The organism is Paenibacillus polymyxa (assembly GCF_015710975.1).
In the GTDB taxonomy this organism is placed as follows: domain Bacteria; phylum Bacillota; class Bacilli; order Paenibacillales; family Paenibacillaceae; genus Paenibacillus; species Paenibacillus polymyxa.
In genome coordinates, this window is record NZ_CP049783.1 from 3,325,172 (window position 1) to 3,440,514 (window position 115,343).

Annotated in this window: 84 protein-coding genes, 2 pseudogenes and 2 riboswitches (2 of these 88 running past the window's edge); of the genes and pseudogenes, 66 read left to right on the forward strand and 20 right to left on the reverse strand. The window is 46.9% G+C overall.

The window, feature by feature from the left end:
- The 5 genes and pseudogenes from mltG to G7035_RS14990 all read left to right on the forward strand — a co-directional run.
- On the forward strand, positions 1-957 hold the 3' portion of the coding sequence (gene mltG / locus G7035_RS14970; RefSeq protein WP_019688311.1) for an endolytic transglycosylase MltG. Its footprint begins 72 nt before the window's first position; only the last 957 of its 1,029 coding nucleotides appear in the window; its start codon lies beyond the left edge, outside the window; its stop codon occupies positions 955-957.
- A gap of 11 nt (positions 958-968) precedes the next feature.
- Complete coding sequence (locus tag G7035_RS14975) at positions 969-1,898, forward strand: peptidase U32 family protein (RefSeq protein WP_016819081.1); 930 nt, start codon at positions 969-971, stop codon at positions 1,896-1,898.
- A gap of 32 nt (positions 1,899-1,930) precedes the next feature.
- Positions 1,931-3,262, forward strand: a complete 1,332-nt coding sequence (locus G7035_RS14980) for a peptidase U32 family protein (protein ID WP_019688310.1) — start codon at positions 1,931-1,933, stop codon at positions 3,260-3,262.
- 224 nt (positions 3,263-3,486) lie between these two features.
- The gene (locus G7035_RS14985) at positions 3,487-5,736 is read left to right on the forward strand and encodes a methyl-accepting chemotaxis protein (protein WP_019688309.1); all 2,250 of its coding nucleotides are present in this window, start codon (positions 3,487-3,489) and stop codon (positions 5,734-5,736) included.
- A 258-nt stretch (positions 5,737-5,994) separates the two neighbouring features.
- A pseudogene (locus G7035_RS14990) lies at positions 5,995-7,769 on the forward strand (peptidoglycan D,D-transpeptidase FtsI family protein).
- Here the strand turns inward: G7035_RS14990 and G7035_RS14995 are convergent.
- Positions 7,757-8,911, reverse strand: coding sequence for an AI-2E family transporter (locus tag G7035_RS14995; RefSeq protein ID WP_016819077.1), 1,155 nt, complete (start codon positions 8,909-8,911; stop codon positions 7,757-7,759). The pseudogene G7035_RS14990 and the gene G7035_RS14995 sit on opposite strands and share 13 nt — an antisense overlap.
- 178 nt (positions 8,912-9,089) lie before the next feature.
- On the opposite strand from G7035_RS14995, the gene G7035_RS15000 reads away from it, so the two are divergent.
- Complete coding sequence (locus G7035_RS15000) at positions 9,090-10,538, forward strand: polysaccharide deacetylase family protein (RefSeq protein WP_019688307.1); 1,449 nt, start codon at positions 9,090-9,092, stop codon at positions 10,536-10,538.
- Positions 10,539-10,622: 84 nt separating this feature from the next.
- Here the strand turns inward: G7035_RS15000 and ilvD are convergent, their stop codons facing one another.
- The 3 genes from ilvD to G7035_RS15015 form a co-directional block, all read right to left on the reverse strand.
- Positions 10,623-12,311, reverse strand: a complete 1,689-nt coding sequence (gene ilvD, locus G7035_RS15005) for a dihydroxy-acid dehydratase (protein WP_016819075.1) — start codon at positions 12,309-12,311, stop codon at positions 10,623-10,625.
- A gap of 341 nt (positions 12,312-12,652) precedes the next feature.
- Positions 12,653-12,901, reverse strand: coding sequence for a KGG domain-containing protein (locus tag G7035_RS15010; RefSeq protein ID WP_013372595.1), 249 nt, complete (start codon positions 12,899-12,901; stop codon positions 12,653-12,655).
- A gap of 174 nt (positions 12,902-13,075) precedes the next feature.
- Positions 13,076-14,110, reverse strand: a complete 1,035-nt coding sequence (locus G7035_RS15015; RefSeq protein WP_019688306.1) for an acyltransferase family protein — start codon at positions 14,108-14,110, stop codon at positions 13,076-13,078.
- Between the two features lie 500 nt (positions 14,111-14,610).
- On the opposite strand from G7035_RS15015, the pseudogene G7035_RS15020 reads away from it, so the two are divergent.
- From G7035_RS15020 to mgrA, 4 genes and pseudogenes are all read left to right on the forward strand, one after another.
- Positions 14,611-15,230, forward strand: a pseudogene (locus G7035_RS15020) (alpha/beta fold hydrolase).
- A gap of 14 nt (positions 15,231-15,244) precedes the next feature.
- Entirely contained in the window at positions 15,245-16,015 is a 771-nt protein-coding gene (locus G7035_RS15025; protein ID WP_019688304.1) for an HAD family hydrolase, read from the forward strand.
- Positions 16,012-16,752, forward strand: coding sequence for an NAD-dependent protein deacylase (locus G7035_RS15030; protein WP_016819071.1), 741 nt, complete (start codon positions 16,012-16,014; stop codon positions 16,750-16,752). The genes G7035_RS15025 and G7035_RS15030 overlap by 4 nt, the downstream gene beginning before the upstream one ends.
- An 84-nt stretch (positions 16,753-16,836) precedes the next feature.
- Entirely contained in the window at positions 16,837-17,856 is a 1,020-nt protein-coding gene (gene mgrA / locus G7035_RS15035) for an L-glyceraldehyde 3-phosphate reductase (protein ID WP_019688303.1), read from the forward strand.
- Between the two features lie 137 nt (positions 17,857-17,993).
- Here the strand turns inward: mgrA and G7035_RS15040 are convergent, their stop codons facing one another.
- Complete coding sequence (locus G7035_RS15040; protein WP_019688302.1) at positions 17,994-18,860, reverse strand: AraC family transcriptional regulator; 867 nt, start codon at positions 18,858-18,860, stop codon at positions 17,994-17,996.
- 220 nt (positions 18,861-19,080) lie between these two features.
- Here G7035_RS15040 and G7035_RS15045 point away from each other — a divergent pair, with 220 nt between their 5' ends.
- From G7035_RS15045 to ptsP, 10 genes are all read left to right on the forward strand, one after another.
- Positions 19,081-20,259, forward strand: a complete 1,179-nt coding sequence (locus tag G7035_RS15045; RefSeq protein WP_029515173.1) for a galactokinase — start codon at positions 19,081-19,083, stop codon at positions 20,257-20,259.
- 1 nt (position 20,260) lies between these two features.
- Positions 20,261-21,250, forward strand: coding sequence for a UDP-glucose 4-epimerase GalE (gene galE, locus G7035_RS15050; RefSeq protein ID WP_016819067.1), 990 nt, complete (start codon positions 20,261-20,263; stop codon positions 21,248-21,250).
- A gap of 17 nt (positions 21,251-21,267) precedes the next feature.
- Complete coding sequence (locus G7035_RS15055; protein WP_019688300.1) at positions 21,268-22,911, forward strand: UDP-glucose--hexose-1-phosphate uridylyltransferase; 1,644 nt, start codon at positions 21,268-21,270, stop codon at positions 22,909-22,911.
- Between the two features lie 185 nt (positions 22,912-23,096).
- Positions 23,097-24,260 carry an iron-containing alcohol dehydrogenase gene (locus tag G7035_RS15060; protein WP_019688299.1) on the forward strand — a complete coding sequence of 388 codons (1,164 nt, stop codon included), beginning with the start codon at positions 23,097-23,099 and terminating at the stop codon, positions 24,258-24,260.
- A gap of 173 nt (positions 24,261-24,433) precedes the next feature.
- A complete protein-coding gene (locus tag G7035_RS15065) occupies positions 24,434-24,952 on the forward strand; it encodes an NfeD family membrane protein (protein WP_013372583.1) in 519 nt (172 codons plus the stop codon).
- A 48-nt stretch (positions 24,953-25,000) separates the two neighbouring features.
- Entirely contained in the window at positions 25,001-26,536 is a 1,536-nt protein-coding gene (locus G7035_RS15070; protein ID WP_019688298.1) for a flotillin lipid rafts scaffold protein FloT, read from the forward strand.
- A 192-nt stretch (positions 26,537-26,728) separates the two neighbouring features.
- On the forward strand, positions 26,729-27,604 hold the full coding sequence (gene glcT, locus G7035_RS15075; protein WP_019688297.1) for a glucose PTS transporter transcription antiterminator GlcT: 876 nt from the start codon (positions 26,729-26,731) through the stop codon (positions 27,602-27,604).
- A 239-nt stretch (positions 27,605-27,843) separates the two neighbouring features.
- Positions 27,844-29,889, forward strand: coding sequence for a glucose-specific PTS transporter subunit IIBC (gene ptsG, locus G7035_RS15080; RefSeq protein WP_016819061.1), 2,046 nt, complete (start codon positions 27,844-27,846; stop codon positions 29,887-29,889).
- 110 nt (positions 29,890-29,999) lie between these two features.
- Positions 30,000-30,275, forward strand: a complete 276-nt coding sequence (locus G7035_RS15085; RefSeq protein ID WP_007431597.1) for an HPr family phosphocarrier protein — start codon at positions 30,000-30,002, stop codon at positions 30,273-30,275.
- Positions 30,268-31,980, forward strand: coding sequence for a phosphoenolpyruvate--protein phosphotransferase (gene ptsP / locus G7035_RS15090; RefSeq protein ID WP_016819060.1), 1,713 nt, complete (start codon positions 30,268-30,270; stop codon positions 31,978-31,980). Before G7035_RS15085 ends, ptsP begins: the two co-directional genes overlap by 8 nt.
- 128 nt (positions 31,981-32,108) lie before the next feature.
- Here the strand turns inward: ptsP and gcvPB are convergent, their stop codons facing one another.
- Genes gcvPB through gcvT form a run of 3 tightly spaced genes read right to left on the reverse strand, consistent with a single transcriptional unit; the run spans position 32,109 to position 36,180 of the window.
- Positions 32,109-33,605 (reverse strand): aminomethyl-transferring glycine dehydrogenase subunit GcvPB, encoded by a 1,497-nt coding sequence (gene gcvPB, locus G7035_RS15095; RefSeq protein WP_019688296.1) that lies wholly within the window; start codon positions 33,603-33,605, stop codon positions 32,109-32,111.
- Entirely contained in the window at positions 33,602-34,957 is a 1,356-nt protein-coding gene (gene gcvPA / locus G7035_RS15100; protein WP_019688295.1) for an aminomethyl-transferring glycine dehydrogenase subunit GcvPA, read from the reverse strand. The genes gcvPB and gcvPA overlap by 4 nt, the downstream gene beginning before the upstream one ends.
- A 41-nt stretch (positions 34,958-34,998) precedes the next feature.
- Positions 34,999-36,180 (reverse strand): glycine cleavage system aminomethyltransferase GcvT, encoded by a 1,182-nt coding sequence (gcvT, locus tag G7035_RS15105; RefSeq protein ID WP_230877308.1) that lies wholly within the window; start codon positions 36,178-36,180, stop codon positions 34,999-35,001.
- Between the two features lie 79 nt (positions 36,181-36,259).
- Positions 36,260-36,356, reverse strand: a riboswitch (glycine riboswitch).
- 13 nt (positions 36,357-36,369) lie between these two features.
- Positions 36,370-36,443: riboswitch (glycine riboswitch) on the reverse strand.
- A 408-nt stretch (positions 36,444-36,851) separates the two neighbouring features.
- Between gcvT and gcvH the strand changes: the two genes are divergently transcribed.
- The 15 genes from gcvH (at position 36,852) to G7035_RS15180 (ending at position 58,462) form a co-directional block, all read left to right on the forward strand.
- Positions 36,852-37,250: a glycine cleavage system protein GcvH gene (gene gcvH / locus G7035_RS15110; RefSeq protein WP_016819056.1), complete on the forward strand. Its 399-nt coding sequence runs from the start codon at positions 36,852-36,854 to the stop codon at positions 37,248-37,250.
- A gap of 418 nt (positions 37,251-37,668) precedes the next feature.
- Entirely contained in the window at positions 37,669-39,147 is a 1,479-nt protein-coding gene (locus G7035_RS15115) for a PTS mannitol transporter subunit IIBC (protein WP_019688293.1), read from the forward strand.
- 82 nt (positions 39,148-39,229) lie between these two features.
- Entirely contained in the window at positions 39,230-41,308 is a 2,079-nt protein-coding gene (locus G7035_RS15120) for a BglG family transcription antiterminator (RefSeq protein WP_019688292.1), read from the forward strand.
- Positions 41,305-41,739, forward strand: coding sequence for a PTS mannitol transporter subunit IIA (locus G7035_RS15125; protein WP_016819053.1), 435 nt, complete (start codon positions 41,305-41,307; stop codon positions 41,737-41,739). Before G7035_RS15120 ends, G7035_RS15125 begins: the two co-directional genes overlap by 4 nt.
- Positions 41,736-42,881, forward strand: a complete 1,146-nt coding sequence (locus tag G7035_RS15130; protein ID WP_019688291.1) for a mannitol-1-phosphate 5-dehydrogenase — start codon at positions 41,736-41,738, stop codon at positions 42,879-42,881. The genes G7035_RS15125 and G7035_RS15130 overlap by 4 nt, the downstream gene beginning before the upstream one ends.
- 210 nt (positions 42,882-43,091) lie before the next feature.
- On the forward strand, positions 43,092-45,245 hold the full coding sequence (locus tag G7035_RS15135) for a DUF454 family protein (RefSeq protein WP_019688290.1): 2,154 nt from the start codon (positions 43,092-43,094) through the stop codon (positions 45,243-45,245).
- A complete protein-coding gene (cydC, locus tag G7035_RS15140) occupies positions 45,238-46,893 on the forward strand; it encodes a thiol reductant ABC exporter subunit CydC (RefSeq protein WP_019688289.1) in 1,656 nt (551 codons plus the stop codon). Before G7035_RS15135 ends, cydC begins: the two co-directional genes overlap by 8 nt.
- Positions 46,894-47,202: 309 nt before the next feature.
- A complete protein-coding gene (pulA, locus tag G7035_RS15145) occupies positions 47,203-49,731 on the forward strand; it encodes a type I pullulanase (RefSeq protein WP_019688288.1) in 2,529 nt (842 codons plus the stop codon).
- Between the two features lie 234 nt (positions 49,732-49,965).
- Entirely contained in the window at positions 49,966-50,607 is a 642-nt protein-coding gene (locus tag G7035_RS15150) for a 50S ribosomal protein L25 (protein WP_019688287.1), read from the forward strand.
- Positions 50,608-50,815: 208 nt separating this feature from the next.
- Positions 50,816-52,312, forward strand: a complete 1,497-nt coding sequence (locus G7035_RS15155) for a methyl-accepting chemotaxis protein (protein ID WP_019688286.1) — start codon at positions 50,816-50,818, stop codon at positions 52,310-52,312.
- Between the two features lie 182 nt (positions 52,313-52,494).
- Complete coding sequence (locus G7035_RS15160) at positions 52,495-53,481, forward strand: S66 family peptidase (protein ID WP_019688285.1); 987 nt, start codon at positions 52,495-52,497, stop codon at positions 53,479-53,481.
- 26 nt (positions 53,482-53,507) lie between these two features.
- Positions 53,508-55,169 (forward strand): sensor histidine kinase, encoded by a 1,662-nt coding sequence (locus G7035_RS15165; RefSeq protein WP_016818665.1) that lies wholly within the window; start codon positions 53,508-53,510, stop codon positions 55,167-55,169.
- Entirely contained in the window at positions 55,166-55,930 is a 765-nt protein-coding gene (locus G7035_RS15170; RefSeq protein ID WP_013372559.1) for a LytR/AlgR family response regulator transcription factor, read from the forward strand. The genes G7035_RS15165 and G7035_RS15170 overlap by 4 nt, the downstream gene beginning before the upstream one ends.
- A 189-nt stretch (positions 55,931-56,119) precedes the next feature.
- Positions 56,120-57,373, forward strand: a complete 1,254-nt coding sequence (locus G7035_RS15175) for an L-lactate MFS transporter (protein ID WP_017426752.1) — start codon at positions 56,120-56,122, stop codon at positions 57,371-57,373.
- A gap of 177 nt (positions 57,374-57,550) precedes the next feature.
- Entirely contained in the window at positions 57,551-58,462 is a 912-nt protein-coding gene (locus G7035_RS15180) for a serine/threonine protein kinase (RefSeq protein ID WP_019688284.1), read from the forward strand.
- 40 nt (positions 58,463-58,502) lie between these two features.
- On the opposite strand, the gene G7035_RS15185 is transcribed toward G7035_RS15180, so the two are convergent.
- The gene (locus G7035_RS15185; protein WP_019688283.1) at positions 58,503-60,605 is read right to left on the reverse strand and encodes a vWA domain-containing protein; all 2,103 of its coding nucleotides are present in this window, start codon (positions 60,603-60,605) and stop codon (positions 58,503-58,505) included.
- A 625-nt stretch (positions 60,606-61,230) separates the two neighbouring features.
- On the opposite strand from G7035_RS15185, the gene G7035_RS15190 reads away from it, so the two are divergent.
- The 14 genes from G7035_RS15190 (at position 61,231) to G7035_RS15255 (ending at position 76,289) form a co-directional block, all read left to right on the forward strand.
- A complete protein-coding gene (locus G7035_RS15190) occupies positions 61,231-63,399 on the forward strand; it encodes a hypothetical protein (RefSeq protein ID WP_029515169.1) in 2,169 nt (722 codons plus the stop codon).
- Positions 63,400-63,518: 119 nt separating this feature from the next.
- Positions 63,519-63,944 carry a hypothetical protein gene (locus G7035_RS15195; RefSeq protein ID WP_007431573.1) on the forward strand — a complete coding sequence of 142 codons (426 nt, stop codon included), beginning with the start codon at positions 63,519-63,521 and terminating at the stop codon, positions 63,942-63,944.
- A gap of 130 nt (positions 63,945-64,074) precedes the next feature.
- Entirely contained in the window at positions 64,075-64,524 is a 450-nt protein-coding gene (locus G7035_RS15200) for a J domain-containing protein (protein WP_019688282.1), read from the forward strand.
- Positions 64,525-64,556: 32 nt separating this feature from the next.
- Positions 64,557-65,105, forward strand: coding sequence for an FHA domain-containing protein (locus tag G7035_RS15205; protein WP_017426755.1), 549 nt, complete (start codon positions 64,557-64,559; stop codon positions 65,103-65,105).
- Between the two features lie 64 nt (positions 65,106-65,169).
- Positions 65,170-65,697 carry an FHA domain-containing protein gene (locus tag G7035_RS15210; protein ID WP_025365579.1) on the forward strand — a complete coding sequence of 176 codons (528 nt, stop codon included), beginning with the start codon at positions 65,170-65,172 and terminating at the stop codon, positions 65,695-65,697.
- Between the two features lie 35 nt (positions 65,698-65,732).
- On the forward strand, positions 65,733-66,563 hold the full coding sequence (locus G7035_RS15215) for a PP2C family protein-serine/threonine phosphatase (RefSeq protein ID WP_019688281.1): 831 nt from the start codon (positions 65,733-65,735) through the stop codon (positions 66,561-66,563).
- 22 nt (positions 66,564-66,585) lie between these two features.
- The gene (locus G7035_RS15220) at positions 66,586-68,463 is read left to right on the forward strand and encodes a serine/threonine protein phosphatase (protein ID WP_019688280.1); all 1,878 of its coding nucleotides are present in this window, start codon (positions 66,586-66,588) and stop codon (positions 68,461-68,463) included.
- Positions 68,464-68,509: 46 nt separating this feature from the next.
- Positions 68,510-69,829: a hypothetical protein gene (locus tag G7035_RS15225; protein ID WP_019688279.1), complete on the forward strand. Its 1,320-nt coding sequence runs from the start codon at positions 68,510-68,512 to the stop codon at positions 69,827-69,829.
- Entirely contained in the window at positions 69,826-70,515 is a 690-nt protein-coding gene (locus tag G7035_RS15230; protein ID WP_016818675.1) for a hypothetical protein, read from the forward strand. The genes G7035_RS15225 and G7035_RS15230 overlap by 4 nt, the downstream gene beginning before the upstream one ends.
- Positions 70,516-70,546: 31 nt before the next feature.
- On the forward strand, positions 70,547-73,198 hold the full coding sequence (locus tag G7035_RS15235) for an Hsp70 family protein (protein ID WP_019688278.1): 2,652 nt from the start codon (positions 70,547-70,549) through the stop codon (positions 73,196-73,198).
- 62 nt (positions 73,199-73,260) lie between these two features.
- A complete protein-coding gene (locus tag G7035_RS15240; protein ID WP_019688277.1) occupies positions 73,261-73,773 on the forward strand; it encodes an RDD family protein in 513 nt (170 codons plus the stop codon).
- A gap of 55 nt (positions 73,774-73,828) precedes the next feature.
- A complete protein-coding gene (locus G7035_RS15245) occupies positions 73,829-73,984 on the forward strand; it encodes a hypothetical protein (protein ID WP_162835280.1) in 156 nt (51 codons plus the stop codon).
- Positions 73,985-74,001: 17 nt separating this feature from the next.
- Positions 74,002-74,778: a hypothetical protein gene (locus G7035_RS15250; protein ID WP_019688276.1), complete on the forward strand. Its 777-nt coding sequence runs from the start codon at positions 74,002-74,004 to the stop codon at positions 74,776-74,778.
- A gap of 578 nt (positions 74,779-75,356) precedes the next feature.
- Entirely contained in the window at positions 75,357-76,289 is a 933-nt protein-coding gene (locus G7035_RS15255) for a DUF2167 domain-containing protein (RefSeq protein WP_019688275.1), read from the forward strand.
- Positions 76,290-76,434: 145 nt separating this feature from the next.
- On the opposite strand, the gene G7035_RS15260 is transcribed toward G7035_RS15255, so the two are convergent.
- A complete protein-coding gene (locus tag G7035_RS15260) occupies positions 76,435-77,466 on the reverse strand; it encodes a PocR ligand-binding domain-containing protein (RefSeq protein WP_019688274.1) in 1,032 nt (343 codons plus the stop codon).
- 189 nt (positions 77,467-77,655) lie between these two features.
- Here G7035_RS15260 and G7035_RS15265 point away from each other — a divergent pair, with 189 nt between their 5' ends.
- From G7035_RS15265 to G7035_RS15280, 4 genes are all read left to right on the forward strand, one after another.
- On the forward strand, positions 77,656-78,789 hold the full coding sequence (locus G7035_RS15265; RefSeq protein WP_016818681.1) for a glycerol dehydrogenase: 1,134 nt from the start codon (positions 77,656-77,658) through the stop codon (positions 78,787-78,789).
- 1 nt (position 78,790) lies between these two features.
- A complete protein-coding gene (gene dhaK / locus G7035_RS15270; RefSeq protein WP_019688273.1) occupies positions 78,791-80,551 on the forward strand; it encodes a dihydroxyacetone kinase subunit DhaK in 1,761 nt (586 codons plus the stop codon).
- A gap of 164 nt (positions 80,552-80,715) precedes the next feature.
- The gene (locus tag G7035_RS15275) at positions 80,716-80,967 is read left to right on the forward strand and encodes a hypothetical protein (protein WP_013372537.1); all 252 of its coding nucleotides are present in this window, start codon (positions 80,716-80,718) and stop codon (positions 80,965-80,967) included.
- 441 nt (positions 80,968-81,408) lie between these two features.
- Positions 81,409-83,028, forward strand: coding sequence for a cellulase family glycosylhydrolase (locus G7035_RS15280; RefSeq protein WP_019688272.1), 1,620 nt, complete (start codon positions 81,409-81,411; stop codon positions 83,026-83,028).
- A 279-nt stretch (positions 83,029-83,307) separates the two neighbouring features.
- Here the strand turns inward: G7035_RS15280 and G7035_RS15285 are convergent, their stop codons facing one another.
- On the reverse strand, positions 83,308-84,312 hold the full coding sequence (locus tag G7035_RS15285) for an LLM class flavin-dependent oxidoreductase (protein ID WP_019688271.1): 1,005 nt from the start codon (positions 84,310-84,312) through the stop codon (positions 83,308-83,310).
- 153 nt (positions 84,313-84,465) lie between these two features.
- Between G7035_RS15285 and G7035_RS15290 the strand changes: the two genes are divergently transcribed.
- Complete coding sequence (locus G7035_RS15290) at positions 84,466-84,789, forward strand: DUF3817 domain-containing protein (RefSeq protein ID WP_019688270.1); 324 nt, start codon at positions 84,466-84,468, stop codon at positions 84,787-84,789.
- Between the two features lie 142 nt (positions 84,790-84,931).
- On the opposite strand, the gene G7035_RS15295 is transcribed toward G7035_RS15290, so the two are convergent.
- A complete protein-coding gene (locus tag G7035_RS15295) occupies positions 84,932-85,888 on the reverse strand; it encodes an acetylxylan esterase (RefSeq protein ID WP_019688269.1) in 957 nt (318 codons plus the stop codon).
- A 35-nt stretch (positions 85,889-85,923) separates the two neighbouring features.
- On the reverse strand, positions 85,924-86,187 hold the full coding sequence (locus tag G7035_RS15300; protein ID WP_174822001.1) for a YkgJ family cysteine cluster protein: 264 nt from the start codon (positions 86,185-86,187) through the stop codon (positions 85,924-85,926).
- 297 nt (positions 86,188-86,484) lie between these two features.
- Between G7035_RS15300 and G7035_RS15305 the strand changes: the two genes are divergently transcribed.
- A complete protein-coding gene (locus tag G7035_RS15305) occupies positions 86,485-86,742 on the forward strand; it encodes a GlsB/YeaQ/YmgE family stress response membrane protein (protein WP_013372531.1) in 258 nt (85 codons plus the stop codon).
- 127 nt (positions 86,743-86,869) lie between these two features.
- Here G7035_RS15305 and G7035_RS15310 read toward each other — a convergent pair whose 3' ends face one another.
- The gene (locus G7035_RS15310; RefSeq protein WP_019688268.1) at positions 86,870-88,162 is read right to left on the reverse strand and encodes an MFS transporter; all 1,293 of its coding nucleotides are present in this window, start codon (positions 88,160-88,162) and stop codon (positions 86,870-86,872) included.
- A gap of 279 nt (positions 88,163-88,441) precedes the next feature.
- On the opposite strand from G7035_RS15310, the gene G7035_RS15315 reads away from it, so the two are divergent.
- The 3 genes from G7035_RS15315 to G7035_RS15325 are packed head-to-tail and all read left to right on the forward strand — an operon-like array spanning position 88,442 to position 90,746.
- Positions 88,442-89,293, forward strand: a complete 852-nt coding sequence (locus G7035_RS15315; protein ID WP_019688267.1) for an amino acid ABC transporter substrate-binding protein — start codon at positions 88,442-88,444, stop codon at positions 89,291-89,293.
- A gap of 17 nt (positions 89,294-89,310) precedes the next feature.
- On the forward strand, positions 89,311-89,979 hold the full coding sequence (locus G7035_RS15320) for an amino acid ABC transporter permease (protein WP_016818689.1): 669 nt from the start codon (positions 89,311-89,313) through the stop codon (positions 89,977-89,979).
- A gap of 14 nt (positions 89,980-89,993) precedes the next feature.
- Positions 89,994-90,746 carry an amino acid ABC transporter ATP-binding protein gene (locus G7035_RS15325; protein WP_019688266.1) on the forward strand — a complete coding sequence of 251 codons (753 nt, stop codon included), beginning with the start codon at positions 89,994-89,996 and terminating at the stop codon, positions 90,744-90,746.
- A gap of 83 nt (positions 90,747-90,829) precedes the next feature.
- Here the strand turns inward: G7035_RS15325 and G7035_RS15330 are convergent, their stop codons facing one another.
- The 3 genes from G7035_RS15330 to G7035_RS15340 all read right to left on the reverse strand — a co-directional run bounded on the left by G7035_RS15330 (position 90,830) and on the right by G7035_RS15340 (position 94,989).
- Positions 90,830-91,990: an MFS transporter gene (locus G7035_RS15330; protein WP_019688265.1), complete on the reverse strand. Its 1,161-nt coding sequence runs from the start codon at positions 91,988-91,990 to the stop codon at positions 90,830-90,832.
- A 258-nt stretch (positions 91,991-92,248) separates the two neighbouring features.
- The gene (locus G7035_RS15335) at positions 92,249-93,532 is read right to left on the reverse strand and encodes an AAA family ATPase (RefSeq protein ID WP_019688264.1); all 1,284 of its coding nucleotides are present in this window, start codon (positions 93,530-93,532) and stop codon (positions 92,249-92,251) included.
- The gene (locus G7035_RS15340; RefSeq protein ID WP_019688263.1) at positions 93,532-94,989 is read right to left on the reverse strand and encodes an RtcB family protein; all 1,458 of its coding nucleotides are present in this window, start codon (positions 94,987-94,989) and stop codon (positions 93,532-93,534) included. Before G7035_RS15340 ends, G7035_RS15335 begins: the two co-directional genes overlap by 1 nt.
- Positions 94,990-95,543: 554 nt before the next feature.
- Here G7035_RS15340 and G7035_RS15345 point away from each other — a divergent pair.
- The 5 genes from G7035_RS15345 (at position 95,544) to lpdD (ending at position 106,404) form a co-directional block, all read left to right on the forward strand.
- Entirely contained in the window at positions 95,544-95,873 is a 330-nt protein-coding gene (locus tag G7035_RS15345) for an ArsR/SmtB family transcription factor (protein ID WP_016818694.1), read from the forward strand.
- Between the two features lie 29 nt (positions 95,874-95,902).
- The gene (locus G7035_RS15350; RefSeq protein ID WP_019688262.1) at positions 95,903-97,681 is read left to right on the forward strand and encodes a SulP family inorganic anion transporter; all 1,779 of its coding nucleotides are present in this window, start codon (positions 95,903-95,905) and stop codon (positions 97,679-97,681) included.
- Positions 97,682-98,194: 513 nt separating this feature from the next.
- A complete protein-coding gene (locus tag G7035_RS15355) occupies positions 98,195-99,820 on the forward strand; it encodes a S8 family serine peptidase (protein WP_019688261.1) in 1,626 nt (541 codons plus the stop codon).
- A gap of 534 nt (positions 99,821-100,354) precedes the next feature.
- A complete protein-coding gene (locus tag G7035_RS15360) occupies positions 100,355-105,868 on the forward strand; it encodes a S8 family serine peptidase (protein ID WP_019688260.1) in 5,514 nt (1,837 codons plus the stop codon).
- 185 nt (positions 105,869-106,053) lie between these two features.
- Positions 106,054-106,404 carry a prenylated flavin chaperone LpdD gene (lpdD, locus tag G7035_RS15365; RefSeq protein WP_019688259.1) on the forward strand — a complete coding sequence of 117 codons (351 nt, stop codon included), beginning with the start codon at positions 106,054-106,056 and terminating at the stop codon, positions 106,402-106,404.
- Between the two features lie 8 nt (positions 106,405-106,412).
- On the opposite strand, the gene G7035_RS15370 is transcribed toward lpdD, so the two are convergent.
- The gene (locus G7035_RS15370; RefSeq protein WP_019688258.1) at positions 106,413-107,000 is read right to left on the reverse strand and encodes a hypothetical protein; all 588 of its coding nucleotides are present in this window, start codon (positions 106,998-107,000) and stop codon (positions 106,413-106,415) included.
- A 221-nt stretch (positions 107,001-107,221) separates the two neighbouring features.
- Here G7035_RS15370 and G7035_RS15375 point away from each other — a divergent pair, with 221 nt between their 5' ends.
- Both G7035_RS15375 and G7035_RS15380 read left to right on the forward strand, forming a co-directional pair.
- Entirely contained in the window at positions 107,222-107,593 is a 372-nt protein-coding gene (locus G7035_RS15375; RefSeq protein ID WP_016818700.1) for a DUF4190 domain-containing protein, read from the forward strand.
- A gap of 93 nt (positions 107,594-107,686) precedes the next feature.
- Complete coding sequence (locus tag G7035_RS15380; protein WP_016818701.1) at positions 107,687-107,989, forward strand: hypothetical protein; 303 nt, start codon at positions 107,687-107,689, stop codon at positions 107,987-107,989.
- A gap of 73 nt (positions 107,990-108,062) precedes the next feature.
- Here the strand turns inward: G7035_RS15380 and G7035_RS15385 are convergent, their stop codons facing one another.
- Positions 108,063-108,215 (reverse strand): DUF1540 domain-containing protein, encoded by a 153-nt coding sequence (locus G7035_RS15385; RefSeq protein ID WP_017426780.1) that lies wholly within the window; start codon positions 108,213-108,215, stop codon positions 108,063-108,065.
- Between the two features lie 297 nt (positions 108,216-108,512).
- Positions 108,513-109,700 carry an enoyl-ACP reductase FabV gene (fabV, locus tag G7035_RS15390; RefSeq protein ID WP_019688257.1) on the reverse strand — a complete coding sequence of 396 codons (1,188 nt, stop codon included), beginning with the start codon at positions 109,698-109,700 and terminating at the stop codon, positions 108,513-108,515.
- Positions 109,701-109,889: 189 nt separating this feature from the next.
- On the opposite strand from fabV, the gene G7035_RS15395 reads away from it, so the two are divergent.
- Positions 109,890-115,343, forward strand: partial view of a WIAG-tail domain gene (locus G7035_RS15395; RefSeq protein WP_019688256.1) — the 5' portion only. 1,323 nt of this gene lie beyond the right edge of the window; only the first 5,454 of its 6,777 coding nucleotides appear in the window; its start codon is at positions 109,890-109,892; the stop codon falls past the right edge of the window.

The window sequence follows — 115,343 nt, forward strand, 5'->3', positions numbered from 1 at the left end:
CCTGTTCAGCCGAAAACACAACCCGTTGCTTTTACGGTGGTAAGGGGTACGGGAACATCGGCTATTGCAGATATGCTGAAGCAAAAGGGACTTATACGTAATGCGCTTGTGTTTAAGGCTTATGTAAAATTCAAACAGCAAGGAAACGCATTTCAGGCTGGAAAATATGAAGCGCAGCCTGGCGCAACCTTTGATCAGTTGATTGCCAAGCTATCGGCTGGGGATGTAGTCAAAGAGGAAATGATTCGTTTTACAATCCCGGAGGGTTTTACGATTAGACAGATGGCTGATAAGCTGCAAAAGGAAGGACTGGCGGACCGGCAGCAATTTTTGCAGCTGGCCAACGATCCGTCCGCTTTTGACGTCGCGCTGGTGCGGGACATACCAAAGCAGACGGGGCTTCGCTATGCGCTGGAAGGCTATCTTTTCCCGGAAACCTATGAACTGAAAAAAGGAAGCACAACCAAGGATATCATTCAGACGATGCTGGAGCAGACGCAAAAACGTCTGGATACCATTTCTGATCTGGATGCCGGGTTGCAGCAACGCGGTGAAACACTGCATCAGTTGCTGACAGTTGCTTCTCTGGTAGAGCGCGAGGTGGTTGTAGACGATGAGCGGCCTATCGTAGCTGGCGTTATTTATAACCGCCTTCAACAGGATAAAAAGCTGGAAATTGATGCTACAGTTCAATATATGCTGGACAAGCAAAAGGAACGACTGTATTACAAGGATTTGGCTGTAGAAAGTCCTTATAATACGTATATGCATCAGGGACTTCCGCCAGGACCGATTGCAAGTCCCAGTCTGAAATCAGTAGTGGCGGCTCTACAGCCAAAATCTACAGATTATTTATTTTATGTGACCAAAAAAGATGGGACACATAAACATTTATTTGCCAAAACGTATAAAGAACATTTGCATAACATTCAGATAAGTAACCGTAAGACAAATTAGGAGGTGAGCCTATGGCTTACAAACCCGAACTGCTGGCAACTGCCAGCTCTCCGGAGGATGCCCGCCATATGCTGGAGGCTGGAGCAACTGCATTGCTGATTGGAGATGACCGCTTTGGCATGCGACTGCCAGGACATTTTACCCCGGACCAAATCCGTGAGGTTGTGGAAGAGGCAAGGAAGCATGCGGCGCAGGTATATGTATCTATGACGAATTTGATGACGAATGAGCTATTGCCACTTCTTCCCGAATATGTGCAGACCATAGCTGGATGCGGCGTAGACGCCATTGAGTTTAATGATCCAGCAGTGCTCATGGCTGTGAAGGAATATGCCCCTCATCTGAAACTCTTCTGGAACGGAGAGATGATTTCTACCAACTTCGCAACCGCCAACTACTGGGGTGAAAAAGGGGCGTCACGTGTCATCTTGGCTCGTGAGCTCAGTATGGATGAAATTACGGAAATGATTCCAAAGTTGAACATAGAAGCACAGGTTCAGGTACATGGAATGACCAATATTTATCACTCCAAGCGTAAGCTTGTTCAAAGCTATATGCTGCACCAAGGTCGCACGGTAGAAGGTGATCTCGGTAGAGGGCGTGGCTTGTTTCTGATTGAAGCAGAGCGGAAGGAAGAGAAGTTCCCCATTTACGAAGATATCAACGGGACACATATTATGAGTTCGGATGATTTTTGTATCATGGAGGATCTGCATATTCTGATGGAGGCGGGCGTGCACAGCTTTAAGATCGAGGGCTTGTTGAAACCTACCGCTTACAATGAGGCAGTTGTCCGTGCTTACCGTAAAGCTATAGACAGTTATACAGCCGACCCGGATGCTTATGTTTATGATGAAAGCTGGCTGGATGAGGTTCGCCGCCTTCAAGACCCTGAACGGGAACTTTCCTTCGGATTTTTCTACAAAGAGCAGGTTTATTAATTACAAAATGAATTTACAGAGGGGGGAACGTCATGGGAACGATCACCAAAACGAGAAAATATACAGGTAAACGAAATCGTTTGGCTAAGCCGGAGTTGTTGGCTCCTGCCGGAAATCTAGAAAAGCTGAAGTTTGCCGTTCACTATGGCGCGGATGCTGTATATATAGGTGGGCAAAAATACGGTCTGCGTTCTAACGCCGATAATTTCAGTTTTGAAGAAATGCGTGAAGGTGTGGAATTCGCCAACAAGTACGGTGCTAAGGTGCTTGTGGCGACTAATATCTATGCTCACAATGAAGATATTGCCGGAATTGAGGAATACTTGCGCAATCTGTATGAAGTAGGAATTCATGCTGTTATCGTCGCTGATCCGGCTATTGTATCCGTGGCATTGCGGGCAGTTCCCGGATTGGAAGTGCATTTGAGCACACAGCAGTCCACGCTGAATTGGCAAGCGGTAAAGTTCTGGAAAGACGAGGGACTGCCGCGTGTGGTACTTGGACGTGAAACCAGCTTGGAGGAAATCGAAGAAATTAAAAAGCATGTGGACATCGAAATCGAAGCTTTTGTCCACGGTGCAATGTGCTCTTCATTTTCCGGTCGCTGTGTGTTATCCAATCATTTTACAGACCGAGATTCTAATCGTGGAGGATGTTGTCAGTCTTGCCGCTGGAAATATGATTTGTTTGAGGATGCCCGTCCAGGTGAGGTTTGGATATCTGAGGAAGAGGCACAGGACAACAATGTACTAAAACAGTTCCAGCTTGGCGTTAACCAGCTTCCATTGTTTGAAGAGAGCGATAATGCTTTTTCTATGGGTTCCAAGGATCTGTGTATGATTGAAAATATTCCTGATCTGATTGATGTGGGTGTAGACAGCTTTAAAGTGGAGGGACGTATGAAGTCCATCCACTATGTGGCTACGGTCGTGAATGTCTACCGGCAAGCGATTGATTCCTATATGGCTGATCCGGAAAATTATGTACTCAAACCAGAATGGATTGAAGAAATTAACAAGGCAGCCAATCGTCCGTTAAATACAGGATTTTTCTATGATACACCGGATCATGAGGATCATATTTATGAGCCGGAAGAAAAAGCGGTCCCTTATGATTTTGCCGGACTGGTCATGGACTACGATGCTGCAAGTGGCATCGCAACGATTCAACAACGCAACCATTTTAAACCAGGTCATGAAATTGAATTTTTCGGTCCGAACGGAACATTTTTCAAGCAAACGGTCGGAACGATCTGGGATGAGGAAGGCAACGAATTAGATGCTGCACGTCATCCGCTTCAACGAATCAAAATGAAGGTAGATCAGCCTGTATCATATTTTGATATGATGCGTAAAAAGAAGTAAATAAGTCTTAAGTCACAAGTTAAAAGATTCAAAAGCCTCTCCTATCGGTTGGAGAGGCTTTTTTTTGAATAGTTTTCTAGGAAAAAAGTTTCACAAAATTTAGTGGGTACTCAAAGGAAAGCTACATTCCTTGTCGAATAGTTCCGATAGAGACTATATAGATAATAGATACATAATGGATGACGTGGAACAAGAAACTAATTATATAGTGGTAGGTGAGAGGAATGGGTTTTCGGAAAAAAGAGGGGAATACAGCAAAAAGGCTACCCAAGAAAAAGGATCAAATGAAAGGTTTAAAAGGAAGTAAAGTAACAACGGATAAAGGGGAGGAGACGGTTGTGATGTCTTCGAAGGGTACTCCCTGGGTAGCTGAGGTCTTACGTAAATGCACAAACAATTTAAAGCGTTTACTTAAGCCTGAAAGATACAGTAAGGATTTTATGCATTTAGTCAAAAACTATAATCCGATCCGTTCGGTTGGGATGAAGTTGTTTCTGATCTTTTTTGCGGCCATTATGTTATTTGTGGTCAGCTTGGGAATGCTCTCGTACTACAGAGCTAAAAGCACGATTGAGCAAAATGCAGCTACAGCGTATCAGCAAACGGTTCAGCAAACTTCGGAAAAGCTTGATATTATTTTAGAGCGCTTTCAAGACACATCGACACAGGTATTTTTCGATACTGAATTAAGTGATCAGTTGCAAAAGGCTGTAAAGCAAGATAAAAATCCCTTTGCATCTTTTGTTGCTATGGGAGAAGTAAACAAGAAATTAACCAATATTGCTTTTACAAATAAAGCGATTGATTCATTGTATTTGTACCCGGAAGAAACCAGTTTAGCTGCAATGGGTACCGGAACACAAAAGGATGTACGGCAGGAAGCATGGTTTAAGGATATTTTGAAAAACAAGGGAATGGTTTGGCTACCTACGCAGGTGAATGACAATGGCAGCAAGACCTTTCGTCTGGCACGATCCATGAACAGCATGTCCGGGTTGGGAGGGACTTATGTTCTGGTTATGGATTTAAAGGCCAGTGCGGTGGAGGACGAGTTGAAAGGTGTTAATTTGGGCTCAGGCAGTATGATTAGCCTTGTGACAGACAAGGGGGAGTTTGTAGGTTCTAACAATGAGAGCTTGGCCGGGGGAAAGACAAAGCTGGATTACGTTTCCAAGCTTGAAGGGATCGAAGGAAATCAAATTATGGAGCAGGTAGCAGATGGCAAAGAGCAAAGTGTGCTTACAGTTCATAATACACTGGGAACTTCCAAATGGATTCTCGTGGGTGTAGTACCTGTATCTGAGCTGGTGAGGGACGCTAAGGGGATTCTAACTACGACATGGGTATTTGCTGCGGTGGCTGCACTCATTGCATTGTTCATCGGCCTGTGGATCGTGCGCCTCGTGGCTCGTCCACTGACACACCTGAAGGATTTAATGATTGAAGGCGCCAAAGGCAACTTGCAAATCCGAACGAACTATAAGGCTCAGGATGAAATTGGGCAGTTGTCCGCTAGCTTTGATACAATGATGGAGCAAATTACACTGCTGGTAGAACAGACGAATGCATCAGCACAGGAGGTACTGAATACAGCGACGGAACTGAGTGATGCCTCGAAGAAGACAGCCGTTTCAGCCAAAGAAATTGCAGCTGCGACGGAAGAGATTGCTCATGGTGCCACCAGTTTAGCAACAGAGGCGGAACGTGGTAGCGGATTAACGGGGAATATATCCCAGCAAATGGATACGGTTATGACTTCTAATTATGAAATGAGTCTGGTCGCACAAGAAGTTGAACAGTCCAGTGAAAAAGGGACAATTCAGCTGAAAAATCTATTGAGCAAGACTAAGGTTACGGAAGAAACTACGCATGCTTTGGTAGGCAAAGTAGATGAACTGAAGAAGACAACTTCCGATGTCTTTAAGGTGCTGGACGTATTGCAGGATATTGCTAAACAAACGAACATTCTATCCCTGAATGCGACGATAGAAGCGGCACGAGCAGGGACAGCCGGGCGTGGTTTTATGGTGGTTGCAAATGAGGTCCGTCAGTTGGCAGAACAATCACGTCAAGCCATTCGTACAGCTACAGGTATTACGAATAATATCGTCAATGAGATGAATGAAACGGTACAGGCGTTATCTGAAGTGTACCCGCTGTTCCGAGAGCAGATGGGAGCCGTACGAGAAACGACGGACATTTTCCAATCGGTGCAGCAGCAAATGGGCGAGTTCGCGCTTCGGTTGGGAACAGTCACCGCCTCCATTCATCATCTGAGTGAATCGCAGACTACTTTGTCTGAGGCAATGACCAATGTTAGTGCGGTAGCCGAGCAATCCTCTGCTACTTCGCAGGAAGTCGCTTCTCTCAGTAATGAGCAGGCCAATATCGGTAATCAGCTGGTAGGCTTGTCTGATAAGCTGGAAGGAGTTTCAGTGAATTTGAAAGAACAGCTTTCAAGGTTTACAGTGTAGGTGTTGTAAAATCAAGGTTATCAGGGAAATCTCTTGAGAAGGAAAGCAGATTATGAATACAAACACAAAGTGGGCCTGGGTGGTTCTAGCCATTACTATTTTTATAACGGTCTATTATTCGTTAGATGAAATATTAGGTTGGAGCCCATATTCATCACTAGATATCCAATAAATTTGGTAACCCATTCAACATTACATGTTGAGTGGGTTTTCTTTTTCCATCACCGGACATACTACTGGAAAAATGATGAAAGAAGGATGAATGTGTCTAGGCGTCATAGCAGTTTCATTCGTCAACGTCGAATTGCATATATAGCCCTGGGGATCATGGTATCGCTACTGATTTTATGTTTCCGACTGGCTTGGATTCAGGGAACAGCAGGCATTCATTTGTCATTGTATGGGGGCATTCGCTTAAAGAAATGTCTGTACGTCAGCGACAGGAAGGAATCGCTATTGATACTGGGCGTGGACAGTTTACGGACCGACACGGGCAGCCCTTGACTGGAGGAGTCGTATGGACGCCAGTGCTTTTTCCCGATGTAGATGGCCGAGCAGCTTCGCATGGACAGGAACTGGCCAAGTTATTGCATACGAGTAAAGGGCAACTGTTGACGCAATGGAAGGGACTGCAATCTCCGCTCATATGGAGGGATGGACGTGGAGAGCCTGTACAAATCCATCCGAATGAAGCGGGCAGACTTCTGAAGTTAGCCCCTTCGCTCATAGAGCTTGTACCGTATGCGCAACGTTATAGGGACTTGCCCAATGGCAGACAATGGCTTGGTTTTATGTATGAACGTGGTGAACGAGCAAGTGAACTGCCGATGGGGGCAGCTGGCCTGGAAAGAACGCTAGAGCCGCTGCTAAGCGGCGTTGGTGAGACATTCGTCTCTCGGTTTGTAGATGCTCAACGTCGTCCATTGACTCATGCCCCGCTTCGTGTCAGTGCTCCATCCAATAGTCACTATCCATTACAGGTGCAGACTACAATTGATCTCCCGTTGCAGGAACAGATTGAGAAGCTGACAGAATCTAACCACTTGGCAGAAGGAGCAGTCGTTGTGCTTGATGCAGGTAACGCGGATGTTATGGCGATGGTGTCTCGTCCTTTTTATAATCCCGCTCATGTTGATCCGCAGCAGAAAACAGACTGGTCTAATCGTGCTCTCAAAGCAGTAACGCCTGGTTCAATTTTTAAGTTGGTTACGGCTGCGGCTGCACTTGAATCAGGTGTGGTTCAACCGCAGGAGCAATTTCATTGTCATGGAGCCTATGGCAAGTACGGCTTGTCATGCTGGAAAAAAGAAGGACACGGAACCCTGAACCTGGAGGAAGGGCTTGCCGTATCCTGTAATAGTGTGTTCGCCCATCTCGGCGAACGGCTTAACGCTGAGCAAATTCAGGCCGCAGCCTCTGCACTAGGATTGAGTCGAACCGTGGGCTGGCAGGACCGGGATCTGGCAGGGCTAGCTCAATTCAGACCGCTGGATCACGAAGAAAAGGGAGCCGTATTCGGCTCCCATACGAATGCATCTGATCCAGGCGTACGTGTGCAGACAGCTATCGGCCAGCGTGATGTGCTGGTGACGCCTCTCCAAGCAGCTAACCTCATCGTCACCTTGCTGCACGATGGTCAAGTACATGCACCGCGCATCGTAAAACGCGTCAGCTACGCAGACGGAAGCACCTTGCTGGAGCTACCTGCTCACGCTGCTCCTTTACCCCAAGGCAGCCGCTCGATTCGCACATCCACAGCTCATACGCTTCGTGAAGCAATGGAACAAGTTGTGACACACGGTACAGGTGCCTCCTTGCGTAACAAAATCTGGAAGCTGGCCGGTAAATCGGGTACGGCCCAAGCTTTAAAAAACGGTCGCCCCATAAATCACCAGTGGTTTATTGGTTACGGTCCGATAGAGCGGCCACGTTATGCGGTTGCCGTTCTTGTGCAAAATGCTTCAACGCATGCTGCAAATCAGGCCACAGCACTGTTCGGCCAAGTCATGGATCTGCTAGCTCAATCCTCTTGAGTCCTGCGAGTAGCTTCACGCTCTTCCTCCTGAATTTTGACGATAAAAGGAGGTTCGTCAAATTCCTCAGTCGGAAACCGAATCCATTGCTGCAAATAACCTTGCTGCCACAATTCCTTGAGCAAAATGATCAGAATGGGGGATAGGATTAATCCGGCCAATCCGAAGATGGATAACGATATAATGGCAAAGGAAAGCATTAGATAGGCAGATGAGACGCCGATGGAATTACCAGTAATTTTGGGCTCCGCCAACTGGCGCACAATCACGGTGACAGCCATGACAATAAGCAAGCCTACGGCCAAGCCGGTATTCCCCGTGATGAACAAATACACTGCCCACGGAATAAAGATAACAGGCACACCCAACAACGGCAGAATATCAAACAAAGCTGCTACGAGCGCCAACGATAGGGCATTATCTACTTGCAAAATGAGTAAACCTATAAATACGAGCACAAAGGTAATTCCTACCAGTAAGGCTTGAGCCTTGAGAAAGGCGGAAATGGCTTTAAGTACATGATTTTTTAGAAAAAGGTACGCCGTTTTTAGTGTCTTCGGTGTTTTACTGCGGGCAATTCCTTTCCAGAGATTAATTTCCATACTCAAAAAGAACGCTAAAATGATGGCAACCGCAAAGTTGCCCATAAAAACAGTGAAAGAGCTGAGAAATTGAATGAAAAAAGATAACCCTAGCTGTGCCCATTTCGTAGCAATGGTGGTAGCAGTCGCAAAATAATCATTTACACGTTCGGTAACACCCGGAGGCAAGGCGGCAATTTTATCTTGAGAAAGATGAAGAATCCGCGTGAATTCCGTTTGGATAATCTGGGTATAATGTGGGAGGTTTTGCGCGACTTTTGTAAATTGAGTAACCAGGATCAGGCCCAATCCGAAAAAAATAGCCATTAATAAGATGATAAACAGCAATACGGAGAGTGCGGAGGCAAAAGGCTTTTTCATGCCTTTGCGATGAAAATAACGGGCAGCAGGTTCAATGCACCAAAACACGACGAATGAAAGGAACACAGGTGCGGCTAGCTGGTACAGTTTGCTGGATACGAACATAATTAAATACACGGTTAATACGATCAGACCGATATCAAAAACAGTACGCCAATATTTTTTGTACAATGGAAGCATATGTATACAACGACTCCTTTAAGATTTTTATTTATTGTACACTAAATTGAATCTCAATGCTGACCAGTAGCAATGGCAAAATCTCGGCATGCTTACATCATTGTGATAACATATAAGTAAGTGAGTTTTCTTCAGGAGGCCTGCTTGGAAGTTCAGAATAGAAAAGTGGGGATAAAACGTGCAGACTTTGCTGTTATGGATGTTTTACATTTCAACTTTTTATGCTTTTATTCCGGCGCTGGTGAGTCGTATATTTGGTTTCCGGGTGTTTAGACGTGGCAAAAGTGACCAAGAATATGCGCTAACCTTTGATGATGGTCCTGATCCAGTCTATACACCACAGTTGCTCGATTTACTCAAGCGTTTTGATGCCAAGGCTACTTTTTTTGTTGTAGGGTTGAATGCCGAAAAACACCCTGAGCTTCTGAAGCGCATGCATGATGAAGGTCATCTGATCGGTATTCACAATTATGTGCACAAATCGAATTGGCTTATGCGGCCTGTTACTGTTAGAAGACAAATTGCCCAGACAGAGTCAGTCATTCGTCGAGTAACTGGCGAAGGAACGACCTTTTATCGTCCACCTTGGGGGATTGTGAACTTTTTTGATATTTCCAAAAACAATGGTCGTCGAATCGTATTATGGTCCTCTATGTTTGGTGACTGGAAGGCCAGCATTGGAGCGAAACAATTAGCAGAAAGAATGCTCAAAAAGCTGAGGGGTGGCGAGGTGATGCTGCTCCATGACTGTGGTACGACATTGGGGGCAGACGCAGAAGCGCCACAGAATATGCTCATTGCGCTAGAGAAGCTATTGAGGGTCGCCCAGGAACGGCAATTACGCAGCGTCCGCGTGGATACATTGTTTTGCCGTCAATCTGGCTATCATTCCACTGTCTCCTGCTTGTCCAGTACAGATTGGATGAAAAGAACGATGGTATTCGGATGGCTACAATACGAGCGCCTTTTTCACGCCTTGTTCCGCCTTCGTCCTGTTAGCAAGGATAACACGATCTTTTATTATCGTCGCCGTATCTATCATGGACCCAATATTAACATGGAGAATGGTAGGTTGCTGGAAAAAGGGGATCCTATAATTGAGCTTCATTTTGACAATAAAATGTTGTTTCAATTGGGATCGTCGGCAAAGTCCTTGGTACATCTAGCGATTCAATTGATTCGAGTTGTGAAAAGGCAACTGCCTGATCTTACTCAACGGGTTGTACATGATTCTGGTATGAAGGGTGTAAAGGCGATCTATGCAGTAAGTATGATTCATCGAGGACCTGAAAAATTAGGCTTTCAAGTTCGAGAGCTTCCCCAAGGACTGTTTAAGCATGTATCTACTGTATATTTAAAGCTGTTATTTCGTATTATCCATCCTTCGGGTTCAGAACAATTGAATGAAAAAAAAGAGGTCATGATACCGAAACTAATCGTGATGCCCATTGATACCTTGTTTGATCGTTTCCAACCGGGAGATTCGCACCGGGCAGACCAGGCTTTTGATCCAACTGATCAAAGGGATGTTGTTCATACACTCAACAGTGAAATGATAGAAGAAGGTGACCCTATGTATGCTTCGATCAGGGCTTCACAAACAGCGGATACAGAATCAAGCAGTTGATCTAATAAAAAAAGCCACTCAATCCTTTGTAGGGGTCGAGTGGCTTTTTAGTAATTCATATAATAATCTATATTGGCAAAGCACTTAGATTTTCATAATTCCGCCGTTACTTGCGTTCGTCACCAGCTTGGAATAACGGGCCAGGTAGCCTGTCTTTACTTTCGGCTCGAAGCCTTTCCAATTGGCACGACGACGGTCGAATTCTTCGTCCGTAATGTGAAGCTCAATCTTACGATTGTTCAGGTCTAGCTCAATGATATCGCCGTCCTCAACAAAAGCGATAGGTCCGCCTTCTGCTGCTTCGGGGGAAATATGACCGATGGAGATACCACGGGAAGCACCTGAGAATCGTCCGTCTGTAATCAGACCAACCTTGGCACCAAGCCCCATGCCCACGATTTGTGAAGTCGGAGCGAGCATTTCAGGCATACCAGGTCCGCCCTTAGGACCTTCATAACGAATAACAACAACATGTCCTTCGGCAATTTTACCGTTAGCGATGCCAGCCAGTGCATCTTCCTGTGAATCAAAGCAGATGGCAGGGCCTTTGTGATAACCGCCAACAGAAGGATCAACCGCACCGACTTTAATAATGGAGCCTTGTGGTGCCAAATTGCCGAATAATACAGCTAGACCGCCGCGCTCGGAATAAGGGTTGTCCAATTTGTGGATGACGTTAGTGTCCAAAATTTCCTGACCCTCTACGTTTTCACGAAGGGTTTTCCCAGTTACAGTAATACAGTCACCATGCAATGCGCCCGGTTTCTTCAATAGCTCATTCAGCACTGCGCTTACGCCACCTGCATTATGAACATCCTCAATGTGATAGTCGGAAGCAGGTGCCAATTTGGACAAATGAGGTACACGGTTCGCGACTTCATTGATGCGTTCGATAGGGTAGTCAACCTCAGCTTCATGGGCAAGTGCCAATGTATGCAATACGGTATTCGTAGAACCACCCATTGCCATATCCAGTGCAAATGCATTATCAATGGCTTCTTTAGTCACGATATCACGTGGTTTGAGATCGAGCTTAATCAATTCCATCAATTGGCGCGCAGATTGTTTGACGAATTCTTTGCGTTCTTCTGCTACGGCGAGGATGGTGCCATTACCTGGCATAGCCAGTCCCATCGCTTCTGCGAGACAGTTCATAGAATTCGCTGTGAACATTCCTGAACAGGAGCCGCAAGTTGGACAGCCGTATTGTTCTAGCTCAAGCAAACTTTGATCATCGATTTTGCCAGCCTGGAATGCACCTACACCTTCGAAGACGGAAGTCAGGGAAATAGAGCGTCCGTTCTTATCTTTACCAGCTTTCATAGGACCGCCGCTGACGAAAATAGTCGGAATGTTAACACGCAATGCCCCCATCATCATACCAGGGGTAATTTTATCGCAGTTAGGAATACATACCATGCCGTCAAACCAGTGAGCGGAAACGACAGTTTCCAAAGAGTCTGCAATAATTTCACGACTTGGCAGAGAATAACGCATACCGATGTGTCCCATGGCAATGCCGTCATCTACACCAATAGTGTTAAATTCGAAAGGTACACCGCCTGCTTCACGAATGGCCTGCTTGACAATTTTGCCAAATTCCTGCAAATGGACGTGGCCCGGTACGATGTCAATATACGAGTTGCATACCGCAATAAACGGTTTGTCAAAATCTTCTTCTTTGACGCCCGCTGCGCGCAGCAAGCTGCGGTGAGGAGCGCGGTCAAAGCCTTTTTTAATCATATCGGAACGCATTTTCGTCTTAGCTGTCATGATGCTGGTTTCCCCCCAAAGTATAAAAATGGTATGGCGTTCAATGAACGCCGTAATAGCGCAGATGTTTTCTAAAGAGTCTATCATAGTTGTGCGCATATTTCTACATATATGAGGATTTTGAAAAAAGTATAGAAGTGTTCTGTAAGCAACAATATATAGATAGGAACAGTTTTATTTATCTATATATTGCATCTGTAAGGATTTGAATTGGATTCTTCAAAACTCTGATATCCTGATATATTAGCCTATCGGATAAATAGGAAAAGCCCATTCCGTAATAAACGGAAGGGCTCAGGCTTGTTTTTATGTTAAAGGGGGGTGGAATATAAAACTATATTTTAATTTCTGCCACCTTTACGACCGATGTCTCTGTAGAAATTTTTGTCATGCGACTCAGCTGTAGCATCGCCGCCCTTTTTGCCGATTTCCTGATAAAACTCTTTATCATGTGAGTTTGCGGTTGCTTGTCCGCCTTTCTTGCCAATCTCCTGATAAAATTCCTTATTGTGCTTCTTGGAGGTAGCTTCCCCACCCATACGGCCTGCTTCTTCGCGACTCATTTTACCCTGATTTTGATTACGTGCCATTACAAATCACTCCTTATTAAAAAGTTGTTTTTTGTTGCGCGTATCATTTACTTACCACATCTTGCCTGTATGAAACAGGCACTATGCGCGAAGTAAAGAGGGGGAGACCCACTTCCATTCTCGTCTGTAAGTGGGTTGTCGCGTGCTGATTGTGACATATCAATGGATAAAAAGTTACGCAGACCGTCTAAAAAGATAAGGAGCGGGCTTCAACATCCACTCTACCTGTGGCTCAATCAGAGGCCGTGTTGCAGTTCGAACCCAAGGCATGGTCAACAGACAGCACAGACCTGTGGCGCACACTAGAATCAACATGACTTCCACAGGAGTATCTATATACTCGTAGACCCCCTTTGCAACAACGGAACGGACGATTAAGCCATGCAACAAAAAGACATATAATGTACGTCGTCCCATCTCGGTTATACGTCCTGTGACGGCTGGAACAAAGCTTAGAAACGCCATAGATGCTATCCATTGAACTCCATAAATGCCGATACGGTAAATCCCTGCGTACCATTCGGTATGGCCCAGTTCACCATAAGTCATGTTGCCATATAGCCAGCCTGCCGGGATGCCAAAATACGACGTTCCCGCCAGTACCATAAGAAAAAGAGATACAATACCGGCGATGATACGGATAGGTGTTGTGAAGAAGCGTCGAACGTCCGCATAATGCAAATGATAACCTGCTACAAAGTAAGGCAAATAAACAAAGGTTCTGCATACGCTTAGCCATATACCGTCTACAGGGAGATATCCGACAAGGATACCCAGCAGCACGGATATACCCAGTTGGAAGACTGGTGGTATTTTCTGAAAAGATAGCATCAGCAGTCTCCAGCAGATGTGGCTGGCAAGGAACCAAAGCAGCAGATAAGGAGCAAAAAAAGAATGATGGATATGGGGAACGTGAAAGATTACGACATCCAAAATTGAATAAAGGGATTGGAAAATTAGATATTGCATACCGATCTGAAGCAGAACCTTTTGTCCTGCGAGACCCGTCAAAGTGGTTTTGGCAAAGTAGCCTGTAACGAGAACAAACAACGGCATATGAAACATGAATATCCAGCTGAACCATTGTTGGGCAAGATGAAGTGAACCGACTAATGGCTCCAGGGCGTTTCCTGCAAATACGCATATAATCAACAGAAATCGCAAATTGAGAAAAAAGCTTTCCCCTTGTACATCATGGCTTGTCGTCATGTGTTTCCCTCCGAACGGCTTCTGCCGACTAAACTATTTAAAAAATAATTCTTTACATGGAACAAGGTACGATACTCTGGATTGTAACATTGTGATTTTATTCACAATAGTAAGCGTTATCATGTCCTTTTTATGTGGCGAAAGCTTGAACACGGAATAAAGATGGGCTTATGTCTGGAAACGTGTGCTAATTTGACCCTGTACAGGCAACGATGTTACCCTAACAAGGTTATAGTTATGCTAACAAATACAGCGACACCATTTAGATTCAAGTTACGAATCACGAGGTACGAAAGGCGAAAGGAACTTATACGATGAGAAGAAGAACAAGAAGATCATACAACTCCTATGGAACACGCGGATCTCGGAAAATATGGAAAATTCTTTTAGGCATCCTAATTGTCATTGTGCTAATTGCGGGTTGGGGAGCATGGAAGGTATTTACGCCTTATCAGCCTGACGAGACGGCTGCTGCTGCATTAGCCGAAATAGCAGATACTGTGAAAGTAGATGAGCAAGAGCATTGGTTAAGTTTTGAGCCTACCGAAGGAAGTGGATCAGGAGTCATTTTGTACCCAGGAGCGTTGGTTAAACCCGAAAGCTATGCGCCCTTGGCACGCCGTCTGGCAGAAAAGGGTCACCATGTGATCATTGTAAAAATGCCACTGAACCTTGCATTGATCTCACCGGATTTGGCGAATGAAGTGCTAAAGGCGTACCCGAAGGAAGTCTTTGTTATTGGCGGACATTCGTTAGGTGGTGTGATGGCGGCCCGATATGCAGCTGCACATCCTGATCAGGTTAAAGGTGTATTTTTCCTTGCTTCCTACCCGGATAACAAGGGTAATTTAAAGGATAAAAATCTGCCAGTGATTTCTCTACTAGGAAGTGATGATGGAGTCATCCAGATGAAAAATGTCCAAAGTGGGAGAACTTATTTACCTGCCAACACGCTGTATTTTACAGTCGAAGGGGGAACCATGCCCAATTTGGCAGTTACGGTGCCCAGAAAGGGGATAACCCTGCGAAAATTAGCGCCGTTGAGCAATGGAATCAGACGGTAACGGCTTTACAGGACTGGATGAAAGAGAGTGTAGATTCAGCTCCTAAGAACCCGTAAAGGAGGTGTGATGCATGTCTGAGCTGATCGTGCAGGGGAAGCGATACTCATGCCGTGGCATCTTATTCGATAAAGATGGCACACTACTGGATTTTATTCAGTTGTGGGGCCCTTGGGCTCGTTCTATACTGGATATGATGGAGCAGCATCTTGTCGTGGCGGGAGCCGGTTTTACGATGGAGAAAGGCAACATTCTAGGCACTGTTCACGATCAGGAGGGACGTGTGATCGGTTACGATCCTTCTGGTCCGCTGGCAATGGGGACGGTGGATGAAAGTACAGGTGTGCTGGCTTGGCAGCTTTATACTGCCGGTGTTCCGTGGAATGAAGCTGTGCGGCTTGTCCGCGAATTTAATAAAACAGCGATGGCTGACGTCCGCCGACATCGGGCAGCGAAGGTGTTTCCGGGGTTGCGGACCTTATTGGAGCAGAGTCGCCGTGCCGGATTGAAGCTGGCGGTTGTGACCTCTGACAGTACAGAGGCTGCACAAGAGCATCTGGAGTGGATGGGACTGACATCCTATTTTGACGAGATCATCGGACATGATAGGGTTACATACGGCAAGCCTGACCCGGAAATGGCTGAAACAGCTTGCGCGTTACTAGGACTGTCGCCAGCGGACGTGGTAATGATCGGAGACAGTAATGGGGATATGCAGATGGGCAAGCGTGCCGGAGTACGGCTAGCCATTGGATTTGCGCCGGAACCGGAGCGTTCCGGTCATTTGCTGGATGCGGATAAGGTGGTTCGTAGATATAAAGAGCTGGAGGTGCGTAGAGCATGAAAGTTAATACGTTGGCGGATTGGATACAGCAATCGCAGAATATTGTTTTTTTCGGCGGAGCAGGGACATCGACGGAAAGTGGTATTCCAGATTTTCGTTCAGCAGCAGGCTTGTATCAGAGCGAGGAAAAATTACCTTATTCTCCCGAGGTTATGCTTAGCCGCTCTTTTTTTGTGAAGCATCCTGAAGTATTCTTCGGTTTCTATCGCAGCAAAATGCTGCATCCCGATGCGAAGCCGAACGGCTGTCATCATTTCCTCGCGTCTTTGGAAAAGCAAGGCCGTCTTAAAGCGGTTGTGACGCAAAATATTGACGGATTACACCAGGCTGCAGGGAGTATGAATGTAATGGAGCTTCACGGCTCGATACATCGCAACTACTGTATGGAATGCGGCCGCTTTTACGGTCTAAATGAAGTGATGAACAGTTCCGAGATTGTACCTAAATGTCCGTTAGATGGAGGAATGATTAAACCGGATGTCGTTTTATATGAGGAAGAGTTGAATCAAGATACCCTTATGCAATCCATTCAGGCCATTTCTCAAGCAGATCTGCTGTTAATTGGAGGAACGTCACTAACAGTCCATCCTGCGGCAGGCTTGATTACTTATTTTCGCGGAAAACATACAGTGCTGCTGAATACAGACCCCACCTCATATGATCACAAGGCGGATCTTTTGATCACTGAACCGATCGGTAAGGTTATGGAAAAACTTGCTCATCAATTGGGGTTGTAATCGTTTTCTTGTCAACGCCCGGATAAAAGCGCTATGATGATGTTGTGATGGACATAACAATGTTTCGAGAGAGGCTGTGATAGCATGGTTTATTTAGCTGGCGAAGATCGTTATGAAAGTATGAAATATAACCGTACAGGGAGATCAGGTCTTAAACTGCCCGCTATTTCGCTGGGCTTGTGGCACAATTTTGGCGGGATTAACAACGCGGAGAATGGTCGCAGCATGATTACTCGCTCCTTTGATCTGGGCATTACGCATTTTGATTTAGCTAATAACTATGGTCCTCCTGCGGGTTCAGCTGAGGAATTTTTCGGACAAGTGTTAGCCAGTGATATGAAGCCGTACCGGGATGAATTGGTTATCTCCACCAAAGCAGGCTACCATATGTGGGAAGGTTCATATGGTGACTGGGGATCTCGCAAGTATATGATATCCAGTCTGGATCAGAGTCTGAAGCGAATGGGGCTGGACTATGTCGATATATTCTACTCTCACCGCTTCGATCCGAATACGCCGCTGGAAGAAACGATGGGAGCACTGGATCATATCGTACGTTCCGGTAAAGCGCTGTATGTGGGTGTGTCTAATTATAGTGCAGAGCAAACGGCAGAAGCAGCTCGTATTTTGAAGGAGCTTGGCACACCGATGTTGATCCATCAGCCGAGATACTCTCTGCTTGACCGCTGGATTGAAAATGGATTACAAGATGTACTGGACGAAAACGGGATAGGCAGCATTGCCTTTTGTCCACTGGCTCAGGGACTGCTGACCAATAAATATTTGAACGGAATTCCCGAGGATTCACGTGCAGCAAGCACATCGGTTTTCCTGAATGAGAACCATGTGACGCCTGAAACTCTTCGCAAGGTGCGCGCCTTGAACCAGATGGCTGCTGCACGTGGACAAAGTTTGGCTCAATTCTCACTGGCATGGGCTCTACGCGGTGAACGTCTGACCTCTGTCCTGATTGGGGCTAGCCGTGTAAGCCAAATCGAAGAAAATGTTGAGGCCTTATCCAATCTGGAGTTTTCACAGGAAGAGCTGGACCGGATTGATTCGATTCTAAATGCCGGGAACGGACAAGACGGCGGCACAGCCTAATGACAAAAGGCATTTCGGAGTCATTAACCTAATTTCACATTCTCTTATACGATATATACTTAACAGCCCGCATTCGCTTGAAGGATGCGGGCTGTTTGTTATTGGCAGGGAGCTAGGGAAACCTGCTAAAGCTTACTTTACAACTGAGGATACTGCTTAACCTTGCTCCGGTACTCGGTTGGAGACTGACCACAGAAACGTTTGAATTGACGTGAGAAGTATAAAGCATCGGTTAAACCTACAGATGCAGCCACTTGCTCGACCGACAGCTCAGGACGTTCACGTAGCAGTTGACGTGATTTGTCGATCCGTAGCTTAAGCAGATAGGTGACGGGGGAGACGCCCGTTTCCTTTTTGAATATTCGTGATAAGTATGCACGGTTATAACCAAGCCCTTCAGACATTTGCTCAATGGATACGGGATGTGCGTACTGAGTGGACATATATTGAACCATTTGTTTGACTGTTCGTCGAATTTGCGAATCCGCCCCAGACGGATCAGTCCAGTCACTCAGGTAATTACTTGCTTCCCCCATAATTAGGTACAAGTAGCCCAAGGCTGAGAGATGAGAGCTAGATTTTCTGCTGTAAAAGGCCAATTGCATTTGTTCCAGATAACCGGGAATAGGACTTTGATCAGCAGCATGGAAAACAGGCTGATGAACACGCAGTCCTGCCTCTTGCACCACCTGCTCCGTATGGTGTCCGGTAAAGGCAGACCAACGATAGCGCCACGGTTCCTCTTCATCAGAGGTATAGCTCACCAGCTGACCGGGATGAATAAGGAAAAAATCGTTTTTTTTAAGCTGATATGTGTGCTGTTCTGTTCGAAAGATGCCTTTGCCCGACTCTACAAAGTGGAGCAGATAGTAATCATAGATTTTCGGCCCCACAGCATGACCGGATTTGGTCTGGCTCTCTCCTGCAAAAAGCACATGCAGCGGGCTATTTTCATAAAACACCGGATTAGAGGCGACAGCATAACTATATGAATGCGCTTGCAAAATAGAGTCATCCTTCCTGCATTTGTGAATAGTTTAGCGGATGCGGTATACTTACATTGTACATGTCCAAGTCACATTTATCCATAGCTTAAACACATGGATGCATTACATTGTGTGACGCTTTCATTTATACTGAAATCATAAGAGATGTCAACCTGATTAAGATATTACAGGGAAATCAGGGAGACTTTTACTAACGGTAAATGAGGTGGATGCGGATATGAACTCTACTGAATTAAAGAAACATTTTATTGAAAAATATGGTGAAAGCAGCAATGAACTGCTGATATTTCATGCACCTGGGCGCGTCAATCTGATTGGAGAGCATATCGACTATAATGGTGGTTATGTACTCCCGGCTGCGCTGGAATTTGGTACGACGCTGATCCTTCGTGCGCGCAATGATGACCAAATTCATTTTGCTTCGACAAACCTGTCGTACGAAGTGCCTATCCCCCGCGGAGAGATAGGTAAAAGCAAAACGGATGAGTGGGTGGATTATCCGGTGGGTGTGCTGGTGGAGTTGGCTCAAAAGGGAGTGTATCCTTCTAGCGGATACGATCTGCTCTATCATGGAGAAATACCGAACGGAGCTGGATTATCCTCCTCAGCCTCGATTGAGGTCGTGACCGGCTACGCTTTCCTGACTACCGAGAAGCAGAAAACCGACACAGTCGAAATTGCTTTGTTATCCCAGCGTGCAGAAAACAATTACGTGGGTGTCAATTGCGGCATTATGGACCAGTTCGCTGTAGCGAACGGAGCGGCTGATCATGCAATTCTGCTGATGTGCGATACGCTGGAGTACCGTAAAGTGCCATTCCGCACGGGAGCTTATAAGCTTGTGATCGGCAATACAAATAAGCGCCGCGGTTTGGTAGATTCAGCCTATAACGAGCGTCGCAGTCAGTGTGCCGAAGCGCTGTCCATTCTGCAGCAGCAGGAGTCGTCATTGGAATACCTTGCACAGCTGGATGAGGCTCGGTTTGGAGAGCTCCAGCATCATATTGCAGATGAAACAGTTCGCCGCCGGGCACAGCATGTGGTGGAGGAAAACGCTCGTGTGCTGGCCTCTGTCGAAGCTCTCGCGGCGAATGAACTTGCAGCTTTCGGTCAGTTAATGAACGCTTCTCACGATTCATTACGTGACCTGTATGAGGTCAGCTGCACCGAGCTGGATGTTATGGTGGAAGAAGCACGACGCATTCCTGGCACGCTGGGTGCTCGCATGACAGGGGCTGGGTTTGGAGGTTGTACGGTTTCATTGGTTCATGAGGACGATGTGGAACGTTTTGTGAAGGAAGTCGGCGAAGCTTATCAGACCCGTACAGGGCTGGAAGCCAGCTTTTATGTATGCAAGGCAGGAGACGGAGTTAAAGAACTGAAGGAGGACGAATAACATGGCCATTTTAGTCACAGGTGGAGCTGGATATATCGGTTCGCATACCGTAGCAGAACTGTTGGATCTGGGAGAAGAAGTTGTTGTGCTGGATAACTTGCAAACCGGACACAAAGGAGCATTACTTGGAGGCAAGTTGTATGAAGGTGATTTGAGAGATAAAGAACTTCTGTCCAAACTGTTCTCTGAAAATAAAATCGACGCTGTTATTCATTTTGCAGCCAACTCGCTGGTTGGGGAAAGCATGCAAAATCCTGGGAAGTATTATGACAACAATGTATTTGGTACGTTGAGCTTACTGGAGGCGATGAAAGATGCCGGCGTAAGCAAGATCGTATTTTCCTCAACTGCCGCTACCTATGGTGAACCGGAAAAGGTGCCGATTGAAGAAGGTGACCGTACTGAGCCAACTAACGTGTATGGTGAAACAAAGCTGATGATGGAGCGCATGATGTCCTGGTTTGATAAAGTATTAGGCATCAAATACGTGTCTTTACGGTATTTTAATGCGGCTGGTGCGCATGAGAGTGGCAAGATCGGTGAAGATCACCGTCCAGAAAGCCATCTGATCCCATTGGTGCTCCAGACAGCGTTAAAACAGCGTCCACATATCGCTGTATTTGGTGAGGATTATGCGACACCGGACGGAACGTGTGTCCGTGATTACATTCATGTAAGTGATTTGGCGGATGCTCATGTGCGCGCAGTGAATTACTTGCGTGAAGGTAATGACAGCAACATATTTAATCTGGGCAACGGGCAGGGCTTCTCTGTAAAGGAAGTTATTGAAACGGCACGCAAGGTCACTGGGCTCGACATTCCAGTTGTTACAGAACCCCGCCGTGCAGGCGATCCAGCAATATTGGTTGCCTCTTCTGACAAGGCCCGTTCGGTGCTGGGCTGGAGCCCAAAACGTACCCAACTGGAGGATATTATTAGCGGAGCATGGGGATGGCATCAGTCACACCCTCAAGGCTACGGCGACGAATAGACGGGAGACGATGACATATGAGCGAGCGCCAATCCGTAGATAAAGACCAAGACCGGGAACTTTCCCGGCACTTGGCCCATGACATCGACGAAACTGTACAGCAATCGGCTCTATATGCGGTGGAACAACTGGTTGCATTCGCGCAAAAAAAGGGCTTGATCGGTCTGCAAGATACAGATTACAGTCGTAATCTGCTATTAGAGCAGTTCGGGTTTTCGGAGCCTTATTCCGGTGGGGAAGCAGGGGGCATTATTGCCCCCGAAGCTCTCCAGCCTGTGCTTAATGTATTGATAGATTATGGTTTTGCCATAGGGCTTATCCCTGAAAACACGGATACGTATCGTGATTTGCTGGATTCCAAAATCATGGGTCAGCTAATGGCGAGACCGTCTGAAGTCATCCGTGACTTTCATCAAACGGAGGCTGAACGTGGTATAGAAGCGGCTACAGATGCTTTTTATCAATTATCCATCGATTCGAACTACATTCGAATGGATCGGGTAGCCAGCAATGTGTACTGGAATCAGTCAACGCCTTACGGAGATATGGAAATTACGATTAATTTGTCCAAGCCAGAAAAAAGTCCTAAGGAAATTGCAATGGCGAAGCTTTTACCGCCGCCTGTTTACCCCAAATGTCAATTGTGCCGTGAAAACGTTGGATATGCCGGGAGGGTAAACCATCCGTCCCGCCAAAATTTGCGTATTATTCCGGTCGAATTGAATAGGGAACCGTGGTTTTTTCAATATTCACCTTATGTGTATTACAACGAGCATTGCATTGTGTTCCATCATGATCATGTACCCATGAAGCTTACAAAGGATACGCTGCGGCGGTTGCTTGCCTTTACGAAAGCGTTTCCGCATTATTTCATTGGCTCTAATGCGGATCTGCCTATTGTCGGAGGGTCGATCCTAACTCATGATCATTTTCAGGGTGGTCGTCATACATTCCCAATTGAAAAAGCGGGTGTGGACGGCGTATACCATAATGAAGAGTTTCCGCAGGTTACGGCAGGTATTGTAAACTGGCCGATGTCGGTCATTCGTTTTACGTCAACAGATCCCGACGCACTGTTGGAGGCGGGGAATGCTGCTTTTGAAGCCTGGAAGGGTTATAGTGATCCATCGGTAGACGTTCTCTCTCATACCGAGCTGGAGGGGGAAACGATTCCGCATAATACAGTAACGCCGATTGTGCGCCGGGACTCTGAAGGAAGATATCAGATGGATCTCGTACTTCGCAACAATCGAACGAGTGAAGAATACCCGGAAGGTATTTTCCATCCCCATCGCGAGATGCATCATATCAAAAAGGAAAATATCGGTCTGATCGAGGTGATGGGGCTTGCCATCTTACCAGGTCGACTCAAGGATGAGCTGGATGGAATTGCTGATATCTTGTGTGGGGACGACGAATTGGCCGTGGCTATGCAGCAAGAAGGACATCCACTGTTTAAACATGCAGACTGGATTTACCAGTTGAATACCCGGTTCGGTCGCCTGTCTGATAAGGAGACGGCTGTTCGTACCGTACAAAATGAGGTTGGACTGAAATTCAGTGAAATTTTAGAGCACGCAGGAGTGTATAAACGGAATCCATCCGGTCAGCAAGCGTTTGGCCGTTTTATGAAACAATTGGGCTATACCTTGGGAGAATAAAGTTGCTTATGTTGCCACATAATACAATACGAGAACCCTCCCAAGATGTGAAATGTAACCATACTCCTTAAGGAGTATGGTTTTTTTTCTGAAAACAAAGCAATTTGTTTCCTGTAACCATAAAGGTTATAATAGAGTAGTTTCTTAACATTAAACTTTAGAAATATTGGAGGCGAACGTTTGCGATGAAAGCATTCGAATTTTATAATCCTACACAATTGATCTTCGGTAAAGGACAATTGGAGGCTCTCAAGCGTGAAGTTCCTAAATATGGAAAACGTGTACTGCTTGTATATGGCGGCGGCAGCATTAAGCGCAGCGGTTTGTACGATAATGTAATAAAATTGCTTGGTGAAATTGGTGCAGAGGTAACAGAACTGGCGGGTGTAGAACCAAATCCTCGCTTGTCTACGGTACATAAGGGTGTTGAATTGTGTAAAACAAATCAAATCGACCTTGTACTGGCTGTGGGCGGTGGTAGTGTACTGGATTGCTCCAAAGCTATTGCTGTCGGTGCAAAATATGATGGGGACATGTGGGATTTTGCAGAGCGTAAAGCGGCTCCCAAAGCAGCCTTGCCATTAGGTACGGTTCTGACCATGGCTGCAACCGGCTCTGAAATGAACGCAGGTTCTGTTATTACAAACGAAAAAACTCAGGAAAAATTGGGCTGGGGTAGCGTACATGCGTTTCCTGCGTTTTCCATTCTTGATCCGGTGAACACATACTCTCTGCCACAAAATCAAACGGTTTACGGAATTGTGGATATGATGTCACATACGCTCGAGCATTATTTCCATTTGGAATCCAATACTCCGGTTCAATTGGGCTGGTGTGAAACGATTTTGCGTACGGTCATAGATGCGGCGCCGGGACTGGTTAACAATCTGGAAAACTACGAGCTGCGTGAAACCATTATGTATTGTGGTACGATGGCACTGAACGGCTTCCTGAACATGGGGCTGACAGGTGACTGGGCTACGCATAATATTGAGCATGCTGTGTCTGCTGTTTATGATATTCCGCATGGTGGAGGACTGGCTATTCTGTTCCCGAACTGGATGAAACATAACCTGCATGTGAAGCCTGAACGCTTCAAACAGCTGGCTGTGAATGTGTTCCATGTAAACCCAGAAGGTAAGAGTGATGAAGAAGTAGCGTTGGAGGGTATTCAAGCGTTGCGTGATTTCTGGAGCTCGATTGGTGCACCAAGCCGTCTGGCTGATTACGATATTGATGCGTCCCAAATTGATGTAATGGCTGATAAAGCTGTGAAATTCGGACCTTTCGGTGGCTTTAACAAGCTCAATCGCGAAGATGTAGTCGAAATTTACAAAGCATCCCTGTAAACAGCGGTTGGAGCATAATAGGCACGTTTGTGCGTCATTAGACGTACGAACGTGCTTTTTTGGGTTTAATTTGGAATATAGGAGGTAAATTTTGAAACTTTTTAAGGTTGAATACGTAAACATAGTTATAGACTGGAAACCAGACTGAAAAGGTGCATGGAAGGAGGAGTCGCATGGAAACCTTATTTTGGTGGTTATTGGCAGGAGGGGCAATCTTTACCGTGGTTAGCGTGTTGATCGGGGATGTACTCGGTAGCTGGCTGGATGGGGCGTTAGAACTGCCGGGCCTTGATTGGTTCAGACCTGTCGTTCTACTTGGGGCTATGACTGCTTTTGGCGGGGCTGGAGTACTACTGACAAAGTATACTGGGCTGACCATGGGCTGGGTCGTTGTGCTTGCTTTAGGGATTGCACTTGTTATTGGAGTGCTAGTGTTTTTTGCGTTTATCAAGCCTATGGCGAATTCAGAGGTATCCAGTGGCTTCTCAATGCGTGAACTAACTGGCAGAATCGGTGAGGTCACCATTCCTGTACCTGAGGTTGGTTACGGGGAAGTTATGATCCGCTTGGGTGCAGGCAACACCATACATACAGCATCTAGCTTTGATCACAAACCGCTTGCTGCGGGAACCCGTATTGTCGTGGTTGAGGTCGCAGAGGGCGTCGTCCGCGTAGCGTACCTGGACACATAGACGGCGCATTCGCTTAACTTGAAGGGAGCGTGATCGGGAGTGTCAAGTTTGCAAGATATTGTGTTGATCCCTGGAATTGTTGTCATTGTTATTGTCATATTAGGGATTGCTTTTTGGGCCCGTTACAAAACGGTAGGACCGGATGAAGGAATGATTGTGACAGGTTCTTTTCTGGGAAATAAAAATATTTCCGAGGATGATTCTGGTCGCAAGATTAAAATTGTACGTGGTGGGGGCGCTTTCATTTGGCCTATTTTCCAGCAGTCCGAATTTATCTCTCTGTTGTCTCACAAATTGGACGTAACTACACCGGAAGTATATACAGAGCAAGGAGTACCCGTGATTGCGGATGGTGTGGCGATCATCAAGGTTGGCAGTTCCATTGAGGATGTAGCCACAGCAGCCGAGCAGTTCATCGGAAAGCCGCTGGAAGCGCTTAGAGGAGAGGCTCAAGAAGTGCTGGAGGGACATTTGCGGGCAATCCTCGGCTCCATGACGGTAGAGGAAGTATATCGTAATCGGGATCGGTTTGCGCAGGAAGTACAGGGCGTGGCTGCGCGCGATCTGAAAAAGATGGGCTTGCAGATCGTTTCATTCACCATCAAAGACGTGCGTGATAAACATGGGTATCTGGATGCGCTTGGTAAGCCGAGAATTGCTGCTGTGAAAAGGGATGCAGAGATTGCAGAAGCCGAGGCAGTGCGGGATGCCCGAATTCAGAAGGCACAAGCAGAACAGGAAGGACAGAAGGCCGAGCTGTTGCGGGATACGAATATTGCCGAGGCAGCCAAGGAGAAGGAACTGAAGGTGGCTTCGTTTAAGAAAGAACAGGATACTGCCAGAGCAGAAGCCGATCAGGCTTATCACATTCAGGAGGCCCGTGCCAAGCAGACTGCCGTCGAAGAACAGATGAAAGTCGAGTTGGTACGTAAGGAACGGGAGATTGATATTCAAGCCAAGGAAATACAGGTACGTGAAAAGCAATATGATGCGGAAGTGAAAAAGAAGGCGGAAGCCGATCGGTACGCAGTAGAACAAGCGGCGGAAGCTGACAAATCGCGTAAAATGCGTGAGGCGGAATCGCTGCAATACTCGATTGAAACACAGGCTAAAGCGTCAGCTGAACAAAAACGTCTAAACGGGCAAGCAGAAGCGGATGCAGAACGGGCCAAAGGTACAGCCGATGCAGATGTCATCCGTTTGCGTGGTCTCGCGGAAGCTGAGGCCAAGGAAAAACTGGCGGAGGCGTTCCAGAAGTTTGGAGAGGCCGCCGTGCTCGATATTATCGTGAAAATGCTGCCGGATTTGGCCGGACGCATTGCCGAACCGATTGCATCCATTGATAAACTGACTGTTGTGGATACGGGTAAAGGGGAAGGGGCAACGCGTGTCAGCAATTATATCACCGAACTGATGGCGACGGCTCCTGAGATGCTTAAGAGTGTATCCGGTATTGATGTAGAGCAGTTGATCAAGGGACTAACCACTGGAAAAAAAGGCATTCATTCCGTACCTTCCTCCGATGATGCGAACAAGCTACACAATCCAGCCTCGGTTGAGGTGGCACTAACGGATAAAGAATAACGCTAAGCCTTTGGGGAGTAGATTCTCAGCCTTCAAAAGAACGCTTTTCATCACAGCATTTCCTGGAAATTGTGATGAAAAGCGTTTTCTTTTTATTGACCTTTAGCGGAATATTTGGTACTTTAACGTGGATTCCTCTGAGCTTCATGCTATAATTCTTAGGATCAAGGTTCTGATAAAAGAGGTGCGGATGTGAGCAGCCTAAAAGTGGCCAAAGCGCTGAATAACAATGTGATTATAGGGATGCATCCCGAGCATGATGAGGTTGTTGTGATTGGAAAAGGAATCGGTTTCAATCGCAGAGCTGGCGATCTTATCTCGTTGGATTCAGTTGAAAAATTATTTATATTAAAAAGCCATGAAGAGCAGGAGCAATACAAACGATTGCTTCCTGAGCTGGATGAAAAGCTCATTGAGGTCATCGGTGAGGTGCTTCATCTTGTTCAGCTTCAAGCAAAGAAGCCTCTAAATGAGCACATACTGATAGCTTTAACTGACCATATTGCCTTCTCCATCAACCGTCAAAAACAGGGGATTACGATTCATAATCCATTCTTGTATGAAACTAGGGAAATATATCCTCAGGAATACAAGATGGCTGAGCAGGCTGTTGCTTTGATCAAGGACAAGATGGACGTGGATCTGGGAGAAGATGAAATCGGATTCGTAGCTCTGCATATTTATAGTGCTATGACGAACCAACATATCTCCGAGGTTAGGAAGGATTCTCGTCTGATTGCTGACATGGTTCAGGTTGTCGAGACGACACTGGATTATCGAATTCCTCTCCAATCCCTTGATTATTCTCGACTGCTGACTCATCTGAGGTTTGCGATTGAACGTGTACGACGAGGAGAAATTGTGCAGGAGATTTACCGATTGGACAAGCTTTTGAATGAAGAATATCCAGAAATGTATATGCTGGCCTGGAAACTTACGAAGATTATGGAGAAAAGGCTACGTAAACCGGTGTATCCAGCTGAAGTTAGCTATTTAACGATGCATCTGCAGCGTTTGTCCCAACGCAAGGAGCAGGGAGAGCAACAAACTGTGATAAAACCCGAGTAAAAAAGTATTGCCTCGCATTTAGCGTGGTGCTATAATCAATTTTGCAATGAGGAAGACAACAACTAAACATTTTAACGTGTTACTGATTCGATCAGGCATGAGTTGTTTTAAGTTATGATTGTTTACAGCCTACTGGGGTATGCTATATCTCAAGGTTGTGTTCAAACATACTTAAATCGGCTCATGCCTTTTTTGTTGTTTTGCCTCTGTTCTAAATTTCAGAGAAGGATGTGGAAGGTATGTTCAAAAAGCTTTTCGGCGTTTTACAGCGTGTCGGTAAAGCGTTAATGCTTCCAGTAGCCATTTTGCCAGCTGCGGGGCTTTTATTGGGTATCGGCAACATGCTGGTCAATCCTGATTTTCTCCAGTACATCCCTGCGTTAAATGCGGGCTGGGTTCAATCGGTAGCGACAATCATGATGAACGCCGGACAAATTGTTTTTGATAATCTGGCGCTGTTGTTTGCAGTCGGCGTAGCCGTCGGTCTGGCGGGCGGCGAAGGTGTAGCAGGTTTGGCTGCGATCATCGGTTACCTCGTAATGAACATTACGCTGGGTACAGCTGTAGGTGTTACACCTGGTCTGATTGCTCAAAAAGTACCGGGTTATGCGAATGTGTTGGGTATTCCTACACTTCAAACCGGGGTGTTCGGCGGGATTATCATCGGTATACTGGCCGCTGCTATGTACAACCGATTTTTCAAAATCGAGCTTCCTTCGTACCTGGGCTTTTTTGCGGGTAAGCGCTTTGTTCCAATTGCAACGGCAGTATCTTCACTGATTGTCGGACTGGCACTGGTTTTGATCTGGCCCCCAGTTCAACAAGGGCTTAACGCAGTATCTCACTTTATGGTGTATTCCAACCCGACTTTGTCGGCGTTCCTGTTCGGGGTTATCGAACGTGCGCTCATTCCGTTTGGTTTGCATCACATCTGGTACTCACCGTTCTGGTTTGAGTTTGGTGAATATGTTAACAAAGCAGGTCAAACCATTCACGGTGACCAGCAGATCTTCTTCAATCAGCTTCGCGACGGCGTGGCACTGACAGCAAGTACGTTCCAAGTAGGTAAGTTCCCATTCATGATGTTCGGATTACCGGCAGCAGCACTTGCGATGTATCATGAAGCAAGACCGGAACACAAAAAATATGTAGCAGGTATCATGGGTTCAGCTGCCTTGACTTCGTTCCTGACAGGTATTACGGAGCCACTGGAATTTTCCTTCCTGTTCGTAGCTCCATTGCTGTTTGCAGTACACTGTGTATTTGCAGGTTTGTCATTTATGACGATGCAAATTTTGAATGTTAAAATCGGTATGACGTTCTCAGGTGGATTTATTGACTTCCTGATATTCGGGATTATTCCAACCCGTACGCCATGGTGGTATGTAATTATCGTCGGTCTGATTTTGGCGGTTATTTACTACTTCGGATTCCGATTCATCATACGGAAATTCAACTTGAAGACACCAGGACGTGAAGAAGCTACAGATAATGTGGAGGGTGCAGCAAGCGGTAGCAGTGACGAGCTTCCACATAACATTTTGGCTGCTTTCGGTGGTTCATCGAATATCAAGCATCTGGATGCATGTATTACACGTCTTCGGATCGAAGTTAATGAAAAATCAAACGTGGATAAAGCTCGTCTGAAACAACTTGGCGCTTCAGGTGTCCTTGAAGTTGGTAACAATGTACAGGCGATCTTCGGTACCCGTTCCGATACGATTAAAACCCAAATGGCTGATATCATGGCAGGACGTACACCTGCACCTGCTCCTTCAGAACCAGCTCCACAAGAGGAAAAGGAAGCCGGAGAACAAAAGCAAACAATCGTTGTGGAAGATATCGTGATGCCAGTAAACGGTGAATTGGTTGACATCTCGACCGTTCCCGATCCGGTCTTTGCAGAACGCATGACAGGTGATGGATTTGCAGTTGTGCCAAATGATGGAACCATTGTTTCTCCTGTTTATGGTAAAGTATTTAATGTATTCCCAAGCAAGCATGCGGTTGGTATTCAATCCGATGGTGGTAAAGAAGTGCTTGTTCATATCGGGGTGAATACAGTGAAGCTTAAAGGTCAAGGATTTGACGTTTTGGTGAACGAAGGCGATCTTGTGTCAGCCGGCCAGCCTATTATGAAAGTAGACCTGGAATACGTGAAGGCAAACGCTAAATCCATCATCTCACCTGTCATTTTTACCAACCTTCCAGAAGGATCTTCGGTAACTTTAAACAAAACTGGAGTATTGAAGGCTGGCGAAGATGGTATAATTACGATAAAATAAACTCTATGTGTTTCGGATTAGTTGATTAGGCGGCTTAGGCCGTCTGATCAATTATCTGGTATGCTGCGTGTAAACAAATATTATTTTTAGGAAAGTGGGAGGAACAAATTATGCAAACAACTTTTAGAATTACGGATGAAGACGGTATCCATGCACGTCCTGCAACTGCGCTGGTAAATACAGCTAACAAATTCAGCGGTGCTGAATCTTTCGCCGAAGCTAACGGTAAAAAAGTAACTTTGAAATCCATTCTGGGTGTATTGTCTCTTGGTCTGGAACAAGGGGATACTATTAACATTATCTGCGAAGGCGCTGAAGCTGCTGAAGCATTGAAAGCTCTTGAAAATGTAATCGTTAACGAAGGGCTGGGCGAAATTCATGCTTAAAATTTCCGGGATTGCCGCTTCGGCAGGCATAGCCATTGCCCGGGCGTTTATCTTGGAGCATCCGAATTACGCTGTAGAGAGACGCGCGGTTGGTGATGTTGAAGCTGAAATCGCAAGATTGGATGCGGCTTTGGCACAATCTCAAACCGAATTGGAATCGATTAAGGAGAAAACGCTTCGTGAGCTGGGTGAGAAAAAAGCAGAAATTTTTGCATCTCACCTCCTCATTCTGAATGATCCTGAATTGATCGATCCGGTTAAAGCTAAAATCAGAGACGAGCAGCTTAATGCTGACTATGCTTTGAATGAAGTAGCTACACAGTTTATTTCCATGTTTGAGAACATGAAAAGTGCATATTTGCAAGAACGCGCATCGGACATGCGTGATGTAACCAAACGGGTGCTCAATCATCTGCTTGGTGTTCATTTTGTCAGCCCTGCAGAAATTGCCGAAGAAACGATTGTACTTGCAGAAGATTTGACACCTTCCGACACAGCTCAGCTGAACCGTGAATTTGTTAAGGGTTTTGCAACGAATATCGGCGGACGCACTTCACACTCGGCTATTATGGCTCGTTCATTAGAAATTCCTGCTGTTGTAGGAACAAAAAATATATTGTCTCAAGCTAAAAGCGGCGATTTGATTATCGTCGATGGTCTGGATGGTCACGTGTTCGTGAATCCTACCGAAGAAATCGTTGCAGAATACCGCGCTAAACAAGTGGCATATGACAAGCAACGCGAAGAGTGGCGTAAGCTGCGCGGCGAAGCTACGGTTTCCGTCGATGGTGTCCATGTCGAACTGGCAGCCAATATTGGTACGCCTAACGATGTAGCTGGTGTTCTAGACAACGGTGGTGAAGGCGTTGGCTTGTATCGTACGGAGTTCTTGTACATGGGACGCGACAAGCTCCCATCCGAAGAAGTACAATATACAGCTTACAAAACGGTTCTGGAAAGAATGGAAGGCAAACCGGTTGTAGTCCGTACTTTGGACATCGGTGGAGATAAAGAACTTCCTTATCTGGATCTGCCGAAAGAAATGAATCCGTTCCTCGGATTCCGTGCTATTCGTCTGTGTCTGGATCGCCAGGATATTTTCCGCACTCAATTGCGTGCTTTGTTGCGTGCAAGCGTGCACGGTAACCTGCGCATTATGTTCCCAATGATTGCTACGCTGAACGAATTCCGTGAAGCTAAAGCTGTTTTGTTGGAGGAAAAAGAAAAGTTGGTAGCCGAGGGTGTATCCGTATCTGAAGAAATTCAGCTGGGCATCATGGTAGAAATTCCTTCCACAGCGGTATTGGCTGACCAATTCGCAAAAGAAGTGGATTTCTTCAGTATCGGTACTAACGATCTGATTCAATACACCATGGCAGCGGATCGTATGAACGAGCGGGTTTCTTACCTGTATCAACCATATAATCCATCCATTTTGCGTCTGGTGAAAATGGTTATTGATGCCGCTCACCGTGAAGGACGTTGGGTTGGTATGTGTGGTGAAATGGCAGGAGACACAACAGCAATTCCGTTGCTGCTGGGTCTGGGACTGGATGAGTTCAGCATGAGCGCAACTTCCATTCTGCCAGCACGTAGTCAAATCTCTAAGTTGTCCCGTGCGGACATGGAGAAATTGGCTGCAAAAGCTCTGGATATGCAAACAGCCGAGCAGGTTGTTGAATTGGTTCAAAGCATCGAAGCATAAGGAAGGGTATCACATTTTCAAAGGTTATATCTTTTTCCAACAAAAATTGCTGTATACATACAGCAGCCGGTATCTCAACAGATACCGGCTTTTTTGTATGCTTTGGATGGTTGTGTTTGAATTTAACCTTAACTACATGCGCAATTCAGCACAGGCTTACGGGCTGCAGTGGTTTCATCCAGGCGTGTGACTGGAGTGGTATAGGGTGCATTGAGCACCAGCTCAGGGTTCTCCTCGGCTTCGCGCGCAATATGAATCATAGTGTCGACAAAAGCATCCAGCGTCTCTTTGCTTTCTGTTTCCGTCGGCTCGATCATGATGCATTCCTCTACATTTAGCGGAAAATAAATGGTAGGCGGATGGTAACCGAAATCAAGCAATCGTTTGGCTACATCCAGCGTGCGTACTCCAAATTTCTTCAAACCTCGCCCCGACATGACAAATTCGTGTTTACAATGCCCAGGATAAGGCAGGTCAAAGTGCGGAGCCAGCCGATGCATCATGTAGTTGGCATTGAGTACAGCGCATTCGGACACTCGCTTCAAGCCATCAGGACCGTAGCTGCGGATATAGGCATAGGCTCGGACGAGAATGCCGAAGTTTCCGTAAAAGGCTTTGACCCGCCCAATAGAATCTCCCTGCTCCCGATCCCAGCGGTACACACCCTGCGAATCACGTACGACAAACGGCTTGGGCAAATAGGGTATCAGCCGCTGCTTTACGCCGACGGGTCCAGCGCCAGGGCCGCCTCCACCGTGCGGAGTACTCATCGTTTTGTGCAAATTGAGATGCACCACATCGAAGCCCATGTCCCCGGGGCGGGTAATCCCCATGATGGCATTGGAGTTTGCCCCGTCATAGTAAAGCAGACCACCTGCGTCATGCACGATCGCGGCAATGTCAGTAATTTGCTTCTCGAACAAGCCCAGCGTGTTCGGATTGGTCAGCATGAGCGCAGCGGTGTCGTTGCCTACCGCTTGGCGGAGCGCGTCCAGATCCACCAGCCCCTCAGGGGTGGAGGGAAGGGTGATTGTTTCGAAGCCCGCGACGGTTGCACTGGCGGGGTTCGTACCGTGCGAGGAATCCGGCACGAGCACCTTGGTACGTCGCTCACCACGTGCCTCGTGGTACGAGCGAATCATCATCAGCCCGGTCCATTCGCCATGGGCGCCAGCAGCGGGCTGGAGCGTGACGGCATCCATGCCGGTCAACGCAGCCAGATCGTTTTGGAGCGTATGCAGCAGCTCCATAGCCCCCTGGATGCTATTCTCCGGCTGATATGGATGAATTTTAGCGAAGCCTGCGTAACGGGCGACATCCTCATTCACTTTTGGATTGTATTTCATCGTACACGAGCCAAGCGGATAAAACCCGTTGTCGACGCCGAAGTTGCGCTGGGACAGGGCGGTATAATGGCGAATAACATCTACTTCGTATACCTCGGGTAATGCCGCAGGTTCGCTGCGCAGCGCATAATCCGGCAAAAGCTCTGCCACCGGGCGACGAGGAACGTCGCACTCGGGAAGGGAATAAGCGATGCGACCCGGACGGCTCAATTCAAAAATGAGCGCTTGATCGTGTTCCTTCAACAGCTCTTGTTTCTGGTCCGGTCCGGTGTGTGTCATAGCAATCCCTCCAAGGTGTGTACAAATTGGTCAATCTCTTCTTTGGTTCTTTGCTCCGTCACGGCAATCAGCATGTGACCCGCAAGTTCCGGATAGTCCCGGCCCAAATCATAGCCTGCGATAAATCCGGCAGCTAGCAGATTGTCCTGAAGTTGGCTCACATCCGTACCTTCAGGCAGCCTAAGGGCAAACTCGTTAAAGGTCGGTGCGTGAAATGAGGCAGTTACGCCTTTCAAGCTCAGCAATTGTTCTAACGCATAGCGGCTTTTATGCAAATTCAGCTCGGCTACTTCCTGGATGCCCTGTCTCCCCATGACGGACAAGTACACAGATGCAGATAATGCAAGCAACGCTTGATTGGAGCAAATGTTAGACGTGGCCTTTTCGCGGCGGATATGCTGTTCCCGCGCTTGCAAGGTCAGCACGAAGCCGCGTTTGCCGTTACGGTCTGTGGTTTGGCCTACGATACGCCCAGGGATACGACGCATATGTGCCTGAGAAACGGCAAAGTAACCGCAGGTCGGACCGCCGAGGGAGGACGAGATCCCAAGCGGCTGCGCGTCTCCTACAACAATATCCGCGCCCTGCTTGCCGGGCGCCTCCAGCAAGCCAAGTGCCAATGGGTTGGCACTGACGACCATTAGCCCCTTGTGTGCATGGATCAGGTCAGCCATCGGCTTCAGATTTTCCACGGCTCCAAAAAAGTTGGGGCTTTGGATCAAGACAGCCGCCGTCTGTTCCGATACGGCCGCGGCAAGCGCATCGACATCCGTTACGCCGTCCGAACAGCCGATCTCCACGATGTCCAAGTCCAATCCGCGCGCATAGGCTGCCAATACCTGGCGTGCCTCTGGATGGACAGACCTTGATACAATAAGCTGTTTACGGCGCGTGGCTGCGGCGGCCAGTGAGCCCGCTTCCGCCAGAGCTGTCGCTCCATCGTACATACTGGCATTAGCTACTGCCATGCCTGTCAATTCGCAAATATACGACTGAAATTCAAAAATGGCTTGCAGCTCGCCCTGGCTTACTTCCGGCTGATAGGGGGTGTAGGCTGTGTAAAATTCGGAACGTGAGGTGATGTGCTGAATGACGGACGGAATATGATGATCATAAATACCTGCACCAAGAAAGCTGGCATGTGTATCTGTATTGGCATTGTGCCCGGCCAGCTCGGCCATGTGGCGAGTTAGGGCTCTTTCGTCGAGCCGAGAGGAAAGAGGGAGTTCCCCTTGGTATCGAATTGCCTCTGGAATGTCACTGAATAAATCATCAATGGATGATACGCCCACCACACGCAGCATTTCGGTTTGATCTTGTTCGGTCATGGGGAGATAGCGATGCTGCTTCATAAGTTCTGGCTCCTTTCGAAAAGCAAAATTTAGATAGTAAATTAGCTAATACATAATCGTAGTTGGAAAATCCAGAATTTCGTATCTGACATGATCGCTTTTTTAGAGTGAAGAGGATTAAGATCAGCGTGACCGTTTATAAAAGGGGCTGGGACCACTTCCGCACGCAGGCGTTTACCTCGAATTTCGACCTCTAACGGTGTAGATAGGGTGCTAAAACGACTGTCCACCAGGGCTAGCCCCAAATTACGCTTCAAGGTGGGCGATTGAGTCCCCGTTGTGACCTCACCAATGTGTTGGCCTTCCGCGAAGACTGGATAATGAGCGCGCGGGATACCGCGGTCAATCATTTCCAGCCCGATCAACTTGCGAGGAATTCCTTGTTCTTTCTGGTGTTGCAGTGCTTCTCTGCCGATAAAATCTCCTTTATTCAGCTTGACGAAGAAACCTAAACCAGCCTCAAGCGGTGAAATGGTGGCAGATAACTCTTGTCCGTACAGCGGCAGCCGTGCCTCAAACCGCAGTGTATCGCGAGCACCAAGCCCAGCGGGAATTAGCCCATACGATTCACCGCAACGAAGCAAACCATTCCACACGGCGGGTGCTTCCTCAGCAGGTATATAAAATTCAAAACCGTCTTCCCCGGTATATCCGGTTCGGGAGACGAGTGCTTTTGCTCCGAACAATTGCACGTTCTCATGGAATCGGAAAGATGCCAGATTCGTAATATCTGCATCTGTCACGGCTGCGGCAATATGTGCTGCTTCCGGTCCTTGTAATGCCAGCAATGCGATCGCATCAGACACATTCTCCAGATGAACCGATGCAGGTACGTGGCGCATGAGCCAATCCCAATCTTTGTCGATGTTGGAGGCATTCACAACGAGCATGTAGCGCTCTGGTCCTTTGCAGTATACAAGCAAGTCATCCACTACGCCTCCATCGGGGTAACACAGGAGTGAATATTGTGCCTGGCCCGGTTCCAACTGGCTGACATCATTCGTGGTTACCCATTGCAAAAAAGCCTCGGCTTCTTTGCCCTCAACCAAAAACTCGCCCATGTGCGAGACATCGAATAAACCCGCGCGTTGCCGGACGGCCTCATGCTCTTTTTGGATGCCGCTAAACTGAACGGGAAGCTCCCACCCGCCAAAGTCAATACAACGAACCCCGGGCTGCGTCCCGTAGGACGAAAATAATGGTGTTCTTCGCAAATTAGACATTTTTTCACTCCTATCCAGTGTAATCGGCTAAACAAAAAAGACAGGCTGAAAGAAACGTATAGACGGCAGTCCATACTCTTCTTTCAGCTCTGTCCTTGATACCAGAAAGTTACCCCGGTGTGAACCAGGTTTCCCCTTGGGTGATCCGCTCTAATCGCGAATGCTCTCCAGAGATGCGTCCGGCAGAGGTCCTTTTGCCTGAGAGATTCACCTGCAATGCAAGTTTACTCCTTCGGCGCTACCTTTTGGATCAACGGTAGGTTACCCGGTTTTGCAGGTAACAACTTGATCCGAGTTCGCGTGCACAACTGTCTCAGAAACGACAACAGCTATGCGAATCTTTTGGGTAGTCTCTCCCTCCGCGTTCATCCGCGTTTGCAGTTGTCGGGGTATTTCCAAAAGCATTTGCTATAACCCATTAATACGCAAATTCATTCAAAATGTCAATAAAAATGTCATATAAAACAATCCAAAAAACATTTAATGTATAAATAAGGATATGTAAGCGTTTGTTACAAGTTATCATTTTTTAATATTCTATGCTATATGAGATAACATGAAGTATTTTTGTTAGTATTATTGACATGAGTGTTCATGTTGTCATAATCTTAACCTGTCTAATACAGGTGATTAAAAGCATTTTATTCATGTGGAAGTGAGGCGAAAGCAGGATGAGTGAAGTGAAACGGGAACTTTGGTATACAGACGAACATGAGTGGGTTCAGCGCACAGCAGACGGGACGTTGCGGATCGGCATTACAGACTTTGCACAGCATCAACTGGGTGATATTGTTTTTGTGGAATTACCTGGGGCGGGAGCAACGATTGAACAGGGGGCAGAGATTGGTACAATTGAATCGGTGAAGACCGTATCCGACCTTTTTGCTCCGGTGGCGGGAACCGTATTGAAAGTAAATGAAGCTCTGGAAAGCACACCTGAGCTGGTGAATGAATCTCCCTATGAAAAGGGTTGGATGATTGAAGTAGAGATGGGCAATGATGTCGAGGAAGCTCTGAGCAAGCTGCTGTCTGCGGATCAGTACGAGCAGTTGATTTCGGATGAACAATAATGAGCAATATAAGATGGAATATTAGCGCTTTATTCTAAATTTTTATATGGATATTGAATTGAATAAAAGCATCGTTAGTCCGCTCGTTTTGTGTATATAATAGTCGCTATGATCTGACATGGCGGCTATTTTTTTGTTGTCTTTTAGAAGGCGTAATTACGTCGATTATTAGATTTAGAGGTGAGCTCCTCTACATAAGGTGCAGATTTACAGCACTGTTTTTTCGACTAATTTCTATTGTTATCGTTCATATTAAGAAGAATTATGCAGGTATAATACGTTATTTTAAATTTAAATATTGTCATCAACGTTCATGACGAAAGTACGTTTTCATTTCGTTGATGAAGATAGCGCTGTCATTTAGTATGAATTTTAAGAAAAGGTAGTGATGCTATTTACTCACAAGGAGGATATGAATATGAGCACAGTGGACACAAAGTCCAGTCCAAACGGTGGCGCTCGTGTCGCCGTACAACGTTTTGGCCGTTTTCTCAGCGGTATGGTGATGCCGAATATGGGAGCCTTTATTGCGTGGGGATTAATTACAGCACTCTTTATTCCGACCGGGTGGTTCCCGAACGAGGGTTTTGCACAACTGGTTGATCCGATGAAAAATTATTTGCTGCCGCTGCTGATCGGTTACACAGGAGGCACGATGATTCACGGACAGCGCGGAGGTGTGATCGGTGCCATTATGACGATGGGTGTCATTGTGGGGGCCGATATCCCGATGTTCCTGGGTGCGATGGTAGCTGGTCCGCTGGCTGCATGGATATTGAAGAAGTTCGATAAGGCCATTGAAGGCAAAGTCAGATCAGGCTTTGAAATGCTGGTCAATAATTTCTCGGCTGGGATTATCGGTGCCATTCTAGCACTGCTAGCGCATGTAGCGATCGGTCCGGTCGTTCAAACCATCAGCCAAGTATTGTCGACAGGGGTACAGTTTCTCGTAAATGCAGGGCTCTTGCCGCTTGTCAACCTCATTATTGAGCCCGGAAAAGTATTATTTCTTAACAACGCATTGAATCACGGAGTATTGAGCCCGATTGCGTTGGAGGAAGCTGCAAGAACAGGAAAATCCGTTTTGTTCATGCTTGAATCCAATCCTGGTCCGGGGCTCGGCATTTTGCTGGCCTATTGCCTGTTCGGTAAAGGCTCTGCGAAGTCGTCTGCTCCTGGTGCAGTTATCATTCATTTTTTCGGCGGGATTCATGAAATTTATTTCCCTTACATTTTGATGAAGCCGATTCTAATTCTCGCTGCTATAGCAGGGGGCGTTGTGGGAACCTTCTGTTTTATGTTGACAGGTGCCGGACTGGTTGCTGCTCCTTCACCAGGCAGTATCATTGCTTATTTCCTGATGACACCAAAAGGCGGGTATTTGCCGATGCTGAGCGGTGTAATCGCTGCTGCAGTCGTATCCTTTGCTGTTGCCGCAGTATTGCTCAAGACAGGTAAGCAAAAGGAAGAGGGGCTGGAGGAAGCTGCATCCCGCCTGAAAGATATGAAAAATCAAAGCAAGGGTGCAAGTGCTAACGCCACTGTAATGGAAGATAACCACGCATCTGATCGTGCTGCTGAGATTGCCGGAGATCGAATGCTCAAGGATAAATCCGAAGTGAACAAAATTGTCTTTTCCTGTGATGCAGGTATGGGTTCAAGTGCCATGGGAGCTTCAATTTTACGCAAAAAAATGAAACAGGCGGGCGTGGGCGTTACGGTAACGAATACGGCAATCAGTGAAATTCCACAGGATGCAGACATTGTCATTACGCAAAAAACATTAACAGACCGGGCTAAAACGGTAGCCCCGAATGCTGAGCACATTTCCATTGACAATTTTCTGAAAAGCCCTGAATACGAAGCGCTGGTTGACCGTCTGAAATCCGACTCTTAATCCCTATAAAGTCAGCCGTCTGTGTACAGTTTGTATTTCCTGCTGAAAGGGAATAGAGCTTGGGAAGGAACGGTATGCGCTTATGAATATTACGAAACGACAATCTGACATCGTGGAGTATCTTTTGGAGCAGCCCCATGAGGTTACGGCCGGAGAAATTGCCGAGAAGATTAATGTCAGCACAAGGACGGTCCATCGGGAACTTGGCGCAGTCGAGTGCTGGTTGGCGGCTCATGAGGTAAAGCTGGAGAAAAAATCAGGGATCGGTATCTATGTGGATGCCGACCCGAATCAGCTTGCAAGTCTACGGGAGCAGTTGCTGCAAACGAAGTCAGACGATTACTCGGCTGAGGAGAGAAAGATTGTAGTGCTGTGCATGCTGCTGGATACACAGGAGCCGATCAAGTTACTGGCGCTGGCATCGGATTTGAAAGTCACAGTAACTACGGTCAGTCATGATCTGGACGAATTACGAGGCTGGATTGCAGATCGAGGGCTCGTGCTAGTGCGCAGACGGGGATACGGTGTCGAGATTACAGGACGGGAGATAGACAAAAGACGGGCGATTTCTGAGCTGGCTCTCGAATATTTGGATGAATCGGCTCTGTTTTCCGGTCGTGAGGAGCTTCGTCCGGTGACACGTGTCACTGAAAAGTTGCTGGAGATGATGGGCAGGGAGAACTTGCTAACCGTGGAGAACGCCCTCTGGCAGCCTCATGATCAATGGCTGAAAAACATGGTGGAAAGCAAATATATGGAGTTGCTGATTCAAATTTGCGTGTCACTGGCACGTCTACGACTCGGGTACGTTGTAGATCATCGTCTCTCGTATTCGAAAACAGATTCAGAGGAGAATATCATGCTGCGCACAGCTATGGTGGAACGCATATGTGGAGAATTGTCAGCAGCGCTGGATATTGAGTTTCCAGAATCGGAGCGATGTTATTTCGGGCTGCTGTTCCGTGATGCTGAGGATCATTCCACCCGCTTGCTGCCACTGGATGATCTTGTACTGCTGGAGTCGGTTCATGAGTTGATTCGTCGTGTGGAGGCAGAGACTGGCACACCACTTGCAGAGGACCGCGTTCTGCGTGAAGGGCTGATTGCCCATATGACTCCAGTATTCAAACGTTTGAGGGAAGGGAGGTCCATCCGCAACCCCCTCCTTCAGCAAATCCGCAAGGATTACGGCAGTTTATTCGATTCGGTCAAAAAGGCTGCGGCGGATATGACCGAAATGGAAGTACCAGATGAAGAGATCGGATTTCTGGTCATGCATTTTGGCGCTTCGCTGGAGCGGCTGAGACAGTTGCAACGGGAGGTGCGGGCGATCGTAGTCTGCACGAGCGGGATTGGATCTTCCAGACTTCTGGCAACCAGACTGGCCAAGGAGCTGCCACAGATCAAAATCGTGGATAGGGCCTCATGGTACGAGGCGACGCGAATTCCCAAGGAGGATTATGATCTGATCATTTCGACAGTGGAGCTGCCGCTTGAACCGGATCGATATCTCAAAATCAGCCCGCTGCTAACGCAAGAGGAGAGTGACCGTCTGCGTCATTTCATCCAGCATATTACACTCAATCAACTCAATGACCATCGTCAGGAACAGGCTGTTCTGCCTAGTCAGGGCATGGAGTGGCTTACTGGTCTACGGAAAAGCCTTGAGGAGATTGTACACATTGTACAGCAATTTCAAGTATACCCGCTGGAAAATCAAGGGATGGATATGTCAGCCACTATAGAGGCTATCTGCATGTTGGAGGCAGTGCGGGGAAATGTCACAGAGCCTTCTGTTGTTGCTGAACAACTTGTAGAAAGAGAGCGTCAAGGGAGTCAGGTGATTTCTGATACCTCCGTTGCTTTGATTCATACGCGCAGTCCCTATGTTCGCCAGCCTTCGCTGACCTTGTATAGGCTGGCTGAGCCGCTGCTGGCGGATGTAGATGAGCAGGTAGAATGCGTTCTGCTGATGTTGGGACCTCGTGAGTTGCCGAAAGAAAGCTTGGAGGTATTGAGCGAGATTAGTGCATTACTGTTGCAGGAAGACATGATTACGCTACTGGAACACGGTAGCAGGGATCAGATTGCCAATTATATATCGAGTGAGCTGGCTGAATTTTTCCACAGTAAATTAGGGACAGGGAGGAATCTAACGTGAGTATTATGACGATAGACAAAATAAAAATGAACGCAACCGCCAAAGACAAATATGAGGCGATTCGTATGGCAGGACAAATTCTGCTGGATGCAGGACATATTACAAGTGAGTATATTGACAAGATGCTTGAACGCGAGGAGATCGTATCCACCTATATTGGGAACGGGCTGGCTATTCCACATGGTACCAAGGAATCCAAGACGCTTGTTCAATCCACTGGCATCTCCATCGTTCAGTTCCCGCAAGGCGTAGATTTCGGGGAAGAAAAAGCATACATGGTGATCGGTATTGCAGCCCAAGGCGGCGATCATATGGAGATTTTGACGAGTATCGCTGTGGTATGTGCGGAGGAAGAGAATATGGACAAACTTCGCAACGCAGTGGCTCCACAGGAAATTATAGATCTGTTCGAAAGTGAGCTGGAGTTATGAGAGCCGTTCACTTTGGAGCAGGAAATATCGGTCGTGGCTTTATTGGGCTGATTTTGTCGCGTGCAGGCTATGAGGTTGTCTTTTCAGATGTCAACGAGACCCTTGTATCTGAGTTACGCCGCCGCAAGCAGTATACGGTAGAGTTGGCGAATGACACGAAGGATACGGAGACAGTTACGAATGTAACCGCGATTGACGGCAGAGATGCATCGGCTGTAGCAGACGCGGTAGACCATGCTGATCTGGTCACGACCGCGGTAGGAGTTAGCATCCTCAGGCATATTGCAGCAGGTATTGCCGAGGGCATAGCGCGGCGGGTAGAGCGAGGGGCAGGCCCGCTGCATGTGATTGCTTGCGAAAATGCAATTGGAGGCAGCGCCCAACTGAAAGAGCATGTTTTTGCGCTACTGGATGAGGCGACTCGTGCCAAGGCAGAGGCTTCGGTTTATTTTCCCAATGCCGCTGTAGACCGGATTGTGCCGATTCAGCATCATGAGGACCCGTTGCATGTGCAGGTAGAGCCTTTTTACGAGTGGGTTGTGGATCGCTCGCAAATGGCTCCTGATCATCAAGAGATTGAAGGCATTCTTTACGTGCAGGATCTGGAGCCTTACATTGAACGCAAGCTGTTCACGGTGAATACGGGCCATTGCGTGGCAGCCTATATTGGTTATGTCGCAGGTTATGCCACGATCCAGGAGGCCATGAAGGATACCAAGGTGGTGGACTCCATACACGGGGCGCTGGAGGAAACAGGAGCGGTGCTTGTAAAGCGCTTCGGTTTGAATCAAGGGGAGCATAAGAAGTACATCGCTAAAATTTTGGATCGCTTCCGCAATCCTAATCTGACAGACGAGGTTACTCGGGTCGGACGTTCACCGCTGCGCAAGCTGTCTCCCAATGACCGTCTTGTACGTCCCGCGCTGCAAGCGCAGGAGTATGGTATCCCGACCGATCATCTGGCGTTGGGAATGGCTGCCGCCTGTAAATTTGATATTACAGAAGACCCCGAAGCGGTTGAGCTTCAGCAGGTGATTCGCAGCCAAGGGGTGAGTGAAGCGCTGACACGTTATACGTCCATACCTGCAGATGACCCGTTACATCGGCAGATATTGGAGCAATATGATATTATAAGTTCGTAAAACAACGCAATAACACGCACTTATTTTGATAATCCTCTTGAAGACAAAACATCTACATGAGCACAAAAGTGTTCTGTAGAGTTGAACTTCAAGAGGATTTTTATATGCGTGATTTACATCACATAACAACCTGACTAAATTATATATATTGATAATGATTATCATTATCTATAAAATATCATTAACAGTATATATATTAGGGGGATTACAGTGAAACCGATTTATATTACCTTAGGGTTTTTATTTTTGGCGCTTGGAGTGATTGGCGTAGTGGTGCCGTTGCTGCCGACTACACCGTTTCTGCTGCTGGCAACCTTTTTCTTTATGCGGGGGTCTGAAAGGATTCATCAGTGGTTTTCGAATACATCTTTGTACCATAAGTATCTGGAAAGTTTTGTACAAACCAGGTCGTTGAAGCTGTCTACAAAATTTACGTCATTGGGCTTAGCGTCAGCTATGCTCATTACAGGCTTTATCTTTACCCCCATTGTGTGGGGCAAGGCGCTCATCGTTTTGGTCATCCTGTTCAAATATTATTATTTTATATTCCGAGTCGGAACTGTGAGGGAAGGTAAGGCGGAAACTCCGTCTTCATCTGAAGCCGTCCCTACTCCGAAAAAAAGGTCTAAAATGGTCGACAGTCGTCTACTAGGCCTGGTGGAGCATTCTCGAAAATATATCATCTTGGGTGTGCTCGTACAGTGGATCGGTCTTTTAGGGAGTATAGCCGCCGTTTTGTCTATGGCCTTTGTGATGCAGCAAGCATGGGAAGGACAAGTAACTCGCCAGCTAATTCTATCCATGACAGTCATTGTTATTGCTGCCATTGCCGTTCGCTTCCTGAGTAATTACGCAGCCAGTATGTTGTCCTATCGGGCTTCAATCAATGCTAAAAAAACGCTGCGCTCGCAGATTTACAGCAAGCTGTTAAAGATGGGATCCTCTTATACGGATCATACCTCCACCTCAGGGGTTATTCAGGTTGCTGTAGAAGGGGTGGAGCAGCTTGAAACCTATTTTGGTAGATACATGCCTCAGCTATTTTATAGTCTGCTTGCACCTGTAACGTTGTTCATCACCCTCTCTTTTGTCAGCTTCAAAGCGGCTATCATTCTATTGATCTGCGTTCCCTTAATTCCAGTGTCCATTATTGTTATTATGCGGATGGCTAAAAAGCTGTTTCGGAAATATTGGGGCAGCTACGTCAATTTGGGCCACAGCTTTTTGGAAAATGTACAAGGTCTGACTACGCTCAAAATTTATGGGACAGATCAGAATAAACATCAGGAAATGAACACAGCGGCTGAGGATTTTCGCAAAATGACAATGAAAGTCCTGACCATGCAGTTAAACTCCGTAGCTGTCATGGATCTTATCGCATTTGGTGGTGCCGCCGCAGGTGTGCTGGTCGCGGTTAGCGAATATTCTTCGGGTCACATTGGCTTGGCGGGAGCGCTCATCATTGTGTTGCTGTCGGCAGAGTTTTTCATCCCGCTTCGTCTGCTCGGTTCCTACTTTCATATTGCCATGAACGGAATGGCAGCAAGTGACAAAATATTCGAAATGTTGAGTACAGAGGATCTTGTACAAGGACAACAAAGCATAGAAGCTACAGACATTCGATTGGAACGGGTAAATTTTGCTTACGACGAAAGAGATACCTTGCGTAATATAACCATGGACATTCCTCAAGGCAGCTTCGTTTCCATTGTTGGAGAATCAGGCTCAGGTAAAAGTACGGTAGCCGGATTGATCGTTGGACATCATGAGGGTTATCAAGGAAGCCTGACGATCGGAGGAACCGAACTGACCTTCATTTCGGAAGAAAGCCGCATGCGTCATATGACCTGGATCGGTTTTAACAGCTATATTTTTAAAGGCACCGTCGAAGCAAATTTGAGAATGGGCAATGAGCACGCGGATGAGCTACAAATGCTGGAGGCGTTGCGGCAAGTGAAGCTGTATGATTTCATTCTCTCCGAGGGAGGATTGGAGGCAGAGATAGAGGAGCAGGGAGCGAATCTGTCAGGAGGACAGCGTCAACGTCTAGCACTGGCCAGAGCGTTGCTGCACGACAGTCATGTATATATTTTTGATGAGGCTACTTCTAACATTGACGTTGAGAGTGAGGAAGGAATCATGGAGGTCATACATGCACTGGCAGGTCAAAAAACAGTGATTCTCATCTCTCACAGACTGGAAAATGTGATCCAATCTGACTGTATTTATGTGCTGCAAAATGGTTTGGTGGCAGAATCCGGAACGCATCAGGAACTGTTGAGCAAGCAGGGACATTATGCGGAGATGTATCTCAGTCAGCATCGGATGGAACAGTTTGTAAAAGGGGGTGCAGTATATGCGTAGACCCGGTTTACGAATCATGGGTCAATTGTTGGTCTTGGCAGGACCTCTTTTACCTGTGCTGCTTATCACGATTGTTACAGGAGTGCTTGGCTTTGCTTGTGCTATTGGCATTATTGTGTACGGGGCCCTTGCCCTACTGACAGCAACAGGCATCACGACAGGATACAGCATGACATTTTTGCTGACTGCCATCGTGCTATGTGCTGTATTGCGCGGTGTATTTCGTTATGGCGAGCAAATGAGTGGTCATTATCTCGCTTTCAAGCTGCTGGCTGTGCTGCGAGACAAGGTGCTTCAAGCCTTGCGTAGATTGGCCCCAGCCAAGCTTGAAGGCAAGGACAAAGGGAATCTGATATCGCTGATTACAAGTGATATTGAGCTGCTGGAAGTATTTTATGCGCATACGATAGCGCCTGTTATGATTGGCATCATCACTTCACTGCTCATGGTATTTTTTATAGGTTCTTATGAGCCTTTACTAGGCTGGATCGCTGCGCTTGCTTACATAACCGTCGGTTTGTTTATTCCCCTACTTACGACACGTATGGGCAAGCGCCAAGGGATGGAATACCGGAGCAGCTTCGGCCAGCTGAGTAGTTATTTTTTGGACAGCTTACGCGGGATGAAGGAAATTGTTCAATATGGGCAAGGGGAACAACGATTAAATGAAATTAACCGTCGTACGGATCAGTTGGATGCCAAGCAGAAGGACTTGAAGCATCACGAAGGCATCACAAGAGCGATCACAGATGCGGCTGTAGTCGGATTTTCATTCTTGATGCTGCTAGCTGGATTGTATGGCATGTCTAAGGGGCAGATGGATTTTACAAGTATGCTGATTTCAGTCATTGCCCTGTTTAGTTCATTTGGTCCGGTGGTCGCGCTGAGCAATTTGTCTAACAATTTGCTTCAGACGCTGGCAAGCGGGGAACGAGTGCTGAGTCTGCTGGAGGAGACCCCGGAGGTAGAAGAAAATATGGATGGAATGACTGTTGGCTTTACTGGAGCGCAGATAGAAAAGGTGACTTTTGCATACGATGGTCAAACGGTGCTGAAGGACGTAAGTCTCACGATACCGCCCAAACGAATTATAGGTATTCAGGGTAAAAGCGGCTCCGGCAAGTCAACGTTGTTGAAGTTGCTGATGCGATTCAGGGACCCGCAACAAGGTGGAATTTTGCTATCTGAACACGATTTAAAGGACATTGAGACCCGACATTTGAGAAGCTTGCAAAGCTATGTCGATCAGCATACATTCCTGTTTGATGATTCCATTGCAGCTAATATCAAAATTGGAAAGCCTGATGCTACACATCAACAGGTTGTAGAAGCAGCCCGTAAGGCATCAGTGCACGATTTTATTATGACATTGCCTCAAGGATATGACAGCCGAGTTGGAGAGTTGGGGGACAGGCTGTCTGGTGGAGAACGTCAGCGCTTGGGACTGGCCAGAGCCTTTGTTCATGATGCGCCCCTCTTACTGCTGGACGAACCAACTAGCAATTTGGACAGTTTGAACGAAGCGATTATTTTAAAATCGTTAAAAGAACAGCAGCAAGATAAAACAATTATCCTTGTATCGCATCGAAGCTCTACCATGCGAATGGCTGACGAAATTTTTCAAATGGATAACCGCCGACTCTCCTGAAAATGGTACATGGTTTAGCATGCTTTTTTCAGTCTAGTCTATAAGTGATAAAAGCTAGAAAATAAATGTGATGCTTTGGAGGCGAAAGCTGTAGCCTGTTCATCATTTTGTCATAAAATGGAGTGTGCGCGTTGAAATGAGAGTGTCATCCTTATTTAAATCATCCAGCTTTTCAAGCTTGTCTTATTTTGATAGCCTATGAGGTGAGGATTTTGCAAATCCTGAGGTATATTGACAAGTCATAAACATCATAAATGATGGATGAACAGAGGCTATAAGCCGATGTATAGAAATGGGTGGTGAACAGGAATGTCTGATTTCAATCAGCTCAAGGGACTTGAGCACACAGCATATCCCATATATGAAGGCTATGATTTGGGTCTTACTTATACGCCTGCGGGCAGCAAATTTAAGGTATGGGCACCGACTGCACAGCAGGTTCATATCGCGTTGTATACCGACGCAGGGGTGTACGATCAGGAAGGAATCGTTCAGGAGCACGGCGGTGGTCAGGAATTTCTCATGAATCGTGATGGTCACGGAGTATGGTCTATAGAGCTGGAAGGCGACTGGAACAGATATTATTACATGTACAGGCTGGAGTGGGCGGACCACAGCATTCATTATGCTACCGATCCATATGCCAGAGCGGTATCAGCCAACGGGCAACGTACGGCTATCATTGATTTGGATCGAACGAACCCGGATGGATGGGAACAGGATGAGGGACCCGTACTTGAGCGTACGACAGATGCTATTATCTATGAGCTTCATGTGCGTGATTTTTCGATGGACCCCGATTTTAATACGGGTATAAAAGATTTATCTACTGCTCAGGGGCGGTTTGCAGCCTTTACGTATACGGGATTAATGGATTCCGAGGGTAACAGTGTCGGACTGGATCATTTGCTGGAGCTGGGCATTACACATGTTCATTTGCTTCCAGTGGCTGACTTTCATACGGTGAATGATTTTTCGGAATTAGGAACTGAATATAACTGGGGCTATGATCCGCAGCATTATAATGTGCCGGAGGGATCTTACTCTTCCAATCCAGCTGACCCGGAGATGCGTATACGAGAGCTGAAACGGCTGGTACAGTCTCTGCATACTGCTGGCATTGGTGTCATTATGGATGTTGTGTACAATCATACGTATTCGGTGGAAAAGGGTCCGTTTGAGCCGATTGTACCAGGATATTATTACCGTACGGATGAGCAAGGGAAGCTCACCAATGGATCAGGTGTAGGTAATGAACTGGCAACCGAACGTCCGATGGTGCGCAAGTATATCAAGGATTCACTACGCTATTGGGCAGAGGAATATCACATAGATGGCTTCCGGTTTGATTTGATGGCGTTAATTGATACACCGACTGTAGAGCAGCTTACCCGAGAGCTTCGCGCTGAAATACGTCCCGATCTGCTGATCTATGGTGAGCCTTGGACGGGTGGGGAGTCCCCGCAGCCTTTGCTTACATTAAAAGGAACGCAGCGGGATAAGGGCTTTGCCGTTTTTAACGACAATTACCGCTCTGCCATTAAGGGAGATAGCGACGGTACCGGGAATGGGTTTGCCACGGGGGCGGAAAATCAGGAGGAACGGGTACTTCAAGGTGCTTTTGGAGCTATCTATGATTTTACAGCTCATCCATCAGAGACCGTCAATTATGTAACGGCCCACGATAATCTCAATTTGTGGGATAAAATTTTGACGGTGAGACATGTGCGGGAGAACTGTCGTTTTCCGCAATGGGAGCAGGGGAACCCCAAAGATGGAAGGACAGCCGAACAAGCCGTAGCTGAAGCAGACCCGTATCAGGAACTGGATGAAAGTAACCTACTTGAAAACGAAACTGTACGTAAGTCTCTGTTGGCTAACGGCATGATTCTGACATCGCAAGGTATTCCTTTTATCCATGCAGGAGATGAACTGCTGCGTTCCAAATATGGAGACCATAACAGCTACCGAAGCTCTGATGTGGTAAACGCTATCCGGTGGAATAACAAGGCGAGGTTTCGATCCGTGTTTGACTACTACCAGGGCTTAATTGCTTTGCGGCGCAGTCATCCGGCATTCCGTATGGATCAGCGTGAGCTGGTGGAGCAGCATATGGAAGTCCTGCAAAGCAGTGGGCATGTGGTGGCTTTTGCATTGAGGCATCATGCTAACGGCGATGCCTGGAATTATATTGTGGTGATTTATAACGGTTCGGATACAGAGCAGACAATATCATTGCCTGCGGAATCGGATCGTTGGCATGTGGTCGTGGATGCACACGGGGCCGGGAATGAGACACGCTATGAAGTGGTAGGCCATCGTGTGACTGTATCGCGCTGGTCGATGATGGTGTTGTATGATCAGGCTGGACCTCCCCAAGCCTCCTTTTTGACTGAGCAAGATCAAGCTAACGAGCAAGTGGATAACGAAACGAAGGGCTTAGATGAGGGGACGAATCAAGAGATTGCAGGTACAGCAATGACAGATGCCCAGCGAGGAAACGATAGAGCGGTTATTCCGTTTCGTACGATTGAACTGATCTACGAGCGTGCAGACCGGCAATACTCTGGCTGGAATGTGTGGGTATGGGGCACCGGACACCAGGACGGACATGTTGAATTTCACGATTGGGATGATGGTCGGGCAGTAGCCCGCATTCGGGTGGCTCCTGATGTACAGCGAATTGGCTACATTGTCCGCCTGAATCACTGGGATGCCAAGGATGTGGAGGCAGATCGATATATTGATGTAGATCCGACCCAGTCTGTGATGCAGGTATTGATTCATAGTGGCAGAGAGGAATATTTATTACTGGTTAACGATAACCGGGCGGGATAGACTTGTATGCCTGGTTGCCATATATACACGAGAAATAGCATTTTTCGATCATTTCGAGAAATGCTATTTTTTTATGCAAATGTGCGTCAGTTTCAGAAAAAAGGGGTAAAATAGAATTATGGACTTGTTTAGTTTTGCCAGCTTGCTGGCTTATATTCTGTAGTACGACTGGTAAACAAGCAAGATTCTTGGAGGAAAATCATTTGTAAGGTAACCTGAAGGAGGTTGTATATCATGAGTTCTAATGGAGGAAGTATTCAACTAACCGCCCAGCCGAGAACAGAGAAGAAGGGTTCGGCCATTCGTGGATTGAGGTTAAAAGGACGGATTCCAGCTGTGGTTTACGGCTCTGAAATCGAGGGAACCCCTGTACATGTCGATGCCAAGGAATTTAATAAAGTAATCAGAACCGGACGTTCAGAGGTTTTTAATCTCACAGTAGAAGGCGGAGAAACGATTCCAGTCATTATTAAAGATTATCAACAGCGTGACAACCAATGGTTGCATGCCGACTTTTTGAAAATTTCCAAAAACAAACCGCTTCGCGTGCGTGTTTCGATTGATTATCAGGGTACGCCTGTAGGTACAAAATCAGGCGGTATTCTGCAAGTTCAAGAAACAGAAGTCGAGGTTGAAGGTTTGCCTTCTGACTTGCCGTCCACTATTGAAGTGGATGTATCCGCACTGGATATTGGCGACAAGCTGAGCGCAAGCGACTTGAAGCTTCCTAAAGGCGTGACGCTGCATGTCTCTGAAGAGGAGTTGCTGGCATCCGTGATCGTTCCGCGTGCAGTCGAAGTAGAGAATGCTGCTGTGGAAGGTGATGCAGCGGCAACTGAAGGTGCTGAAGAGGCTTCCGAAAACAAGGAATCTTAATGGATTCAGCAGGCACATTAAACGTTTGCTAATTAAAGAAAATGATTAAACTGTGAATTAAAACCGTTCCCTGTTAGAGGGGCGGTTTTTGTCTTTAAAGTACGACCATCATTCAATACGCGTTCTGATATGACGATATATATAGTATGGTATTTACATTTTTATTTTATAAATACCTAATATATCTCTAAGGAGCGCGTACACAATCATGGACAGAACGAATGAATTGTTGTGGCAAAGAAACAAATTGGTGATCATTATTTTTTGGATTATGACTTTGAGCAGCATCATCCCGGCAGTATCTAATCCCTCGATGTGGATATCTAGCGGTGTAGGATTAGTAGTCGCGGCAGTTTTGACGATTCTGAATATACAAAAGATAGGAATCCGGCTTATTCCTTGGATTATTACATTTTATAGTGCATTAATATGTATATTTGTGAACTTATCTAGTGTGGAGGTAGTGACTACGATCTTTATTTGTTCATTGTTGCTACTCTACCCATCTTATCCATATTTTCTGGTAGCTATGACTTTAAATTTATGTAATATTTTTATACAAATTACGATCGGTACGCCTGCAACTCTGCCAGCTACCGGTTCTTTGCGTTATGTACATGAATTTATTATTGTAGGGCTGATTGGGTTACTATTGTTAGTGGTATCGGTGTTAAACCAAAAGCAGTTTAAGATAACGGAGGAACAAAATAAAAATATGGATGCCACAAGGCAACGTATTGAATTTCTATTTGAGCAAGTGAGGCAAGCTGTAGCGGGATTACATAGCTTTACAGAACGATTCAGGAATCAAGTGGATGCTACAGGCAACGTGACGAATGAAGTCGCTATCGGGTTTCAGGAGGTTGCCAAAGGGGTAGAAATGCAAGCTTCGAATATCACTGAGGTAACCGATAACTTGGCTCAGTCTGATCGGCACGTGCGCGAGGTTGCCGATCATTCCCGAGAGCTGAAGCAGCTCTCCGAAGATACGAAAAATGCCGGGGGTAGAGGGAGCAGTCAACTACTTGCACTAACATCTCAAATTAAGGATTTGGGTCGGGTGATGAGTCGTACCAAAGAAGAATTAGATGAGTTTAAAGTGCAGAGTGACAATATGTCTTCCATGCTTAAAGATATTACTCAAATCTCAAAGCAAACCAATTTGCTGTCCTTGAATGCATCCATTGAGGCTGCCAGAGCAGGAGAGCATGGGAAAGGATTTGCGATTGTGGCTGGAGAAGTGCGTAATTTGGCTGAAATGGTTGGAAACACCTCAGTGGCGATGGAAGGTATTTTGGAGCAGCTGAGAACTCAGATGGATTCTGTTGTAAGTCAATTTGACATGGGACAGGAAAGATTACAGCAAAGCATGGAGTCGGCACATTCGACCGAAATTGTACTGGAAGATATCCTGCAAAATGCCAATAAAGTATTGGTGCAGGCTGTGGAGGTAGAGTCCAGTACGAATAGTATGCAACAATTTTCGTCTCAGGTCGTTCAAGAGATGATGGAATTTTCCAGTGTGACAGAACAAGCAAGTGCAGCGTCTGAACAAATTTTGGCTGGAGTAGAAGAGCAGCAAAATATAACCTCCAATATGGTGGCGGGATTTAGTGAGCTGGAGGCATTGATTATTCAGTTGAAAGAGCTGGTCCATGATCAGAATGAGAACAACAGCTCTAGTGAAATCGGCAAAAGTAAATAACCGAAAAGCATCATCATCGGACTAGAGATCCGGGGCTTATCGCTAACAAGCGGTATCCCCGGTTTTTTACTTCTTATTGGGAAGAAGGGAATGAAGTGGGAAGTTTTAGAAGCTATAATTAGATGGAAGTTGATGGTATAATTTGTGGCAGTTTAAATGCTTTGGAACAAGGGGGAATGACGATGATGATGGGAAAGCAAGCACCTAAATTAAAAGCAGGAGACGAGATACGCATTCTTTCGCCATCCCGAAGCTTGTCTATTGTTTCTGAGGAAAATCGACTGATTGCTCAGAGTAGACTGGAGGCGCTTGGGTTTAAAGTGAGCTTTTCACAGCATGTGCTGGAAAACGATGACTTTGCATCTTCTTCGATAGAGTCTAGAGTAGCTGACTTGCACGAAGCTTTTGTCGATCCAAAGGTAAAGGGCATTCTGACCTCAATTGGGGGCTATAATGCCAATCAGCTTCTAGCCCATCTGGATTATGATCTGATCGGCGCTCATCCTAAACGATTATGTGGCTATTCGGATATAACGGCGTTAAGCCATGCGATTTATGCCAGAACAGGGCTTATCACGTATGCAGGACCTCACTTTTTGACGTTCGCCATGTTGCGAGGAAATGAATATACGACGACTTATTTCCAAAGGTTAATGTTGGAAGAGGGTAGCATTCAAATCCAATCGTCGCCAGAGTGGAGTGACGATGCTTGGTATCAGGATCAGGATCAAAGAAGCTTTCACCGCAATGCGGGTCCATATGCGATTCATGAAGGCGAAGCAGAGGGTACGATTGTGGGCGGAAACTTGTGTACTCTGAATTTGTTACAGGGAACCCCATACATGCCAAGTCTAAAAGGAACCATAGTGTTTGTTGAGGATGATTACGAAAGCTCTCCCGCTACATTTGACCGGGATTTGCAATCATTGTTGCACCAGCCTGAATTTGATCAGGTTAAAGGAATCATCATAGGTCGATTTCAGAAGGCTTCGCATATGACAGAAGAATTGCTGCGGCAAATCATTCGTTCGAAAAGAGAATTGGCATCTATTCCTGTGATTGCAGATGTCGATTTTGGTCATACCACGCCGCAGTTTACATATCCGATTGGCGGGAAGGTGCTTATTCGTGCCCGTAATGGCAGGGTAGGAATTGAAATATGTGAATAATGGGTTTTTATTTGGGAGGAACGCATGTGAACGCCTTGCTGGAAATGCTGATGCAGCTCTTTGAGCGCGCAGCATTGTTGCTGATTTGTTTGTTTTTTATTACACGTATCCCCCGATTTAAGGAAACCTTGCAGAAGAACAGTCATTCTCCGGCAGAGCTGACTTTACTAACATTGATTTTCTGTATGTTTGCCCTGTTTGGTACCTACACCGGGATTGAAGTTGAAGGCTCGCTGGTTAACGTTCGAATCATTGCAATTATGGCGGGCGGTATTTTGTTCGGACCCTGGGTTGGGATCATTACAGGTATTGTATCGGGGATCCATCGTTATCTAATTGATATCGGGGGAGTGACCTCGATTCCGTGTTTGATTACAAGTATTCTGGCAGGTGTGGTGTCAGGATATATCGGCCGCCGGGTCAATCGTTCCAAGAGATGGCTGGTCGGCATCGCTGCAGGTATGGTCTGTGAAGCGTTGACGATGCTGCTCATTCTGGTAATGGCAGAACCTCACGGCCTTGGTGTGGACATCGTTTCCAAGATCGGTCTACCGATGATTATCGGAGAGGTCAGTATCGGTTTAATCGTTCTATTGATCCAAAGTGTAGAGGGGGAAAAGGAGAATATCGCAGCAAGACAGGCCAAGCTGGCATTGGATATTGCCAACAAGACGTTGCCTTATTTTCGTTCGATTAATGCGGAATCCTTGCATACGATTTGCTCGATTATAAAAGAAGACATCAAGGCAGACGCGGTGGCGATTACGGATACCCGAGATGTACTGGCTTACGTCGGATTTGGCGAAGAACGCTATCATATCGGGGATGAAATTATTAGCGATGTGACTAAATCGACGATCCGCAGTGGTAAAATCACGATCCGCAACCATATTGCTGACGACAAAACGCCCCAAATCCAGTCTCTGCTCATTATCCCGTTAGAGGAGCGGGGAGAAGTAACCGGAACCCTAAAGATTTACTACCGAAAAGCTTATAAAATCACGTATCCGTTGCAGACGATGGCGATTGGCTTGTCTCAGATCATTTCTACGTTAATGGAAGTGTCGCGTGTGGAGCAAATTAAGGAAGCGGCGAATAAGGCCGAGTTAAAGGCACTCCAGACGAAGATCAACCCTCATTTTCTGTTCAACGCGTTGAATGCCATTGCCTCGACGACGCGCACCAAACCGGATAAGGCGCGAGAGCTGATTATTAATTTGTCAGGCTATCTGCGTTATAATTTGGAGCTGAATGATGATTTGATCGAAATTCACAAGGAGCTTCAACAGGTGTCGGATTACGTAGAAATTGAAAAAGCTCGCTTCGGCAATCGGCTTCAGGTGGAGTATGTAATGGATGAGGTGTCCGTGCGCATTCCGAGCCTAATTATCCAGCCCCTAGTTGAGAATGCGATTAATCATGGAATCCTCAAGAAAAAAGGGCCAGGTACAGTAACCATTTCTGTAAAAGACCGTGGCGAAAAGGTGCGTATTTCTGTAGCTGATACCGGGGTGGGTATACGGGACGATGTAGTGGATAACCTATATCATGATCAAGTTCCGGCTAAACAGATCGGCTTGTACAATGTGCACAGAAGACTCAAGCTGATGTACGGTGAAGGAGTCATTATTCTTAAACATGATCCGGGCACCGAAGTATATTTTGACATACCAAAGGAGAAGTCATGAAGGCCATAATTGTAGAAGACGAACTTCCGGCACGTGAAGAGCTGGAGTATCTTATTCAGACTCATAGCAGTATTGAGGTGACCGATAGTTTCGAGGATGGACTGGATGTATTCCGGTTTCTGCAAGATCAGGAGACGGATGCGATCTTTCTGGACATTAACATTCCTTCATTGGACGGGATGCTATTGGCACAGAACATTAGCAAATTTGCTAAAAAGCCCTATATTATTTTTACGACCGCCTATAAAGAACATGCGGCGCAGGCTTTTGAACTGGAGGCGTTCGACTACATTCTCAAGCCATATGATGAAAAACGGATCGCATCCATGCTGCATAAGCTCGAAAATGCTTATGAGCAGCGAAACGCTCAAATACAGGAACCTGTCCAGGCTGGGCAACCCCGAGCTGCTGAAACCAGTACCGTTGCTGCTCCGGGGCGTATTAATCTGCTGAAAAATGACAAAATTATCGTAACGGATGCAAACGATATTTACTATGCGTGTGCGCAGGAAAAGGTAACTCGTGTCTTTACAAGGCACGAAGAATATACGATGCCGATGAGCATTTCGGAATTTCATGCCCGGTTGCCGCAGCAGGACTTCTTTCGCTGTCACCGATCGTACACGGTTAATCTGTCGCAAATCCGTGAGATTGTACCCTGGTTCAATCATACGTATCTCCTGCGATTGCGTGGACTAGAAGCAGAAATTCCGGTGAGTCGTAGTAAGGCCAAGGAGTTTCGGCAAATTATGCGACTTTAAAGGCATTTCATTCCGCTATATGTGCATTTCATTCCTCAAACGATTTCTGGCTGACATGCAGGGTTATAATAACCGTGTAAACAGAATCCTTACAGAATTGCTCTTTCACAGGCGCAAAGCGTACTGGATTCACGGTTATCATCATAACAAATGGATGCTGTAGAGCCGGAATGAAAAGAGGAGATCAATATGAAATCAAATAGCGGAAATCGCCTGCTGGTCGTACTGGGAACGATTATTGTCCAGATGGGCTTAGGTACCATTTACACATGGAGCTTATTTAATCAACCGTTGGTGGACCGCTTTGGCTGGAACCTCAGTTCGGTCGCTATTACCTTTTCAATTACCAGTTTTGCACTCGCGTTTGCTACGTTATTCGCAGGCAAGCTACAGGATAAATGGGGACTTCGTCGTCTGATTTTGTGTGCAGGTGTCGTACTAGGGGCAGGGCTCATGCTCAGTTCACAGGTAACTTCGTTATCCCTGCTGTACATTTTGGCAGGTATTGTCGTAGGTTTTGCGGATGGAACGGCATATATTACATCACTGTCAAATCTGATTAAATGGTTTCCTGAGAAAAAAGGACTTATTTCCGGTATTTCAGTTGGGGCCTACGGTACAGGCAGTCTGATATTTAAGTATATTAACGGTTCGCTGATTCAGTCTGTTGGCGTATCGCAGGCATTTCTATATTGGGGTATCATCGTGCTGATCATGATCGTCGGTGGTTCTTTCCTGGTGAAAGAAGCAGTAGTTGTGAACAAACCTTCGGAACAAAATGGGGCTGTACAGCGGGACTATACCGTTAAAGAAATGCTGCGCACCAAGCAGGCATACCTGCTGTTCGTCATGTTCTTTACCGCTTGTATGAGTGGTCTCTACCTGATCGGAGTGGTCAAAGATATCGGTGTACGGATGGCTGGCTTGGATGTAGCAACAGCCGCCAATGCGGTCGCTATGGTCGCTATTTTCAACACGGCGGGTCGGATTATATTAGGTGCGCTATCGGACAAGGTAGGTCGTCTGAAAGTGGTAGCAGGTGCACTTTTAACAACAGCAGTTGCAGTTACAGTACTGAGTCTGGTACCCCTGAATTTTGGTTTGTTCTTTGCCTGTGTAGCAGGAATTGCTTTTTGCTTCGGTGGCAATATTACCGTCTTTCCTGCCATCGTAGCTGATTTCTTCGGTCTGAAGAACCAAAGCAAAAACTATGGTATTGTGTATCAGGGCTTTGGCCTTGGTGCGCTGGCGGGGTCATTTATCGCTGCCTTGCTCGGCGGATTTATCCCGACCTTTACCACAATTGCTGTGCTGTGCGTCGTATCGTTCCTGATTGCCCTCACCATTCGCACTCCAGAACAAGGTAAAGGCAAACTGCGCAGCGAACGGAAGAAAAATACCAACGGTGTGCGCAGCATGAAGCCAGGCACAAAATTAGGTTAAACGATTTGAGAAAATAGGACCAGATGAATGCCAAAAGACCTGTCATCATTTCTCTAAGGGAGATTATGGCAGGTTATTTGTTTTTCCAATAACCTGATTTACGGTATAATAAAAAGACGTGTAATAAGCCGATATATACAAAAGACATAAGCTAAGAACCTGACAGGAGGACGAGTCATGATCGTGGATACAAGCGGGAATCTGCTTGCCCGCAATACGAAGCTGCGAAATACATATCAAATTCGAAGCGCCTTGTCCCGCAGTGAGCTGGCCATCGTGTATACGGCAAGGCTGTTGGATAACCGAGAAAAGGTGATTGTAAAGGAATTTTTTCCGAATGCGCTGGCTTTGCGGGGGATGGATCGAAAAACGGTCACTTGTAGCGCTTCTATGCAATCCAAATATGTAGAGTTTATGCATTATTTCTTGCGTGAAGGGCAAATGTTGAAGGAATTAAATCATCCGGGGGTTGTCGGTTATATAGATCACTTTGAGGAAAATGGAACTGCTTATCTGGTCATGGAATACTGTGCAGGCAAGACGCTGGATCGAATGATGCAAGAAGAAGCTGTGCCAACGTCTGATCCTACTTTTTTGTACCAAACGCTGCTGCCATTAATTGATGCCTTGGAGTATATACACAACAAAGGAATTATTCATCGGGACATTAAGCCAGGCAATATTATGGTTGGGGAACATGGCAACATCAAGCTGATTGATTTTGGCTCTGCTGTGCATTTTGAAGGCAAGGAGCATCCGATCTTCACGACGGCAGGCTATTCTCCGCTGGAATTTTACTCTAACCGTTCGCGGCAAGGACCTGTATCGGATATTTATAGCTTGGCCGCAACGCTGTATTATTGCCAAAAAGGATCACCCCCACCGGATGTGCCAGGCAGATTATTTGCAGATCGGACCGAACGGATTCGGATCGAAAATGCAGGGATTTCACTACTGCCGTACGTGATTCGGCGTGGCCTGGAGGTACAGGCTAACAAGCGTTGCCGCTCACTTCGATGGTTTAAAGCCGCACTACGTGCGGAATATTGGATAAAAAAAGGGAAGCGCCCTACTCTTACGGTTCGTTAATCGTAAGAGTAGGTGCTTCTCTTTTTTATTCCGACGGACGTTATCCTGTCGGAGCTTGAATATGGTCGGTGTACACTGAAGTGTTCGGCTTAATCGCCTTGTACCGCAGCTCAATTTCAGTGACGCCGTCCTCAAACGTGATGTACAGTTTATCACCATACGCCATGACCGCTTTTTTGTTACGGGTCAATCTGATTTTTCCATGCTGCAGGGCGCAACGTGTATCATGTTTCACGATCAGAGTCCCTTTTTTACCTGCGGAAAATAGGATTCGTTCCGCTTCTGGTAATGGTTCGTGAACGTCAAGCGTACGGAATAACTCCTGCAAGCTGACCTTATGACCCGGAAAGGAGGTCAGCGGCCAAGATTTTACCGGAATCTCCTGTCCACTCGCTGTAGCGAGAAAATATCCTTCGATTCTTCCAGCAAACTGCGGCTTCGGTCGCAAGAACCAATACAGAAGAGCAGCTATCACAATGCTGATGGCTACCGTCCATTTAATGGCTGTATACCGGGATTGGACTGAAACGGTCAGTGTAGCGCTACTGGATGCACCTTCTGGATCGGTAGCGGTAATCTTTAGCTTCGTGTCACCTGTGTGAAGCTTGGATAGCAGCAGATCATTACCATTAATCTCGGCATTAATTGTATCCTCAGAGGCTCCTGAATCCAGCTTATAATTCAGCTTGTCATGATTGGGATCAACAATAAAATCCTCTAAACTTCGACGGGAGTCACCGTCTTCTTTTACCAGATGTATCGTCAGGTCTTTTAAAGCTTGTGGTGCTGCATTGGTGGCGTGAACTTTATGTACAATTCCCTTACGGTACCACTGCGGACTATCCAGAGATAGCTGCCATGTATAATCACCCGTTTGTGGGAACGCATATTCGGTATGAAAGGCTCCTGACTTATAGGTCATAGGCACCTTTTTAGCTGTACCGCCTTTTACAGGGGTAACTATAATATGGGCTTGAAGAGATGTATATACGGCCTCATCTGTAAGATTTTGGCCATCCGGTAACAGGAGCTGAGCTTGAAATGGTGTCGCTTGTCCCTTCAGCAATTGCATAGGCTTGTCGCCATGAGTTGCTGTTGTTTGCGTTCCTCCTATAGTAGCTTCAGCTTCCAGTCGGTAGCTGCCAAGTAAATTGATTTTAACCAAATCTCCGCGTATGCCTCGTAATTTCAACTTCACTTTACCTGCTTGTGGATGCTCAATTTTCAAAATTGCATATCGGCTCGACTTGTACCTACGGACATTTTCTGAATTGGAGTATAGCTGGGTTTCCAGCAGGGGATGCTCCGACAAAAGCACCAGATTGGCTTCCTCCATACTAGAGTCCGGTAGAGTCACCGTTAATTCTTGCATCTCGCCAGTGGTCGTAATTGCAGCAACTGGAACGAGTTTGGAGCGAATTTGACTGGCAAAAATACGATTCAGAATTTCCGGTAGATCCTCAGCACTACTCGTAATAAAAGAAGCTCCTCCCGTTTGAGAAGCGATCCGTTCGAGTTCTTGCCGGTTTACCGTGCCATCATGGTTCAGGCCAATCGTATACACCGGGTATCCCTTGGTCTGTGCAGATTTGATGACAGAGGATACATCGTTATTCGAGTCACCCTTGGACCGAGAACCAGAAGAGGCACCAAAATCAGTCTCTCCATCTGACAATAAAATCATAAAAGGCTGACGCCCTTGGGATGCTCCGGCAGCTAGCAGTTCTGAGCCTTTACGCAGCCCAAGTCCCAAATCTGTATAGCCAGAACGGTTCAACATTCTGATTTCCTGCTGAATTTGCGATTTTTGCGCTGCCACGCCAATCGAGGTAAGTGGTTTTGAGGCGACAACATGATGGTTGTAGGCGACGAAACCTACGCGTGTACGGTCTGCATCACTTAAGTCCATAAACATACTAATGACTTCGGCGGCAATACCCTCGGGATCCGTGTCTCTCATGGAATAGCTGGTATCCAGTACAAAAACAGCATCGTAACCCTCAATCGGAGCAGTCCCCGAAGATGCTGCATTAGCCTGATTTACAGTGCAAATGACCCCGTTTAAGCTCATTTGGAAAAATAGTACAAAAGTCATGAAAATGATAATTCCTAGTTTCCTTATTCTGAACATAAGCTCCTCCATCGGCGAGACCAATGTGGGCGTGCCAACTCTCCTAATCCTTGGGATATAAGGGATAAAGGATCAAAACAGCTGAAAACCCTCACATTAGCCATGAATTTGATACTTTTACGCTTATCAGAAATATCCAATGAACTTCTATCGGCAATTGGATTCCATTTGTGAATATTTCCCTGAAGAAACAGGTCTAACATATCATAAAAATTACGTAATCACGCATAAAATGAGCCAAAATGCCCTATTTCAATCTGAGACTACAGAAATTGACAAAACTAAAGGGTGCTTTGTATGATAGCTCTCGTATCAACGGCAAAAATTGGGATTGAAGTTAGGAATACGAAATCATAAATTTGAAGTTTCTGTGTTATATGACTTTTGATTTTGAATTTTATCTCATTTGAATGCCTTGCCGTTAAAAGCCGAATAGCGCTTCGGACCGATTTTCGAGGTTATATGCCTGTACCGTAAATGTGGTATAAGCTCAATCCTTTGACGAATTTAAATGTTAAGTAGGGGGGAGGAGGCAAATGAACTAAAAATGAATATTCGTCCGTTTCAAATTGGACATCCCATGTCCGAATATGGAGCAATGGACCTATACTCAAACTTTATTCATTTGTCGACAGCGATGGAAATCATTTATCAAACCAACCGGACAATGCTTTTTGAAGAGATTAACCCGGAAAAGCTGGACCTGATCACCATTGTAGGTGATGTGAAGGGTATCGACAGCTTGAGCGATGAGAAGATCAAGGAAATTAATCAGCACCTTCTGGTGCGCAGCTTTGACGAATTTTTGGATAAGTTTTCACCGACCGTGTATTCATTTTTTAACGCGGCCAATCAAAAGGTCGTCTACACCCTTAAAAAGCCTGAGGGAATTGATGAGGATAGCATTTCTGAAATTCGTATCAATCAAAGCAATGATTTTCTGAAAATGTTGTTTACGCTCATTGATACTAAGCGCAGTCAAGGTATCACCAATGTAGATTTCAAGTTTGAAAATCTGCTGGATATGATTTCACCGAAAAAGGTTATGGATGATATTCGTCAAGTCCGCAAAGAAATTCACTATATGTACGGTGAATACGACAAGCTGGATGATGGCGATCCGAAGAAACTCGACATGGGTGACAAACTGAATGCCATGTTCGAGGAAGCGAGCCAGAACTATAACAACGTTATGGCTATGCTGCCACTGGCCATTGAGGACATCAAAACCCGACTTCTGCTCGGTGGGGCCCAAGAGGAAAACGCCGGTGAGTTGATCCAGGTGGGTATGCTCTCCATTGGGGAAAGCGGCGAACTGAAAATTATTGAAGCGCCGAAGAGCGAAAGTACTGAACTGATGCTGTTGGATGAGAACAGCACTGGCGATCTCTCCCAAGTATTCGAAGAAGATTACAACTCTATCACAGATACGCCTTCTGACTATGTGAAGGACTTGGTGGTTCGCACGTTTGTGCCACTGCCAGCTGTTCAGACCAAGGTTGACACAGCGGTTGAAGTTCAGAACTACAACACGTATCTGGAGTTCTATAAAAATGCCAAGGATGATTTTGTAAAGGCGGTTAAGCCGCTGGTAGAAAAAATCCTCGGTGTCAAAATGTTCTTCGATCAATATGCGACGAAGAGCAAAGGGATGCTGCCGACAATGCTGGTGGCGAATAACAAGCTAGACATGCTGGTGAAAAGTAGCAATATCCCGCGTCTGGAAACGTACCTGAACACCGTAAATGCCAAAAATGAATTCAGCGACACCATCTGGTTCGGGATCGTTCCATCTATCGAGCTTGAAGCAGCCGGTAAGGTAAAAGTTTCTCGTGAACGCTTTAAGGGCAACGAGAAGGTCATAAAGCAGGGCGGAAATTCGATGGAATCGCTTTCGATGCTGCTGCAAGTCGTGAAGGATTACAAAATTCAAATGTTCTTTAACTTTGAATCCGGTGAAGAGACGACCTTCAACAGTATGGCGACAGCAGGCATCGATAAATATGTCGATAAATGCGCCAGTCTTGTACGCAGAGAATATAGCGAATTTGCGATTCCTTGTGTACCGAACTTTACCATTATTCCGAAGGATAAATCGGGTGTCATTATTGATAGCAAAATGCTACAGACCGAAGACGGTGTGCAGCTCTCCAAGGAAAAAGAAGATATTCTCAAGCTGTGGATCGAGGGCGTATATGTGGGCGCTGCCTATGTGGCCGCTGGCTTGGTCGCTTCCTATCAATGTCCTGAATACCTGCGTGAGACGTTCAAAACGGTCAATAAAAACTTCCCGGGTGTACGCTTCGACATTGAAGCTGGAGACAACAGTCTGCGCACGGTGACGACGATGGCCAAGGAAATCACTGGGTTCACCAACACGATCAAGGATGCCATCAACCGTAAAAACTTTGGCTTTGTATTTTCGTCCGAGAATGCTCAGATTCAGGATAAGGATATCCGCCGGATTACTGTCTACAAGGCAAGAAGCATGGCGATGTCCGAGGACGGCTTTGACTCTATCTACAAAACGCTGGTCAGCACGTACATTGAACGTATTTTGCGCTACCAAACAGGTGACTTCAAGCACGAAAATATCGTCCGCTTCTTTAGTAACAATCCGAGCAGCCAGAAGAGCAAGTGGCTGAGCAGCAGAGGATCTGTGAACTCGATCATTCAGGACGGAGATGATATGAGCTTCATTATTGACGAGAAAAGCAATATGTGTCATATCGATCTGGTCTTCAATGGTAATGTGAAGAACCTGGAAGTCATGATCACTAAGGGAACCAGCTCGGTCAAATCATGATCCGAGCACTACGAAAGATGGTAGAGGCGTTTCTATCCAGAACCGCCTTTATACATAAATCGCGGAGAAGCCCTGCTTCTTCCGCCATCATTTTACCTAATATCAAGGAGGCAACACACATGGGATTCAGATTGAAAGTAGAAGGACAAGAAACAATCGAGCTGGGCTTGGATAACATCCAAACGGTTATTTATGACACCGATACACCGGACGATTCCAATGCACGCTCCACTGACGTAGGCTCCACGCTGCGCATCAGCGGTAAAATCATCACAGCAGTAGATGGTGACAGCGCGGATGACACACTGAAACTGGCTTTGTGGTCTCTGGTTCCTGCTGAAAAAGCAGACAGCTACCGTAAAGTAACACTGGAAGTTATCGCAGCCGATCAAGTGGTGCGTAAAATCTACTTCCCGAATGCTTTCGTTGTAGACTACAACGAGCACTTCGGCGACACAGAAGGTGTAGGTGCGTTTACACTCTACATCAAACAAAAGAAAGACAAAACCGAGTTGGCTACTATCGACGGCGGATATCCGGTTTAAGCTTAACGTCTTAACGTTAAGCGTAGCTTAAACACACACTCACCCGGCGCATACGTGAAGGGTGGATAAATATTAAGAGGCCTACGGGTCTCTTAATATTTATTTTTTTCGGAGAGGGGAACATCAGACAATGACCAACTACTATGAGCTGCTCGGTGTCGGCCGGGATGCTTCGGGGGCAGAGATTAAGCAAGCTTACCGTAAACTGGCCAAAAAGTATCATCCTGATACCAACCAGGGAAGCGAGGAAGCAACGCGCAAGTTCAAGCTGATTCACGAGGCTTACAATACCTTGCGTGACGAAGCATTGCGGCAGGCATACGATGCTGAGCTCATCCGAAAAGCTACGGGAACTAGCGGAGAACAGCAAGATAAAGCGAGAGGGGCAGCACCTTCAGGCGGTACGCGTAGGACAGCTAAAGGATTCAATCCGGCTGACATAGGCACTGATTTTGAGCAATTTTTCGGCTTTCATCCGAAAACGAAGGAGGGCTCACCAGGGAAAAAAACGAAAAAATCCGGTGATCCGACGGATACCTCAGCCATGTTCAACCAATTTTTTGGTATTCGTAAAAAGTGATGATTTCAGGATAGAAACGGGGGAAGCAAGCAGTGAAAACGGCGCAGAGCAGATGGGTTTTCATCATAGATGTTGCCATGTTCGGGCTGATGCTGGCGATCGCCTTTTATGTGTTTAATCGTACAGGCTACAGCGGTTTGAAGACTGTGGTCGCGATAGGTATTGGGATTAGCGTGCTTGTATACATACTGCGCAATCTGGTGTCCGTGGTACCTGTGCCCAAGCCAAAGGCAGAGCGTAAACGGATTACCAAGCTGGTGTTGATTGATGAAGAGGGTGAGTCCGTTAAAGAATGGTACATCGAAAGCGAAACATCATTGTTAATCGGCAAAACGACATCACGCTCTGAGGCAGATATTGATTTAGCAGGTACAGATTATGCTTCCTTGGTAAGTGTGGAGCATGCGGTACTTAACCGGGTAAACAGCGACTGGTTTGTGGAGGATGTGGATTCCGGCAACGGTACCGGGCTACGGTCTGCGAACGAAAGTGTCACCAAAAAACTGGAAAGTGGCGAACCTTACCGAATTTACTCAGGAGATTTGTTATATATTGCCAATACCAGGCTGCTCGTTAAATAGAAGAAATTGCACAACACGTAGATCGCTGTAAAGATAATCAAGACAATGGGGGAAGGAACCGACTATGAGTTTGACAAGATGCCCGAACGGACACATGTTCAGTACACGAAAGCACGGAAATACGTGTCCTTATTGTAATTCGGTAGTAAATATAGCCGCACCCAAGAGCGCGGAACCAGCAGCGAAAACAAACGTTGCGGGAGACGATGACAAAACCATGCCGTATTTAGGCGAGACGGTAGGGATTCACCCGGTAACCGGATGGCTGGTATGTATCGAAGGAGCACAGGTGGGTCAGGACTATCGCATTATGGCAGAAAAAAACTTTATCGGGCGCGCAGAGGAAATGCATGTCCGTATTATCGGAGACAACACGATTTCCCGCAGAAATCATGCGGTCATTGTGTATGATCCGAAGAAACGCAACTTTTACTTGCTGCCAGGCGATTCGTCAGGCTTGGCGTATCACAATAACGAGGCGGTATATTCACCAGTGGAGCTGGCTGCTTATGACGTGATTCAGCTCGGACGCAGCAAATTTATCTTTATTCCGCTGTGCGGCGCTCATTTCGAGTGGGATAACGAAAATTAGAACGGAAGTGGGCAATGGTGCAGGGAGGTAACGAGATGCAGCCTTATTTTGTTGTATGTGGAGCTGCGGTGCTGTTCGCTGTTCTTCTCATCATCCGTATACGACTGACGCGAAGTTCCAGCAGCCGTACCGTGAGTGGAATTGAGATTGGAAATGGTCAAACGATCGGGAGCCGGAGCGAGCAGGATGATTATTTCTCCAGTATGACCACTCCTGTGGGTACGCTGGCTGTTGTTGCAGACGGGATCAGTGGGCTGGCTAATGGACGTATGTCCAGTACCTTGGCTGTGACGACTTTTACGAAGGCATTTGCCAAGTTAGAAGATGCAACGAATTTGAACGGATATTTTGCAGAGGCGGCAACCCAAAGCAATCGCGGTATTTTGCAAAATTTGAATGGGCAGGGCGGGGGAACGACGCTCGCGGCGGTCATTGTGTGCGGCTATCAGCTGTATTACGGAGCGGTGGGCGACAGCTTGATTACAATTTACCGCAATGGTCACTTTCAGACAGTCAATTCCAAGCATACAGCGGAAATACTGCTGGAGGAACGAGTGCTTGCTGGACAAATGACCTCGGAGGAAGCTAAAACGAGTCCTGTACGCAATCAACTGGTCAACTACTTGGGTTATGAAGGCTTTGAGAGCATGGAACTGGGGAATGCACCGATTCGCCTGTATTCGGGTGATTATGTGCTGCTGTGCAGTGATGGCATTCAGGAGGCGCTGACTGAGATTGAGCAGGAAGAGATCATGCGCAAGGGCGGAACACCGCAGGAAATGGCGGATGCCATGATCGACACCATTAACGATAAAGGGTTTAAAAGTCAGGATAATGCGACAGTGCTTATTTTGGCGATAGGATGAAACAAGAAAGACGGGGGTAGCGATGCGCAAGGACAACAGCGATTTTAGTACCGCCTTTGTGTCGGAAGCGGGCTCTTATATAGATAACCGGGACTATTTTGCATTCATGGAGACGGACGACATGGCCTGTTATGTCCTCGCAGACGGTCTGGATTCGGATCAGGAGATGCGCAGCGCAGAAATGGTAGTCAAAACGGTGCTGGAAAACTTTATGGAGAAGCCTTCCATGTCCAAGCGGCGTTTGATGAGAGATCTGCGTGAAGCGCAGGAATGGCTGCAATTTGAAAGCCGTCGTGTCCGGCTTAAGGCCAGTCTACTGATGGTAGTGACCAACTACAACAAAATGGTGTACGTTTCGTGCGGTAATGTGCGGCTATATCATTTTCGCAATGGAAGGCTTAATTTTCGCAGTAAGGATCATAGCCTGGCTCAGTCACTGGCAGATGATGGTCGTATTCCAGACGAAGCGACCAGTACACACGAGGAACGGGGGAATCTGCTGGAATACTTGGGGAATCCGAATGGGGTTCATGCCCATTACGCCAAAAAGACACAGCTTGCAGATGGAGATGTCATGCTGCTCGCTACATCTGGGATGTGGGAGGACGTTGAACTGGCGGAAATGCTGGGTGCGCTGGAGGAAGCGAAGGACCCGGGTATGCTGACGGATACGTTGGAAGAGGTCCTGCTGAGCAAACAGCGCCGGACGGTGAATAATTACACGGCTGCCGCCATTTATGTAAACAAAGTTTTCCAGGAAAAGCCTAAAAACCGTCGTAAGCTGATCAAACGGATTTTGATTGCGTTGCTCGCCTTTGTAATCGTGGGCGGGGGAGCATGGATTACACTGGCGCGTATGGCTGCGAACAAAGCGGCTGCGCTGGAAACGATGATCGAATCGGCTCAGGCTGCGGATGATTATGCAAGAGCTGGCGATTATGCAAAAGCGCTCAAATCCTACAGCGAAGCGAAAAACGCGGCAGTTAAGATTAATGATAAAATTCACAAGCGGTTGTACACGGCAGAGCAGAAAGTATCTCAATTGATGGTCGACGGAGACGGCTATGTGGAAAAGGCCGATTTTACCAAAGCTGAAGCCAGCTACGATAAAGCACGGAAAAGCGCCGGGCTATATCCACCCTTTAATGTGAAGGACATTGAGCATAAAATCGACCAACTGGACAGCTATGCCGAGACGGCGAGCTGGATGAAGGACGGAGATTTAAAATTCCAGGGTGGCGATTACACAAATGCACTCAAGCTGTACAAAAAAGCAAATAAGGCTGCGATGGAATCCGGCTATACGTCCGCGCAAAAAGAGCTGGAGAAGAAGATTACAGAGACCAATGATAAATTGACAGCTATTCAGCAGCAGCTCAAGGAAATTCAAGCTGGCAAGCTTCAGGCCAAAGGGGATCGGCTGATGAAAGATCTCGATTATGAAGGGGCCATTGATGCTTATAGCGGGGCACAGGAGATTTATCAGGAGATTGATAAGCTCGAAAGTGTTCTGGCGCTGGAGCGGAGCATAGCCAAGGCGGAGGAAAAGCAGAGCGCGGAGCAGCAGAAAAATGGACAGCTTCCTGCTGGATTGGGATTGTCTGACGGAGTGTTGAACGACACAGATGCTGGAGACGCAGCGAGTGAAGCTTCATCTTCCGCTGCGGCAACCTCTGCCACAGCATCGCAAGCGAAGGCTGCGCCGACGGCTTCAGCGGGTGCTACGCCCGCGAAGAGGGAAGCCTCTCCGACTGCAAAAAGTGGTGGTACGGGGGATGGCAATGCCGCTTCGACCAAGGCGGACACCAGCAAAGAGCAAGGAACTGCTGATTCTGCTTCTAAAGCAGCCGGGGCGTCTAATTCAGAGAGTCAAGATCAGGCTGCTGCGAACGGGAAATAAGTTTTTATGTTCATTGAATGCTGGAGCCGGAAGGGAGTGAGACGTCGTGAAAGAGCTGGTACAAGATCGTTTGAGCAAGATGGACGATTTAGAGCAGAGACGTTTACTGAAAAATATGATGGCGGGGGTATTTATGAACCTCGTCGAATATCAGGAAGAAATGACCCGCCAGCTAGAACGGCGGGTATTTGAGGAAATTGAGAATACAGAAGAAAAGTTTGATGTGTATGTGTCATTGACATCGCGTGAGGACTATGACCCGATTCATGAATTTTTATATCCTGTGTTGCCCTCCGATGCAGTAGAAAAACAGGTAGACATCAGTCGTGTGGCAGAGGTGGTACGCGAAGGCGGGGAGATGCCGCTATTTACGCTTTTTCTCGAAATGGAGACCGAACAAATCTCGGCACTGGTACGCAGCAAACGAATTTTCTTAGGAATGCTGGTCACGGAAACTGCAAACTACCCGATTCGTTTTCGTCTGGAGCATAACCGATCTTATATGTTGGAGATTGAGCAGTTGTATCATACATTTATGCAAAATGGTATGCCGTGGAAAACGATTAATCATCCATACGCTTATAAATTTGTGGACTGTGTATTGATTGGTGGGGACGGCGAGCCGGCCGCTCATGAAGAAATCCATGAAATCTCGATTTCGTTGGAGGAATTCGACGTTTATAAGAAAGCCGATGTTTTTCCGCTGTGGAACATTGAAAGACTGGCTCTAAAGAACAGCGGTTTTCCTATACCAGCTATAGATCGTGTGAACTACGAGCATGTGCTGCCTTTGCGTAAAACAGGATCAGAGCATGGTTACCTGATTGACGGGACTGAAAGTGATATCCGCTATATCAAGCGGACAGAAGAGGAACTGACGATTGTCACACCACGTGATAAATCTGGCGAATGGAATGTGATGAAGGTTACGAAACCAGTTACAACCAAGCTTAGTCGTCAGACTTTTCCGGTATTGTCTAATCGGCGGCAGGACAGCTTTTTGGGTCGCTATGCAGGAAAACAGGCCGTGATTGTCCGGGCTAAAGCAGAGATCACGCGCATCGTTAATTCGTTTGAAGCGGCACAGGGGCTAGAGCTAGAGCGTGTGGACATCTGGGGAGGTGCTGGGCGAAATGATATAAGCAACCTTGTAACCAAAACTCAGACGTATCCGTTAAATCCGTTTGTCAGCGATAATGTACGGACAGAGGATGGCAAGCAGATCATGCGATTGGGGTTCAGACGTGGTTCTGAGGATGTGTTGCCAACCACACCTGCTTACATTTTATCCGATTTAATGAGCTTTCTGGTGTCGGAAGTGCAGATGTATTTTCCAGAGTACAAGTGTGAAGGAGAATGGGTGTGAATTACGTTTGGGATTTGCTCATGCGCGCAAGGAAACAGGGGCTGGATGTAGATAAATTCCGCTTCGTACCCGCTGTCAGCTATTCTCCGTATATGGAGCTTAGCTTGGCTGAGCTGAATACGTCCCATTTGGAGCAGGTAGTGGAGATTAATCCGTACTACCGCTTTTATTCTATTTTTCGGGATCTGTTTCCACCGGATGCAGCAGAGGATCTGGAGCTGAGAGAATCGCTATTTGATATTATGATGCATTTTCTGGCGGAGATCGATTTGTATCAAGGCATGAATCGGCGAGAGTACCATATCCGGTTTGTTCAGCGTGATATTGCGGATGGCATCTTTGGCCCGAAGGTAAAGGAAGCCTTTGGACAATTAAACCGTGAGGAACAGGACGCGATTGCTGAAGGCCTGCTGCGCCTGTATGAGACGGGGGAAGCCGTACATCTGTTAAAACAAACGATGCGTCGCGTCTTCCATCGCTCGATCATTTACACCAACTGTGAGGAAAAAGACGAACTACTCATATATATTGGCCAGGAGGAGACGATGCTGTCACGAATCAAAGTCGATCTGATTCTCGATTTGTTTCTTCCAGCACGGTTTACGACGGAATTGTATTGGACCAGTCATTTCGGCATTTTGGAGGAAGACCCTACGATGAAAATTGACGCTATCGCCCTCTATTAAGGCTAAATGGCTAAGAAAGGACATGTGAACGATGAACGGACCCTATACATACAGGTTGCTAGACCCGCTCACCGATCGAAAAAGCGCTCGCTTCACGACCAAATACACGCGGGCGGAATTGGAGCAAATGACGACCTTTCAGTTGCGCGGGATATGTGATAAAGAGCGACTGGTCGAGGGCTTTGCGAATCGTCTGGCACGTGAAGAATTGATCCGCGTAATTTTGCGATTTCGAAGCGCGGAGGAGCATCTACTCATTACCAGACCCAATCCTGACGGTTTTGAACGTATGCAATCGGCACTACAGCGCAACTGGAATGACCGCCCGCAGGAAAGTGGCGGTATTCGGGTTCCCGCCAAAATCACGCTGTATCAGGGTGTGCGCACAGGTCGCATGGACAGCTATCGGATCGAATCCGATTTGCCTTGGCTGAGCTCATCTAATGTGCTGCTGGTGAATGCGACAGGAGAATTATGTGGTGTTTTAAATTTGGTGAAGGATGAGGGACGAACAGGCGTATATTATCTTTCTCGTCACCGCGATGCTGAACTGCGAGAGACGTCCAATCATAGCTATAGCTTGTTGTTTCTGCGAAGACAGGAATCAGAATATTTTTATAACCTCTACTATGGAGATAAGCCGATGTTACCGCTGAAACTTCAGGGTCACCGAATCCCGGTGGCAGAGCTGATCATTCGGGGCACGGAAACAACCGATGCGGTACTGGCGATTGATTTTGGCACCTCGAACACCACGGCAGGTGCTTATTTGGATAGTTCCTACGTTACGGCCCCTGATACAGGGATGAGCAGCACAGTAAGGCTGGACGCTATCAATTATGTGTCATTCCCTGGTCCAGAAGGTACGGAAGGCGACTGGATCGAAGTGCTGCCGACCGCCATTCGCGTCGCGGACTGCTCCAATCCCGAGCACATCGTTTATGTATTTGGGGAGGAGGCACTACGTGGAAGTGATGTGGCAGGCAGCCGTGCTACGGTATTGCGGGGGATTAAACGTTGGGTCAATGACTATAAGCGAATCGAAGAATTAATGGATTCTGAGGGGAATACAGCAACCGCTTCCCGCAGCGATATTTTAGCGGCGTTTATCCGTTATGTGATTGCTACAGCCGAGCAGCAATTTAAGTGTCGGTTTCGCAATTTACACTTTTCTGCTCCTGTCAAGCTGCAGCCCCAATTTATTGAGATGTTTAGCGATATTTTGCCTGATTATCGGATTGAAGCGGAGGATGCGCTGGATGAAGGGCTGGCAGTGCTGTACAACACGTTGGCAGATCAGATGGAACGAGGAACTTTTGCAGACGGTGAGGAGTATCAGGCACTTGTCATTGATTGTGGTGGGGGCACGACAGATTTGTCTTCCTGCCGCTTCCGGATTGAAGATGGACGTATTGCTTACAAACTGGATATTCACACAACGTATGAGAATGGGGATACCAATTTTGGTGGAAATAATCTGACGTATCGGATTATGCAGTTTATGAAAATTGTATTTGCAGGTTATTATGCTGCTGAGACGCGTTTGCCTGACACTGATATTGATGCTCTGATCGGCATTCCTTCGGGAGATTTGTACCGTCATGTGGATGAGTTTGGGGTAGATGCTGTATACGCAGGGCTGGAGGAACGCTATCGTGAGGCAGAGGCGATCTTGCCTACCGCGTTCAAACGGTATGAGCATGCTACACGGGATGAATATCAACGGGTACTGAGTAATTTTCATCTGCTGTGGAGTGCGGCAGAAAATATGAAAAAGGAATTTTTTCTACGTACGGGGATATTGCGCAGCCGCTTTGAATCCGAGCAGGTATTATCTGCTGAAAGCGACCTGAACATTGCCGTAATGGATCGTTGGCTGGTTTCGGTCATTGAGAACGGACGGTTCCGTGATGAATATGGTCTACCTGATGTGGTGTTTAATATTCGTGAAGTACAGCAGCTACTTAAGGCAGATATCTACAATATTGTGCGCAAGTTTCTGGATGATTTTTATTTGGAGGGACGCTTGCAGGATTATTCGATTATCAAGCTAACCGGGCAGTCCTGCCGGATTGACGTGTTCCGCGAAGCACTCAAGGAATTTGTACCGGGGCGCAGTATTGAGTTTCGACAAAAGGCAGAAGACCTGAGCCGAGTACCTGAGTTGAAAATGGCCTGTCTGCGCGGGGCTATTCGTTACCTGAACGCTAAAAAAATGGGAACCATTGAGCCTGTCATTACCAATCATATTCCAGCGATTCCGTATACGGTCAGCGCATGGACGCATACGGGGCGTGAGAAGGAGCTGATTGCGAGTTTGGAAAGCAATCGGGTACGCGGTTCTATTGCCCGGCCGTCTCAAGCGGTTGAAGTGGAATTCTTCCTGACGGCCAACGGGGGCAAGCTGCGTCAGCGTCATGTGTACCGGAGTCGGCCAGATGTCTTTGAACCCATGCCGTATGAGGAAATTGCTGTGCTGTACGGGCAGGATATTCCACAGGATGATACGGACTCCATTCGCAATGAGGAGACGAAATATTTTGTTTTTGTCGGGGATAGTCGTTGGGGCTTTTACGTCGTGCCGATTACTCGCCGTGATGAATTGCTGTATCTGGGTCCGAAGCGCTTTTATGCCTTCGAAAATGATCTCTCCGAGCTGGATTTCTTTGACGGCACGAAATAATAAATTAAGGATTTTGCAAAATGCAGAAATCAGAAAAGCACACAACACATGGAGGGAATAACATGCTGTATGCAGGTTTTTGGAAACGAACTTTGGCCTATATCATTGACAGCCTTATTTTAGGATTTGTATTTATGATTATCGGACTGGTCTGGATCATCATTCAGGCCATTGGAGATTGGGTGCCATCTCCGGCAGAAACCTCTATGCTGACAGACGGGCAGTCTGCTATTTTTACTATGCAATTATTAGGACAAACTTTGATGAATTTGGGGGCTTCATGGTTGTATTTTGCGATCATGGAATCGTCCAAATGCAGAGCTACGGTGGGCAAGCTGGCTCTTGGTATCGTTGTAGTAGATGAATTTAACCAAAAGCTGAGCTTTGGACGTGCGAGTGCCCGCTACTGGAGTAAAATTGTATCGAGTATCATTTTGTGGATCGGTTTTATCATGGCAGGCTTTACAGCTAGAAAACAGGCTCTTCACGATCTGATTGCACGTACCTATGTTGTGGACAAGCGCGAGCTGAATTATATACTGCGCGAGCAGGCTGGGCGCGGAGCCGGGATGTAAAGGTAGATCAATAAACTCTGAGATTAAACCTCAGTCTTCAATCGGGGGAAGCACGATGGATATACGCAGATGTATAGAAAAGAATTTTCGCCTATTTATTGGATTACTTGGAGTAAGTAAAGCTCCACCCACCACCGATGATGGAGTTATTGTTCCGCCTCCTGCGCCTGGTGTGAATCGGCTATCTGTTCCCTTAAATAAAGAAGAATAGAGAAAGGAGGAAACCCCATGTTAACGCATATCGTTCCAAGGTTTGAAAAAGGTCGCATTCTCAAAACCGAGATGCTGGAAAATCTGCGGGATTACCCCCGTAGCTTTCTGGATATCCGGTATCAGGATTATTCGGATGGTATTATTACCGGAATGAATGTGACCGTCGGGGAACATGCGCTGACCGTAGGCAGAGGCATTGTAAAGCATAAAAATAGATTATACCTGCTGGAGCAAGAGCAGGAAGTTTCATATGTGGCTACGGGGCGGCTATCGGTGTTGAAGCTGCTCTTTTTGGAACAAACCGATCGCCCGGATTTCACCGTGCATCATGCAGATATTGTGCTAGAGGCCGAGGCTGAGATCGGATTGGATGAACTGGAGTTGGGCCGATTCAAACTCAAAGATGGAGCCGTGCTTCGCTCCAATTATCAGGATTTTGCCGATATGGCTACTGAGTTCAATACATGGAGTGATATTCATGTCCCGTTTGCGGGGTTGTATCAAAGTACGTTGCGCCCAGAAACGCTGCGCTATTTTGCATCCGAGCTGCTCAAAAGCGGTACAACCGATCCGATGGATTGTATGTTTGCTATGATGTGCCTGAACCTGGAGGCTGTAGACAGAGAATCTATCCAGCATTATATTGCAAACCGAAGTGGTGTGGAATATAAGGAATATTCACATGCTCAGCTCCATAGGCAGCTGGTGCTGATTTTGGAAGGAGCCGGACGGGGGAAGCGCACAACAGGCCGCTGGCAGGGCGGTGGAGCTGGACGGATGATTGTGGATTAGAACATCAGATAGAGGAGTGGAGTATGCATCCCCTCTATCTTTACTTCTATGCCCCAGTATTTGTTAAATCAATCCGGTGTAAGCCTATACATTTTTTTAAATAAAAAAGATGACATATGTATAAAAACAGGCATAAAGTCACTAAGACTATAGTCGCTTGTTTGGTGAAGTATGCATTCCTTAACCTGCTGAAATTCGACATTTTATAGGCTAGATGGATGTGCTTGAGACTAAGCTTGAGGTCAACAAAGTTGTCATATCAAGGAATACGTCTTTTAAGAAATTATAAGTGAGAGAGACTTGAACGGATAAGTTGCAGCGATTGCGCAATTGTGCTTGTCCATGATGAGTCTTTTTATATCGCTCCTCCATACCTTGTAAAACCAGTCCGATTAGAGTAGAAAATTTGCATACATATGTATAAAAATGAGTATTAAGTCGTGGAAACGCCCTTTGCTACGGTGAATTGACAAAATATAAAGCAGTGGCTAATATGGTTGGGGACACGGGAGATATTGGAATTTATAAAGGGGTAATGAGTTTTGAATAAGAGACTAGATAACAGATGTAACCACAAAATGAGATGGGGCCAAACGATTTTGGGAGCGCTGTTGGCGCTTAGTCTGGTGCTACTCAGTGGAGGAAATGCATGGGCTTCATCCAGTGAACAGTTAAAATGGATTGAGGGTGGCCGAAAGGTAGACCTGGGAAATGTAGCTGCGGTTGATTTAGACTCATCTCTTCTTTTTTTGGATGCGGCTAACACTGCGAAGGTAAGCGAGATGAATCACGAAAAGCCATCTGGCAAGGAAATTGGGAGTATATTTCCGAAGGATGAAAATCAAAATTGGGAAGTTGTTTTTGAATACTATGAACTTGGACATATCAAGGATGATGAAAAAGAAGACATCGATGCAGATGCCATTCTAGATAGTTATAAAGAGGGTACGGAAGAGAGTAACAAGGAAAAAGCGGAAAGTGATCGCCTGTATGTTACAGGCTGGGATGTGGAGCCTTTTTATAATGAAACGACCCATAATTTAACCTGGTCTATGCTGGCGGAGGATGGGAACAAGGAAAAGCTGATTAATTATAATGTTCGTGTGCTCACTCGTCAGGGTTATATCTCTGCCATATTAGTGTCCGATCCTGCACATTTGGACGCGGATAAGAAGTTCTTGAATGAGAAAATATTACCCAAGCTGACAGTCAAATCAGGTGAGCGATACGAAGATTTTAATGCTTCAACGGACAAAATTTCTGAGTATGGCCTGACCGGACTGATTTTGGGAGGGGCCGGCTTGGCAGTAGCTAAAAAGGTAGGCTTGTTGGCATTAATCCTTGCTTTTATTAAGGGCGCGGGAGTTAAGGTGCTTGTCCTCATTGGTGCTGCTTGTGTAGGTGTGTTTGGTGTGATAGGCAAGTTTTTTGCCAAATTATTTCGCAAGAAAAAGTCAGAATCTATGCACAATGAAACGAATGCTCAGGATCAGTCAGAAACATTACAGTAGCTCTAAAGAAACACGCCATAATATAATTACTAACAAAAAGGTCAGGCAGCCTGATCAGTACACACTGAAGAGGTAGCATGGGCAAGAACATTATGAACAGATGATCATGGTAATGATAGACCCATGAATCATCTGTTTTTTATATTTATCCCTTGTAATACTTTCGGTATACCGCGGGTGTTGTGCCTTCATATTTTTTGAATATTTTAATAAAATACCCTGGCTCATTAAAGCCGAGCTCACTACTGATCTGGGATACAGGGATATCTGTAGCTTCGAGCAGCTGCTTCGCCCATTTCATCTTTAAGCGGGCAAGATAGCTGGAAAAGTTCTCACCCGTTTCCTTCGCAAACAGCCGACTAAAATAACTCGGACTAATGTGACACAAGTCAGCCATGGCTTTTAGAGAGAAAGTTTCACCTTTGTGCTCATAAATATATTCAAAGGCGGGTTTGAGTACAGGATTTCCGCACGGAATATCCTCATCCCCTGAGGAGTTCAGATAGGCATCTGCTAAGAAATTATTCATTTCTTTCTTAAGGCTTTCGATATGCTTCAGCGAGTAGCCAGGAAGAATATCAGACAATTGCGGACTGGACTGTATGGCCGAAGCCTTTTCGAACATTTCCGCGAGAAGATTTTTGTTCATTGCTTCTTCAACAATATAATTACACAATAAGGATAACATGTTGGAGATCATCTGAATTTCCTGATAGGTCATCGTCGGCAGATCGGCATAGTAGTCTTTAAGTTCCTCCCATTTGGAGCTGTACAGTTTTTCATTTTTTGATGTGAGGATTTGTTCCAGCTGTAAAGCGTTCGAAGGATCGGCTAGGCGAACCTGACCTGCCATGACGGCGCCAATGTACTTATCGTCGATAATGATTGGTACCGCGATGTCAACGATGTCATAATGACAGAGATAAATATAAGGTTTGTTGGAACGCACCGCTTCAAGTCCACCACGAGAGTCACATTTCTGGCAGTAGGGAAGGAGATTCTCATCTTGGCGAACCTTCTTGCAGAACGATTGACATTGGCTGTGACTAGTTACGGGATTCCCTCTATAATCGACGGTGAGAATGGCTAATTTGGTAACGGATGCTAATGAATCCTGCAACTGCTCCCACTTTTCCAAATCAAAGATTTTCTGGATGCTCAAATGTTCACGTATCAAGATTCTCATCCCTTAATGGTAAATTATCCTGTAAGCAACAACAAAAAAGTACAATTTACATGCTTCAGTGCAAAAAAATACGATTGCAAATTATAATATATTCCTTGATTCCTCCAATGTAAAGTTCACATGGTTCGTTTATAGTTTTAATCAGAACGAAACCAACACCATTAAAGGGAGGAATTATAGATGAGAAAAGCTTTTATCAGCCCAAGCAAATATGTACAAGGTGAAAACGAATTGTTGAATTTGGGTTACTATGTGAGTACCTTTGGCAAATCTGCTTTACTGATCGCGCATCCAGCCGATGTGGAGCGGGTGAAAGATAAGCTTGATTCCACTACGGAAAAGTATAACGTAACCTTTATTGAAAGCGGTTTTATGGGTGAGTGCTCCAGACAAGAAGTGTCTAGACTCCAAGAAATCGCCACTGCGAATGGATGTGATTGCATCGTTGGTCTCGGCGGCGGCAAAGCGATTGACGCGGCGAAATGTGTGGCACAAGGGGAAGCGCTTATCATCTGTCCTACGATTGCTGCGACGGATGCGCCGACAAGTCACTCGGCCGTTCTTTATACTCCAGAAGGCGCATTCGACGATTACGCCTATTTTAAACAAAGCCCGAGTGTCGTATTAGTCGACACCACTGTAATTGCCAATGCACCAACCCGATTCCTCGTATCAGGTATGGGTGATGCACTGTCGACATACTTTGAAGCCCGTGCGACCTCTCGCTCTTACTCCAGGGTCAACGCTGGACTGCCTAATGGAGTACGCGAGGGACAGTGTGCGCCAGCCGTAGGTACGAATGCGGCGTTGGCACTTGCAACGTTATGCTATGAAATGCTCTTAAAAGACGGTGCCAAAGCAAAAGCGGCATGCGATGAAAATCATGTTACACAAGCACTCGAAAATATCATTGAAACTAATATTTTACTCTCAGGTCTTGGCTTCGAAAGCGGCGGACTTGCTGCGGCCCATGCGATTCATGATGGACTCACCATTCTGGAAGGCACGCATCACTATTACCATGGAGAAAAAGTCGCGTTCGGTACGATCGCACAGCTGGTGCTCGAAAACGCACCGACGGAAGAATTACATCAGGTACTGGATTTCTGTTTAACCATCGGTTTGCCGGTCTGCTTGGCCGATATCGGTGTCGATCATATCAGCCAGGAAGAACTCATGGAAGTAGCTGCTAAAGCCTGCATTGAGGAGGAATCGATTCATGCCATGCCGTTTCCGATCACGGTAGAGCAGGTTGCAGCGGCAATTGCTGCGGCCGACCGGATCGGCAGCCAGTACAAAGCGGAGGTAAAATAGCATGAAAAAGGTCATCAACCGTACGGAAAATTTGGTTCTTGAGATGTGCAGTGGTATCGCGCTCGCGCATCCCGAGTTGGAATTTCTACCAAAATATAAAGTGCTCAAGAAAAAGGAACTGAACACGGAGAAAGTAACGCTCATCAGCGGTGGTGGCAGCGGACACGAGCCCGCTCACGCCGGCTTTGTCGGCAAGGGGATGCTCGATGCGGCGGTCTGCGGTGATGTTTTTGCCTCTCCTTCGCAAATTCAAGTGTATCAGGCCATCCGAGCAACAGCTGGGAAAAAAGGCACACTGCTGATTATCAAAAACTACAGCGGCGATATCATGAACTTTAGAAACGGCGCTCATCTGGCTGCTGAAGATGGTTTGGAAGTGGACTATGTAAAGGTCGAAGACGACATCGCTGTAGAAGACAGTCTATATACGGTCGGACGGCGCGGTGTAGCGGGCACGGTACTTGTGCATAAGATCGCGGGTGCAGTGGCAGAAGAGGGGCGTAGTTTGGCAGAAGTCAAAGCAGTGGCGGAGAAAGCCGCTGCGAATGTACGCAGTATCGGATTTGCATTGACGTCGTGCACCGTGCCGGCGAAGGGCTCGCCAACGTTTGAGCTCGGGCCTGATGAAATCGAATACGGCGTTGGCATTCACGGCGAGCCTGGAATCAGACGCGAGAAGCTGACAGATGCGGATACGTTGGCACGCAGAATGGTAACCGACCTCCTTCGAGACATGCAGATCGAAAACGGATTCAGCGGAGAAATTGCACTGCTGATCAATGGTTTTGGCGGTACGCCTCTGCAAGAACTGTATCTTTTCAATTATGCGGTCACTCGCGAACTAGCAGCGAAGGGAATCAAGATCAATCGATCTTTCGTCAACAATTATATGACAAGTATCGATATGGCGGGCATCTCAGTTTCAATCATGAAGCTGGACGACGAACTGCAAACCTTACTTTCCCATGAAAGCAACACGCCTGCGTTCAAGGTGTCTGGACCTGCTGATCAAGTCGTGTTCACAGACCTATCAACTGTAGCAGACGAAAATCGGCAAGTATCTTTCGAGGTGGAAACTGCCCCTGCTTTTGCAGTTATTGAGGATAACAAGATTACGTTGAACAATCTGATATACCTGGTTGACAAAATGAGTGAGGTTATCATCAAGAATGAGGTGCCTTTTTGCGATCTTGATTCTCATGCAGGCGATGGCGACTTTGGCATGAGTGTTGCCAAGGGGTTCCGTCAGCTGAAACGGGAATGGAGCGACATCCTAAACCAAGATTCCTTGACGATGGGAAGCTTTCTCCATTCATGCTCGCTCGTCATCATGGAATACTGCGGTGGGGCTTCGGGTCCGATCTGGGGCTCAGCATTTCGCGCGGCAGCACGATCTGCGGGTGAACGAAGCGAACTGACCATTGCCGAATTCGCAGATATGATGCAGGCTGCGGTGCAAGGCATACAATCGACAGGTGAACGTTCTTTCGGTAGAGGAGCCGTCGTGGGTGATAAAACGCTTATTGATGCATTAGTGCCATGTGCGGATAGCTGGGTAGAGAGCGCGAAATCAAATGTTGACGTGAAGGAAGCCTTTGTGCGAGGTGCTCAAGCCGCTGTCCTAGGGGCCAAAAAGACAGAAAACATCGTGGCGCGTATGGGACGTGCCGGAGCGGTCGGAGAGAGAAGCCTTGGTTATCCAGACGCGGGGGCTTATGCGCTTGGAGTGATTTTTACGGAGCTTGCTGAATGTTTGAACTAATTCGCTAATTCTTAAAAATTCAAGGTTTGTTCATTGCAATTGGGATGCATTAGGTTTATAATTTCAGACGGATTCAAAAGGCTTATCCCTGGATCCGTGGGAGTTCATCCCATCTGAGCAAGCATACTTGCATGCTCAAATAAGAATTAAGCGAGGGATTTACAATGAAAACCTGCTGCACCATCCAAGTTGACGAAGACAGTTTAGTTATTGATTTGCCAGAAGAAGGAACCACGCTAGAGTCCCTGCTCGGTGATATTGAGAGTTGTGGAGGCAGTGAAGAACCTTGGCTACAACTTATAGACAAGGTGATGGGTAACTCATCTGAGACTGTACTGACAGATCAAGCGACGGATGGCGGCGATATGAACGAAGATCAGGCAACCCAAGAACCTCAAGCTGCCGCTAAGGGGTAATAAGGACATCATACGTTAAGACGATATTGTTAACATTATCCGATCATATACAAGATCATGATAAGACTGCTGTACCGAGCTTAGGCATCGGGAAGCAGTCTTTTTTTAAGTTAAAGAGTTGCAATTGAGACTCTTTTTAACCTGTTAACCAGCCAAAATTGGCCAAATTTTTCAATAGCTAAATGAGACTTTTGTCCCTTCAGTACTCTACAGTAGCCAACTAAGGGGTACATATCCCAAAACCGTGACTTCTTATTCATTTTCTAGCATAAAGTCGAAATGTAACATGTAACTAACTATAATAGTAGTAACATCCATATACAGGTAAGTGACATCGAATGTTGGACCTGATCCTTTTATTGTATGAAGGAAGGGGCGAAAAAGCGGAGAACAACGTACTGATAAGTCTCATCTATTTTATTAAAAGGAAGGAATGTGTAAATGATGAACAGGCAATGGATCCTGCCAAGGATCGCAAAAAGAGTAGCAGTACTGCTAACAGCAGTGTTGCTATTAACGTTAACGAATGGGTTTAACTGGAATGCGTCAACAGCAGAGGCGGCCGGGACGACCCCTGTGGAACGTTACGGACAACTTTCAGTAAAGAGCGGTAAACTGGTGGATAAAAATGGACAGCCTGTACAGCTCAAGGGCATTAGTTCTCATGGCGTCCAATGGTTTGGAGATCTGGTGAATCAGGACACTATGAAATGGTTGCGGGACGATTGGGGCATTTCCGTGTTTCGAGTTGCGTTGTACACTGAAGAAAACGGTTATATTGCCAATCCTTCATTGAAAAATAAAGTGAAGGAAGCCATTGAGGCAGCACAGAAATTGGGTTTGTACGTCATTATTGACTGGCACATTCTCTCAGATGGCGATCCGAACATTCATAAAAATGAAGCCAAAGCTTTCTTTAATGAATTTTCCACTAAGTATGGTCATTTGCCTAACGTAATCTATGAACTTGCTAATGAGCCGAATGGGAATGTGAACTGGAACAATCAAATTCGACCTTATGCATCCGAGGTATCTCAGGTTATTCGAGCTAAGGACCCGGATAATATTATTATTGTAGGAACAGGTACCTGGAGTCAGGATGTACATGATGCAGCAGACCATCCACTTCCAGACAAAAATACAATGTATACCGTGCATTTCTATGCGGGAACACATGGACAATATTTGCGCGATCGGGTTGATTATGCACTGAACAAGGGTGTAGGCATTTTTGCTACCGAGTGGGGGACAAGCGACGCTTCGGGTAACGGTGGCCCTTTCCTGAATGAATCCAAAGTATGGACTGACTTTCTGGCTAGCCGTAAAATCAGTTGGGCCAATTGGTCGCTTGCTGACAAAAATGAGACCTCGGCTGCGCTGTTGCCTGGTGCAGATCGCAAGGGTGGATGGCCTGATTCACAATTAACAGCTTCCGGCAAATTCGTAAAACAGGCAATTCTGGAAGGCTCCAGCAGTTATGGTGGAGGAGGAAGCAACGGCGGAAATACCGGCGGAAACGGCAACAATGGCGGTAGTAACGATGGTGGAAATAGCGGTGGAAACAATGGTAACGATCACAGTGGAAGTACACCAGGCGGTAATAATGAAGGGATCGTGCTTCAATATCGCACCGATGATACGAATGCCAAGGATAATGCGATCCGACCTCAATTTAATATCAAAAATACGGGTAAAACAGCTGTGAAGCTGAGTGATCTGAAAATTCGCTACTATTATACAGATGAGAGCAAACAAGCTCAGCAGTTTTTTGTAGACTGGGCCAAGATTGGCAACGAAAAGGTAAAAGCAACTTTTGTAACATTGCCAAAGCCGAAGGTCAAGGCAGATAAATATGTAGAAATTTCTTTCACAGATGGAGCAGGAACGATTCAGCCCGGCGGCGAAACCGGGGAAATTCAATCCCGTATTCATGCTGCAAATTGGAGCAACTTTGATGAGACCAACGATTACTCCTATGGTGCTACCCAAACAGCATTCGCAGACTGGGACCATGGCACCGTATATCAGCAAGGTAAGCTGGTATGGGGTATAGAACCCTAGAAATTCAGCCATGACAAACTTGGCTGGAGTGAGTAAAGAGATGGGACTTTTGGTTGCACTCTTTTGAAGAAATGAAGTATAGCTTATGCGCCTTTGGTATATGGATGATGGAACTTTAGAAGTAAACAATTTATACTTCAGTTCCGATGGATATACTACTAAAGTACCATATGACATTCGACTTTTGTGGTATCTATATTACAACAAACCCCCGCTGTTGCCTTTATAGGCAGGCGGGGGTTTTAATGTTAATGAAAATCAGCCTCTGTTCATCTGTGTTTATACCAAATTAAAAGCTTTGGCCAGCAGACGGTAGGACTGAACACGTTTATTGAAGTCATGAATGGAAGAAACGACCAGTAATTCATCGGTACGATACTGCTCAGCCAGTCTTAGCAGCTGTTCCTTGCACTGCTCAGGAGTACCAACAACACGCCATGCTGCAGACTGGCGCAGCCGTTCACGATCAAATTCTGTATAGGGATAGGACATGGCTGTTTTCACCGATGGAAGAGAATTCATTTCTTTACCCTGCATGAGTAAAAGGAAATACAAACTAGCACTGGATGCCAGCAGCTCAGCTTCCTCTTCAGTTTCAGCGCAGGCTACCGTAACTGCCGCCATGGAGTGAGGCTTATCTCCTAAAATCGAAGGCATGAATTGCTCGTGGTAACGCGCGGTAGCTTCTACGCCGCCCGGAGTACCGAAAAATTGGGCAAAGGCGTAGGAGGCACCCATCATCGCGGCCAATCTGGCGCTCTCCCCGCTGGAGCCAAGCAACCATAATTCAGGAACGGTTGATATCATCGGGGAGGCATGAAGGCCAGCAAACCGATGATTGTCAGGCACCGAATCATGGAAATAGTCGATTAAATCTAGAATCTGCTGTGGATATTGTTCGACAGCTTGGTATTTCCCTTCCTGCAATGCGCGAGTAGCCAGCGGCAAGCCGCCTGGAGCACGTCCTATTCCCAAGTCAATGCGTCCAGGGTGGAGCGCCTCCAGTAACCGGAAGTTTTCAGCTACTTTATAGGCGCTATAGTGTGGCAGCATAATGCCGCCTGAACCCACACGAATCCGCGATGTGTGAGCAGCCAAATGGGCAATCAATACCTCGGGACTGGAGTGTGCTAGTGTTTTGGACGCATGATGCTCGGATACCCAATAACGGCTGTACCCCAGTTGATCAGCTTCACGCGCTAAATCTGTTGTATTAGACAATGCATCTTGAGCAGAACCGCCTTCAGGAATATGAGACTGGTCCAGTATACCCAGTTTAAGCATTTTACAATCACCTCTTACACAACTGTATCAAACACAACCCATTTGGTCAAAATTCAAAACTGGATAGGTTGGAGTTTGGGCATCTTTTCGTTATAATAAAGGATGCATAAGGGATGAGAGAACATCTCTGCTCATGGAGAGGGGACTACATTTGTGTTAAGAACACCTTTAGGGCGTGTCCGGCTCATGCTCTGGATTCAAGCTATAGCGTATTTGGCGATACTATTCACCCACCAGCCGCTGCAAGCTGCGGGCATGACCCAGGCGGTTATGGTGATTGGTAACATATACCGGGTGAGCTTTCTGTTGCTCCTCGTCGCTTTAATCTATGGAAAAACCGCATTGCATTGGTCTTTACGGCGGCCTCTTTTCATTATGTTTGCATCCTTCATTCCGTTTGGTCTAATGATTATGGATTTTGTTTGGGTGCGAAAATGGACAGGAGATTCGACAGCAGAACAGAGAACTGCATCGTAAACTTTACAGGAGAGGTGCTTCGCTGTGAAGTGCGGTAGGAGCTTGTCTATGGAAGCGAGATTGGCTCCGATGCAGTAGAAAGAACATTACGCAGATGGATGCGTGGTGTTCTTTTTATTATGCACCGGAGAAAAGCGTTAACTCAATATAATGCTAAGGTTTGAACTAAAAATTCAGCCGTCTTGCGTCTGTGGAAACCTTCAACCCAATGTCCCGTGAACGGATAAATTTCAATCGTCTTTGGTGATTCAATGCGGTTGTAAGCAGCGAAAATCGTCTCTGGCATACACACTGTATCCTTCAACCCTACAGATACCATGACAGGGATACCAATGCGATGAGCTAGATTCATCACGTCAAAATAACTCAATGTATGTAGTACCTGCTCCAAATGCTCGGGGAAGCGGTTTGCGAATTCGGCAGCTTCTGTCAGTGAACTGGTAGAATTCATCATGCCAAAATCCATATGACACATATTAGGAATATCCGCTACCGTCGTAGCAACTTTATCGCTGAGCGCAGCCACCATTAATGCAAGTCCACCGCCCTGGCTGGCGCCACTGATTGCGATTTTAGCCGAATCGACGTCGGCTTGCTCCGCCGCCCAGTCTACGGCTCTAAGGGCATCGGTTGTAATCGTTTTGTAGTAGCAGGTATCCTTGTCCAATATTCCTTTCGTGACCCAGCCTTTAACGGTTCCGTGAGGGTCATTCCGACGGTCCCCCGTTTCTCCTCCCTGACCACGAACATCTACCGCCAATACAGCAAAACCAAGCATTAGCCAAGATGAATAATCTTCAGGATAGCCCTTTCCGCCTGTGTAGCCATGAAACAGAACGATGCATGGCAGCTTCTGATCTCCTGCAAATCGGGGACGTACATACCAGGCATGCAGAGGCGTATCATCGATCCCCTCAAAAGTGACCCGATAGGCCATCATATGAGGATACGGTGTTTCTACGGGCGTTTTGAATGCACGTACAGGTTTGGCGTGAACTTCTTTCAGTGTTTTGTCCCAAAATAAATTCATATCTTTAGGGGTGGTAAGATCGGGAACGTACTGCTTCAATTCGGCAATTCTTTTTTCAATAACATTCATAATCAAAAATTCTCCTTCATATAGAATGAGTTCTCTTAGGCATTACTCGGTAAAGTGGATTTCTCCAGCTCGCTCAGCAGTTCAAATGCTCTTTCATTAGTGTCTCCGCATGTATCCTTATCCGCATGAAAGCCACTGCATACAGCAGGACGCTCAGGTTTTCCAAATAATTGGCAGCGGTAATCAGGCGTGAGTTGAGGGCAAGGAACACCAGCGGGTTTTCCGTCTGGCATGCCGGGAATAGGGGAAGAAATCGTAATGGCAATGCAACATGCAGCACATCCTACTCGACACTCCAGAGGGGGTCACTCCTTAATAATCTGTTATTTTTGTAACTTATGCATGAAGTGACTTCAGTGAAGCCATAATGTGAGGATGGCACAAAAAAAGCAGGAATACAAGGATAAACGGATAGGAGACACACTTTTCACACAAAGAGCATAAATAATCTGGGAGGCACGTAGGATGGTATCAAGCCCCCAAATCAGCGTACCATTGAGTGGTAATATTAACCATTTGGTCTCTGTGTGTTCAAAAGGAGTTCGAGTGGTTAATAATAGAACACAACGATAAAAACTAAAACGAGGTGACGCAAAATGAGTTGGTTATGGGCATTGATTGTTGGTGGTATTATTGGTTGGTTGGCAGGAATTATCGCAGGTCGTGATGTTCCGGGTGGTGTGATTGGTAACATCATCGCTGGTTTTATCGGTGGATGGTTGGGTAGCTTGATTTTGGGAGACTGGGGTCCTGAAATCGGATCGTTCTACATCGTTCCTGCATTAATTGGTGCGATTGTGCTAGTCGTGATTGTGAGCTTGATCTTCCGTTCCGTTGGACGGAGCAGAGGCTAACTTTACGAATTATTGAATAGACCCGTCCCGATGTGGCGCGAGTTAAAAATGGAAAAAAGCTGCTTCCGCAAGGTTCACAAATGAACCTGTGGGAGCAGCTTTTTTTTGAGATAAAGTTACATAGTTTCTATTGAAATCGTCTGATATGAGGAACAATTAGCACGCCCAGCACGATACACATGCCGATGGTTGCAAACATACCAATGGTGAGGATACCGCCAAGCTTGTCCGCCACGGCACCTACGGCCAGATAGCCGACAGGAAGCAGTGCGAAGGAAAACATCAAATCCAGACTGGCTACACGTCCAAAGGATTCAGCGGGAACTAATTCCTGCAGGCTTGTCTCCCAGATGATCGCAAAAATCATAATACCAAATCCTTCGAGCATCATGCTCATAATCAATCCTGGCATCCAGGTGACTATGGACAACAGCAGTAAGGCAAGACCGCTGACAAAAGCTCCTAAGTAAGCGAGCAGACCGCGGTGTTTCCAATGCTTGCGCGATCCATACACAAAGGCTCCCAACATGGCACCAATGCCACTACTTGCCATTGCGATGCCGTATACGACTGGATTATAGCCATGATGCACCTTGAACAGCCATGGGATGAGCACAGCGATAATACCTGAATAACAGATATTAATGAAAGAAAAGGCGAGTATCGTAATCCATAGCCAAGGATGGCTTTTAAGAATAGCAAAACCTGCTATAAAATCCTTGAGAAAATGTTGTCCACCCTGATCTTCCTGTTCTGAACCGGTCTGACGTTTGCCGATGATGGAGGCCAAATGAGCACTTAGCATCCAAAAACAGGAAAATGATACCAGGTAAGCGATAGAATCCAGTCCAAAGCCGACACCGGGAGAGGAAAAGGATACAATAAAGCCTCCTAGCGGAGGACCGAGTAGACGAACAGCTTGTATGCTGATTTGACTTAGCGCATTGGCAGCATTGCGGATGTCCGGTGTAAACACTTGTGCACGTAAGGCTGAATAAGCCGGATTAAAGATACCATCCATCAATCCGTACAACGCAAGCCCAACGAATAGGAACGGCAACTTCATCCCGTCCGTAAACATCAGCACCGAAGCAACGAACATCAGACCAAAGCGGGCGACATTCGTGAACAGAAGGAGGCGAATTCGGTCGATTCTGTCCACGATCATTCCTGCGAAAGGAAGAATAAGTACATTTGGCAGCATATAAACCGTCATCGCCAATCCCATGATGGTGGTGGAGCCTGTCAGAGAATAGATAACCAGTGGCAAAATGACTGTCGTGACGGAGCTTCCTAACATCGCGATCCAATGTCCAAGCCATAAGAGGGTGAACGCTTTGGATTGTTTTAAAGGTGAAGTAAAGGTAGCCCAGGCCGAGTGCCTTCCTTCAGGGGATAAAGTTGTATTTTGGGTATCCATGATCACACTCCGGTAAATATTTCTAATCTGTATATTAAAACCTATTATACGAAATCTCTTATGTAATGGTACACAAAAAGTTGCTGCGAGGGCAGTGAAGATGAATAGCCAGCCTATGATGGAGTCAACCTAGAATAGAATTAGATGATAAAAAAATATAACTTACCTTTTGGATAGGGATTATTGGATAAAAGCATTGACGTGCGAAAATGAATGATGTACTATTCAATGACCAGCCTGTGCTAGGTTATCAAGAAAAAGGGAAAGAGTGTGGATAACATGAAAAAATTTAGTTTTTTACCGATTGTACTCATCGTGATGGCATTGCTGGTTTCGGCTTGCGGCAACAATGATAAAGGCACTAGCACGAATGATGCATCTACCGGAGGGAACGGTTCTAATAATGGAAAAGCAGATACAACGGCTGCAGCTACCCTTGAATCTGTAAAAGCGAGTGGCAAGCTGAGAATTGGTACGGAAGGTACCTATGCTCCGTTTACGTACCATGATGCTGCTGGCAAATTGACAGGCTTTGACGTCGATATTGCAACCGAAGTAAGTAAGCGGCTGGGTGTGCAACCGGAATTTATCGAGACACAATGGGACGGAATATTTGCAGGCTTGAACTCCAAGCGGTTTGACGCAGTATTCAATGAAGTGTCCATTACAGATGAGCGTAAGCAAAAATATGATTTCTCCGATCCGTACATTGTCTCCAAGGCGGTTCTGATCGTGAGTGATGATAATACGGACATCCAAAAATTTGCTGATTTAAAAGGTAAAAAGGCAGGGCAATCCCTGACTAGCAACCTGACTCAAATCGCAAAAAGCAACGGGGCGGAAATTGTAGCAACCGAAGGATTCAATCAAGCTATTGACCTCCTCACTTCCAAACGTGTAGATGCGACCGTCAACGACGGATTATCCTATCTGGATCTGAAAAAGCAAAAGCCTGATGCTCCAATCAAAAAGGTGGACGAATCTTCGGATGCTTCACACAGCGCAGCAGTATTTAATAAAGGGAGCGAAGATTTGATCAAGGAAGTCAACAAAGCGTTGGCTGATATGAAGGCTGACGGTACGTATCTGAAAATTTCTGAAAAATATTTTGGAGCCGATGTGTCCAAATAATAAAGGATGTCTGTACAATGGATGATCGCCAAATACAAATTATTATGGATTCATTATTGCCTCTGCTAAAAGCAGGGGTTTCTTTTACGATTCCGCTCACACTGATCTCATTTGCTCTGGGACTTGTGCTGGCGCTAATCACTGCACTCGCCCGGTTGTCCAAATGGAGAATACTCAAGCTGATCTTCGGCTTCTATGTATGGGTGATTCGAGGAACTCCATTGCTGGTGCAATTGTATATTATTTTCTACGGTTTACCTTCTGTTGGTATTACACTGGACCCGTTTATTGCTTCAGTGATCGGCTTTACGCTTAGCGTGGGGGCCTATAGCTCTGAAATTATGCGTGCCGCTATTATTTCCATTCAAGAGGGTCAATGGGAGGCGGGATATTCCTTGGGGATGACACGCTGGCAAGTGCTGCGGCGGATCGTGCTTCCTCAAGCTTCCCGTGTATCCGTACCCCCGCTTGCCAACTCATTCATCAGCTTGGTAAAGGATACCTCACTGGCTGCCACCATCACCTATGTGGAAATGTTCAGAACGGCTAATCAGATTGTAGCTACCACCTACGAACCGCTATTAGTTTATACCGAGGCTGGAGTTATTTACCTGCTATTTAGCACGATATTGACTGTGCTACAAAATGATTTGGAAAAGCGTCTCAGCCGTTTTTCCATTAGATAAAGGAGATTGTACCGGTGATCCAAATTCGGAATATACACAAGTCGTTCGGCTCGCTGGAAGTGCTTAAGGGGATTGGCGTGACGCTCGATAAGGGAAAAGTACTTGTGATTATCGGTCCTTCCGGTTCTGGTAAAACAACGCTTTTACGCTGCTTGAATTTGCTAGAGATTCCCGATCAGGGAGAAATTCAGGTAGGTGATATTGCCCTGAATTTTGCGAAAGGAACGAAGCTTCGACAAGAAAACATTTTGGCGCTGCGTAAGCGGACAGGGATGGTATTTCAATCCTACAACCTCTTCCCGCATATGACTGCCGTACAAAATGTGATGGAGGGGCAAGTCACGGTTCAGAAAAAAAGCAAGGACGAAGCGCGCAAACGTGCTTTGGAGCTGCTGAAGAAGGTAGGGTTGGCTGATAAAGCGGAATCCTATCCACATCAATTGTCGGGAGGACAGCAACAACGGGTCGGTATTGCCCGGGCAATGGCGGTCGAACCTGAGGTGCTTTTGTTCGACGAGCCCACCTCTGCTCTTGATCCCGAGTTGGTAGGTGAGGTGCTCAAGGTCATAAAGCAATTGGCTGCCGAAGGAATGACGATGGTTATTGTCACCCATGAAATGAAATTTGCGGCAGAGGTTGCGGATCATGTAATCCTGATGGATCAGGGCGTAATCATTGAGCAGGGTACGCCACATCAGGTGCTGGAGCAGCCGACCAGTCCACGGGCCATCCAGTTTTTGAATCGACTGAGTGGGGAAACGGAATAAACTGAATAGAAAGGCAGCTGCAGCCGGGGGTTAAAAATAACGCCCAGGCCAGTAGCTGCCTTTTATGCATCAGTGGTTCTCTTTTATTTCACTTTAATTTTTAATGTAATCAGAAAGGTAATCAAAAGAATACAACAGCCTATTAGGAATGGAGCGAACATATTCACATCAAATAAAAATCCCGCTAGAGTGGGACCTAGAATATTCCCGACACTCATATAGGCATTGTTCATACCAGCTACATATCCTTGCTCATTTCCTGCCATCTTCGACAATTGTGTATTAAGAGCTGGACGAAGCATAGCTGTGGCAAAGAAAATAAGGGAAGTCACAAGAAAGATACTCCAAAAGTCTTTGGCGAAGAGAAGTAAAATATAAGCGGCAGAGGTGAAGAGAAGCGAGCCTTTGATCAACCTTTTTTCACCAAACTGCTTGATCATTTTAGCAACAACCAATGCCTGCATACCGACGCCGATCACAGCACCTGCCGTTAGAAGGATTGAAATATGTTGCGGTGAGAATTGGAAGCGATCCGTTACATATAAGCCAAGAACGGATTCAAAGTTAGCGAGTCCAAAAGTCATCACCAGGACAATGACAAAGAACATCGCATATTTTGACTTTAATGATCTTGCATATTGTTTGAAAATAGATTCCCTTCGATGAGTTGTTGCCCGTGCTGCCTTCATTTGTTCTTTCGATAAGCTTTCAGGTAAATAAACGATTGAAAAAATAACTGCAATCATAGCTGCACCTGTTGCTGTATACAGCGGCACTCTCGTTCCATATCCTGCAAGAAGGCCGCCAAGTCCTGGACCAATGACAAATCCAAATGACATCGCTGCCGCTAGCAGGCTATTTCCTTTGGCACGTTCTTCGGTTGTTGTAATATCAGCTACATATGCCAGCATGGGCGGAATAATCAGGGCTGCTGCAACTCCTTCCAGAAGTCTTGAGGTGTACAGCATCCACAGCTCATCCCCAATAGCAAACATAAATTTAGCTACAGCAAAAATAATAACACCTACGACGATAAAAACTTTTCTCCCGTATCGATCAGACAGCTGCCCAGTCATGGGCGAGAGCAGGAATTGCGTTATGCCATAGGCCGCCACCAATAAACCGATGGCTCGCCCACTGGCACCAAATTCAATGATCAATTCCGGAAGAATAGGGGTAATCAAACCAACGCCGACCATAACAATGAATATATTAATCATGAGAATTACGAGTATTCTTTTCATACAAAAAAACCTCCTTATCCATTAGTTCTGGATAGGAGGCAGACATACGAACAAGAAGATACACTGCTCCCGTCAAAGAAGCAATGCTCTTATCGTTAATACCCAAAAGCCTACACTAATCCTATCCAGAAAATTCGTAAGATTACGTTTTTTCTTTGAAAATAGGATTAGTAGATCATTGGCTTAAGGTCACCCTTTCGGTACTTTATTGTTTATCATCGTAACATAAATTTCATAATGAGGCAATAAAAGGATGGATTAGAAAAACCCAACTCTTCCTTCGGAGGCATTTTTTAGCCAGTCCTGCTTGCGGCTTTTATCAAGCTCGCCCCGCATGCCTTTAATAATCAGCTCAATATCGGCTTTTCCTTGCTCATGCCATTCTAGAGCCGTGCTGACATACAGTTCACCAAGCTGAGCCAGGGAGAAGCCGTCCGTCATCGTTGCCGCCTTCTGTGTACCTGTCTCACCTGCAAAAACAAGGAAGTTACGCAGCTTGAGATACGCGAGTCGCAGCGCTTCGTCAGGCAAACTAATTTCGTAAGCCCGATCGAAACGCCCCGCCCGGTTCATCAGTCCCGGATCAATTTTTTCGGGATAATTGGTCGTTCCGATCAGGAAGATACCCTCCTTGGATGTAGCGCCGTCGAGCGTATTCAGGAAAAAGGAACGAACCTCCTGAGGCATAGAATCAATGTCCTCAATGACCAGTACCATTGGAGCCAGACGAGTAGCCGCCTCGAACACCTCTTTGACTGATTCACTAGTTGTATATTCTGTAATTTGCCAGTAAGCGGCCGGACCCGGTACACTGCTGGCAATTGATTTCACAAGTGTTGTTTTGCCGTTACCTGGATGGCCGTATAGTAGAATTCCACGCTTGTAAGGAATGTTATAAGTCTGATAGAAGGTACGATCTGCTTCAAAAAACTGATCAAGTGATCGGAAGATATCCCGCTTGATTTCTGCCTTCAAAATCACGTCATCCCGTGTAATTGCGCGGGTTATCGGTTCTGCTTGCCGAGAGAGTCCACGGCTTGTATCGGTAAAGACGGTGACACGCTTCATATTTTGCTTGCGTTCACGACCGCGTACGCCGGCGAGGAAGCTTTGCAGCTCCTGATCGCCTGTGGCAAATACGTAATCTTCATTGTATACGCCATTTTCACGGAAAAAGGGAACTCGTGCCAGTGCGATCCCCCACTTGGGATAGGCAAATACATTATTGCGCATCGACAGATGCACACCATATTCAGGCGTTGGCCCGTCATCGTCATATTGAATGGTGCGTTCCTCCAAACGATCGAAGACCCGTGCCACATGCTCCAGATCAGGGCTGCCTGAACGAATATCCTCCTCCAGCAGATCCCAATATTCAATATTGGGATCATCACTGGCATACAGCTCATATTTTACGCCATAGCGGTTATAGAGTGCTTCACTAATACCGTCGATCAGACGGGCATATGCGGCATAACCGGTAATGCGTCCATCTGTTCGTTCGTCAAATTCATAAATAGCTGGGATGTCTATACTCAACATTATTTTGCTCCTTTCAGGGCGGCCAGCGGTCTACATTTGGCTACAACGGCTGCGAGTCCTGCCCCGGTAACACTTTCAATAATATCATCTACATTTTTGTAGGCTTGTGGAGATTCGTCGATAATACTTTCCAGAGATGCCTGGTTGACCACAATTTCGTCGTCTGTCCCTACACCCAGGGCACCTGCAAAATCGTCTACACTTACAAGCCGCTTGGTCGCAGAACGCGAGCGAATACGGCCCGCTCCATGACAAATGGAGTGAAAGTTATCCTGACCGCCCGGTAAACCTACCATAATATAAGAGGCAGTCCCCATTGAGCCGGGGATCAGGGCCGGATGCCCAGTCGCCTCATAAGGCCGCGGATTGTCAGGGTGTCCTGCTGGAAGCGCGCGCGTTGCACCTTTACGATGTACAAACACGCTGCCATGATCCGGATGGGACTCCTCCCAAGCATAATTGTGCATCAGATCGTACAGCGTACGCAACTCGCACTTTGTACCAAAGACATCGCGGAAGGCTTCTCGCACGGAGTATGCAATCAGATGTCGGTTCACCACAGCATAATTCAGCGCTGAATACATCATATCCACATAATGTGCTGCCTCGGGATGATCCAGCGGTGCAAATACGAGTCTCGGGTCGGAGGTGCCGAGACCGAGACGGCTCATCGCTTTGGCGATGGCAGATGAACTGGACTGGCTGACTGCTCCACCCCAAGCACGTGATCCGGAATGAATCATCACAGCCACCTGACCGTCGAACATCCCCCAAGCTTCAGCGACTTCTCTATTTTCTTCCGCAATTTCAATCGCCTGAACTTCGACAAAATGATTGCCTCCACCCAACGTGCCGAGCTGCCGATGAGCCCGGTGCCAAGTACGGTCTTCGACGAGATTCAGCACTTCCTCGTCAAAGGAGAACTTACTGTGCTCTACATGAGTCAGTGAGGTGGATTTCTTAGGAGTGTAGCTATCTGGAATATATTTATTAGGTAAGCCATGCAAACCCTTACGTACAATATGCTCCAGTCGTATATCCGAATAATGTCCGCGTTGGTGGGCTTCCATCGGCAAGTATTTGTCGATTGTCTTAACCAGCTTGCGGCGCAGCTTGATTTCCTTCAAAGCATCCTTGTGCAGATTGGTCAGGTGTACGCGCATGCCGCAGCCAATATCGCTGCCAACGATGGAGGGAGATACATAGCCGTCTTCCATTCCCCATACCGCAGTTGTACCGATGCAGGTTCCGACGCCTACATGTACATCTGGTGTATATCCCATATAGCGGATACCTGGAATTTGTAAATTGTTATTAGCCATCTCGAACACTTTGTAATCCAGTGAGGAGAAGAGTTGCTGCGAAGCGTACACGGTCAGATCCCCTGCCGGAAGCTTCATCAGGTGGCTGTATGGTCCTTCATGAAAAGATGAGTTGGTCGTAGGTTGTATATTCATAATAAATGGGTAGTTCCCTTCTTCATGTAAATTTATAACATCCTATAAAAAGATTCGAAAAAAACAAAAAAGCCGCAGACTTGTCGTCTACGGCTTCGTGCACCGAAAGTGTCATTACATTTTATGATCAGTACATCATATAGTACATCATAAAAACATAAATAACCTGTTCTTTCAATAGCATATAAAAATAAAAAAGCCTGGTTCATCACGCCGTCAGACAGCGTGACATACCCATCATGTCGCCCGAACGGGGCCGATGAGACGAAATTTCGAATATGTGATTGTATCATGCTGACTGATTGTCATTATCGTGTAAAGCTTGGTCATGTCTGTCGGCCCCCTTTTCTTAAAGTTAATTGTTATGTTAATGGAAACCTGTGGAAGCTGTCAACCCTGAAAGATAAAAGTGTGGAAAAATGTGACTATACGCATGGTGAAGTGTGAGTAACATCATAGTTCAATTGACCCAAAACTGTTATTGTACTGAATATTCAAATATTCAGATATTGTTGATCGTTATGAAAACAATCTGTGAGGAGGACGGCGCAGGCATGGAAGGAGATCTCCAGAAGTTTAAGGCTGACTTTTTCAAAGCATTGGCTCACCCTCTGCGCATCCGCATTTTGGAGGTGCTGAGTGAAGGGGAACGGAATGTGAACGAGTTGCAGACTGCGCTCGGTTCCGAAGGTTCTGCCGTATCGCAGCAATTGGCTGTCTTACGGGCTAAAAATTTGGTGAACAGCTTTAAGGAAGGCACAACGGTCGTGTATTCACTACGTGATCCGCTCTTAACGGAGCTGCTAGCGGTGGCGCGGCAGATTTTTGACAATCATTTAGTCGAAGCTATCTCGTTGCTGGAAGGAATACGTAACGAGAAGTAATGCTACTACAGAAAAGAAGGGTTACAGGAATGAAGTGGATAGGAAGGTTCGAAGGCTATAACGCAGGGGCTTTACGAAAGGATCTAATTTCTGGAAGCATTGTAGCGATTGTGGCCATCCCGCTCGGTATGGCGTTCGCCATTGCATCGGGGGTAAAGCCGGAATATGGTCTGTACACAACCATTGTAGCGGGGATTTTGATTTCACTGCTGGGTGGGTCCAAATTTCAGATCGGAGGACCTACAGGTGCGTTTATTCCAATTTTGCTGGCTATTGTCATGCAATACGGCTATGAGAATTTGCTTATAGCAGGGTTTATGGCAGGCATCATACTCATTTTAATGGGTGTTTTAAGGCTGGGGGCATTGATCAAGTTCATTCCCAAGCCCGTAACCATTGGCTTTACAGCCGGGATTGCCGTGACGATCTTCAGTGGTCAGATTGCTAACTTTCTCGGTTTGCGTGGGGTAGAGCGACATGAAACTTTTCTGCCTTCGATGGCAGAGCTCGTCCATCGACTTCCTTCACTCAATGTGTATAGTATCCTGACAGCTTGTATCTGTCTTGCTGCGCTTATTCTAGTGCCTAAAAAATGGCCCAAGATACCTGGATCACTGGTCGGCCTGCTCTTGTCAACGTTGGTGGCAGCTTTGCTTTTTCCAGGGCAGGTGGCTACGATTGGCTCTGCTTATGGCGCAATTCCGGCATCATTGCCTGAGCTGCATATTCCTGTGATGACGTGGGAATTGATCGTGAAGCTGTTGCCGCCAGCACTTGTTATAGCGATGTTGGGGGCTATTGAATCGCTGCTTTCAGCGGTAGTAGCTGACGGGATGACGGGAACCCGGCATAACAGCAATCGCGAATTGGTTGGACAAGGGATTGCTAATTTGCTGACACCACTGTTTGGCGGCATTCCTGCGACAGGTGCCATTGCCCGTACGGCCACCAATATCCGCAACAACGCGGTTTCTCCTATGTCAGGTATTGTGCATGGGATCGTGGTGCTCCTCATTCTGGTGCTTTTTGCACCTTATGCATCTAATATTCCGTTGGCTAGTATGGCACCGGTATTGATGGTAGTCGCCTGGAATATGAGTGAGCGCAAGCATTTTGCGCACATTCTCAAAACACGGACAGCGGATTCTATTGTGCTGGTCGTCACCTTTTTGCTGACGGTCTTTACGACGTTGACAACGGCTGTGGAGGTAGGTCTGATTCTGGCAGTTGTATTGTTCGTCAAACGTATGAGCAGTACACTTTCAGTCGATAAGGTGCTTCCTGACCCTTCTGTGAAGCATGAAAAAGTAGGCGCACATATGGTCACAGAGCAGCATGATTGCCCACAGGTGGCTATTTACAATGTGGAAGGCCCCCTATTTTTCGGTGCAGCTTCGACGTTGGAGAACTCAGGTGTAGGGGGACAGACTGGCCACCTGCAAGGGATTTTGTTGTTGCGAATGGGAAAGGTCCCTTTTATGGATATGACGGGAGAAGCTAACTTTACCGCATTAATTCACAAGTACCGGAAGTCTGGTGGGACAGTGCTTGTGTCCGGACTCCAGCCCCAACCGCTGGAGTTACTGCGGAAAACCGGATGTTACGACATGATCGGACAAAATCATTTTTTCGAACATACAGGAGAGGCCCTTACGGCAGCTCTTGCAATGGTGAATCAGGAGCGATGCAGGGGATGCAGGCAGATGGCTTTTCGAGAATGTACGAGCCTGTGTCGCAGAACCCAGGAAACCAAATCTTCCTTTCCAGAAGCCGTTTCGGTTCCCATACCTGTAAATAGCGGCAGATAGCATTCTTCTACTTATGCTGCTGAATGCCGAAAAACCTCTTTTATTTTCGAAACAAATGCGAGTTTTCTCGGTGCATTTGGTTGCGGATTATAGAAGAGGTTTTTCACTTCTTCAAGAAAAAAAGGAATAAAATTCAAAAAAATGCTTGAATATCTGTTTTTATGACACTATACTAGATTCAAAAGATATCAAATGATTCATTCTTTTGTTTTAAATTGTATTTTAATAATATGCTTATCAACCTCCTCGATCACTTCTAGTATCTTACCCTACCCTTTTCTTCATTTTTTTCACTTACTTTCTTCCAGACTTGTCCACAGTTCTGAATTGAATGTCGTTCCTTGCGGTCTGCACCAAAGGTTATTCACCTTAGAATATGACCTATGGATTTCACCCCAGAATCTATATTTTTAAAGGAGGTGAGTACCAGAGGCTATTTGTGAGCTTTTGACGCTGCTGTCGGAAGGTTGTCTTTGAGAATCACAAAAACCAAGTAAAGGGAGAGGAAAAGTATTGATTAAGTGGAAAAATATCAAAAAGACACTGTCGGTCGGTTTTACCGCTATTCTTGCTTTTTCTCTGATTTCTCCGGTGTATGCAGATTCCAGCACAACCTCCTCAGCAGGAGCATCGTCGATTTCCGCCAAGGTTTCAGCCAAGCTGAACCAGCAATTCAGCGCCAGCGAGTATGTCACCTATCTGGTTAAATTAAAAGATCAAGTAGACACGGAGTCTGTTGCCAAGCACGCTTTTCAGAAGGCTTCTGCCGAGCAGATTTCCCCCGCTGCTGCTAAGCTATCTGTACGTACAACGGTTGTAAACTCTCTCATGGATACCGCAGAAAAAACTCAACAATCCGTGGAAGAATACTTAAAGAAGGAAGTCAATAACGGAAACGCCAAAAAATATAAGAGTTACTTTATCGTAAACGCATTTGCGGTAACCAGTACCAAAGAGGTCATGGAAAATCTCGCCATCCTACCTGAGATCGACAAAATTTTACCAGATGAAAAGCGCGAGTTGCAAAAGGTAGAAATCGATAAGGATACCCAGCCGATAGGGGAGCAATCAACAGCAGGCCAAGCAGTGGCAGATCAAACTGCTGTTGACCCGGCTGTGACGGAAGAAAATGCACAAAAATCGGTGCAAGAATCCGTGTATAAAGATGCAGTAACGCCAAGTCGTGTGGAGTGGAATATTTCTAAGATTAAAGCACCACAGGTGTGGGCCAAAGGTATTGATGGCAAAGGCATTGTCGTTGCCAATCTGGATACAGGTGTTGAATATACTCACCCGGCATTGAAAAGAAAATGGCGCGGGCTGAATGCTTCCGGTCAAGTCGTCAATCCAGAGCTGAGCTGGTATGATGCGGTTAATGGAGCATCGCTGCCAACAGATTCCCATGGACATGGTACACATACGATGGGGACAAGCGTTGGCTCAGACAGCAACGGTACGAATCAAATCGGTGTTGCTCCAGGGGCCAAGTGGATTGCCGTACGAGTATTCAATCCAGATACCACAGATTCCATCTTGCTGGATGGTGGGCAGTGGATTCTTGCACCTGTAGATAAAAACGGCAAAAAGCACCCTGAGCTTGCACCGGATGTGGTGAATAATTCTTGGGGCGGTGGACCTGGCCTGGACGAATGGTATCGCCCAGTGACCAAGGCGTGGAGAGCGGCACAAATTTTCCCTGAGTTCTCCGCAGGCAATACAACACTATCGAATCCCGGCGGACCTGGGTCTGTGGCCAATCCGGCTAACTTGCCAGAAGCCTATGCCACAGGAGCCACGGATATCAATAACAAGCTGGCAAGCTTCTCGTTGCGTGGTCCTTCTCCTTATGGCGAAGTGAAGCCAGAAATTTCGGCTCCTGGTGTAAACATTCGTTCCTCTGTACCGGGAGGAGTTTATGAGGGAGGCTGGAACGGTACCTCTATGGCAGGTCCGCATACGGCTGGATTAGCGGCATTGCTGCTTCAGGCTAAACCATCATTAACTGTGGATCAATTGGAGGATGTTATTTCGAAAACCGCAACACCGCTGACAGACAGTCAGTATCCGACTTCACCCAACAACGGCTATGGAAATGGTCTGATCGATGCGCTTGCTGCGGTGAACTCCGTACTTAACTAAAAATAATCATAATCATACAGGTTTAAGAAAGATCCCCGAAAATCCCTTTGGGCGGCTCGTACAAGGATGCATGCACCTGCTAACCGTGTGTTGCACTATGGCGTAGCTGCTAAAAAGGGGTTTTCCTACATAAATGAATATAAAAGTCATAGAATTTCAAGAAAATTGCAAAAAAATGACTTGTATATCTGTTTTGATAACTTTATACTATCCATAATATATGATTATATATCAATTTTTAATATAAAATGTAATGATATAACATGTTTTTTTCCTTCGAAATGCTTCTGCTTTTTCTCCTAGGTATCTACTGAATTTCATCGCTTCTCTATTGGGATTGTAAACTCACCTATGAAGTACTGCCATCTATGAACAGCCAAATATCTTTTTGAGCCTCTCTATAATCTATGAAGGAGGTGGTGGCTAACACATCGTATTGCGCAACCCGCGTGTTTGATGTGCAAGGCATGAGGTCTGACTCTTGTACAGGTTATTCCAGAATCATTAAACCTAGTAAAAGGAGTGGAGAAGTAATTGATTAAACCTAGACGTTTCAAGAAACCGTTATCTATTGGACTCTCTTTGCTTATGGCCTTTTCATTTGTTCAACCCGCTTTGGCGAAAAACACCCCGGATGGCTCCAAGCTGGAGCTGAAATCAGCCTCGCACATGGTCACGACCGCGAAGGTATCCGCGAAGCTGACCAAACAGTTTGAGGAGAACAACTATGTTACCTATTTGGTCAAATTAAAAGAACAGGTAGATACGAACAAGGTTTCCAAAAATGCTCTTCAAAAGGCTTCACTTGAGAAAATAACACCTTCCGCTGCCAAAATGGCTGTGCGCAGCCATGTGATCAGCTCTCTACGTGAAACGGCTTCCAGAACCCAATACGGGCTTGAAAGTTATTTGGATAAGGAATCGGAGAGCGGCGGAGTAAAGGAATATAAAAGCTATTTTATAGTCAATGCTTTGGCTGTCACGAGCACCAAGGAGGTGCTGGATCATATCTCGAAGCTGCCTGAGGTCGATAAAATTGTACCGAATGAAACACGTTATCTGCAAAAGGTAACGGTTGATAAGCAGCCAGAGGACACAGGCACCAAAGCGGCTGGAACCGCAACGGCAGCAACAGCAGGAACGGCAAAGTCTGACACAGCCCAGAAAGCTGTAGAACCGGAAAAGGGCGATGGCAAAACATCGGCATTGCCCGGTAATACAGGCAAGAACGCTGTGGACCCGTCCACAGTGGAATGGAACATATCCCATATTAACGCACCACAAGTGTGGGAAAAAGGAATCGACGGAACCGGAATCGTGGTCGCCAACCTCGATACAGGCGTTGACTACACGCATCCGGCCCTTCATCGCAAATGGCGTGGTCTGGATGCGGCAGGCAATGTCGTAAATCCAGAACTGAGCTGGTATGATCCGCATAGTCATGCGGCGCTTCCGGTCGATCAGGAAGACGATTCCCATGGTACGCATACGATGGGCACGATGGTCGGCTCCGAGGAAAATGGAACGAACCGAGTGGGCGTTGCCCCTGGTGCAAAGTGGATTGCGGTTCGGATTTTTAATCCGGAAACGACGGATGCAATTATACTGGACGGCGGTCAATGGCTGCTTGCGCCAAAAGATGCCCAAGGTAATCTTCATCCCGAACTTGCTCCAGACGTAGTGAACAACTCGTGGGGAGGCGGACCGGGTCTTGATGAATGGTTCCGGCCTGTAGTTCAGGCATGGCGGGATGCTCAAATCTTTCCCGAATTCTCCGCAGGGAACACCTCTCTCTCCAATCCGGGCGGACCTGGATCGGTAGCCAATCCGGCCAACTATCCGGAATCCTTTGCCACTGGGGCAACCGATATCAATGATAAACTGGGAAGCTTTTCATTGCTGGGACCCTCACCTTACGGTGAGATCAAGCCCGAAGTTTCCGCGCCGGGTGTAAATATTCGTTCAACCGTGGCTGGTGGCGGTTATAAAGGTGGATATAACGGTACTTCTATGGCGGGCCCTCATGTAGCGGGTCTTGCTGCTCTATTACTGCAAGCGAATCATTCTCTTACCGTGGATCAGCTGGAGGAAATTCTGGAAAACACAGCCACCCCTCGGACAGATAGTACATATCCTACTTCGCCAAACAATGGATATGGACATGGCGTCATTAATGCACTTGATGCAGTCGGATCTGTCATGCAGGGTCTGGGCTCTGTATCCGGTAAAGTCGTAACGGGTGGCGACGATCTGGAAGCGCCTGTTCTTGAGCATACACCGCCTGCAGCTGCATTTGAGGGTATTGATATCCCTTTGACTGCACATGTAACGGACGATGTCGGCGTAACAGCCGTTGAGGCCTTTGCCAAAACAGCGGGTTCGTCAAACTATGTATACATTCCGTTGGAGCGGACCTCTGGAGACAGCAAAGATGGTACATATCAAGCGTCCATTCCGACCTTTTTGGTGGATAGCAAAGGTTTGGAATACTATATCCGTGTAAATGATTTCGGTAATAATGGTTTTGAAACGGAAGTATATAAGGTGAATGTCTCCAAAGGTGTTAAACCAGGCTACACACAAGACTTTGAAAAAGACATTGCCGGTATTAATATCGGGGGTCAGGGTAGTGTTTGGAAATGGGGAACCCCGACAAGCGGCCCTAAAGGCGCACATTCGGGTACAAAGGTCATCGCGACCAATCTCGAAGGCCAATACCAGACCAACTCCAACAGTTATTTTGTGGCCCCTCCAATTGATCTAACTGAAAGTTCCAAAGGTGCACTGGTCAGCTTCAAGCATTGGTACGATCTTGAAAACAATTCTGATTTCGGCAAAGTGTATGTAGCGACCACAAACAATCAGAATGCGTTTGAGCAGGTATTATCGTTTACTGGCACCAGCAATGGCTGGAAAACACAATATCTTGATTTGCGAGCGTTTGCGGGTCAAAAGGTATACCTCCTGTTCAACTTTACTAGTGACAATACAATCGTGAAAGATGGCTGGTATATTGACGATCTCTCCATTCAGGAACCAGACAGCGTTGCACCTGCTGCCCCTGGTCATTTGACTGCTGAAGCAGATACTGTGGGCAACGTTACACTCGCCTGGGGTGCTTCCTCTGATGAAGATGTGAAGCAGTACAAGGTGTATCGTTCAACCCAGTCCGGTAAAAATTATACTTCCATCGGTACAACCTCTGGGCTGACCTACACGGATACGATCACTGTCGGTGGTGCGACCTATCATTATGCAGTGGCGGCCGAGGATTATAGCGGTAACGAAGGTGTCAAGTCGAACGAGGCTTCACTAAGAGTGGACGTGCCGGATACGCTGTATAGCGATCATTTTGATGGCAGTTCAGACAATGGTTGGACTCATTCCGGGACCAAGGATGAGTGGGAACGCGGCATTCCTAAGGAAGTAGGACCGGAAAGCGCAGTGTCCAAACCGAATGTGTGGGCCACCGATCTCGATAGCAACTATGAGAACGGTGCTGATTTTTCGCTGGTTTCTCCAAAAATTAATTTGAATGGTATACGCAATGCAACACTGACCTTCAACCACTGGTTTGAAATTGAAGGCGGCTATGATTACGGATATGTAGAAGTGTCCAAAAACAATGGCGACACGTGGAGTGAGCTGGGTAAGTTCTCGCATAATACAAGTGGTAAAAAATGGGCACCTGTTTATTACAATCTGGACAGCTATACCGGCAATGAGATTCAAGTTCGCTTCCGCTTGAAATCGGATAACAGTGTGAACAAGAATGGCTGGTATATTGACGATTTCCGTGTGCTAGGTGTTCCAGCTTCGACAGTGACCAAGGATATCGTACCTGAGTCCAATATCAAGCTGGAAAAAGCAGAAGAACAATTCCCACTGTACAAAATTACAAGCACTGAAAAGAGTGAATTTCAGGAAAAAGTGAAGCCGGCAGAAGCATCAGTGGATCGTGGACGTGTCGGTCTCGACAGTCTTCCAGCTAGTGCTACGGTTACGGTACTGGAAACCGGACGTTCGGTGAAAACAGACCCAACCACGGGCAAATACAGCTTCACTCATGTAGCGGGTGACTATACGCTGAAGGCCGAAGCCTACGGTTACGTGCCTCAGACGAAAGCAGTTACGATTGAAAATAACAAAGTCATCAGAGCAAACTTTAGTCTCCAGGCTGTCCCACACGGTACGATTCACGGGGTCATCACCGACAAGCAATCTGGTGAACCGATCCAAAAAGCGAAAGTATTGGTGCTGGAGGATGCACGTATTGCTCCTGTAGAGACGAATGAGGCTGGAGAATTTACGCTGGACGTGCTGGAAGGAACATACACATTGTCCATCGCAGCCGAAAATTACTATAGTGACAGTATTTCCGTTACGGCTCCTCCAAACGGCAGTGTAGAAGCGAATGTCACGTTGAAGCCTTTCATCGGTTTTCAAGGAGGCATCGCCTATGATGACGGTACAGGAGAAAATGCCAGAGCCTTTAACGCGGCAGGCAATTCATGGGCAGTGAGAATGACACCTGAGTCGGAAGTGGCACAGGTGACAGGAGCATCACTGTTGTTCTGGAACTCTGCTTTCCCGAATCCGGGAGGAACAGCATTCCAATATTCTGTCTATGACGCCTCCGGTGCAGCAGGAGCACCTGGACGTCTATTGGCTGGTCCATTCGACGGAATAGCTGTACGGGATGAGACACAATGGACGACGGTACAGCTTCCAGAGCCGGTGACGGTTCAAGGCGATTTCTATATTGTATATACACAGTCTGCGGTAGGCACACAGTCGCCGGGCCTTGCTACAGATGAAAACAGCCCCAATGCGCTTCGTAGCTGGCAAGGTGTAAGCGGCACATGGAGCCAATCCCCTGAAGAGGAAGGGAACTACATGATCCGGGCGATCGTCAGATATCCGGTCAACGCTCCAACGATTACAACTCCTACGAAGGCAACGTATACGCAGGAGGATACGATTACCGTAACAGGAACTTCTCCGGCAGAAGGGGCTGATATTCAGCTCTTTAATGGCAAAGAGTTGGCTGGCACAACGAAAGTGAAGGATCGTCAATTCAGTTTGGCGGTCGATCTTCAGCCAGGTGCTAATCCGCTAAGTGTTCAAGCGGCGGTATACGGCAAAGTAACGGATCGTTCCGAGCCGGTGGTTGTAACGCTCGATCAGACTAAACCGGGTCTGATCCTGACTTCGCCTGGTGAGGGAGCACGTACGAACGCAGGTGTGGTCAGTGTAACCGGTACGGTGTATGACGAGTTCCTCAGTGAATTGACGATTAACGGCGAGCCTGCTGAATTCGGAAGCGACGGCAGCTTTAACAAACGTTTGCTTATCAACGAAGGTGAAAACCAAATTACGGTAACGGCCAAAGATCTTGCTGAAAACGAAACGAGTGTTACACGCTCGGTGTATGTCGATACAGCGCTGCCGAAACTTGAAAATATTAGTCCTGCTGAGGATGTACGTATCACTCCAGGGCAGCCGGTACGGGTATCTTTTGACAGTGCATCTGGTTTGGAGGCATCCTTCCATGTGGAGTTGCCCTTTAACCTGTCCACTTTGGCCCGTAATGAAATTCCATTAAATGAAACTTCATCAGGTCACTATGAAGGTATTTATCTCACTTCATCTTCTCTGAACCTGGAAGGCGGAGTCATCGTGATCCGGGTAAGGGATGCAGCGGGGAATGAAGTGGAAACGGAGGCGCCGGGAAGATTGTATGTAACCCATGGTGGAGGAGAGGGCCCTGGTCCGAATCCACCTACATCGAATGAAAAGCCGGTAGCTATTATCCAGGCGAATGACTCAGCCAAGAAGAACAAAAATGTACAATTTAACGCCAAAGCCTCCCGTGATGCAGATGGTGAGATCGTCAGCTACAGTTGGAATTTTGGTGATGGCGATACGGCGGTTGGTTCAAAGGTGAAGCATAAATTCACCACAGCCGGAACGTATACTGTGGAGCTAACAGTGACGGATAATGACGGCGCAAACGGTAAGGCAGTGCATACCATCACGATCCGTTAACAGCAAGTAAGAGTAGGGGATAGAAGATTTTTTAGAATGCATTGCAGGCCCACAGCAAGCCACTGTTAATAGAGGCTGCTGTGGGCCTTTTTGAATTTGTCCAACAGTTCAGGAAGCGATACAATGAATAGTACTCTATAAAGTGAATCGTTTCACAATAATATTTTTTAGCAGGAGAGGATCATATGATTCATTTGGAAAAAGAAAGCGGACGTATCCGTCTTGTACTCGATGCCTATTTTATGGGAGAAGATATCGTTGTGCTCATATCAGGCGGTGATCAGCCTCACTTGGGGACGATTACAGCAGGGGCTAGGCTTGAGTCGATTCAAACCGTGCAATTGCAAAACCACAAGGAATTTTATATTACTGAAGAAATTGCAGTTCGCTTGCGTAAAGAGTTTGCGGGTAACTTCGCCATTTGCTGCGGGACGCATTTGGATCATGCAACCAAGGACGAAATCCGAATGTTGACAGACATGGCTATACAAATGGGAAAAGAGCTCATTGAAGAACTTAAGCAAGTACGCTTGTAGCGACCTTTTTAAGTGAACTCCTGAAAGAGTAGATTGCGATAGGGATATTTACTAAAGGGATACTTAAAGAGCAATGCAAATCCATTATCCTCAATGTCTACAGATTTTAGCGCAGAGGATGGAATTAAACTACGGATCATTACCTGAACTGCACGCTGGTCTTGCCTGTTGATCGCTTTGGCTAAGGCAGAAGCAAAGCATTCATTGCGTGCCAATTCGCGATACAGCGGAAAAACGGCTTTGGCAATGGCGCGATGAACCTTCGGTTCAAATGTAAACTGCACCATCCCGGGTGGAATCGTCGTACCGTTCGTATAATAAAGCATTGGTGGCTGAGCTAAAAAGGAAACAAAGTAGCCGATCCCATTCGTGCCTAAGCCTTGCTTGGCGGCAAATGGCGCTACTGAGCAGAGAAGGGATTTCATCCGATCCAAATTACCCTGAACGACAGCTCGTGACCATTGGACGGCAAAAGCACGTCGGGTCGCAATAGCTTTGTAAAATGGCAGCATGGCGGCGGATATTTTCCGAAGTGTCTCTGCATGTAAACGTGGGTGAGGCGAGCCCTTTCTGCGGGATGTTCCACGATATAACATAGCTCCGTCCTCCTTGGCAGGATGCTCTCATGGAGCGCAATTTATCTGTAATAGGTACAATACTGTATGCCCGGTTATCTCAAAAAGTGCTAAGATGCTATGCTGCTACTTTTTAACGTTCTAATTTAAAAAATTGAAATAAGTACTGTCCTGATTTGTAAGATTGTGGTACCCTAGAACTTATATATTGTTATTATAATTATTGGAGTTGAATTAAACAGATGAGTGACTTGTACAAGGAGCCTCGATCTTCCGATCCCTTTCAGGAGCCGAACGATTATAACGCCCCATTTAACCAGCCCCCAGTGGTCCCACCTACAAATAGTAAAGCTGTTGCGTCGATGGTGCTCGGGATTTTATCTGTTGTCATTCCCTATCTTGGGTTGATCATCGGAATTGTAGGTATTATTTTGTCCAGTCTTTCCCTGAAGGAAATTAATCGTCATGGTGAGCAAGGCAGAGGCATGGCTATTGCTGGACTGGTATGTAGTATTATCGGCACACTAATTTATGCACTGATTATCATTTTCTTGGTTATTGTTTTTGTTGTGGCGGCTTCCAGTGGCGACTCGGATATTTTTTCAGACATTTAATGAATTAAAGAATGCTTGAGTCAGACTAACCATTCACGATTTGCCTATTGGATGTTATGATAGAGGGAGTCCAATCAAGGAGAGTGAAGCTGTATGGCACGTACTCAAACACAAAAAGCGTTAAGCAAGGCGAAACGCGCCGGGATCTATTGCGCGGCACAGAGCCGCAAAACGAATGATCATTATGGCGAGATTTCACAGCACACGCGAATGAAGCCGACCAAGCAGGAACAATTACAAAAGGTCAAGCACAAGAAGCGACTCGTTCAGGGTGACGCTTCTTTTTTTGTCTTAAGCGAAGTCGAAAAACTTCAAGGAAGTGAATGTATAGGAGCGGGTAGTATTTTCTATAATATAGCTCAAAAAGAACTTGATAATAATTATCATTCTTGTTAGAATCATAAGAAAGAAGGAACCCTGGCAGGGGCTCCTTCATGATAAAGCTATGGTTTGGCTTGAAAACTAAGGTCTACTTTGCTTCAAAGGTTTTGCAGTCTGTTTCTTCGGACGTGTGAGTGTTCGCAGGCTTGTTGCTTACGATATAAATGGAGCTTGCGCTGCATTTATTATCCTGAGCCCAGTACGTGCATGAGTTGACTTCGCACAGAACGTCTTTTGCCATATTGTTCACCTCCTTATAGGAATGTGATGGGCTGAGCAAATACAATCACAGTCAGTCAAGGTAGGACTTGTCCAGCTGTGTGTACCCTCTTGGTAAGAAGAGGGATTTTGCTATGCCTACTTGTACAATATCAAAACAATTTTAAAATTGCAATGTTTGCGTCATGTTGCAGAGCCAAATAGACACAAGAGTTCCTTTTAATTAAAAAACAAAAGCTGTCCCTATGCAGAACGAAATGTTCTTCTGCCGGAGACAGCTTTTTTATGTTTTTCTAAACGAATGGCGGCACTAAAAGACTTAGCGCACGTTAGGAATATTTACGATGGGATCAATATCAGCATCATACTCTACACCTTCGAATTCAAAGCCGAACAGCTGGAAAAATTCGCGACGATATCCTTCAAGATCGGATAATTCATAGATATTTTGGGTCGTCAGTTCCTCCCATATGTTCGCAACTTCTGCCTGCACATCCTCGCGCAATTCCCAATCATCAATGCGAATGCGACCCTCTTCATCTACAGTAGTTTCTGGGGCGTACAGACGCTCGGCAAATAGGCGGTAGCTCTGTTCTATGCACCCCTCATGCAGCCCTTTTTCCTTCATCACCTTATACAAAGCGGAAATATACAGAGGAACGACAGGGATGGCCGAGCTGGATTGGGTAACGAGTCCTTTGGTGACTGCGACGAAGGCGCGTCCACCTGTGGCTTTCAGCTGGTCGTTCAGTTGGCGTGCTGTCGCCTCCAGATGATCTTTTGCGCTTCCGATACTGCCTTCTCTGTAGATGGCTTGGGTAATATCTGAACCGATATACGAAAAAGAGAAGGTAGTGGCGTTATCAGCGAGTACACCGCCTGCACGCAAAGCGTCAATCCACAATTTCCAATCCTCACCACCCATAACCTCTACAGTCCCCTGTACTTCTTCTTCTGTAGCCGGTTCGAGCGTCACGCTGCTGACTTCACCGGTGTGAAAGTTAACGGTCTTATTCGTATAGGGCTCACCAATAGGTTTGAGCACGGAATTAGACGTTTCGCCTGTGCGGGGATGGGTACGGCGACCTGAAGCAACACTGTAAACCACCAGATCGACTTGTCCCAGTTCTTCACGAATGGCTTCCACCGTTTTGGCTTTGACTTCATCCGAGAAGGCGTCTCCTGTCACGCTTAAAGATTTAAGCCCAGCTTCCTGAGCGGCTTTTTCAAATGCAGCAGAATTGTACCAGCCTGCTGATGCTGTGCGTGTAGCCGTAGCATTGCTAGGACGATATACACCAATTGTATTGGCACGCGCACCGAAAGCGGCCGTAATTCGAGAAGCCAACCCATATCCGGCAGATGCCCCGATCACAAGCACATTACGAGGTCCGTGGATAGCAGGACGGGCTAGTACATAGTCAATTTGCTCCTGAACATGTTGGGCACAGCCCACCGGATGAGCAGTGGTGCAGATAAAGCCACGTGTTCTTGGTTTGATAATCATGTTATTGTAATTCCTCTCTTCTTGTAGCAATCTTCACCCTTACTATTTTAACTTTTAACAATTTTTTTTCAAACGTGGATTTCAGTAAGTATCCTTTTTACCCAAAAGTGTATCCCTGTACAGGGTGGCAAGTGCCTAAGAGTCTGCATATGATGCTGTAACGATAAACATGAGAAGGGAGAGAGCTGCTTGAAGAACAAGAGCCGCAAAACCAACAGAAACAAAAAGCCGCTCTATCGTGTAATTGACCCGGATATGAATGAGTTAAGTATGATACAACGCTCAAAGCCACTGCCTGCGGAGAGGGAGACAGAAGCAAGACTTCATCAAGTTGCTTCTCCGCCTCCCCCAACTACAGAGGAGTCGGAGATACAGACAGTTGTCGAGCCTGAAGTCGAGGCTCTGCAAGAGAAAGAGATTGAGGTTGCAGATGTAGAGGAGACTCCAGCTTTGATGGAAGAACCTCCACTGCCAGAGCTAGAACCAGAGCTAGAACTAGATCCAGAACCGGAACCTGAACCAGAGCCAGAACCAGAACCAGAACCAGATCCAATTGATGTGGAAGAAATTTTGAACAATAAGAAGGCTCCACATGTAAACAATGCTTTCATCTATACAGACGATTTGAGTGATCTCGCTGTGACGGGTGAGAAGATCGCTCCTGCTTCCATAGATTCCAGCAAGCTGAAACAAGAGAGTATTCAAACGGAATCTTTAGCAGATTATGCTGTTCATACCATTAAAATAGCTGACGGTGCTGTGACTGCTTCGAAGATTGCTCCCGACTCCATTACGGTCGAGCATCTGTCGGACGCATCAGTGGCAGGCAGTAAATTGCAGGATCGCTCTATTAGTGGTGAAAAACTTCGGGATGGCAGCATCACTCCAGAAAAGCTGGCGGATAAAATTATTAGCGGCGATCATATTGCCAATGGCTCGATTGAGAGTCGTCACTTCAAGCAATGGATCGTGTCTTCAGATATGCTTCAAGATCAGTCGGTCACCTCAGATAAAATTCGCAGCGGTACGATTCAATCGAACAATTTGGCGAATGAAGCTGTTGATAGCTCCAAGCTGGGTGATCAGTCTGTGACCACCTCCAAACTGCGGGATGGGGCTGTGGATGGAGCTAAAATCCAGGCAGGCAGCATTGAGAGCGCACACCTGACCGAGCATGCCGTTCTTGCCCGGCATCTAGCTCCGGGTTCGATTAATCGCAAGCAGCTATCCAACGGTATTGTAGGCCGAGAACAATTGGAGGAAGGCGTTGTCAGCGGACGTCATCTGGAGTCTGAGGCAGTCACCAGTACGCACATTCAGGCAGGAGCGATTGAAAGAAAGCATCTCAGTCCCGGCTCCATCGGGGAAGAGCAGCTTGGAACGGGCCAAGTGACAGCACGGCATATCGCGGATCGGAGTATTCAGTCCAATAAACTGGCAGATCAGTCTGTAGGCTCATTGCAAATTGTCGATCAATCCGTCACTTCATCCAAAATATCGGATCAGAGTATTCTCCCGCACAAAATTGCCGATGAGGCGGTACTTACTAGACATATTGCAACAGCAGCCATACAAGGACCCCAGATTTCTCCAGAGGCAGTCTCTTCCGTGCATCTTCAATCCGAAATTATTCGGAAGGATCATATCGCATCAGAGGCGGTTACGGAGCAACATTTGCATTCCGGGGCTGTGACAAGCGAGAAAATAGGGAAGGGTGCAGTTCTGGATCACCATGTGGCGAATCAGGCTATCAAGGAAAATCACATTGCTTCGAGCGCTATTAAGTCTGACAAAATCGCTGACGAGGCGGTTATAGAAACTAAAATTAGCACAGGGGCGGTAACCGGAAATAAAATTGCGTCTCAAGCCATTACCCACGTACACATTGCAACGGGAGTCATCCGTGAAAACCACCTTGCCGACAATAGTGTGGGCGGAAAGGCGTTACAGGCTCAAGCGGTGGACTCAACTCATTTGGCCCAGAGCTCTGTACAGAGCAAGCATCTTGGGGAAGATAGTGTCGGAACCGCGGCGTTGCAAGAACAGTCCGTTACCGCAGACATACTAGGCGAAGGCGCTGTTCAAACCGCGCATTTGGCCAGCGGTGCGGTATACTCCCACCATTTGCAGGATCATGCCGTTACTTCGTTGAAACTATCGCCGGAAAGTGTGGCTACGGATAAAATTAATGATTTGGCAATTACTGCACCTAAGTTAGCTGAGGGCAGTGTCACTTCCTCCAAGCTGTCTGCTCGTTCTGTGCAGCCATGGCATATTACAGATAAAGCGGTGCTAAGCAACCATCTGGCTGTTGAGGCAGTGGAGGCGAATCATCTTGCTCCGGAATCCGTCACCTCCAACCATTTGCAGTCTGCTTCGATCCAAACCAAACATCTCGCCCCGGATAGTGTGTCCGGCCATGCCCTTCAGTCGGAAAGCGTCACTTCCGAGAAGTTAGCGGCTCGGGCTGTGCAGGCTTCCAATCTGGCGGAAAACAGCGTGGGACCCGGACATTTGGCTGCACAGGCCGTACACACCAGACATTTGGCCGCAGGAGCAGTAGAGGACACGATATTAGCCCAGAATGCTGTGAAGTCTGAGCATCTTGCAGCAGAATCCATCCAATCCGAGCACTTGCAAAGCGGGATCATTCAGGGAGAACATATTGCATTGCAAGCTATAGCGACTCCGGCCATACAGGATGAAGCGGTTACCTCTGCTAAACTGTCAGAGGAAAGTGTAACCTCCACTAAGCTGTCAGCCCATGCAGTGCAGTCCGGGCATATTATGGATGAAGCTGTACAAAGCAACCACTTGGCTGTGGCAGTTGTGGACTCGACCCACCTGGCATCTGGAGCGGTCACCTCGGTGCACCTACAGGCCTCCTCGGTGCTTACGAGACATTTGGCCCCGGATAGTGTGTCCGGTCGTGCGCTTCAAGCGGAAAGTGTGACCTCGGAAAAGCTGGCAGCCCGCTCGGTACAAGGAATGAACCTTGCAGAAGGCAGTATCGGCCCTTCACATCTATCTGTGCAGTCCGTACACACGCGGCATTTGGCAGCTGGAGCGGTACAGGATAGAGTGCTGGCAGAGGGAGCAGTGAAGTCCGTGCACATTGCCCCGGAATCGATCCAGCCGCACCATCTGCACACTGAAGCCATTCAGGGCGAGCATATCGCATCCCAGGCCATATCGACCGATGCTTTGCAGGATGCGTCCGTTACGTCTGATAAATTGGCGGATGAGGGTGTGACTGCCGCCAAACTGTCGGCCCACTCGGTACAGTCGTGGCACATTACAGACGAAGCGGTGCAAGGAAATCATTTGGCAGAAGAGTCCATCCAGTCGAACCATCTAGCGCCGGAAAGTGTAACCTCAGCCCACTTGCAGTCTTCGTCAGTGCTCACGAGCCATCTGGCCCCGGATAGTGTGTCCGGCCGTGCGCTACAAGCGGAAAGCGTCACCTCGGATAAGTTGGCAGCCCACTCAGTGCAAGGAACGAATCTTGCGGAAGACAGCGTCGGCCCGTCACATTTGTCTGCACAGTCGGTACACGCCCGGCACCTGGCAACAGGTGCAGTACAGGATACAACGCTGGCAAAGGGAGCAGTGAAGTCGGTACACATTACCCCGGGGTCCATCCAGCCGCATCACCTGCACACTGGAAGCATTCAGGGCGAGCATATCGCATCCCAGGCCATATCGACCGATGCTTTGCAGGATGAGTCCGTTACGTCTGATAAATTGGCGGATGAGGGTGTGACTGCCGCCAAGTTGTCGGTCAACTCGGTACAGCCGTGGCACATTACAGATGAAGCGGTGCAAGGAAATCATTTGGCGACAGAAGCCATCCAGTCAAGCCATCTGGCCTCGGAATCCGTTACCTCTCGCCATTTGCAGGCTTCCTCAGTGCTTACGAGCCATTTGGCGCCAGATAGTGTATCCGGTCGTGCACTACAGGCGGAAAGCGTCACCTCAGAAAAGCTGGCAGCACGCTCGGTACAAGGGACGAATCTTGCGGAAGGCAGCATCGGCCCGTCACATTTGTCGGCACAGTCCGTACACAGCCGGCATCTGGTAGCCGGAGCGGTACAGGATAGAGCGTTGGCAGAGGGAGCAGTGAAATCTGTGCATATCGCTCCAGAATCGATCCAGTCGCACCATTTGCACACTGGAAGCATTCAGGGCGAGCATATCGCATCCCAGTCGATATCGACTGATGTTTTACAGGATGAGTCCGTTACGTCTGATAAATTGGCGGATGAGGGTGTGACTGCCGCCAAGCTGTCGGCTCACTCCGTACAGCCGTGGCACATTACAGATGAAGCGGTGCAAGCTAATCATTTGGCAGAAGAGGCCGTTCAGTCGAGCCATCTGGCGCCGGAATCTGTCACCTCAGCTCACTTACAACCTTCGGTGATACTTGCGAGCCATTTGGCACCAGAAAGTGTATCCGGTCTTGCGCTACAAGCGGAAAGCGTCACTTCGGAAAAGCTGGCAGCGCGCTCGGTGCAAGGGACGAATCTTGCGGAAGATAGCGTCGGTCCTTCGCATTTGTCCGCACAGTCGGTACACACTCAGCATTTGGCAGTCGGCGCAGTCCAGGATACAGCGCTAGCCGAGGGGGCAGTGAAGTCGGTACACATTGTCCCGGAATCGATCCAGCGGCATCATCTGCAAACTGGAACCATTCAGAGCGAGCATTTGGCATCCCAGTCGATATCGACCGATGCCTTACAGGATCAGTCCGTTACGTCTGATAAATTGGCGGATGAGGGTGTGACTGCCGCCAAGCTGTCGGCTCACTCGGTACAGCCGTGGCACATTGCGGACGAAGCCGTGCAAGCCAATCATTTGGCACAAGAGACCATCCAGTCGAGCCATCTGTCACCGGAATCTGTTACCTCAGCCCACTTGCAGTCTTCGGCGGTGCTTGCGAGCCATCTGGCTCCGGATAGTGTGTCTAGTCGTGCGCTACAAGCGGAAAGCGTCACCTCAGAGAAGCTGGCAGCCCACTCGGTGCAAGGAACGAATCTTGCGGAAGGCAGCGTCGGCCCGTCACATCTGTCTGCACATTCGGTACACACCCAGCATCTGGCAGACGGTGCAGTCCAGGATACAGCGCTAGCCGAGGGGGCAGTGAAGTCGGTACACATCGCCCCGGAATCGGTCCAATCGCACCATCTGCCTACTGGAACCATTCGGGGAGAGCATCTGGCATCTCAGTCGATATCGACCGATGCCTTACAGGATGAGTCCGTTACGTCTGATAAATTGGCAGATGAGGTCGTGACAGCTGCCAAAATATCTCCACATTCCGTCCAGCCATGGCACATTACGGATGAAGCCGTGCAAGCCAATCATTTGGCAGAAGAGATCGTTCAGTCGAGCCATCTGGCGCCAGAGTCCGTCACCTCAGCCCACTTGCAGTCTTCGACTGTGCTTGCGAGCCATCTGGCCTCGGATAGTGTGTCTAGTCGTGCGCTACAAGCGGAAAGCGTCACCTCGGAGAAGTTGGCGGTCCACTCGGTACAAGGGGCGAATCTTGCGGAAGGCAGCGTGGGTCCTTCGCATTTGTCCGCACAGTCGGTACACACCCTGCATTTGGCAACTGGCGCAGTACAGGATACAGCGCTGGCAAAA

Excerpts from the sequence above, each read along its gene's own strand:
- galE (WP_016819067.1), top strand. The coding sequence starts at position 20,261 with ATGGCCATTTTAGTCACAGGTGGAGCTGGATATATCGGTTCGCATACC.
- G7035_RS15115 (WP_019688293.1), top strand. The coding sequence starts at position 37,669 with ATGAGCACAGTGGACACAAAGTCCAGTCCAAACGGTGGCGCTCGTGTC.
- gcvPA (WP_019688295.1), bottom strand. The coding sequence starts at position 34,957 with ATGAAGCAGCATCGCTATCTCCCCATGACCGAACAAGATCAAACCGAA.
- G7035_RS15155 (WP_019688286.1), top strand. The coding sequence starts at position 50,816 with ATGGACAGAACGAATGAATTGTTGTGGCAAAGAAACAAATTGGTGATC.
- G7035_RS15255 (WP_019688275.1), top strand. The coding sequence starts at position 75,357 with ATGAGATGGGGCCAAACGATTTTGGGAGCGCTGTTGGCGCTTAGTCTG.
- G7035_RS15060 (WP_019688299.1), top strand. The coding sequence starts at position 23,097 with ATGAAAGCATTCGAATTTTATAATCCTACACAATTGATCTTCGGTAAA.
- G7035_RS15215 (WP_019688281.1), top strand. The coding sequence starts at position 65,733 with ATGCAGCCTTATTTTGTTGTATGTGGAGCTGCGGTGCTGTTCGCTGTT.
- G7035_RS15065 (WP_013372583.1), top strand. The coding sequence starts at position 24,434 with ATGGAAACCTTATTTTGGTGGTTATTGGCAGGAGGGGCAATCTTTACC.
- gcvT (WP_230877308.1), bottom strand. The coding sequence starts at position 36,180 with ATGTCTAATTTGCGAAGAACACCATTATTTTCGTCCTACGGGACGCAG.
- G7035_RS15200 (WP_019688282.1), top strand. The coding sequence starts at position 64,075 with ATGACCAACTACTATGAGCTGCTCGGTGTCGGCCGGGATGCTTCGGGG.
- fabV (WP_019688257.1), bottom strand. The coding sequence starts at position 109,700 with ATGATTATCAAACCAAGAACACGTGGCTTTATCTGCACCACTGCTCAT.
- G7035_RS15340 (WP_019688263.1), bottom strand. The coding sequence starts at position 94,989 with ATGAATATACAACCTACGACCAACTCATCTTTTCATGAAGGACCATAC.
- dhaK (WP_019688273.1), top strand. The coding sequence starts at position 78,791 with ATGAAAAAGGTCATCAACCGTACGGAAAATTTGGTTCTTGAGATGTGC.
- G7035_RS15025 (WP_019688304.1), top strand. The coding sequence starts at position 15,245 with ATGTCTGAGCTGATCGTGCAGGGGAAGCGATACTCATGCCGTGGCATC.
- G7035_RS15345 (WP_016818694.1), top strand. The coding sequence starts at position 95,544 with ATGGAAGGAGATCTCCAGAAGTTTAAGGCTGACTTTTTCAAAGCATTG.
- G7035_RS15240 (WP_019688277.1), top strand. The coding sequence starts at position 73,261 with ATGCTGTATGCAGGTTTTTGGAAACGAACTTTGGCCTATATCATTGAC.
- G7035_RS15160 (WP_019688285.1), top strand. The coding sequence starts at position 52,495 with ATGATGATGGGAAAGCAAGCACCTAAATTAAAAGCAGGAGACGAGATA.
- G7035_RS15130 (WP_019688291.1), top strand. The coding sequence starts at position 41,736 with ATGAGAGCCGTTCACTTTGGAGCAGGAAATATCGGTCGTGGCTTTATT.
- G7035_RS15285 (WP_019688271.1), bottom strand. The coding sequence starts at position 84,312 with ATGCTTAAACTGGGTATACTGGACCAGTCTCATATTCCTGAAGGCGGT.
- G7035_RS15175 (WP_017426752.1), top strand. The coding sequence starts at position 56,120 with ATGAAATCAAATAGCGGAAATCGCCTGCTGGTCGTACTGGGAACGATT.
- G7035_RS15335 (WP_019688264.1), bottom strand. The coding sequence starts at position 93,532 with ATGTTGAGTATAGACATCCCAGCTATTTATGAATTTGACGAACGAACA.
- G7035_RS15380 (WP_016818701.1), top strand. The coding sequence starts at position 107,687 with ATGGCACGTACTCAAACACAAAAAGCGTTAAGCAAGGCGAAACGCGCC.
- G7035_RS15330 (WP_019688265.1), bottom strand. The coding sequence starts at position 91,990 with ATGAAAAGAATACTCGTAATTCTCATGATTAATATATTCATTGTTATG.
- G7035_RS15210 (WP_025365579.1), top strand. The coding sequence starts at position 65,170 with ATGAGTTTGACAAGATGCCCGAACGGACACATGTTCAGTACACGAAAG.
- G7035_RS15085 (WP_007431597.1), top strand. The coding sequence starts at position 30,000 with ATGCAAACAACTTTTAGAATTACGGATGAAGACGGTATCCATGCACGT.
- G7035_RS15375 (WP_016818700.1), top strand. The coding sequence starts at position 107,222 with ATGAGTGACTTGTACAAGGAGCCTCGATCTTCCGATCCCTTTCAGGAG.
- G7035_RS15030 (WP_016819071.1), top strand. The coding sequence starts at position 16,012 with ATGAAAGTTAATACGTTGGCGGATTGGATACAGCAATCGCAGAATATT.
- G7035_RS15265 (WP_016818681.1), top strand. The coding sequence starts at position 77,656 with ATGAGAAAAGCTTTTATCAGCCCAAGCAAATATGTACAAGGTGAAAAC.
- G7035_RS15055 (WP_019688300.1), top strand. The coding sequence starts at position 21,268 with ATGAGCGAGCGCCAATCCGTAGATAAAGACCAAGACCGGGAACTTTCC.
- mgrA (WP_019688303.1), top strand. The coding sequence starts at position 16,837 with ATGGTTTATTTAGCTGGCGAAGATCGTTATGAAAGTATGAAATATAAC.
- G7035_RS15180 (WP_019688284.1), top strand. The coding sequence starts at position 57,551 with ATGATCGTGGATACAAGCGGGAATCTGCTTGCCCGCAATACGAAGCTG.
- G7035_RS15385 (WP_017426780.1), bottom strand. The coding sequence starts at position 108,215 with ATGGCAAAAGACGTTCTGTGCGAAGTCAACTCATGCACGTACTGGGCT.
- pulA (WP_019688288.1), top strand. The coding sequence starts at position 47,203 with ATGTCTGATTTCAATCAGCTCAAGGGACTTGAGCACACAGCATATCCC.
- G7035_RS15320 (WP_016818689.1), top strand. The coding sequence starts at position 89,311 with ATGGATGATCGCCAAATACAAATTATTATGGATTCATTATTGCCTCTG.
- cydC (WP_019688289.1), top strand. The coding sequence starts at position 45,238 with ATGCGTAGACCCGGTTTACGAATCATGGGTCAATTGTTGGTCTTGGCA.
- G7035_RS15220 (WP_019688280.1), top strand. The coding sequence starts at position 66,586 with ATGCGCAAGGACAACAGCGATTTTAGTACCGCCTTTGTGTCGGAAGCG.
- G7035_RS14995 (WP_016819077.1), bottom strand. The coding sequence starts at position 8,911 with ATGCTTCCATTGTACAAAAAATATTGGCGTACTGTTTTTGATATCGGT.
- G7035_RS15370 (WP_019688258.1), bottom strand. The coding sequence starts at position 107,000 with ATGTTATATCGTGGAACATCCCGCAGAAAGGGCTCGCCTCACCCACGT.
- lpdD (WP_019688259.1), top strand. The coding sequence starts at position 106,054 with ATGATTCATTTGGAAAAAGAAAGCGGACGTATCCGTCTTGTACTCGAT.
- G7035_RS14985 (WP_019688309.1), top strand. The coding sequence starts at position 3,487 with ATGGGTTTTCGGAAAAAAGAGGGGAATACAGCAAAAAGGCTACCCAAG.
- G7035_RS15185 (WP_019688283.1), bottom strand. The coding sequence starts at position 60,605 with ATGGAGGAGCTTATGTTCAGAATAAGGAAACTAGGAATTATCATTTTC.
- G7035_RS15315 (WP_019688267.1), top strand. The coding sequence starts at position 88,442 with ATGAAAAAATTTAGTTTTTTACCGATTGTACTCATCGTGATGGCATTG.
- ptsP (WP_016819060.1), top strand. The coding sequence starts at position 30,268 with ATGCTTAAAATTTCCGGGATTGCCGCTTCGGCAGGCATAGCCATTGCC.
- G7035_RS14975 (WP_016819081.1), top strand. The coding sequence starts at position 969 with ATGGCTTACAAACCCGAACTGCTGGCAACTGCCAGCTCTCCGGAGGAT.
- gcvPB (WP_019688296.1), bottom strand. The coding sequence starts at position 33,605 with ATGACACACACCGGACCGGACCAGAAACAAGAGCTGTTGAAGGAACAC.
- G7035_RS15010 (WP_013372595.1), bottom strand. The coding sequence starts at position 12,901 with ATGGCACGTAATCAAAATCAGGGTAAAATGAGTCGCGAAGAAGCAGGC.
- G7035_RS15015 (WP_019688306.1), bottom strand. The coding sequence starts at position 14,110 with ATGACGACAAGCCATGATGTACAAGGGGAAAGCTTTTTTCTCAATTTG.
- G7035_RS15120 (WP_019688292.1), top strand. The coding sequence starts at position 39,230 with ATGAATATTACGAAACGACAATCTGACATCGTGGAGTATCTTTTGGAG.
- G7035_RS15190 (WP_029515169.1), top strand. The coding sequence starts at position 61,231 with ATGGAAATCATTTATCAAACCAACCGGACAATGCTTTTTGAAGAGATT.
- ptsG (WP_016819061.1), top strand. The coding sequence starts at position 27,844 with ATGTTCAAAAAGCTTTTCGGCGTTTTACAGCGTGTCGGTAAAGCGTTA.
- G7035_RS15245 (WP_162835280.1), top strand. The coding sequence starts at position 73,829 with ATGGATATACGCAGATGTATAGAAAAGAATTTTCGCCTATTTATTGGA.
- G7035_RS15295 (WP_019688269.1), bottom strand. The coding sequence starts at position 85,888 with ATGAATGTTATTGAAAAAAGAATTGCCGAATTGAAGCAGTACGTTCCC.
- G7035_RS14980 (WP_019688310.1), top strand. The coding sequence starts at position 1,931 with ATGGGAACGATCACCAAAACGAGAAAATATACAGGTAAACGAAATCGT.
- G7035_RS15280 (WP_019688272.1), top strand. The coding sequence starts at position 81,409 with ATGATGAACAGGCAATGGATCCTGCCAAGGATCGCAAAAAGAGTAGCA.
- G7035_RS15195 (WP_007431573.1), top strand. The coding sequence starts at position 63,519 with ATGGGATTCAGATTGAAAGTAGAAGGACAAGAAACAATCGAGCTGGGC.
- G7035_RS15310 (WP_019688268.1), bottom strand. The coding sequence starts at position 88,162 with ATGGATACCCAAAATACAACTTTATCCCCTGAAGGAAGGCACTCGGCC.
- G7035_RS15170 (WP_013372559.1), top strand. The coding sequence starts at position 55,166 with ATGAAGGCCATAATTGTAGAAGACGAACTTCCGGCACGTGAAGAGCTG.
- ilvD (WP_016819075.1), bottom strand. The coding sequence starts at position 12,311 with ATGACAGCTAAGACGAAAATGCGTTCCGATATGATTAAAAAAGGCTTT.
- G7035_RS15305 (WP_013372531.1), top strand. The coding sequence starts at position 86,485 with ATGAGTTGGTTATGGGCATTGATTGTTGGTGGTATTATTGGTTGGTTG.
- G7035_RS15350 (WP_019688262.1), top strand. The coding sequence starts at position 95,903 with ATGAAGTGGATAGGAAGGTTCGAAGGCTATAACGCAGGGGCTTTACGA.
- gcvH (WP_016819056.1), top strand. The coding sequence starts at position 36,852 with ATGAGTGAAGTGAAACGGGAACTTTGGTATACAGACGAACATGAGTGG.
- G7035_RS15150 (WP_019688287.1), top strand. The coding sequence starts at position 49,966 with ATGAGTTCTAATGGAGGAAGTATTCAACTAACCGCCCAGCCGAGAACA.
- G7035_RS15250 (WP_019688276.1), top strand. The coding sequence starts at position 74,002 with ATGTTAACGCATATCGTTCCAAGGTTTGAAAAAGGTCGCATTCTCAAA.
- G7035_RS15235 (WP_019688278.1), top strand. The coding sequence starts at position 70,547 with ATGAACGGACCCTATACATACAGGTTGCTAGACCCGCTCACCGATCGA.
- G7035_RS15045 (WP_029515173.1), top strand. The coding sequence starts at position 19,081 with ATGAACTCTACTGAATTAAAGAAACATTTTATTGAAAAATATGGTGAA.
- G7035_RS15275 (WP_013372537.1), top strand. The coding sequence starts at position 80,716 with ATGAAAACCTGCTGCACCATCCAAGTTGACGAAGACAGTTTAGTTATT.